We start from the raw sequence: 115,343 nt of genomic DNA on the forward strand, positions 1-115,343 counted from the left end.
AATTCTCCGGGCACGCGCTTGTCAGGCGGCGAACAACAAATGCTGGCGGTGGCGCGCATCTTGCGCACCGGCGCCAACCTGCTGCTGCTGGACGAAATCTCCGAAGGCCTCGCGCCCGTCATCGTGCAGGCGCTGGCCCGCATGATCACGACTCTGAAGCAGCGTGGCTACACCATCGTCATGGTTGAGCAGAATTTCCGCTTCGCGGCGCCGCTGGCCGATCGCTTCTATGTCATGGAGCACGGGCAGATCGTCGAACATTTCGAAGCCGCAGAACTTTCAGAAAAACAGGACACGCTCAACGAATTGCTGGGCGTCTAAAACAACCTGTCATCCGCCGGAACCCCGGCAACACTACACCGTAGGGAAGAGGAGTCATCCCATGAAGCTGCACACCATCACTGCTGCACTGGCCATGGCGGGCCTGGGATTTGCAGGGGCAACCGCCCACGCGCAAGGTATCTCCGACGATGTCATCCGCATCGGCTTCATCACCGACATGTCTGGTGTCTATTCCGACATCGACGGCAAGGCCGGTCTGGACGCGATCCGCATGGCGATCGACGAGATGGGCGGGTCAATCAACGGCAAGAAGATCGAAGTCGTCTCCGCCGACCACCAGAACAAGGCGGACATCGCGTCCTCGCGCGCTCGCGAATGGTTCGACCAGCAGAAGGTCGATGTCATCATCGCCGGCACGAACTCGGCCACCAGCCTGGCCATGGCGGCCGTGGCCGCCGAGAAGAAAAAGCCGTTCATCGCCATCGGCGCCGGCGCTTCCGACCTGACCAACGCCCAATGTTCGCCCTACACCGTGCACTATGCCTACGACACCGTGGCACTGGCTCGGGGCACGGGTTCCGCCGTTGTGAAAGACGGCGGCAAGAGCTGGTTCTTCCTGACCGCCGACTATGCTTTCGGCCACGCGCTTGAGCGCGACACCATGAAGGTCGTCAAAGACGCCGGTGGCGACATCAAGGGCCAGGTGCGCGCGCCGCTGGGCACCGCTGACTTCTCCTCGTTCCTGCTGCAGGCCCAGGCATCCAAGGCACAGATCCTTGGCTTGGCCAACGCGGGCGGCGACTTCAGCAATTCCGTCAAGGCCGCGAATGAATTCGGCGTCACGCAGACCATGAAAATGGCCGTCTTGCTCGTGTTCATCAACGACATCCACGCGCTGGGCTTGAAGACCACCCAGAACATGTACCTGACCACGGGCTGGTACTGGGACCTGAACGACGCTTCGCGCGCCTGGAGCAAGAAGTTCGAAAGCAAGGTCGGCCGCAAGCCGTCGATGCTGCAGGCCGGTGACTACTCCGCAGCCATGTTCTACCTGAACGGCGTGAAGGCCTCGGGCTCGGACGACGGCGACACCATCATGAAATGGATGAAGTCGAACAAGGTCAACGACTTCTTCGCACAAGGCGGCTTTGTGCGCGAAGACGGCCGCATGATCCACGACATGTACCTGATGCAGGTCAAGACGCCGGCTGAATCCAAGGCGCCGTGGGACTACTACAAGGTCGTGGCGACGCTGCCCGGCGACGAGGTCTACACCAAGTTGTCCGAATCCACCTGCAAGCTGGTCAAGAAGTAATTCCCGGCTCATGTGACCCCAAGGTGCGGCCCGGCCCAGGCCGCGACCGCACCTTGAATTTGCTCACTTCCATCCGTACGCGCAGGATTTTCAAAAGATGACTGACCTTTTTGGCATCCCTATACAGGCCTTGCTTGGCCAGCTATTACTGGGCCTGGTCAACGGTTCCTTCTATGCCATGCTGTCGCTCGGGCTTGCCGTGATCTTCGGGCTGCTGAACGTCATCAACTTCGCGCACGGCGCGCTCTACATGCTGGGCGCGTTCGTCGCCTGGATGGGGCTGTCGTACCTGGGGTTGAACTACTGGGTGATGCTGATTCTGGCCCCGCTGGTCGTCGGGCTGTTCGGCATACTCATTGAAAAACTATTGCTCAAGCACCTGTACAAGCTGGACCATCTTTACGGGCTGCTGATGACCTTCGGGCTGACCTTGCTGATCGAGGGGCTGTTCCGCAGCTTCTACGGCGTGTCGGGCCAACCCTACCCCACGCCCGACGCGCTGCGCGGCGCGACCAACCTGGGCTTCATGATCTTGCCGAACTACCGTGGCTGGGTTGTGGTGGCATCGGTGGTGGTCTGCATGGCGACCTGGTACGTGATCGAACGCACCCGCTTGGGCGCCCTGCTGCGCGCCGGTACTGAAAACCCGCGTCTGGTCGAGGCCTTCGGCGTGAACGTGCCCCGCATGATCACGCTGACCTATGGCTTCGGCGTGGCGCTGGCGGGCTTTGCCGGCGTGCTGGCGGCGCCTGTGCTACAGATTTCCCCGCTGATGGGGTCCAACCTCATCATCGTCGTGTTCGCCGTGGTCGTGATTGGCGGCATGGGGTCCATCATGGGCGCCATCGTCACCGGTCTGGGCCTGGGTGTGATTGAAGGACTGACGAAGGTGTTCTGGCCCGAAGCCTCCAGCACCGTCGTGTTCATCATCATGGCCATTGTTCTGTTGATCCGCCCGGCCGGGCTGTTCGGAAAAGAAAAATGAATCGTCAATTCCTGGGCTATGCGGTACTGGCCGTCGTGGTGGCCGCTCTTCCCTTTCTTGGGGTGTACCCGATCTTCGTGATGAAGATCATGTGCTACGCGCTGTTCGCGTGCGCATTCAACCTGCTGCTGGGGTTTACCGGCCTGCTGTCGTTTGGGCACGCGGCCTTCCTGGGCAGCGCGGCCTACGCGGCCGGGCATGCGATGAAGGTCTGGGGCTTTCCCACCGAAATCGGCCTGCTGTTCGGCGTGGGCGTGGCGGCGCTGCTGGGGCTGGCGATGGGTGCGATCGCCATCCGGCGCAGCGGCATCTACTTCGCCATGATCACGCTGGCGCTGGCGCAAATGGTGTTCTTCTTCTTCCTGCAGGCCAAGTTCACGGGCGGCGAAGACGGCCTGCAAAGCGTGCCACGCGGCACCCTGTTCGGGCTGATCGACCTGTCCAAGGACATCAACCTGTACTACCTGGTGATGGCCATCTTCGTCATCGGCTATTTCATCATCTGGCGCACCGTGCATTCGCCTTTTGGGCAAGTGCTGCAAGCGCTGCGCGAGAACGAACCGCGTGCCGTGTCGCTGGGCTATGACGTCGATCGCTTCAAGCTGCTGGCCTTCGTGCTGTCGGCCGCGCTGGCCGGGCTGGCGGGCGCCACCAAGACGCTGGTGTTCGTGTCGGCCACCCTGTCGGACGCCACCTGGCAGATGTCGGGGCTGGTCATCCTGATGACGCTGATCGGCGGGCTGGGCACCTTGACCGGCCCCATCCTGGGCGCCTTCATCGTGGTGCTGCTGGAAAACAAGGTGGGCGACTTCGGCCAGATGATGGCCAACCTGACCGGCGTGGAATGGTTCCTGCGGCTGGGCGAATCCGTCACCATCGTGATCGGCCTGATCTTCGTGATCTGCGTGCTGGCGTTCCGGCGCGGCATCGTGGGCGAGCTTGGCGCGTTCATCGACAGGCGCCGCGCCGCCCGCGCCTGAGGCGCGACGCGCTATGCCGACGGGGCCGCATCACGCGGCCCCGTTTGCATTGGACGCCGGCATCCGCCCGTACAATAAAACGCACCCAACTCCACAGGTGCCTGACCATGCGCAACCCGCATCCGCTCGCCCCCGTTCTTGGCGCATTCGTGCTGGCCTTGGCGTTCATCGCCCCCACCGCCGCCGCCGCCCCCTCCTCTGCCCCCACTTGCGAAGTCGACCGCCCAGTCCGCTTCAGCGGCCTGAACTGGGAGTCCAACCTGGTGCTGGCCGGCATTGAACGCTACGTGCTGGAACACGGCTACGGCTGCAAGACCAGCGTTGAAATCGGTGAAACGCTGCCGATGCTGGCTGCGTTGCAACGCGGCGACGTGGACGTGACGCCGGAAGTCTGGCCCGGCCAGATCGAGGGCGCCTGGAAGAAGGCGCTGGCCAGCGGCAAAGTGCTGGGCGTGGGCCACGTGTACGACGCCGGCGAAGGCTGGTATATCCCGCGCTACACGGCCGAACGCCATCCCGACTTGAAGTCCGCCTCTGACCTGACACGCTTCAAAGAGGTATTCATCGACCCCGAAGACCCGGGGCGCGGACGCATCTACGGCTGCCCCGCCGGCTGGGCCTGCGGCACGCTGAACGACAACCTGCTGCGCGCGCTGAAGCTGGACAAGGACTATTCGCTGTTCGCGCCCGGCTCGGGCGCCGCGCAGAAGGCCGCCATCGTGTCGGCCTACAAGCGCAAGCGCGACATCGTCTTCTACTACTGGACGCCCACCTCGCTGGTCGGCGCGCTGGACCTGGTAAAGCTGGAACTGCCCGCCTTCGACCAGGCCGCCTACAGCTGCATGACCGACCCCAAGTGCGCCAACCCCGTCGCCACGGAATTCAAGCCCAACCCCGTGGTCACCGGCGTCAATGCGGCGTTTGCCAAGCAAGCGCCAAAGATCACCGAATTTCTTACCAAGCTGACGGTGCCCGACGATGCTATCGACGCCACGCTGGGCTGGCTGGAAAACGAAGGCAAGGAACCCGAGGACGCCGCGCGCTATTTCCTGAAGCAGTACGGCCCTGTCTGGCGGCAATGGATGCCCGCGGATGTTGCCGACCGCGTGCAGGCGGCGCTGCAAAAGGAGTAGATTCTCCAGGGGCGGCAGGCCGCTGGTGCGGGCCGCCTCCTGTATCCTGACGTTTCGGCGCCAAGGCGGCGCCCCCCCGATTCAAGCGAAGGAAGATTCCAACATGGACGCCCTGTTTTGGCACGACGGTCACTGGACCACTGAAAACCCCAAATTGCTCGGCCCGGCCGACCACGCCTTCTGGATGGCCAGCATGGTTTTTGACGGTGCGCGTGCCTTTCGCGGCCTCACGCCCGACCTGGACCTGCACTGCCAGCGTGTCGTGCGTTCGGCCGAAAAAATGCTGATGAAGCCGCAGATCGGTTGGGAAGCCATCCAGAAGCTGTGCCTGGAAGCCGTATCCAAATTCCCCGCCGGCACCGAGCTCTACATCAAGCCGATGTTCTATTGCGCCGACGGCTTCCTGCTGCCGGATGCCGACAAGACCCAGTTCGTATTGCACGTGTTCAAGGTGCCGATGCCGGGCGAGCTTGGCTTTTCGGCCTGCTTTTCCAGCTATGCCCGTTCGTGGCCGAACATGGCGCCCACCGACGCCAAGGCCTCGTGCCTGTATCCCAACGGCCAACGCGCCATCCGCGAAGCCGCCGAGAAGGGTTTCGACAACGCCATCATGCTGGACGGCGCGGGCAATATTGCCGAGTTCGCCACCAGCAACCTGTGGATCGCCAAGAACGGCGTGGTTTCCACGCCCGTGGACAACGGCACTTTCCTGAACGGCATCACGCGCCGCCGTGTGCTGGCCCTGCTGCAAGCCGATGGCGTCGAGGTGCAGGAACGCAGCCTGACCCGCGCCGACATCGAAGACGCAGACGAAGTGTTCTCGTCCGGCAACTACGGCAAGGTGGTCCACGTGAACCGCGTGGAAGATCGCGCGCTGGAGTACGGCCCTGTCGCACGCCGCGCGCACAAGCTGTACATGGACTACGCGGAAAGCACCGGCCGCAAGCAAGCATAGGCCCCAGCCCCGCAATACTCGCGGGGTGAAAAAAATGCCGCGATCCGAATCAGGGTCGCGGCATTTTTGTTGGCCATCGAACGAGCCAGCAAGGTGGCTCAGGGTTTGGTTCAGTCCTTGTCGGCGCCCTTGCCCAAGCCCAGATAGCTTTCGATCACCTTCGGGTCGCCGGCCAGTTCGCGTGCCGGGCCATGCAGGATGACTTCACCGGTTTCCAGCACATAGCCGTAGTCCGCCACTTGCAGCGCAGCGCGGGCGTTTTGCTCGACCAGCAAGATTGCCACGCCGGTTTCGCGCAGGCGCGCAATGATGTGGAAGATCTCGCGCACGATGCGCGGCGCCAGGCCAAGACTGGGTTCGTCCAGCATCAGCAAGGTGGGCTTGGCCATCAGCGCACGGCCCACGGCCAGCATCTGGCGTTCGCCGCCCGACAAGGTGCCGGCTTGTTGCCCACGGCGCTCGCGCAGGCGCGGAAACAGATCGAACACTTCATTGAGCGTGTCGCGCCAGCCGGCCTCGCGGGCGCGGTAGCGGCGAAAGCCGCCCAACAGCAGGTTGTCTTCGACGGACATGGTGCCGAACAATTCGCGGCGCTCGGGCACCAGCGACATGCCGGCCGCCACGCGGCGCTCGACCTGCCAGCCGGACACGTCGGTGCCCGCGTATTGCACGCTGCCGGCTGCATGGCCGGTTTGCGGCAGGGAACCCATCATTGCGTTCAGCATGGTGGATTTGCCGGCGCCGTTGGCGCCGATCACGGTAACGATGCTGCCGGCCGGCACGGTCAACGACGCGCCGACCAGCGCGCCAACCTTGCCGTAACGCGCCGACAGGTTGCTGACTTCCAGCACGGGCGATTGCGTTGCGCTCATTGCACACCTCCTGCGGACACGGGCTTGGCCTGATCCGCTTCGGGCAGGTCGTCGTCGATGCCGCCCAAATAGGCTTCCAGCACCGCCGGGTTCTTTTGCACGTCGGCCGGCACGCCTTCGGCCAGCTTGGTGCCGAAGTCCATCACCACCAGGTGGTTGGTCAGGCGCATGACAAAATCCATATCGTGTTCGACCAGCAAAATGCTCATGCCTTCCGAGCGCAGTTGCTCCAGCACGCGTGCCAGGTCTTGCTTTTCTTTGTAGCGCAGGCCGGCGGCCGGCTCGTCCAGCAGCAGCAGCACCGGATCGGACGCCAGGGCGCGCGCGATTTCCAGGATGCGTTGCTGGCCCAGCGCCAGGTTGCCCGCCTGTTCGTACAGGTATTCGCCCAGGCCCACGCGCTTGATCTGCTCGGCGGCCTCATGCAGCAGTTGCGCTTCACGGGCGCGATCCGAATGCAAGGCCCCCGCCAGCACGCCCACGTCGGAACGCAAGTGCGCGCCCAACGCCACGTTTTCCAGCACGCTCATGCCCGGCAGCAACTGCACGTGTTGGAACGTGCGGCCGACACCCAGCTTGGCGATCTCGCGCGCCGAGCGGTTGTCGATGCGCTGGCCCATGAACGTGACCTTGCCGCGCGTCACCGGCAACACGCCGCTGATCAGGTTGAACGTCGTGCTCTTGCCCGCGCCGTTGGGACCGATCAGGCCCATGATTTCGCCCGAGCTGACCTTGAACGTGATGTCGTTGACGGCGACCAGTCCGCCGAATTCCTTGCGGATGGCGTCCACTTCCAACACCACCTGGCCCGCTTGGGGACGCGCGCGCGTCGGCAAAGCGGGCGCGGCAGCGGGCGGCGCAAGGTTGCGGCGTGAACCGTCGGCGCCGGTAATGCTTCCCCACCAGCCCGCCAGGATGGGCCACAGGCCATTGCGTGCGTATTGCAGCATCAGGATGAGCAGCACGCCGAAGACGATCATCTCGAAGTTGGCGTTGGTGTCCAGCAGCTTGGGCAGCCAATTCTGCAACTGGTCTTTCAGCACCAGGATGACGCCGGAGCCCAGCAAGGCGCCCCAGACGTAGCCCGCACCACCCACTACCGCCATGAACAAGTACTCGATGCCGTAGTTGACGCCAAACGGGCTGGGGCTGACGGCGCGCTGCATGTGCGCGTAGAGCCAGCCCGAAATGCAAGCCAGCAAGGCCGCCCAGACGAAGATCACGACCTTGTAGGCAGCGGTGTTCACGCCCATGGATTCCGCCATGCCCGCGCCGCTCTTCAAGGCACGGATGGCGCGGCCCGGACGCGAATTGAGCAGGTTGCGGGTGGCCCACAACGCCAACAACACGAATACCCAGATCAGGTAATAAATGTTGCGGCCGCTGGCCAGGGACAGGCCGAAGATGCTGATGGGTTCAATGCCGGCAATGCCGTCGTGCTTGCCCAGCCAATCGATATTGCCGAACAGGAAGTACAGCGACAGGCCCCACGCAATGGTGCCCAATGGCAGGTAGTGGCCGGACAGGCGCAGGGTGATCGCGCCCAGCAGGTAGGCAACGACGGCAGTCAAGACCAGACCGACCGGCAGCGCCAGCCAGGGCGACACGTCGTACTGCGTGGTCAGGAACGCCGTGGTGTAAGCGCCCAGACCCACGAACGCGGCCTGGCCAAACGACGTCAGGCCGCCCACGCCGGTCAGCAGCACCAGGCCCAGCACGATCAGGCTGGCCAGACCGATGTAGTTGAGTTGCGTCACCCAGAATTCGGGCGTGACCGGCAGCAACGGCAGGCCCGCCAGGACGACGATGAATACAGCAAGCAGAATGCGATTCATGGCGTTTATTCCTCTTCGTCCACGTGATGGGTGCTGAACGAACGCCAGACCAGAACCGGGATAATCAAGGTAAAGACGATCACTTCCTTATAGGCGCTGGCCCAGAAGGACGAGAAGGATTCCAGCACACCCACCAACAGCGAGCCGGCGGCGGCCACGGGGTAGCTCGCCAGGCCGCCGATGATGGCGCCCACGAAGCCCTTCAGGCCAATCAGGAAACCGGTGTCGTAATACACGGTCGTGATGGGCGCGATCAACATGCCGGACATGGCGCCAATGGCGGTCGCCAGCGTGAACGTCAGGCTGCCGGACATGGTGGTGCTGATGCCCACCAGGCGCGCGCCGCGACGGTTGACGGCGGTGGCGCGCAGCGCGCGGCCATACAAGGTCTTGCCGAAGAACAGCCACAGCGCGGTGATGAGCAGCCCGCAGGTAGCCACCACGAACAGGCTTTGCGCGGACCAGGTCATGAAGCCCAGGTCGACTTGCCCGCTGACGAACGGCGGCGTGCGCCAGCCTTCCGCGCCGAAGAACACCAGCGCCAGGCCGGTCAGCGCAAAGTGCACCGCGACCGAGACGATCAGCAGCACCAGCACCGTGGCTTCGGCCAGGGGTTGATAGACGATGCGATAGACCATCGGCCCCATCGGGATCACCAGCAACAGCGTCAACAGCATGTTCAGCCACAACGAGTTGTCGGGCGCGGTGTAGGTCTTGGTCAGCCAGAACAGCGCCAAGGGCAGGACGACGCTGATGACGAAGGTCTTGGGCAGGCCGGCGAAGTTGCGGGTACGCAGCGCGCGCACCAGCTCCATCGCCAGGCACAAGGCGCCCAGCAGTGGCAGCAGGTAGGCCGTGCCCGGCATTTTGCCGTCGACCAGCATGGCCAGGGTCAGGGCGCCGAACGCCACGAACTCACCCTGGGGAATGAAAATGACGCGCGTGACGGCGAAAACCAGCACCAGAGCCATGCCCAGGAGGGCATAGATAGCGCCGTTGACGACACCGTCTTGCAGCAGGATCAGCGCAATTGAGGAATCCATCTAACAACCTTATTGATTCTTGGTGTTCCGGCCCCGCCCGGAACACTGATACGACACACCGGCCGGAAAGGCCGGTGCGAAGCATTGCTCAGGCGCCGCAAGGCAAGCGCCAGCCACTGGCGCCCCCTTCGCGTTGCACATCCGTGGATCGGGCAATCCTGGGGAAATTACAGGTCGGGCTGATAGACCCACTTGCCGTTTTCGACCTTGACGATGACGCGCGAACGTTCGTCGAAGCCGGCGTGGTCGGTGGGCGACATATTGAACACGCCCTGCGACGCAGCCAGATTCTTCACGCCTTCCAGCGCGTCGCGCATGGCGGCGCGGAATTCCGGCGTGCCGGGCTTGGCGCCCGTCTTCAGCGCGACCGGCACCGCGGCCACGACCAATTGGCCGGCATCCCACATGTGGCCGCCGAACGTGTTGGTGGAGTTGGCGCCGTTGGCCTTTTCGTAGGTCTCGACGTAAGCCAGGGCCGACTTCTTGACCGGGTTCGAATCAGGCAATTGGGCGGCGACCAGCAGCGGACCAGCCGGCAGGTACATGCCGTTGCAGTCCTTGCCGCAGACGCGCAGCACGTCGTTGTTGGCGGCGCCGTGCGTTTGGTAGATGGTGCCGCCGTAGTTGCGGGCCTTCAATTCCTTTTGCGGCAGCGCCGACGGGGTGCCGGCGCCGGCGATCAGGATGGCGTCCGGCTTTGCGCCGACCAGCTTGAGCACCTGGCCCGTCACGCTGGTGTCGGTGCGGCTGTATTTTTCGATGGCGACGATTTCAATGCCCTTGGCCTTGGCGGCCTTTTGCATCACGTCCAGCCAGCCGTCGCCGTAGGCGTCGGCAAAGCCGATGAAGCCCAGGGTCTTGACCTTGGACTTGGCCATGGCGTCAGCCAGGGCGCCGGCCATCAGCGCGTCGTTCTGCGGGGTCTTGAAGACCCAGCGGCGCTTGTCGTCCACGGGTTCGACGATCTTGGCACTGGCGGCCACGCTGATCATCGGCACCTTGGCTTCGGCGGCCACGTCGACCATGGCCAGCGAGCCCGGCGTCACGGACGTGCCGATCAGCACATCGACCTTGTCGTCGGTGGCCAGCTTGCGCGAGTTCTTGACGGCTTGGGTGGTATCGGTGGCGTCGTCCAGGACGATCCATTCGATCTTCTGGCCTGCCACTTCCTTGGGCAGCAGCGCCACGGTGTTGCGTTCGGGGATACCCAGCGAGGCGGCCGGACCGGTGCTGGACACCGTTACGCCTACCTTGATCTGCGCGCTCGCCAGGAGCGGCACGGCCAAGGCGAAAGCGGCAGCCGCCGCGGACAAGCCGAAGTGCTTGCGCATATTTTTGTCTCCTGTGGTGGCTCTTATGTGCCTCGATTGAGGCGAAGCGAGCCTAGTTAAAGTTATACAGAAAAAAATATTATAGGGTTAAAACAGTATCAGATGATGCCGCGCAACTACGGTAAATCCCTGATGTGCTGCGGAAACATCGATTCAGCAAACGCATTCGTTAATGGCGAACTTGTACTAGAAAAACTTTCGGCGCGTCAGTTGGGGGATTCCCTTGGAAATCTCAGCATGCCCCAAAGCGCGCGGGCGCCGGGTTACGGTGCTGTCACCCCCGAGCGGCGGCCAAGAACCAACGCCTAACCGCTAACCGCCAACGGCTGAAGACTAACGGCCCAGCATCGGCCAGACCCGTTCCACCCGTGACGCCACCCACGCCGCAATCACGGCTTTGATGAGATCGCCCGGCAGGAACACCGCCACCGCCACCGCCGCCTTGGGCAAGCCCATCTTGGTGACGGACGCCAGCCACGGCACTCCGAAGGCATACACGACCAAGATGCCGCCCACCACGCAGGCGACCACATAGCCGCCCAGCTTTGCCCAGTCCTGGGTTGCGCGCGCCGCCAGCATGCGCGCCAGCCAGCCAGTCACCAACGCGCCCACCACCAGGCCCACCAGGAAACCGCCCGTCGGCCCCAGGAACGCGCCCAGGCCACCGCGCCCACCAGGCAGCACCGGCAGCCCGATTGCCGCCAGACCCAGATAGAGCAGGCAAGCCAGCGCCCCACGCACCGGGCCCAGCATGGCGCCGGCCAGCATGGCTCCCAGCGTCTGCAAGGTGATCGGCACCGGAATGCCCGGCAAGGGGATGGGCGGAATCAGGCTCAGGACGACGATCAGCGCCGCGAACAGCGCGATCAGCACGGTGTTGTGGGATTTCATGGGTTCACCTTTATGGAATCTATACAGCGTGGAATCGCTACGGCGCGTGGGCAGCTCAGAGACTACGCGCATCGATGGCTTCCGCCACTTCCTGGGCGCGCTTCAAGGTCAGCACGATCAGCGGCACAATCAACGCCACTGGATGGGCCCCCAGGCCGCGCGCGGCCTGGGCTTCGCGGATCTCGTGAAAGTTGCGCCAGATTTCGGGTACGAAACGCAAGGCCAGCGCCAGAGCCAGGGCCACCTTGCCGGCGTCAACCAGCCCGATGCGCTCCAGCGGCATCAAGGCGCGTTCGCAGACGGCGATCAGGTCCGACGTGCGGGTCGCCAGCGTCACCGCCAGCGCCAACCCCACCATCGCCCCCACGCGCAGCACCACCGCCAGGGCCTCGACCCAGCCTTGAAACACGCCCGTGAACACGCCCACCGCCAGCAACACCCACAACAGCCCGCGCACCTGGCGCCAGACGGCAGCCGCCGAGACGCCGGTCGACCACACCAGCAGGGCCGCCGCCGCGAACGCCGCGCCCAGCCAACGGGGGTCGCGCAGCAAGAACAGCCCCGCCCCCGCCGCCACCAGCGCGGCAAGCTTCAGCCAGGCAGGGAGCCGGTGGAGCGCCGAGCGGCCGGCAACGTAAAGCGGTTCGATCATGCGCAGTGTTCCCGGTACCAGCGCAAGGCCGCGGCGGGGGTGTCGTCAGCGGCGATCGTGCCGTCGCGCACCACCAGCACCCGGTCAAAATCTTCCAGTAATTCCAGATCGTGGCTGACGACAATGGCGTCGTGGGGCAGCGCGGCGATGGCATGGCGGACCCGGTTGCGGTTGCGCAGGTCCAATTGCGTGGTCGGTTCGTCAAAGACGACCAGCGCCGGCTCCATGACCAGCACCGCCGCCAGCGCCACCAGTTGACGTTCGCCGCCCGACAGCGTGTGGCTGCTGCGATCGGCCAGGTGGCCCACGCCCAGCGCGTTCAATTGGCTGTCGATGCGTGATTCGCGCCGCGCCTTGTCCGGTTCCAGGCGCTTCAGGCCAAACGCCAGATCTTCGCGCACGATCGGAAACACGATCTGGTTTTCAGGGTTCTGGAATACAAAGCCCACACGCCGGCGCACGGCCTTCAAGTCGTGGCGGGTATCCAGGCCGTCCACCCGCACGCTGCCCGCCGAAGGCACCACCAGGCCATTGACCAGGCGCGCCAGCGTGCTCTTGCCCGCGCCGTTGGGCCCGACAATACCGATGCGGCGTTCGGCCAGGGTTACGCTCACCCCGCGCAACACTTCCGCCTGGGGCGTCGTCACTACCGCCTGGTCAAACTCGATTAACATGGGGCGGGATTATGCCCGAACCATTTCGGGCATCGGGACTCCAAGAGCTCATATGGAAAAAGTACGCAAATCCGACGCCGAATGGCGCGCACAACTTTCCCCCGAAGAATACGTGGTCACCCGTCAAAAAGGTACCGAGCGCGCATTCACCGGCCGTTACTGGGATACGACCACCCCGGGCATCTACCGTTGCGTCGGCTGTGGCACGGCGCTCTTCGCATCCGACACTAAATTCGACGCCGGCTGTGGCTGGCCCAGCTACTTCCAGGCGCTGGACCCCGAACTGGTGCGCGAAGAGCGCGACACAACCCACGGCATGGTCCGCACCGAAGTACTGTGCAACGTCTGCGATTCGCATCTGGGCCACGTCTTCCCCGACGGCCCGCCGCCCACCGGGCTGCGCTATTGCATCAATTCCCTGTCGATGACGTTTGAACCCATAGAAGACTGAATGAAGAAGTTTCTGTTCGACCTGTTCCCGCTGTTCCTGTTCTTCATCGCCTATCGGTACACGGATATCTTCACCGCCACGGCCGTCGCAATGGCTGCGGCCGTGTTACAGATTGTTTGGTTGAAGGTAACCGGCCGCCCCACCGAAGCCATGCATTGGGTGAACCTGACCGTCATCCTGGTCTTCGGCGGCGCCACCATCTGGCTGCACAGCGATGTGTTCATCAAGTGGAAGCCCACGGTGCTGTACTGGCTGTTCGGCGGTGCGCTGGTGATCGCTCGCCTGATGTTCGGCCGCAACCTGATTCGCCGCCTGATGGAAAAGCAGATTCAACTGCCTGATGCAGCCTGGGACAAGCTCAACCTGATCTGGGCAGCGTTCTTCGTGGTGGCTGGCGCGCTGAACCTGTATGTGGCGTTCTCGGGCCATTTCACCGAGTCGCAATGGGTCAGCTTCAAGGCCTTTGGCCTGATGGGTCTGATGATCGTCTTCGTGATCGGGCAATCGGTCTGGCTGGGCAAGCACATCCAGACCGACGAAAACGCCGGCTCGGATACCCCGCCGAGCAAGCCCTGATTCGCCACACGACCGCAGACGATCCACTCAAACGGTCCAACCAAACGGGTCCAATAATGGACGCGCCCGCCAAGCGTGCGCGCCGGAACTTTCATATTGCCGCCATGTCAGAAACCACCGACCGCATCACCCTGATCCGGGAGCGCCTGGCCGCCCTGGATCCCGTAACACTGGACATCCTGGACGACTCGCATTTGCATGCCGGCCACGAAGGCAGTAAAAACGGCGCCGGCCACTATCGCGTGCACATCGTAGCGCCTTGCTTCACGGGGCTCTCCGCCGTAGCGCGACATAGGCTGGTGTATCATCATTTGCAAGATTTGATCCCCTATCCGATTCATGCGCTTGCGCTAGATGCCCAGGCTCCCAAATAGAAAGTAAAAGGATATTCATGAAACGCATCGTCATGCTGGCTGCGGCCTGCGTCATCGCCGTGCCTGCTTTCGCGCAGAACGTGGCCACCGTTAACGGCAAGGCCATTCCGCAAAAGAATTTGGATCAATTCGTCAAGCTGCTGGTCAGCCAGGGCGCGACCGACTCGCCGCAACTGCGCGAACAGGTCAAGCAAGAAATGATCAACCGCCAGATCTTCGTGCAAGCCGCCGAATCCAGCGGCATTGCCAAGCAAGCCGACGTTCAGACCGAAATCGAACTGGCCCGCCAAGGCATCCTGGTTCGCGCCCTGATGGCTGACTACCTGGCCAAGCACCCGGTGTCGGACGCCAAGGTCACTGCTGAATACGACAAGATCAAGCAGGAACAAGCCGGCAAGATGGAATACAAGGTCCGCCACATCCTCGTTGAAGACGAGAAGACGGCCAATGACCTGCTGGCCCAGATCAAGAGCAACAAGAACAAGTTCGACGACCTGGCCAAGAAGAACTCGAAAGACCCCGGCAGCGCCGAAAAGGGTGGCGACCTGGGTTGGGCTCCCCCGACCAACTACGTCCAGCCGTTCGCGCAAGCCGTGACCCAACTGAAGAAGGGCGAACTGGTCGACAAGCCGGTCCAGACCCAGTTTGGCTGGCACATCATCAAGGTTGACGACACCCGCCCGGTGGAATTCCCGCCGCTGGACCAAGTGCGTCCGCAACTGGAAGAAATGCTGCGCCAGCAAACCCTGGCCGACTACCAGAAGCAACTGCGCGACAAGGCCAAGATCCAGTAAGCCTGCGTCAGACCCGAAACTGCCCGCCGATGCGGGCAGTTTTTTTTTACCCTTGCGAATCGTGCGTCCAAGCCAAAAAAAAGCTGCGCGCCCAGGGGCGTGCAGCTTTTTTGTTTTGCGTGTTGATTGACTGCCGCCAGAGGATCACCCCGGCTAGGACATGCCCAGCAAGTCTTTCAACGCATCTTCGTCCAGCACGGTCACGCCCAGCTCCTGCGCCTTCGTGAGCTTGCTGCCCGCCTCCACGCCTGCCACCAGATACGCGGTTTTCTTGGACACCGACCCGCTGACTTTGCCGCCCGCCGCCTGAATGTGCATCGACGCTTCTTCGCGCGTCCAGTTGGGCAAGGTGCCGGTCAGCACAAAGGTCTTGCCCGCCAGCGTCGTGCTTTGCGGCACGGCTTCGGCCACGGGGTTGACCCCCTGCGCCTTCAATTGCTCGATGACGTCGCGGTTGTGCTGCTCGGCGAAGAAGCGGCGGATGGACGCCGCCACCACCGGGCCCACGTCCGGCACGGACGACAGTGCGTCTTCATCGGCGTCCATGATGGCGTCGATACTGCCGAAATGCCGGGCAACATCGCGCGCGGTGGTTTCCCCAACATGGCGGATGCCCAGCGCGAACAGCAAGCGGTTCAGGCTGGGTTCGCGCGCCTTGTCGATGGCAGCCACCAGGTTGTCGGCGGACTTCTGGCCCATGCGGTCCAGGCCTACGAGCTCCAGCGGGCGCAGGCTGTACAAGTCGGCCAAGGTCTTGACCCGGCCGCTGTCCACCAACTGGTCCACCAGCTTTTCACCCAGGCCTTCGATGTCCAGCGCCTTGCGGCTGGCCGCGTGCCACAAGGTCTGCTTGCGCTGGGCACCGCAGAACAGGCCGCCCGTGCAGCGCGCAATGGTCTCGTCTTCAAGCCGTTCGATGGCCGAGCCACACACCGGGCAGGCCGTGGGCATGACGAATTCCTGTGCGTCGTCGGGCCGCTTTTCGAGCACCGGGCCCAGCACTTCAGGGATGACGTCGCCGGCCCGGCGCACGATGACCGTATCGCCCTTGCGCACGTCCTTGCGGCGGATTTCGTCTTCGTTATGCAGCGTGGCGTTGGTGACGGTGACGCCGCCCACGAATACGGGTTTCAGGCGCGCCACCGGGGTGATGGCACCGGTGCGGCCTACCTGGACTTCGATGTCCAGCAGCGTCGTGGTGGCTTCCTCGGCGGCGAACTTATGGGCCAGGGCGAAGCGCGGTGCGCGCGCCACAAAGCCCAGCACCTTCTGCGCCGGCAGCGAATCCACCTTGTAGACCACGCCGTCGATGTCGTAGGGCAAGCTGGCGCGCATCGCGCCCACCTGGGCGTAGAACGCCATCAAGCCTTCGGCGCCCGTGGCACGGTGGTTGTGCTTCAGGTTGACGGGCAGGCCCAAGGAGTGCAGCCAAGCGAGCATGGCGCCATGCGAATCTTCAGGCAGTTGCGACGCCTGGCCGACGCCCGCTGTTGCCTCGTCGAACAAGCCGCTTTGCTTGCCGGGCAGGCCCTGCACCTCGCCCCATCCATAGGCGAAAAAGCGCAGCGGGCGCTTGGCTGTGATACGAGGGTCCAGCTGGCGCAGGCTGCCGGCCGCGGCATTGCGCGGATTGACGAAGACTTTCTCGTCACGCTTGGCCTGGGCCAGGTTCAATTTTTCGAAGTCGGCGCGATTCATCAGCACTTCGCCGCGCACTTCCAGCACCTTCGGGGCCGCGCCCTGTAGCTGCAACGGAATCGCCTTGATCGTGCGGATATTGGAGGTGACGTCTTCACCGGCTTGGCCGTCGCCGCGCGTGGCGGCCTGAACCAGCCGGCCGTCTTCGTAGCGCAAGCTGATCGCCAGCCCGTCGAGCTTAAGTTCGCAGAAATAATCGGCCTGCTGCGCCGGGCCCAGCAGGCCCGCGCCGCGCAAGGTATCCGTCACGCGGCGGTCGAACGCCACGACTTCCTCTTCGTCGAATGCGTTATTCAGCGATAGCATCGGCACGGCATGACGCACGCTGCCAAAGGCAGAGACGGGCGCGGCACCCACGCGCTGCGTGGGCGACTCCGGCGTGACAAGTTCAGGGTGCTCGGCCTCAAGGGCTTCAAGCTGCCGCATCAGCCCGTCGTATTCGGCATCCGAAATCGAGGGCTCGTCATAGACGTAGTAGCGGACGTTGTGCTGTTCAAGCTCGGCGCGTAGCCGTGCCGCGGTTTCCGCGGGGTTGACCTCACCAGACACGCCGCTCATTTACGCAAACACCCGTTGAGCACGCTCGCTTCCGGCGGGCAGGCCCGCCTGTTCAAGCTGTTCGAACAACACTTGCAGGCGTTCGTCGATAACGGTTTCCGACCCCTCGGCCAGCGGCTTGCCTTGGTCATCAACCAGTTCCGCGCGCAGGCGGGCGGCCAGGTCGCGGCCCACGTCCACCATGCGGCCAAACGCGCGCGTGTCGGCGGGTGCGCAGGGCACGTCCAGCAACAGGTAGAGGCGTTCCACGCCCCCCATACCCGCATCGAAGGCGGCGCCGTCGGCGCGCGACAAGGTGAAGCGGGTGACGCCGTTTTCAGCGGGCCAGGCAAGACGGTTGCCGTCGGCCAGGAACCCGGTATCGCGGGCAACGGCAAGCACTTCCGCCGCCGGCTGGGCCGTGCCCAGCAACAAGGTCAACCCCACTTGGGTGTCCAGCGCGGCGCAGGTGTCGTCAAGGCGCGCGCCCTGCTCCAACACGGCTTGCTGGTCCGGCCCTTCGATGGTGGCGTCGAATCGTTCGGCCATGTCTTGCGCACGCGCCCATGCCTGCGACCATTCGATGGCGGTCAGCGGGCCGCTGCGGTTGGCCAGCAATACAGCCAATTGCATTGATGCGTAGGACTCGCCGGCATGCACGCGCGCACGGTGGCGGCGCTGGTCGGTTTCGGCAAACACGCGCATGGGCTTGCGGCCCACGTGACGCAGGCTTTGCATATAGGGAAGCAGGTCGGCGCCGCGCACGGGCTCGGCGAAGTTGATTTCAATGACCACTTCGCAGGCGGGATCGGGTTCTTCGGCGTCGTCGGCGTCGCTGCCCGCGTCCACCGGAGCCGGTTGGCCCGGCTGCGCACGCGGCGCATCCCCGCCCATTCCGGGTTCGCGGCGGCTTGCACCGGCCGTGGCCGACGTGGCGCCAGCTGCGGCGCCCGCGCCCAGCAGCGGATCCTGTTCAGACGTGGGGAAATGGCTTTGCATCTTGCGCCGGACGCGCCGGTCCTGCCACCAGTTGAATCCCAACACCAGCAGTATCAGCAAGACGCCCAGGGCAATCAGCCCGATCTGCAAATCACTCATGTGTACATCCCGCGCCACGAGGCGGCGCCATTCTAAATAGAGGGTTTATGCCGCTTCGGAGGCCATCATTTGCACGGCCGAATCTATGTCTACCGCAACGATACGCGAAACCCCTTGCTCTTGCATGGTTACGCCGATCAGTTGCTTGGCCATCTGCATGGCGATCTTGTTGTGCGAAATGAATAGGAATTGGGTTTGTTCGCTCATGTTGGCGACCAGGTTCGCATAGCGTTCCGTATTGGCGTCGTCCAACGGCGCGTCCACCTCATCCAGCAGGCAGAACGGCGCCGGGTTCAGTTTGAACAGCGCGAACACCAGCGCGGTCGCGGTCAGCGCTTTTTCGCCGCCGGAAAGCAGGTGGATCGTGCTGTTGCGCTTGCCGGGCGGCTGGGCCATCACCTGCACGCCCGCGTCGAGAATTTCTTCTCCGGTCATGCTGAGCTTGGCCTCGCCCCCGCCGAAGAGCTTGGGGAAGAGCTCGCCGAAGTGGCCGTTCACGATGTTGAACGTCTCTTGCAGCAGCTCGCGCGTTTCGCGGTCGATCTTGCGGATGGCGTCTTCCAGGGTCTCGATGGCGGTCATCAAGTCCTGGTGTTGCGAATCCAGGAAGCCCTTGCGTTCGCGCGAGGTATTCAGTTCGTCCAAGGCCGCCAGGTTGACCGAGCCCAACGATTCGATCTGGCGCGAGATCCGCCCCACTTCCTGTTGCAGCCAACTGGCGCGACGCCATTCGTCGGGCTGGTTGGCCAGGTCTTGCGCCAGCGCCTCGCGGTCGACTTCGCGCGCGTTCAGTTGTTCGGTGAACTGCTCTTCGGCCAGACGGGCAGCCTGTTCCTGCAATTGCAATTCCATGATGCGCGCGCGGCGCGGTTCCAGCGTCTGTTCCTGCTGCTGGCGGTCTTCGTCGGCACCGCGCAGCAAGGCGGCCAGGTTTTCCATTTCCTGGCGCGCGCGCGACAGCGCTTCCTCGCGTTCGGCGCGGGCTTCCAGGGCGTCCTGCAAACCGGCTTGCGAGGCGGAAGCGTCCAGCTCGACCAGATCGCCCATCAGTTGTTCCAGTTCCACCGCGCCACGCTGGCTTTGGTCGGCGGCCAACTGCTGATTGCGTTGCAGGTCGGTGATGCGGACCTGGATGCCGCGTTCGGCGAATTCGGCTTCCTGGGCGGCGCGCTCCAGCTCGCGCAAGCGCGTGCGGGCGGCTTCGGCCTGGGCGGCCAGGGTTTCGCCGTCGATCTCGGCATCGGCAAAGCGCGACTGGTGCTCGGCGAGTTCCTCGTCCAGCGTCTCGAAGCGGGCTTCGGCTTCTTCGCGGGTGGCGCGCAGGTCTTCTTCCTGGACCTTGATTTCTTCCAGGTCCTGGCGCAGGCGCGACGCGCGTTCGCCGGATTGTTCAGCCTGCTGCTGCAACCGCGAGTGTTCCAGCTGGATGTCGTGAACGCGGCGCGTGACCTCGGCCACGCGCGTGCGCGCCGGGGCGATGGCTTGCGTGACCTGCTGCCAGCCCGCCTCGGCGCGGGCGACTGCCGCGCGCGCCTGGTCCGCGATCAACTGCTGGGCCTTGATCTCGCGTTGCAGGTTTTCGATTTCCTGCTGGCGGGCCAACAGGCCGGCCTGTTCGGAATCGGGCGCGTAAAAGCGGACGCTGTGCGCGTCGATCAGATGGCCGGCCTTGACCACGCAGGCGCTGCCGGCGGGCAAGGTCGCCCGCATGGCCAAGGCCTGCGTGACGTCGGTAGCGGTGTAGACGCCCGCCAGCCACTCGTTGAGCAGCGTGCGCAGGTCGGGGTCCGTGATGCGCAGCAGGCTGGCCAACGAGGTAAGGCCGGCGGGCGCGGGCGGCACGGGGGCCGCGACGGGCAATTGGTAAAAGGCCAGCCGGGCGGGCGGCGCGTCTTCGGCGAAGGCGCGGGCCCAATCCAGGTTGCGCACCTCCATCGAGGCCATGCGCTCGCGCAGCGCGGATTCCAGGGCGGTTTCCCAACCCGGCTCCACATGCAGCTTCTGCCACAGGCGCGACAGCCCGGCGAGCTCGTGCTTGGCCAGCCAGGGTTCCAGGGCGCCCTGCTTTTGTACGTCTTCCTGCAACTTCACCAAGGCCGACAGACGGGCCTCAAGGCGAGCCAGGTTCTGCGCGTCGGTCTGCGCGGCCGCCTGGGCGCGGCTGCGCTCGGCATCCGCTTCCGGCACGCGGCCTTCCAGCGTGGCCAGTTCTTCCTGGGCTTCTTGCAGTTGGTCTTCGCCCGCCAGGCGGTCGCCCGCCAGTTGTTCCAGGCGGATGGGATCCGGGGCGTGCAGCTCACGCAGTTCCTGCTGCAAGCGTTCGCGGCGCTGCTCCAGCACCTGCATCTGGCGATCGGCGTCGCGCTGGGTCTGGGCGACCAGCGCCAGGTTCTGTTCAACGCGGGCCAGGGCGGCGCGCATCTCGTCGCGTCCGGACGCGGCTTCGCGCACGCGCTGTTCAACCGAGGGCAAGCCGGCCTGGGCGTCTTCCGCGGCCGCGCGCGCCTCTTCGGTGCGGGCGGCGGCGGCGGCCAGGTCGTCTTCGGCCTGGGCGATTTGTTCAGTGCAATGCTCGCGCTGGCTGGTCCATTCCGCGATCTGCTGCTGAAGCTGGTCGCGGCGTGACTGCAAGCGGTTGCGGGAATCCACCACATGGCGGATTTCGGCTTCCAGGCGGCTGACCTGGGCGTTGGCTTCGTACAGCGCGCCCTGCGCGGTATGTACCGCGTCGCTGGCCGCATAGTGGGCCTGGCGGCGGGATTCCAACGCGGCCTCGCCCGCCCGCAGGCCGGCAATGGCGGCTTCGAGCTCGTTCTGGGCCTGCGCCATTTCCTGGGCCTTCTTGGCGCGCTCTTCGCGCGCCCCGGTTTCCTTCAGGAACCACAGGGAATGCTGCTTCTTTTCGCCGTCGGCCTGCAGCTCGCGGTAACGCGTGGCGACTTCGGCCTGGGCCTCCAGCTTTTCAAGCTGGCTATTGAGTTCGCGCAGGATGTCTTCGACACGGGTCAGGTTCTCGCGCGTGTCGGACAGGCGGTTTTCGGTCTCGCGGCGGCGTTCCTTGTAGCGCGACACACCGGCCGCTTCTTCCAGGAATACCCGCAGTTCTTCAGGGCGCGCCTCGATCAGGCGGTTGATCATGCCCTGCCCGATGATGGCGTAGCCGCGCGCGCCCAGGCCGGTGCCCAGGAAGATGTCGTGGATGTCGCGGCGCCGAACCTGCTGGTTATTGACGAAATAGCTGCTGGTGCCGTCCCGGGTCAGGACCCGCCGCACGGCGATTTCGGCGTAGGTGCTCCACTGGCCGGCGGCGCGCCCCTCGCTGTTGTCGAACACCATTTCCACCGAGGCCCGGGCGGCGGGCTTGCGGTTGCCCGAGCCGTTGAAAATGACGTCCTGCATGGACTCGCCGCGCAGTTCCGAGGCCTTGGCCTCGCCCAGCACCCAGCGGACGGCGTCGATGATGTTCGACTTTCCGCAGCCGTTCGGACCCACCACGCCGACCAGTTGGCTGGGCACGGGAATCACGGTGGGATCGACGAAGGACTTGAAGCCGGCGAGTTTTAGCTGAGTAAGACGCACAGTACGATGACGACGGGGTGGGTTGACGAAAGGCGTTAACGGACCTGCCGCACAGATTGCAAACCGGCCCAAGAAGGGCCGGCTCACATATGGGTCGTATGATACCGCAGGCAGTCCCCGGCCAAACGTCAGCAACGGTCAACTCGCGGGCAAACGCTCAATGGCTGGCGGCAAGGCACCGGCTATACTCCCTGACACTTTTTGGCACGACACATAATTTTCACGCGGACTGGCCGGGCGCTGGCCAAAGAACGGGGACATTCTTGAAACGTGGTTTCTATCTGGTCATGGCCGCGCAGGCCTTCTCGTCATTGGCGGACAATGCGCTGTTCATCGCAGCCATCGCCTTGATACAGGAGCTGCACGGCCCCGACTGGTTGGCGCCGATGATGAAATGGTCTTTCGCGCTGGCCTATGTGGTCCTGGCGGCCTTTGTCGGCGCCCTGGCGGACTCCTTTCCAAAGGGCCGCGTCATGTTCTCCACGAACGCCTTGAAAGTGGCCGGCTGCCTGCTGATGTTCTCGTACGCCAGCATCGGCGTCGCCCCCGAATACCAAACCTATCTGGTGTGCGCGGCCTATGCGGTCGTGGGCATCGGCGCCGCGGCGTATTCCCCCGCCAAGTACGGCATCGTCACCGAAATGCTGCCCCCGCACATGCTGGTCAAGGGCAATAGCTGGATCGAGGGCCTGACCGTCTTCTCCATCATCCTGGGCACGGTGCTGGGTGGCTTGCTCATCTCGTCCTCGGTATCCACCGCGCTGCTCAGCCATTCGTTCATCGGCAGCCTGGTGCACACGCCGGCCGAAGCCGCCATCCTGGTGATCGCCTTTGTGTATCTGCTGGCAGCGCTTTGCAATCTGTTGATTCCGCGCACGCATGTGCGCTATCCGCCGCAGCAAAAAAACCCCGTTCGGCTGATGCGCACCTTCTGGGGCTACGTCCGCGTGCTCTGGAAAGACAAGCTGGGGCAGATCTCGCTGGCTGTCACCACGCTGTTCTGGGGCGCGGGCGCAACGCTGCAGCTCATCGTCATCGAATGGGGCCGCAGCCACCTGGGCTATCAGTTGGACAAGGCGTCGATGCTGATGGGCGTGGCCGCGCTGGGCACGGTGGTGGGTTCCATCCTGGCCGGTCGAATCCCGTTGCGCCGCGCGCTGAGCGTATTGCCGGTGGGCGCCGCCATGGGGCTGGTCGTGCTGCTGATGCCGCTGGTCTATTCGCCCTGGAGCGTCTACCTGCTGCTGCTCCTCACCGGAGGGCTGGCCGGCTTCTTCGTGGTGCCGATGAACGCTCTGCTGCAGCATCGCGGCCACGTGCTGCTGTCGGCGGGCCATTCCATTGCCGTGCAGAATTTCAACGAACAGCTCAACATTCTGTTGATGGTGGCGATGTACACGCTGCTGCTGTGGCTGCAATTGCCCATCAACATCATCATCGTCATCTTCGGCACCGTCGTCGCGGTCCTGATGGTGGTGTTCATGCGCTGGAGCAAGCGCAATTTGCAGGCAGACCCCGAATTGCACGATCAGATTGGCCAGGAAGGCCACGGGCGCGCGCTGGACTCCACGCACTAAGCGATTGATCTGCAAGAAAAAACCGCGGGATGTGAACCATCCCCCGGTTTTTTTTCGCCCTTGCTCCGCCCCGGTCTCAGACCATTTGGGACGCCAGCTTCAGGTCTTGCCAGGCACGCGCCTTTTCAGACGGGCTGCGCAGCAGGTAGGCCGGGTGATAGCTGACGATAAGCGGGATCTCGCCGTCGTCCGTCTTCAACTGATGCACACGGCCGCGCAGGCTGCCGATCGTGACGTCCGTGCCCAGCAGCGTCTGCGCCGCGAAACGGCCCAGCACCAGGATGCGTTCGGGTTTGAGCAAGGCAATCTGCCGCATCAGATAGGGGCTGCACGACGCAATTTCCTCGGGCTTGGGATTGCGGTTGCCCGGCGGACGGCACTTGATCACGTTGGTGATGAAGACATCGGTGTCGCGGCTCATGCCCACGGCGGCCAGCATGGCGTCCAGCAACTGCCCGGATCGACCCACAAAGGGGTGGCCCTGACGGTCCTCTTGCTCGCCAGGCGCTTCGCCGACGACCAGCCAGCGGGTAGGCGTTGCCCCCTGGCCAAACACCGCGTGGCGGCGCCCCTGGCACAGGCCACAAGCCGTGCATGCCACGACCTGCTCGCGCAATTCGTCCAGGGTGGCGTTCTTGACGGCCTCGGCCACCGGAACACGCGGCGCTTCGACGGCTTCGTCCTCCACGGTCTTGGGGACCGGGCGCGGTGGTGGCCCGCTGCGGTTCAGGATGGATGCCGGAATGGTCGGACGCCCGGTCGCCCGCCCCGTGGGAACGACGGCCTGCGCAGTCGGCTCAACAACAGCAACGGCGCCTGGCGCAGCGGCGGCGGCCTGCGTGTCATCAGCAGGCACGACTTCTTTCGCCACAACCACCGGCGCGGACGGCTGAACTGGCAAAACTTCTTTTAAAACAGGGGCTTGCGACGTGACGGCCGAGGCAATGTCAGCCACGGCAGAAGCAACCGGAGTCTTGGCAGCCGAAGTCGCGACGACGGGCGCCGGCCTTAACCACAGGCGTTCCATGCCGATTTCGCGCAGCCAGATCCGTTGCAGCGGGTTGACGCGCGGCGCCGTCGCGAGGGTCGGCAGGCTCATGCCGCCACCTCAGCCACGGCGGCAAAGCGCTTCTGCATGACCAGCGCATCTTCGCGCGCGCCCTGCTCGGCCGGGTAATACCCTCGACGCACGCCAATCTGCAGATAGCCATGGTGCTGGTAGAAACTGACCGCCGACGTATTGGACGGGCGCACCTCCAGCAACACGCCTTCCAGCCCGCGCTCGCGCGCTTGCTGCTCGCACCAGTCCAGCAAGATGCCGCCCAAGCCTTGGCGGTGCAGATGCCTGGACACGGCGATCACCAGCAGATGCGCCACGTCGGGCGCGAACATCAAAATGCAGAAAGCCGCTACCTTGCCCTCGCGCCGCAGCACCCAGGCGCCGTAGCCCGACGCGAGCGCGTCCGCGAAATTGCCGCGCGTCCAGGGAAATGCCTGTACCTGGGCTTCCAGGGCCACCACTTCATCCAGGTCGGCTTGCGTCAGTGGTTGCGGAATTTCGGGAGTTTGGGGGATTGCGGGGCTTTCGGGTGTTTGGGGAGCCTGCGACGCCAGCGTAGGCTGAGCCTTGGGGTTGCCGCCCTCGCCGCGCATGCGCTCGGCAGTGGTAAACGCGACCTTGTCTCGCACATACAGCGGCGCGGCGGCTTCGGGCGGCAGCGCTTCGCCGCGCAGCCAGCCCTGGCGCGCCAAGCGGGCCACGCTGGCTGCCTCCGGGCGCAACGCATCCGCGGCACGGCGCCACGCGGCGGGCGGATTCATGTCAGCGGCGTAGGCGTCCCAGGCATCGCCCGCCAGCAGCGGTTGCAGCGGCTGGCCCACCTGGACCGACCACTGGCTCAGATAGTGCGCCGTCCAGGGAACGACCTCGGCCGCCGCGATGAGCAGGGGGGCTTGCAGCACGTCCCAGCCGGCGTCTTCAGGCTCCGCGGCCTCCTGGCGGCGGTAGACGGCAAGATAAACCTCGTTCATGCGGGCATCCAGCGCGACAATGATGGCGTCTGCCGGCGTTGCCTGGGACACCTGGGCGGCGACCGCCTGGTGGGACACTACGGGCACTACGGGAATACCCAGCCCCAACCCCATTCCTTGGGCCACTCCGCAAGCCACGCGCAAGCCCGTAAAGCCGCCCGGCCCCTGCCCGAATGCCACGGCATGCAACGCGCCAGGGGCCAAACCGGACTCGGCCAGCAGCTCGCCCGCCATCGGCAAGAGCCGTTCCGCGTGCTCTTGAGACCCTTCGTGCTCGCGGGTCATGACCTCCAGGCGGCCATCGAGCACGCGCAAAAGGGCCACCCCACAACGGGACGAAGACGTTTCCAAAGCCAGCAGGTTTAGTTCCATAGATGCAGATTGTACGAAATACGGCGGCTTCGCCCCCGGTTGTAAGGGGGATTTCAACCATGGTTCGCAATGTGTAATATCTTGTGAACGCCCACTAGCCGCTGGTTCTTGTCACTGTTACATTTCCGGCCATGAATACGCAAAACACCACCCCCACCCGAAAAATCCTCGTCGTCGACGATGATCCGCGCTTGCGCGATTTGCTGCGCCGGTATTTGTCCGAGCAGCGATTCAACGTTTTCGTTGCCGAAGACGCCAAAGAGATGGGCAAACTCTGGCAACGCGAGCATTTTGATCTGCTCGTGCTGGATCTGATGCTGCCCGGCGAAGATGGCTTGTCCATCTGCCGCCGGCTGCGCGGTGGCCACGACAATACGCCCATCATCATGCTCACGGCCAAGGCGGAAGAAATCGACCGCATCGTGGGCCTGGAAATGGGCGCGGACGATTACCTGTCCAAACCGTTCAACCCCCGGGAACTGCTGGCACGGATCAACGCGATCCTGCGCCGCCGCGGCACCGAGGAGCATCCTGGCGCTCCCAGCCAGGAGAACGAATCCATCGCCTTCGGTCCCTACGTGCTGAACCTGTCCACCCGTACGCTTACGCGCAACGGGGAACAAGTGCCGATCACCACGGGTGAATTCTCGGTGCTCAAGGTGTTTGCGCGCCATCCGAAGATTCCCCTGTCCCGCGACAAGCTCATGGAACTGGCGCGCGGCCGCGAATACGAAGCTTTCGATCGCAGCCTTGACGTTCAGATCTCGCGCCTGCGCAAGCTGATCGAGCCCAATCCGTCCAAGCCCGTGTTCATCCAGACCGTTTGGGGTCTTGGATACGTGTTTGTGCCGGACGGTGGTAGCTGACCGAGTCGCCCGCCCTGGGCAGGAGCGCAGCCTCGTGCCCCGCTTGCGCAGAACCTTCAGGAACCTGACTTCACGTTTGCGGCTCGGCTTGTTCGGCCGCACGTTCCTGCTGCTCGCAGCGCTGATGCTGGTCAGCCTGGGCGCGTGGCTACAAGTATTTTTCAGCATGGAGCTGGGACCGCGTGCCAATCAAATGGCGCAGCGGGTGATCACGGCCGTCAATATCACGCGCACGGCGCTGATCTACTCGCAGAACGGCGAACGCAGCAAGCTCCTGCTTGACCTGGCCACCAACGAAGGCATTCAGGTCTATCCGCGCGAAGTCACCGACTTTGCCGAAGCCCTTCCCGACGACGATTACTGGCAGCGGGTAGCGCAGCACATCCGCACGCGCTTCGGCCCGGAAACCCAGATCGCGTGGGGGGTGAACCAGGTACCCGGCTTCTGGGTCAGCTTCCAGATTGAAAAAGACCTGTACTGGCTGGTGTTCGAGCGAGAGCAGATCGGGCTGACCGGCGGGATCGAATGGCTGGGATGGGGCGCCACGGCGTTGCTGCTTTCCCTTGTCGGCGCGGCGGTCAGCGTGGGGTTCGTGAACCGGCCCTTGTCGCGGCTCGCGCGCGCGGCCCAAGTGCTGTCGCGCGGTGAAACGCCTGCCGCCTTGCCGGAGCAAGGCCCCCTGGAAATCCGCGACTTGAACGCCTCGTTCAACCGGATGGCCAAGGACTTGCGGCAAGCCGAGGCCGATCGCGAGCTGATGCTGGCGGGGATCTCCCACGACTTGCGGACACCGCTTGCGCGCATGCGGCTGGAAATCGAACTCAGCGGCGTGTCGGAAGACGCGCGGCAGGCCATTGACGAAGACCTGGGCCAGATCGATCACAGTATCGGGCAACTGATGGAATACGCGCGGCCGGCGGGCTCGCTGCCGCAGTTGGCGACGGACATCTCGGCCGTGCTGGCCGAACTGTACGAACGCGAGCGCAGCCACACCGCGTCGCTGGGCGGCGAACTTGAAGCCTCGCTGGAACCCGGGCTGCGCGCCCGGATCACGGCGCTGGATTTGAAGCGCGTGGTCAGCAACCTGATCGAGAACGCCCGCCGCTATGGCCGGTCCACCGACGGCATGGCCCATCTTGTCATGACGCTGCAAGCCGAAGGCGGCATGATCGTGATCGAAGTCTGCGACCGTGGCCCGGGCATCGCCCCCGAAGATGTCGACCGACTGCTGCGACCCTTCTCGCGCGGCGAGGCGGCTCGCACCGGCGTAAGCGGCGCGGGGCTGGGGCTGGCCATCGTCGAACGCCTGCTCAAGCACGTTGGCGGCTCGCTGCGGATGCTGCCGCGCGAGGGCGGTGGACTGACCGCGCGGATAGAGTTGCCCAAAGCCAAGTTTAGGAATTATCAATTAGACAACGATAATCCATAGCGTAGAATTTATGGTTTGAGGCACTGCCTTATCTCCACCAACAACTACTGGGAGTAAACATGAAAACTGTTGGCGACAAACTCGAGCCCTTCAAGGTCACCGGCGTCAAGCCCGGCTTCAACCAGCACGAAGAAAATGGCGTGTCGGCGTTTGAAGACATCACCGAAAGCTCGTTCCCCGGCAAGTGGAAGGTGATCTACTTCTACCCGAAAGACTTCACGTTTGTGTGCCCGACCGAAATCGTCGGCTTCAACAAGCTGGCCAAGGATTTCGAAGACCGCGACGCCGTCCTGCTGGGCGGCTCCACCGACAACGAATTCGTCAAGCTGGCATGGCGCCGTGAGCATCCGGACCTGAACAAGCTGGGCCACTACCAATTCGGCGACACCACCGGTGCCCTGATCGACCAACTGGGCGTCCGCGAAAAGGGTGCTGGCGTTGCGCTGCGCGCCACGTTCATCGTTGATCCGGACAACACGATCCAGCACGTTTCGGTGAACAACCTGAACGTCGGCCGTAACCCGGAAGAAGTTCTGCGTCTGCTCGACGGTCTGCAAACCGACGAACTGTGCCCGTGCAACCGTACGGTTGGCGGCGCCACGCTGTAATTTCCAGCCCGGCCCGGGGCCTGCTTGCAGGCTCCTCGCTGGGCTTTCATTGCTCTAGATTATAGGTAAAAACTATGGAATTTCTTACCACCATTAAGGAACAGCTCCCGGATTGGGCCAAGGATATCCGCCTGAATCTGGACGCCGTGATTGCCCGTTCGACCCTGGCGCCGGAAGACGCCGTGGGCGCCGCCCTGTCGGCCGCCTATGCCGCCCGCAGCCCGGTACTGGTCGAAGCCTTCAAAAGCGGCCTGTCGGAAGGCGACGCCAACGCCGCGCTGACCGCGTCCGCGCTGATGGGCATGAACAACACCTGGTATCCCTATGTGGAAATGACCGGTGACGCCAACCTGAAGAGCCTGCCCGCCCAGTTGCGCATGAACGCCTACGCCACCCATGGCGGCGTCGAGAAAAAGCGCTTTGAACTGTTCGCGCTGGTCGCTTCGATCATTGGCAAGTGCCATTTCTGCGTGGCCTCGCACTATGAAAACCTGAAGAACGACGGCGTGTCGACGGAACAACTGCGCGACGCCGGCCGGATTGCCGCGGTCGTCAACGCCGCCGCCCTGGCGCTGGCCGCCCAAGGCAAGTAAGCCGGTCCGAAGAATCGCTCTGAAAGCCCGGCCTGAAAATTCGGGCTGAAAGCGAAAAAACCCGCCTGTGTAAAAACAGGCGGGCTTTTTATTGCTTGCCGCTCTCTGCCGGCAACCGCGGCTTAGTTCTGCGCCGGCTTCACCGGTGCCGTCGGCAAGCCATTGGCCACCCAGGCTTCCATGCCGCCCCGATACCAGTAGGCATCCCAGCCCAGCGTGCCAACACGCAAGGCCGCGTTGTACGACGTTCTGTCATTCATGCTGGCGCCCATCAGCACGATCGGCACGCCGCGATTGCCGCCCGCCTTCTTCAACAGCCAATCATCCAGCGCGCTTTGCAGGTGGTCCTTGACGCTGCCGTCCGAGCCCGCATCGGCCAGCGGATAGGCGATGGGCAGCGTATCGCGCAGCCCGCTGGTATCGACGATGACGATATTCTTGTTGTTCGTGATCAGCGGCACCAGGTCCTTGGTCGTGATGACCTTGGCGCGGTAATGCTGAATAGGCGTCGGGCCTTTATAAGGCGCCGTGAACAGCAAGGTGGTGGCAGGCACGCCGCTGTCTTTCAGTTCATCAAAGGCGCCGGTCGGCGCGGCTGCGCCCTGCCCTTGTCCCTGTCCCAGCCCTTGGCCTTGTCCAGCGGGCGCTTGCTGGCGAGGCGGCGGCGCCGAGCCATCCTTGGCGACCACTTCGCCGCCCACGGTGCCCATTTCAATGTCTGAAATCATCACCGCGATGTTCTCGATCAGCTCATAGCACATGGTGATCGAGCCTTCGCGCGGGCTGTACCAGGCATTCAGCTTGCCGCAGTCCTTGAAGACCACGTTCACGGCGCGCGGCAGCACATACGTCTTGCCCAACAGCTTGATGTTTTCGCTGATGGCGTCCGACAGATGCTTGGCGAACAGGTTGCCGATCTTGCGCGTGGACGGTTCAAACACCACATTCACCGGAGCCCCAGGCGCGTTGGCGGGCTGCAAGCCGTCCGGCGACCAGGTTCCCACGCGGGTGTGAGGCGCCAGGATCTTGCGCCAGGCGCGATTCTGCTTGTTGAATTCGTCGGTGCAACGCGCCTTGGTGCGATCTTCAAAGCCGGTCTGGCGCACGACGGATTCAAACACTTCGGGGTTGCCGCCGTACATGATGCACAGCATGTTGCGAAAGCGCTTCAGGTCGCCGGTGTGCTCGTCCTGCCATGCCGAGGGGGCCTGGCCCTTGCCCTCGGATAGCTTGCCGCTGTAGTACCACTGCAAGGCGGCGTAGGTCGCGGCTTCGCGGGCCATGCGGTCCACGTCCTTGTTTCCCGACGGGTACATGGTGGGTTCCACGATCTGCAGCGCCGCGTAGATATCCACCGCGTCTTCTTCCGCGCCGGTCGACGGCAATTCCAATTCGCCGATCAGGGCATGGCCGAATTCGTGCATGAAAATGCTCTTCATCAGGCCGATGTACACCGCGACGATACGTTCGGTGTCGCCGCCGAAACGGGGGTACGGACCCGCGCCCTGCAAGCCGGAATTATTGCTGCTTTGCGCGGGTGCCGACTGCGGCGGCGCGGCGGGCGGCTGCGGGTTCTGCGGATTGGCGCCCGTGCCGCCACCACGAGGAGGCAATCCGGCCCGAGGCGGCAGGCCGGCAGGCGGTGGATTTGCCGCGGCTTGCGGGGTGCCCTTATTGGTGGTGATGGCAAAGTCCGCAACGCCGAACGTGCCCACGTCGTACGCCATGATGCCGATGTCGCCGCCCAGCGCGGGCACATCGGCAACGTCCCCAATCTTCTGGCCATTCACGATAAAGCGTGCGGCGCCGGGCACTTCAACCACTTTGATGCGGTCCGAGCCGTCCAGCTTGGCCACATTGGGCACCGAGCCGAAGTCGCGGCGGTTTTGGCCTTCCAGACAGAAGAGCTGCGTATTCTTGTCAGCCGAAATCTCAAGCAGGCACAGGCTCTTGCGCGGACGGTTGTTCAGCACAACACCGATGGAAGCCTTGGGGTTTTGTGAACTGACGACCACATTGACGTCGGTAATGCGGCCGGCATCCGGCGCCGGGCCGACATTCACGTACAGCGTTTGCTCGCTGCCGGGCGTGCCCTTGTTCTGCAAGCTGAACCAGCCATCCTGCACCCCTGCCGTCCACCCCTGCAACAACTGCTGTCTGACCGTACCCGCCAGGGGCCCAAGCTGTTGTTCAAATTCGGCGTGCGCCGGAGCGCACACTGCACCAAGGACGAAAAGCAGGGCTGCGCCGCGTAAATGCATCCGAATATCTCATGTGATCAGATTTAGATAGCGCGCAGAATATTCCGAATCATATGGACCCGCTTATGCATTTGTTAAAGATGTATGCCAACGTAAATGGCAGGCCTGATCAGGCGTTCGCCCGGGCCAGCAGCGTGACGACCGTGGCCGCAATCCCCTCTTTTCGACCCAGGTAACCCAAGCCCTCGTTGGTCTTGGCCTTGATGTTCACGTCGGCCTCTGCCAGCCCGGTGTCGGCCGCGATGTTCTTCACCATGGCGGGCGCGTGCGGACCGATCTTGGGGGCCTGCGCATGCAGCGTCGCGTCGATGTTGACCGGCGTCCAGCCCGCGGCGCGCACGCGCGCCATTGCCTCGCGCAACAGCACGCGGCTGTCGGCGCCCTTGAAGGCGGGATCAGTATCCGGAAAATGCCGCCCAATGTCGCCCAGCCCCGCCGCGCCCAGCAGCGCATCGGTAATGGCGTGCAGCAGCACGTCGGCATCGGAATGGCCCAGCAGACCATGCGTATGCGGGATCGTGACACCGCCGATGATCAGCGGCCGGCCTTCAACCAAGGCATGCACGTCAAAGCCCTGCCCAACGCGAAAAGGAATGCTCATAGCCATTTTTCCATCAGTTCGAAATCATCCGGCCACGTCACCTTGAAATTTCGCAAGGCGCCGGGAACCAGCAATGGCGCGTAGCCGGCAGCCTCTAGCGCAGAGGCTTCGTCGGTAACGATCACGCCATTCACGGAGGCCGCCGTCAGCGCATCGCGCAGCACGCCGGCCCGAAACATTTGCGGCGTCTGCGCCAGCCACAGGCCATTGCGGTCCAGCGTGCGCTCGACGCGATCGCGCCCACCCTTGACGGTGTCGGCCACCGGCAACGCCAGCAGGCCGCCCACCGGGTCAGCCAGGCAGGCATCGATCAAACGGCGCAACGCGCTTTCAGGCAGCCCGGGGCGGGCGGCATCGTGCACCAGCACCCAGGTATCGTCGGCCACGCCGCTATCGGCCAGCGCGCCGGCCACGGTATCGGCCCGCGTCGCGCCGCCGCACGCGCGCCACACGGTGCGAGGCAAACCCGCCAGCGCCGTGTCGACCCAGCCATCGCCCGGCGTCACCGCCACCCGCACTTGCGACACACGCTCATCGGCCAGCAACGCGCGCACCGCATGGCGCAGCATGGGCTGTCCGGCCAATGGACGATATTGCTTGGGCACGGGTTCGGCGCCGGGCTGGCTGGCACGGGCGCCGACGCCCGCGGCGGGAACGATTGCAATGATTGAGTCAGACATGGTGCGGTGATTTTATAATCTTCCGCTTGATGCCTGCTGCCACCCTGATGCCCACCCCCACTTCCCCCGCCACCGCCGCGCCGCCCGTCCCCGCGACCGCCTCGACTTTGTCCGCGCTGAAACCCGGCGCGCGCTATGCGCAGCCCCGGCCGCCCGGTTCGGGAGACGCCTGGCTGCTGGCGGACCTGGCCCGTCAGGCGTCCGCGCCCGTGGTCATCCTGACCGCCGAGCCGGTGGAGGCCCAGCGGCTGGCCGAAGAGATCCAGCTATTCGCGCCTGACCTGCGCGTCAGCCAGTTGCCTGACTGGGAAACGCTGCCCTACGACGCCTTTTCCCCGCACCAGGATCTGATTTCCCAGCGCCTGCACACGCTGCATTCGCTGATGATGAAGACGGTGGACGTGCTGACGGTGCCCATCACCACCGCGTTGTACCGCCTGGCGCCGCCGTCATTCCTGGCCGCCTACACGTTTTCGTTCAAGCAGAAAGACAAGCTGAACGAAGCGGCCCTGCGCGCGCAATTGACGCTGGCCAACTACAACCACGTGACCCAGGTCACCGCGCCGGGCGAATTCTGCCTGCGGGGCGGCCTGATCGACCTGTTTCCCATGGGCTCGGTCGTGCCCTACCGGCTGGACCTGTTCGACGACGAAATCGAAACCATCCGCAGCTTCGACGTAGACACCCAGCGCAGCCTGTACCCCGTGCGCGAAGTTCAGTTGCTGCCCGGACGCGAGTTCCCCATGGACGAAGACTCGCGCACCCGTTTCCGCGCGCGCTTTCGCGAAATATTCGAAGGTGATCCGTCCCGCGCCCTGCCCTATAAAGATATCGGCAACGGCATTCCGTTCGCCGGCGTCGAGTACTACCTGCCCCTGTTCTTCGAAGAAACCGCCACGCTGTTCGATTACCTGACCACGGGCACGGTCACCGTCACCATCGGCGATATCGACGACGCCATCCAGCGCTTTAATCAGGACACCTCCAGCCGCTACAACTTCCTCAAGAGCGATCGCGAGCGCCCCGTCCTGCCGCCCTCGGCGCTGTTCCTGGATAACGAAACGCTGTACACGCGGCTAAAGGAATTCCGCCGCCTGTCCTTGACCGCCGGCGACCCGCATCCCGATTTCCGCGCCGTGCCCGACGTCAGCGTGGCGCGCCGTTCCGACGACCCCATCGCCAAGCTGCGCGCCTTGGTCCAAACGCGCGAGACCCGGGTGCTGCTATGCGCCGACTCCGCCGGCCGGCGCGAGACCCTGGTGCAGATGCTGAACGAATTCGGCGTCACGCCGGATGCGCAGCCCGACACCATCGAAGCCTTCCTGGCGTCGGACGCCAACTTCGGCATCGTAGCCGCGCCGCTGGCCACGGGCTTTGGCCTGCCCCAGGCCAACCTGGCCTTCCTGACCGAAAACGACCTGTACCCGGGCCACGCCAACACGGGCCGCCGTGGCAAGCGCGACCAGGAACGCGCCAGCAACGTCGAAGCCATGGTGCGCGACCTGTCCGAACTGCGCGCCGGCGACCCCGTCGTCCACGCGCAGCACGGCATCGGTCGCTACCACGGCCTGGTCAACATGGACATGGGCGAAGGCGAGATGGAATTCCTCCATCTTGAATATGCCAACGGCAGCACGCTCTACGTGCCGGTGTCGCAACTGCACGTGATCGCGCGCTACAGCGGCGCGGACCCCGACGCGGCGCCGCTGCATCAACTGGGTTCCGGCCAGTGGGACAAGGCCCGCCGCAAGGCCGCCAAGCAAGTGCGCGACACCGCCGCCGAACTGCTGGCGCTGTATGCGCAGCGCGCGGCGCGCGAAGGCTACGCCTTCAACCTGCCCTTGAACGATTACCAAGCGTTCGCCGAGGGCTTCGGTTTCGAGGAAACCGTCGACCAGCGCGCCGCCATCGAAGCCGTGATCGCCGACATGACGTCCGGCCGCCCGATGGACCGGCTGGTCTGCGGCGACGTGGGCTTCGGCAAGACCGAAGTGGCGTTGCGCGCCGCCTTCCTGGCCGTGGCCAACGGCAAACAGGTCGCCCTGCTCTGCCCCACCACCCTGCTGGCCGAACAGCACGCGCAGACGTTTTCCGACCGCTTTGCCGATTGGCCCGTGCGCGTGGTGGAACTGTCGCGTTTCCGTTCCGCCAAGGAAGTGGCCGCCGCCGTCGAGGGCATCAACGACGGCCGGGTCGACATCGTGATCGGCACGCACAAGATTCTGTCCAAGGATGTGAAATTCAAACGCCTGGGACTGGTCATCATCGACGAGGAACACCGCTTTGGCGTGCGCCAGAAAGAAGCGCTGAAAGCGCTGCGCGCCGAGGTCGACGTGCTGACGCTGACAGCCACCCCCATTCCGCGCACGCTGGGCATGTCGCTGGAAGGCATCCGGGATTTCTCCGTCATCGCCACCGCGCCGCAAAAGCGCCTGGCCATCAAGACCTTCGTACGCCGCGAAGACGGCAGCACGCTGCGCGAAGCGCTGTTGCGCGAACTCAAGCGCGGCGGCCAGTGCTACTTCCTCCACAACGAGGTGGAAACCATCCACAACCGCCGCGCCCGCCTGGAAGAACTGGTGCCGGAAGCGCGCATCGCCGTCGCCCACGGCCAGATGCCCGAGCGCGAGCTGGAACAGGTGATGAAGGGGTTCTACCAGCAGCGCTACAACGTGCTGCTGTGTACCACCATCATCGAGACCGGCATCGACGTACCCACCGCCAACACCATCGTGATCCACCGCGCCGACCGCTTCGGGCTGGCGCAGTTGCACCAGTTGCGCGGTCGCGTGGGCCGCTCGCATCACCAGGCCTACGCCTACCTGCTGACGCCCGGCGAAGACGCCATCACCACCAACGCGAAGAAGCGCCTGGAAGCGATCCAGGCCATGGAGGAACTGGGGTCCGGCTTCTACCTGGCGATGCACGACCTGGAAATCCGCGGCACCGGCGAAGTGCTGGGCGACTCGCAGTCGGGCAACATCCAGGAAGTGGGCTTCTCGATGTACAACGAGATGCTCAACGAAGCCGTGCGCGCGCTGCGCGCGGGCGAAGAGCCCGACCTGGACGCGCCCTTCAACCTGGCCTGCGAAGTCAATCTGCATGCGCCGGCCCTGCTGCCGTCCGACTACTGCGCCGACGTGCACGCACGCCTGGGCATCTACAAGCGCCTGGCGCACGCCGCCGACGAAGACGACCTGATCCGCATCCAGGAAGAACTGATCGACCGCTTCGGCAAACTGCCCGAAGCCGCGCAAACGCTCTTGACCTCGCATCGCCTGCGCCTGGCCGCGCAGCCGTTGGGCATCGTCAAGATCGACGCCAGCGAAGCCCAGGCGCTGATCCAGTTCGGGCCCAAGACCAGCGTCGACCCGGCCCGCATCATTGAACTGGTGCAACGCCAACGCAACATCAAACTGGCCGGACAGGATAAATTGCGCGTTGAGATCAAAGCCGCGCAGATCCCCGCCCGCTCAGACGCCGTTCGCGCCGTGCTGCGTGCCTTGAAGTAAATCCACGACCTTCTTACTTTTCTTATGACCACCCATCACCTTGTCGTCCAATCTCCCGGCCTACGCATCGAACACGCCGAGCAACTGGCCGCCGTGGCCCAAGCGCAGGGCATCGCACGCATCAGCAATACCGCCGCCCGCTTGCTGGACGTTCAGCACGACGCCCTGACCCGCGCCGAATCGGTGGCCTGGGCCGAACGCCAAGGCGTCGACGTAGCGTTCGTGCCTGCCGGGCTGAAGCTGTCTGACTGCAAGGTGCTGGCGATGGACATGGATTCCACGCTGATCAACATCGAGTGCATCGACGAGATCGCGGGTGTGGTGGGTGTGAAGGACAAGGTATCCGAGATCACCGAAGCCGCCATGCGCGGCGAAATCAAGGACTTCGCCGAAAGCCTGCGCCGCCGCGTCGCGCTGCTCAAAGGCGTGCCGGCCGAGGCGCTGGAACAGGTCTATGTGGAAAAGCTGCGCCTGAACCCCGGCGCCGAACGGCTCATCTCCACCGCGCAGGCTGCCGGCATCAAGGTGCTGCTGGTATCGGGCGGCTTCACCTTCTTCACCGACCGCCTGCGCGAACGTCTGAAGCTGGACAGCGCCCACGCCAACACGCTGGAAATCGACAACGGCGTGCTGACGGGCCACGTGCTGGGCGACATCCTGGACGCGCAGGCCAAGGCCGTCTACCTGCGCGAATTCGCGCGCACCCACGGCGCCACCAAAGACCAGATCATTGCCATGGGCGACGGCGCCAACGACTTGCTGATGCTGGGCGCCGCGGGCTTCCCCGTGGCCTATCACGCCAAGCCCGTGGTACGCGAGCAAACGCGCTTCGCCTTGAACGTCACCGGGCTGGACGGCGTGCTGAACTGGTTTGAAAGCTGATTTCGCTGGGGTTTGAACACGCCAAAAAATAGCCACCGATCAAGGTGGCTATTTTCATCCCCGCGCCTGCTCAGTAACGCATCTTCAGCGTCAGCAATGCCGCACGGCCGGTACCCAGCGCTGCATAGTGCGCCGCGTACGCCTTGGTGTAATACGTTTCGTCGAACAGGTTCAGCACGTTCAACTGCGCCGAGTAGTGTTCGTTGAATTCGTACGCCGCCATGGCGTCAAAGCGCCAGTAAGACGGCACCCAGCGCGCCTTGGGCGTGCCGTTGGCGTTGCGGGTGGCGTCTGAATTGCCGTAGACCTTGTCCACGTAATAGGCGCCGCCGCCCACCGTCAGCTTGGGCAGCACCTTGTAGGTGGTCCACAGGCTGAAGGCGTTGCGCGGGGTGTTGGGCAGGTCCTGGCCCACGGCGCCGCTGTTGTAGGCGCCCTGGGTCATTTCGCTGTCCATGAAGGTGTAGCCGCCGAACACGTTCCACTTGGGCGTGATGCTGCCCGAGAAGCCCAGTTCAATGCCGCGCACCTTGGCCTCGCCCACCTGCGCCACTTCGGTGGCGGAAACGGCCACGCTGGTGTTCTTGCGGATATCGTGGAACGCCGCCGCCGACAGCGTCAGGCGGTCGTCAAAGACCTGCCACTTGGTGCCCACTTCCACCGTGCGGCTTTTCTCGGGTGCCAGCGACGACGTGCTCAGCGACGTGGCGTCGCTGGTGGCACTGGCCGCAATAGCCGAGGGCGTGGACGAGGTGCCGTAGGTGGCGTAGATGGTGCCGTTGGGCAAGGGCTTGTACGCCAGGCCGACCTGGTAGTTGAACAGGTTGTCGTTGCGGCTGGTGCTGTAGAACGCCGGCGTGCCTGCTGGATCATTGCGGCCGGCGGCGATGTTGCTGCCGCTGGTGCGGTAATTGTCCCAGCGCGCGCCCAGGCTGGCTTGCCACTGCTCGTTGAACTTGATGGTGTCAAACCCGTAGACCGCCAAGGTGTCCGTGTTGTAGCGCGCGGGGTTGTTGTTGCGGGTGAGCGTACCCGGGTAGTCGGTGCCGGGGTCCGGGTCCCACAAGGATGCGCACAGTGCCGGGTTGGCGTAGGTGTTCACACCGGAGGCGCTCGTCGCGGTCACGCAGTTGCTGCCGCCCGCGGGCACGCCCGATTCCTTGTAGCCGTCCTTGTTCTGCTTGATGTTGCTGTATTCAAAACCCAGGTCGAAGGTGTGCTTCAAGCTACCCGTATCGAATTCGCCGGTCAGGTCGGTCTGGTTGGCGAAGGTCTTGGTGACGTAGTAGCCCGACTTCAGCGCGCGGTACACCAGGCCGTTGGCCACGTTGCCCTTGCTGTCGTCCGGGTTCGTCGCGGCAAAGTCCGTGGTGCCCCGGCCGTAGCGGGTCACGTTGCGCAGTTGCAGCTTGTCCGAGAAATCATGCTGGAAGTCCACCGTGGCGACATCGTCACGGGTCTTCATGAAGTCGCGGTCGGTCAGGCCATAGAAGGTCTTGCGGCTCACGCCCATCGTCTCCGTGACCGGCTGACCCGTCTTCGGGTCATACGGAATGGAGTAGTCCGGCATGCTGTCGTCTTGGTAATGGTAGTAGCTGAGCGTAATGCGCGTCGGCGTGCCCACGCCCAGCGTCAGCGACGGCGCCACGCCCCAGCGCTCGAAGTCCACGGCGTTGTCACGGCCGGCCACATCGCCCTTGTCGCCCATCACGTTCAGGCGGAAGGCGGCCTTGTCGGCCAGGCGCCAGTTGCTGTCGATGGTGCCGCGGTAATTGTTGTCGGTGCCGATCTGCGCGGTGGCTTCGGTGAAGTCGGTTGCCTTGGGTGCCTTGCTGACCATGTTGATGCTGCCGCCCGCGCCGCCCCGGCCGGAATACACCGAGTCCGGGCCCTTGATCACTTCCACCTGCTCCAGGTTGAAGGTGTCGCGCACCTGCGTGCTGGAATCGCGGATGCCGTCCAGGAACAGGCTGCTTGCGGAGTTCTGCCCCCGGATGATCGGCAGATCGCCACCCGGGCGGCCGCCTTCACCGGCGCCGAACGTAATGCCCGGCGAGTTGCGCAGCACATCCTGCAAGGTCGACGCGGCCTGGTCCTGGATCACCTGTTTCGGCACCACCTGCACCGTGCGTGGCGTGTCCAGCAACGGGGCGGTCATCTTGGGCGACGGCACGGTCGTGGTCTGGTAGGAAGAGCCCTCGCCCTCCACCCGCACCGGCGAAAGCTGCGTGACGCCCGAATCCGTGGATTGCGCGGCGGCGTAGGGGCTGATGAACAGGGCGGGCGCCGCAATGGCCGCGGCAAGCGAGGTAGCGAGCGTATTCAGCGAATACGAATCTTGGGGCTTCAAACCAGCTTCTCCAGAATGTGAATAGCAACGATTCTTATTTTTTAACCGGTTGCGATTTTGATCCTGGACGCTGATAGATGCCTGAACGCAGGCCGAGCGCGTCGCTAAAAGATGAAAAAACAACACTTGCCAGTTGCTAACAGGGACACGTCCCCGAGCCACCACAAGGGCCCGCCATGGGGCGCGGCCACAAGCGTGGCGCAATTCACATCCCCAAAAGAAAAACGCCCCAAACGGGGCGTTAGTGGCTTTGGCGGGCGTTCAGACCCGCAACCGCGGGTGCCGCTTGAACAGATAGCGGTAGACGAAGCCGGGATAGGCCAGCACCAGATACAGGCTGAGGGTAATGGCGTAGAACTCCCACGTCTGGGCAAAGCGATTGCCCAGGGTGGATTCGAATGCAAAACCCAACGCGCCAACCAGGGCGTAAAACACCAGCACTTCAACCAGACGCATCCAGAACGGCTTGACCGCCACCGCCCCACCCTGCTTCCAGGGCAAGACGGCGAACACCCGCTCGGTCAGGAACGGCAGGTTGGCGCTGACCAGCGCCAGCGCGATCAACAGCCATACCGCCAGCGTCTGGTTCATGGCTGTATTCCGCTTACAGGCTCAGCGACGAACGAATCGCCTGTACGCACAGCGCCATCAGGCCACCGGGCAACAGGCCCAGCACCAGCATCATGGCGCCGTTGATCGACAGCAGGCCGCGTTGGCCGCAGGTCGCGACGATCGGAGCGGCATCGGCCACCGGCTCGTCAAAGTAAACAACCTTGACGACACGCAGGTAGTAGAACGCGCCGATCAGCGAGAACAGCACCGCCACCACGGCCAGCGTCACGTGGCCCGCGCTGATCAGCGCTTGCAGCACGGCCAGCTTGGCGTAGAAGCCCACCAGCGGCGGAATGCCGGCCAGCGAGAACATCAGCAGCAGCACGATGAAGGCATGCCACGGGCTGCGGCGATTCAGGCCCTTCAGGTCGTCGATGTGCTCGCACTCGAAACCCTGGCGCGACAGCAGCAGCACGATGCCGAAGCTGGCCAGCGTGGTCAGCACGTAGGTCAGCATGTAGAACAGCGACGCGCCATAGGCGGCCGACGACAGTTCCGGCTTGCCTTCGACCGCACCCGACATCAAGCCAAGCAGCACGAAGCCCATGTGCGAGATGGTCGAGTAAGCCAGCATGCGCTTGAAGTTGGTCTGTGCGATGGCGGTCAGGTTACCGATGGCCAGCGACAGAACGGCCAGGATCATCAGCATCGGCTGCCAGTCGGCGGCCAGGCCATGAAGGCCGTCCACCAGCAGGCGCAGCGTGATGGCGAAAGCGGCCAGCTTGGGCGCGCCGCCCAGGATCAGCGTGACGGCGGTCGGCGAACCTTGATAGACGTCCGGCACCCACATGTGGAACGGTACGGCACCGAGCTTGAACGCCAGGCCCGACACCAGGAACACGATGCCGAACACCAGCGCCATCTTCTCGGCCTTGCCGGCGGCGATGACCTTGGACACCTCAGCCAGGTCCAGGTGACCCGTGGCGCCGTAGACCATCGACATGCCGTACAGCAGGAAGCCCGAGGCCAACGCGCCCAGCACGAAGTACTTCATGGCGGCTTCGGTGGCGACGACGTCATCGCGGCGCAGCGCGATCAGCGCGTACAGCGCCAACGACATCAGTTCCAGGCCCAGGTAGATGGAGATCAGGTTCCCGGAGGAAATCATGACCATCTGGCCCAGCAGCGCGAACAGCGTCAGGACGTAGAGCTCGCCGCCCTTGAGCATGTCACGCACTTGCGCGTAGACACGGCCATAGACGAGCGTGGCGCCCACGGCGATGTAGGACGCTATTTTCAGCAGGTGCGACAGTTCGTCGGTGACGTACAGACCATGGAAGGTCGCGCCCTTAACGCCGTTCATCCATTGCACGGCCGACACGACGGTCAGCGCGCCCAATACCAGCAGGGTCAGCAGAAACGTCGGCTTGCGCTCGGGGTGATTGCTGACCGCGTCGACGAGCAGGATAGCCAGGCCGGAAACCAGCAGAAGGATTTCCGGCGCCGCCAGGGCGAAATCGATTTGGGATTGCATCATTGTCTTGTCTTACAGTTTCGAGACGGCAACGTGTTGCAGCAGGGCCTCGACCGATACGTGCATGACGTCGGTAAAGGGCTTGGGATAGATCCCCATGTACAACACGGCGATCGCCATCACGCCAAGAATCACAAATTCGCGGCGATTGATATCGGTCAGCTCGCGGACGTGGTCATTGGCGATGTCGCCCAGAACCACACGCTTGACCATCCACAGCGAATACGCAGCACCCATGATCAGGGCGGTAGCCGCCAACAGGCCGATCCAGAAGTTGTGCTGGACCGCGCCCATGATCACCATGAACTCGCCCACGAAACCGCTGGTGGCCGGCAGGCCGCTGTTGGCCATCGAGAACAGGATGAAGAACGTGGCGAAGCGCGGCATCACGTTGACCACACCACCGTAATCGGCGATCTGGCGCGAGTGCATGCGGTCATACAAGACGCCGATACACATGAACATGGCGCCCGACACGAAGCCGTGGGAAATCATCTGCACGATGGCGCCTTCGACGCCGGCCGTGTTGAAGATGAAGAAGCCCAGCGTCACGAAACCCATGTGGGCAACCGACGAGTAAGCCACCAGCTTCTTCATGTCTTCCTGGATGATCGCCACCAGGCCGATGTAGATCACCGCGATCAGCGACAGCGTGATCATCAGGCCGGCCAGGCTGTGCGAGGCGTCGGGCGTGATCGGCAGCGAGAAGCGCAGGAAGCCATAGGCGCCCAGCTTCAGCATGATCGCGGCCAGCACGATGGAGCCGCCCGTGGGCGCTTCCACGTGGACGTCCGGCAACCACGTGTGAACCGGCCACATCGGCACCTTCACCGCGAAGGCCGCCAACAGCGCCACGAAGATCAGGATCTGTTCGGTCTGGCCCAGCTTGACCTGGTGCCAGGTCAGGATGTCGAACGAACCACCCGATGCGTGCCACAGGTAGATGAACGCGATCAGGGTCAACAGAGAACCCATCAGCGTGTAGAGGAAGAACTTGAATGCCGCGTAGATACGGTTATCGCCGCCCCACGCCCCGATGATGATGTACATCGGGATCAGCGTGGCTTCGAAGAACACGTAGAACAGCATGCCGTCCAGCGCGGCGAACACGCCCACCATCAGACCCGACAGGATCAGGAAGGCGGCCATGTACTGCGCCACGCGGCTGGTGATGACTTCCCAGCCGGCCAGCACCACGATGACGGTGATGAACGCGGTCAGGAGGACGAACCACAGCGAAATGCCGTCGATGCCCAGGTGGTAATTGACGTTGAAGGCTTCGATCCACGAGGCCTTTTCCACGAACTGCATGGCAGCCGTGGTGTTGTCAAAACCGGTGTAGAGCGGAATCGTGACGAGGAAGCCGGCGACAGCGCCAGCCAGCGACAGGCCGCGCGCCAGACCGGGACGGTCGTCACGGCCCACCGCCAGCACCAGCAGGCCGAATACGATCGGGACAAAGATCGCAAGCGTGAGCCAGGGGAAAGTGTTGGATGCCATCTCGCTTGCCATCATTGGGGAATCAGCACAAAGAAAGTCACCAGCGCCATGATGCCGATGATCATCGCGAACGCGTAGTGATAGATGAAGCCGGATTGCAGGTGGCGGCTGACCGCTGCCACCCAGCCCACGACGCGGGCGCTACCGTTGACCAACAGGCCATCGATGATGCCGCGGTCGCCCGTATTCCAGAGGCCACGGCCCAGGGCGCGCATGCCGCGAGCGATGATCTGCTCGTTGACCCAGTCCACGTAGTACTTGTTTTCAAGCACCTTGTTCACGCCGGACAGGTTGGCCTTGATGGCGGCCGGAACCTTGGGATTGATCAGGTAGCAGTACCAGGCAATCACGAAACCAGCCACGACCAGCCAGAACGGCAGGGTCTGGAAGGCATGCAGGCCATAGGCAACCCAGCCGTGCCACTCTTCTTGCAGTTCGTGCATGGCCGGATGCTGCGGCAACACCGTGATCACGCCGTTGAAGAACTTGCCGAACAGCATCGGGTCAACCGCCCAGGCGCCAACCAGCACCGACGGAATCGCAAGCAGGATCAGCGGCAGCGTCACCACCCAGGGCGACTCATGCGGCTTGCCGCCATGATGACCGTGGCCGTGATCGTCGTGACCGTGGTCGTCATGGGCATGCTCGTCGTGACCGTGGCCGTGACCGTGGTCGCTGGTGTCGAAGCGTTCCTTGCCGTGGAAGACCAGGAAGTACACGCGGAACGAGTACAGCGAGGTCACGAACACACCGATCAGCACGGCGTAGTACGCGAAGCTTGCGCCCCAGACGTTGGCGTGGCCGGCGGCTTCGATGATGTTTTCCTTCGAGTAGAAACCCGAGAAGAACGGCGTGCCAACCAGTGCCAGCGTACCCAGCAGGAACGTGATCCAGGTGATGGGCATGTACTTGCGCAGGCCGCCCATGTTGCGGATGTCCTGGTCGTGGTGCATGCCGATGATGACCGAGCCCGCGCCCAGGAACAGCAGCGCCTTGAAGAACGCGTGGGTCATCAGGTGGAAAATGGCCACCGAGTAGGCCGAGGCGCCCAGCGCGACGGTCATGTAGCCCAGCTGCGACAGCGTGGAGTACGCAACAACGCGCTTGATGTCGGTCTGGATGATGCCCAGGATGCCCAGGAACAGCGCGCCGATGGCGCCGATCACGATGATGAACGACAGCGCCACGTCCGACAGTTCGAACAGCGGCGAGAAACGAGCCACCATGAAGATACCGGCCGTCACCATGGTGGCGGCGTGGATCAGCGCGGAGATCGGGGTCGGGCCTTCCATGGAGTCAGGCAGCCAGGCGTGCAGCGGAACCTGGGCCGATTTGCCCATGGCGCCGATGAACAGGCAGATACACGCCACCGTCAGCAGCATCCAGTCAGAACCCGGCAGGGTCATCGCGGCCAGCTTGTCGGCTTGGGCGAAGACTTCGTCGTAGTGCATCGTGCCGGCGTACGCGAACAACAGGCCGATACCCAGCACGAAGCCGAAGTCACCAACACGGTTGATCAGGAATGCCTTCATGTTGGCGAAGATGGCCGTCGGGCGGGTGTACCAGAAACCGATCAGCAGGTACGACACCAGGCCCACCGCTTCCCAGCCGAAGAACAGCTGCACCATGTTGTTCGACATCACCAGCATCAGCATGGAGAACGTGAACAGCGAGATGTACGAGAAGAAGCGCTGATAGCCGGGGTCGTCAGCCATGTAGCCGATGGTGTAGATGTGCACCATCAGCGACACGGACGTCACCACGACCATCATCATGGCCGACAGCGGATCGATCAGGAAGCCGATTTCCAGCTTGGTCTGGCCGATCAGGCTCCAGGTGTAGACCGCGCCGTCAAAGCGCAGGCCGTTCAGCACGTCGCCCAGCACCACCACCGAACCGATGGCCGAGATGAGCACGCCAAGAATGGTGATGACGTGGGACGCGCGGCGGCCGATGGGGCGGCCCAGGAAGCCGGTGCCGAAAAGGCCCGCGAGAATTGCTCCGGCCAGCGGTGCCAGCGCGATGAGCAAGTAGAGATTGGGTGAGCTAGACATTTTCTTCCAATACCCCGTCAGCCCTTCAGGCGATCGAGTTCGTCAACGTTGATCGTGTTCAGGTTGCGGAACAGCAGCACCAAAATGGCCAGGCCGATTGCCGCTTCAGCGGCGGCCACGGTCAGGATGAAGAACACGAACACCTGGCCGGCGGTGTCGCCGAACCAGCTGGAGAACGCCACGAAGTTCATGTTGACGGCCAGGAGCACGAGCTCGATGGACATCAAGAGAATGATCAGGTTGCGGCGGTTCAGGAAGATGCCGAAGATCCCGATGGCGAACAGGATCGCCCCAAGGATCAGATAGTGGGCCAGCGTCAGCGTCATTGTTTTTCTCCTTGGGGCGCGGCGGCGGCGCCGGACGAGGCATCACGCTTGGCTTGGGCACGCTCGCTCTGGGCGGGCATGTTGACCATGCGGAAGCGGTCCTTCGAGCGGACGCGCACGGCGGCTACCGGGTCGTTGTACTTCACGTCGCGGCGGCGGCGCAGCGTCAGCGCAATCGCGGCGACCATGCCCACCAGCAGCAGCGCGGCGCCAACTTCAATGGCGTAGACGTACTGCGTGTACATGACTTCGCCCAGCGCGCGAGCGTTGTTGTAGTCGCCGGCGACCGGGGCTTGCGGACCCGAACCGTACCAGGTGGAACCCAGCACGAAGGACATTTCCAGCACCAGCACCAGACCGATCACCAGGCCCAGCGGCAGGTAGGTCTTCATGCCCTGGCGCATGGTGTCCATGCGGATGTCCAGCATCATCACGACGAAGAGGAAGAGCACCATCACGGCGCCCACGTACACCAGCACCAGCAGCAACGCCAGGAACTCAGCGCCCAGCAGCATCCACAGCATGGCTGCGTTGGAGAATGCCAGGATCAGGTGCAATACCGCGGTGACCGGACTGCGCGCGGTGATCACGCGGAATGCCGCGATCACCAGCACGGCGGCCAGTATGTAGAAAAGGACAGTGGTAAAAGTCATGGATCAGACCCTGGGCTTCAACGGTAAGGAGCGTCGTCGGCCCGGCGGCGGGCGATGTCGGCTTCGTAGCGGTCGCCCACGGCGAGCAGCATGTCTTTGGTGAAATACAGGTCGCCGCGCTTTTCACCGTGGTATTCGTGGATATGGGTTTCCACGATCGAGTCCACGGGGCAGCTTTCCTCACAGAAGCCGCAGAAAATGCACTTGGTCAGATCGATGTCGTAGCGCGTGGTGCGGCGGGTGCCGTCCTCGCGTTGGTCCGATTCGATGGTGATCGCCAAGGCCGGGCACACGGCTTCACACAGCTTGCACGCGATGCAGCGCTCTTCCCCGTTGGGGTAGCGGCGCAATGCGTGCAGGCCGCGGAATCGCGCCGACGTGGGCGTCTTTTCCTGCGGATAACGCAAGGTGACCTTGCGCTTGAAAAAGTACTTGCCCGTCAGGCGCATGCCCTTGAGCAACTCGGTCAGCATCAGGCTGCCGAAGAAATCTTTGATCGCTTCCATATCCTGCCTCTGCCTGGCGGCTTAGCGCCAAATGTTCCAGGGCGTCTGCATCCAGATCGCCACCACGACCAGCCAAACGCCGGTCAGCGGGATGAAGATTTTCCAACCCAAACGCATGATCTGGTCATAGCGGTAGCGCGGGAACGAAGCGCGGAACCACACAAACAACGAGACCACAACGAACGTCTTCAGACCCAGCCAGATCCAGCCCGGAATCCAGGTCAGCGGCGCGATGTCGATCGGGGAAGCCCAGCCACCCAGGAACATGATCGACGCCATGCAGGACAGCAGGATCATGTTGGCGTACTCACCCAGGAAGAACAGGGCGAAAGCCATACCCGAGTACTCGACCATGTGGCCGGCCACAATTTCCGATTCGCCTTCGACAACGTCGAACGGGTGGCGGTTGGTTTCGGCCACGATAGCCACGACGTAGATCACGAACAGCGGCAACAGCGGCAGCCAGTTCCAGGACATGAACGTCAGGCCCTTGTCGGCAAACCAGCCGCGGTTCTGAACGTTGACGATCTCGGACATGTTCAGGCTGCCCGACACCAGCAGCACCGTGACGAGCACGAAGCCGATAGCCAGTTCGTAGGACAGCATCTGTGCCGAAGCGCGCAGCGCGCCCAGGAACGCGTACTTGGAGTTCGACGCCCAGCCCGCCACGATCACGCCATACACGCCGATGGACGTGATGGCCATGATGTACAGCAGACCGGCGTTGACGTTGGCCAGCACGACATCAGGACCGAAGGGAATCACCGCCCAGGCAGCCAGCGCGGGCATCAGCGTGACCACGGGGGCCACGACGAACAGCACCTTGTTGGCTTCGCTGGGGACGATGACTTCCTTCGTCAGCAGCTTGAACACGTCGGCAAACGGTTGCAGCAACCCCTTGAAACCGACACGGTTCGGACCCACGCGCACGTGCATGGCGCCGATCATCTTGCGTTCCCAGTACGTCAGGTACGCAACGCACAGAATGATCGGCACGGCGATGATCACAATCTTGATGAGGGTCCAGAGGACCATCCAGACCGTCGGGCCCAGCAACTCCTGCCCGTGGCTCTCAAGAACATTAAGCCATTCCATCAGGCACGCTCCACGCTGAGTTGACCGAATGCGCCACCCAGGGCTGCGGTGTTATCAAAGGCTGCGGAAATGCGCACGGCGCGGTCGGCCACGGCATCATCCTGCACGGTTTCGAGTTCGACGGCGCCTTGCGCACCCGCCACGCGCACCTTGACCCCGGCCGTCAGGCCCAGGCTGGTGAGCGTGCGGCCGTTCATGGCGGCAGCCGGCTTCTTGGAAGCCGGGGACGCTTGCAGCGGCTCCGAACGGCGAACCATGGCGTCGGTACGGTAGATCGGCACGTCGGCCACGCGCTCCAGGCCGGTCAGTGCCTGACCCAGGCCCAGCGGCGCCTTGACGTCGTTGGACAGGCGACCTTCGATGCCACCGGCCAGTGCGGCGTCGCGCACGGATTCCGACGTTTCATCGTCAAAGCCGGCCAAATGCAGCACGTTGCCCAATACACGCAGGACCTTCCAGCCCGGACGGGTCTGGCCCAACGGCGTGACCGTGCCCTTGAAGCTCTGAGCCAGGCCTTGCGCGTTGACGAAGGTGCCCGAGGTTTCGGTGAACGGCGACACCGGCAGCATGACGTCGGCCCATTCGGCGGCGGCCGAGCGGTAAGGCGTCAGGGCCACGGCGAATTGCGCGCCACGCAGCGCGGCGATGGCTTGCTGGCCATTGTCGGCATCCAGCAGCGGCTCGGCGTGCAGCACGATGTAGGCCTTGAGCGGCTCGGCCAGCATGGCGGCGGCGGTCTTGCCGCCCTTGCCCGGAACGGCGCCGGCCAGGTAACCGCCGACGGTATTGCCGCCGGAAGTCAGGAAGCCGAACTTGCCACCGGCCAGGTTCGCCACGGCGCGGCCGTTGGCGGCCAGCGTCGAGGCTTGGGCGCTGGCCACGGCCAGGTTGCCCAGCAGCACGGCGGTGTTGGCGCCGGAAGCCAGGCTGGCGGCAATGATCTTGGCGTTTTCGCCCGGCGTAACCGAGGCGAATTCGGCCGGCACGGCCTGTTCCTTGGCTTGCGCCAGGGCAACGGCCACTTCGGCCAGCGCGCGCGGCAGCTCGGACGGCGCCACGGTGATGCGGGCGGCGATGGGCATCAGAGGATCGTCAGCGGCGCTGTCGACCATCAGGATCTGCGTGCCGCGCTTGGCGGCTTGACGCAGGCGTTGCGCCATCAGCGGGTGATCCTTGCGCAGGAACGAGCCGACGACCAGGACGCGGTCCAGGTTGTCGAGTTCAGCGATGGGCATGCCCAGCCACGGTGCACCGGTCAACGCGGCGTCAAAAGCCGGGTCGGTCTGGCGCAGGCGGAAGTCGATGTTCTCGGAACCCAGCGCGCGGACCAGGCGGCCCAGCAGCGCATATTCTTCGGTGGTGGCGTATTCGGACGCCAGCGCGCCGATCTGGCCGGCGCCGAAGCTGTCGCGAACACGCGACAGGCCTTGAGCCACGGCTTGCAGTGCGTCAGCCCACGAGGCTTCCTGCCACTTGCCGTCGGTGCCCTTGATCATCGGGGCGGTCAGGCGGTCGTCGCTGTTCAGGCCTTCGTACGAGAAACGGTCGCGGTCGCTGATCCAGCATTCGTTGACGGCTTCGTCTTCGAACGGGACCACGCGCATGACGCGGTCGCCCTTGACCTGGACCACCAGGTTGGCGCCCAGGCTGTCGTGCGGGCTGACCGAACGGCGGCGGGCCAGTTCCCAGGTGCGGGCGCTGTAGCGGAAGGGCTTGGAGGTCAGCGCGCCCACCGGACAGATGTCGATCATGTTGCCCGACAGTTCGGACTCGATCGAGCGGCCGACAAACGTCGTGATCTCGGAGTGTTCGCCACGGCCCAGCATGCCCAATTCCATGACGCCGGCGATTTCCTGGCCGAAGCGCACGCAGCGGGTGCAGTGGATGCAGCGGCTCATTTCCTCGGCGGAAACCAGCGGACCCAGATCCTTGTGGAAGACGACGCGCTTTTCCTCTTGGTAACGCGAGGAAGAGCCACCGTAACCCACGGCCAGATCCTGCAACTGGCATTCGCCGCCCTGATCGCAGATCGGGCAGTCGAGGGGGTGATTGATGAGCAAGAATTCCATCACCGACTTCTGAGCGGCGCGAGCCTTCTCAGAGCAGGTGTGGACGACCATGCCGTTGGTCACGGGCGTGGCGCAGGCGGGCAGCGCCTTGGGCGCTTTTTCCACTTCAACCAGGCACATCCGGCAGTTGGCCGCGATGGACAGTTTCTTGTGGTAGCAGAAATGCGGCACGTAAAGCCCGACTTTCTGAGCGGCATGCATGACCATGCTGCCTTCGGGCACTTCGACCTGATTGCCGTCGACGGTTAGTTCAACCATTGCTGTTCCTGAGACCTACAGATATTGCGGGACCACACAAGACTTATGCTCGATGTGGTGCGCGAATTCGTCGCGAAAATGCTTGAGGAAGCCACGGACGGGCATGGCGGCGGCGTCACCCAGGGCGCAGATGGTGCGGCCCATGATGTTGCCTGCCACGTTGTCCAGCAAGTCCAGATCTTCCGGACGGCCGTGACCGTTTTCGATGCGATGCACCATGCGGTAGAGCCAGCCGGTGCCTTCACGGCACGGCGTGCACTGGCCGCAGCTTTCCTCGAAATAGAAGTACGACAGACGCAGCAGCGACTTCACCATGCAGCGCGTTTCGTCCATGACGATCACCGCGCCAGAACCGAGCATGGAGCCGGCCTTGGCGATGGAGTCATAGTCCATCGTGCATTCCATGATGATGTCGGCCGGCAGCACCGGAGCGCTGGACCCACCAGGGATCACGGCCTTCAGTTTCTTGCCGCCGCGCATGCCGCCCGCCAGTTCGAGCAGGGTCGAGAACGGGGTGCCCAGCGGGATCTCGTAGTTGCCGGGGCGTTCGACGTCGCCGGTGATCGAGAACAGCTTGGTGCCGCCGTTGTTCGGCTTGCCGACTTCCAGGTAAGCCTGGCCGCTGTTGCGGATGATCCACGGCACGGCCGCGAACGTTTCCGTGTTGTTGATCGTGGTGGGCTTGCCGTACAGGCCGAAGCTGGCCGGGAACGGCGGCTTGAAGCGCGGTTGGCCCTTCTTGCCTTCCAGCGATTCCAGCAGCGCGGTTTCTTCGCCGCAGATGTAGGCGCCGTAGCCGTGGAACGCATGCAGCTGAAAGCTGTAGTCCGAACCCAGGATCTTGTCGCCCAGGAAGCCGGCGGCGCGCGCCTCTTCCAGCGCTTCTTCGAAGCGTTCATACACTTCGAAGATTTCGCCGTGGATGTAGTTGTAGCCGACGCTGATGCCCATGGCGTAGGCGGCGATTGCCATGCCTTCAATCACGATGTGCGGATTGAAGCGCAGGATGTCGCGGTCCTTGAACGTGCCCGGCTCGCCTTCGTCCGAGTTGCAGACCAGGTACTTCTGGCCGGGGAACGCGCGCGGCATGAAGCTCCACTTCAGGCCGGTCGGGAAGCCCGCGCCGCCACGGCCGCGCAGACCCGACGCCTTGACTTCGGCAATCACGTCTTCCGGCTTCATGCCGGTGGTCAGGATCTTCTTCAGGGCTTCGTAGCCGCCGCGCTTGACGTAGTCTTCGAGGCGCCAGTTGGCGCCGTCGACATCAGCCATGATCTGCGGCTTGATGTGGCGGCCGTGCAGGCACATCGAATTGGACACGTCGTTCAGCGGGTTGGGGTCGAGCCCCTGCGCGAACTGCTTGTACAGGTCGGGCGCGTTCATGCCGACTCTCCTTGCACCTTGAGGGCCGCGACCAGCGCGTCCAGCTTCTCGTCGGTCATGCGCACGCACATATGCTTGTTGTTCACGATCAGCACGGGGGAATCGCCGCAAGCGCCCATGCATTCGCCTTCAACCAGCGTGAACTGGCCGTCGGCGGTGGTTTGGCGGTAGTCGACACCCAGCTTGCGCTTGAGGTATTCGCCGGCACGGTCGCCATCGCGCAAGGCACAGGGCAGGTTCGTGCAGACGGCGATCTTGTTCTTGCCGACGGGCTTGACGTCGAACATGTTGTAGAACGTGGCGACTTCCTGCACCGCAATGGGCGGGACGCCAATGTAATTGGCCACATCTTCAATGGTTTCGGTAGCCAACCAGCCCTTCTCTTCTTGCGCGATGGCAAGCGAGGCCATGATGGCGGACTGCCGCTGGTCGCCCGGGAACTTCGCGAGTTCTCGGTCGATTTTCTGGTAGGCCTGTTCGGAAAGCAGCATAGTTTGAATCCGGGTTATGCGGGCGTGCTCGTGACTGTCTGGGCGGATCAGCGATCGATCTCGCCGAAAACGATGTCCTGCGTACCAATGATGGTGACGGCGTCGGCGATCATGTGACCGCGCGACATTTCATCCAGCGATTGCAGGTGGACAAAGCCGGGGGCCCGAATCTTCAGGCGGTAAGGCTTGTTGGCGCCGTCCGACACCAGATAGATGCCGAACTCGCCCTTGGGGTGCTCCACCGAGGCATAAGCCTCGCCCGGGGGCACGTGGAAACCTTCGGTGAAGAGCTTGAAGTGATGAATCAGCTCTTCCATGTTGGTCTTCATGGCGGTGCGCTTGGGCGGGGCGATCTTGTGATTCTCGATCATGACCGGACCCGGGTTGTTGCGCAGCCATTCCACGCACTGGCGGATGATGCGGTTACTTTCACGCATTTCAGCGATGCGGACCAGATAGCGGTCGTAGCAGTCGCCGTTGACACCCACGGGGATGTCGAAATCAAGCAGGTCATAGACTTCGTAGGGCTGCGTCTTGCGCAAGTCCCAGGCGACGCCGGAGCCGCGCAGCATCGGGCCGGTGAAACCCAGCGCCTTGGCGCGGTCGGGGTCAACCACGCCGATGCCCACCAGACGCTGCTTCCAGATGCGGTTGTCGGTCAGCAGCGTTTCGTACTCGTCGACGCAGGCCGGGAAGCGGTTGGTGAAGTCTTCGATGAAGTCCAGCAGCGAGCCCGAACGCGCGTCATTCATGATGCGCATTTCTTTGTCGCCACGGTATTTGCTGGTGTCGCCGTACTGCGGCATCGTGTCCGGCAAATCGCGGTAGACGCCACCCGGACGGTAGTAAGCCGCGTGCATGCGCGCGCCCGAGACCGCTTCGTAGCAGTCCATCAGGTCTTCGCGTTCACGGAAGGCGTACAGGAACACGGCCATCGCGCCCACGTCGAGCGCATGCGAACCCAGCGACATCAGGTGGTTCAGCAGGCGCGTGATCTCGTCGAACATCACGCGGATGTACTGGGCACGCAGCGGGGCTTCAACGCCCAGCAGCTTTTCGATGGCCATGACGTAGGCGTGCTCGTTGCACATCATGGACACGTAGTCGAGGCGGTCCATGTAGGGCAGCGCCTGGATGTAGGTCTTGTGCTCGGCCAGCTTTTCGGTGGCGCGATGCAGCAGGCCGATGTGCGGGTCGGCGCGCTGGATGACTTCGCCGTCCAGTTCCAGCACCAGGCGCAACACCCCGTGCGCGGCCGGATGCTGAGGACCGAAGTTAAGCGTGTAGTTCTTGATTTCTGCCATGATTTAACGCCCCAAGCCGTAGGAGTCTTCGCGGACCACGCGCGGGGTGATCTCGCGCGGATCGATCGTGACCGGCTGGTAAATGACGCGCCGTTGTTCGGGGTCGTAACGCATTTCGACGGTGCCCGACAGCGGGAAGTCCTTGCGGAACGGGTGACCGATGAAGCCGTAGTCGGTCAGGATGCGGCGCAGGTCGGGGTGGCCTTCGAAGACGATGCCGTACAGGTCGAACGCTTCGCGCTCGAACCAACCCACGGCCGGCCAGCATTCCATCAGCGACGCCACGATCGGGAATTCGTCGTCGGCGGCCCAGGTACGGACACGCAGGCGCCAGTTGTTCTCGATGGACAGCAGGTGGATCACCACGGCGAAGCGCGCGCGATGCACCTTGGCGGTGGGTTCCTCGGGCAGTTGGCGCGTGCCGTTGCCCCAGGTCAGGTAGTCGACGCCACAGAGGTCGATACAGGTTTCAAAGCGCAGACCGGCTTCGGTGCGCAGCTTGTTGCAGACGGAGAACCACTGCTGCGCGGGCACTTCGAGCGTCAGCTCGCCCAACGCCTCGGTCAGCGCGATGTCCGCGCCGAGGGTGGTCTGCAAATTGTTTTTCAGGGTTTCGAGCCTGGTCATCATCTTGTACGCTTAGGTGAACCGATACGCTGGTTTCGAGAACGCCGGCGGCAAGGGCTGCCGCGGACGGGGCGAAAGATCAGCGCGCAATCGTGTTGGTCAGACGGATCTTGTTCTGCATTTGCAGCAAGCCGTAGACCAGCGCCTCGGCCGTGGGCGGGCAGCCCGGCACATAGACGTCTACCGGTACGATGCGGTCGCAGCCACGAACCACCGAATACGAGTAGTGGTAGTAGCCGCCGCCATTGGCACAGGAGCCCATGGACACGACCCAACGCGGCTCGGGCATCTGGTCGTAGACCTTGCGCAGCGCCGGCGCCATCTTGTTGCACAGCGTGCCAGCAACGATCATCAGATCGGACTGACGCGGGCTGGGTCGGAAGATGATGCCGAACTGGTCCAGGTCATAGCGGGCCGCGCCCGCGTGCATCATCTCAACCGCGCAACAGGCCAGACCGAAGGTCATGGGCCACATGGAGCCGGTCTTCGCCCAATTAAGGAACTTGTCGGCGCTGGTTGTGATGAACCCTTGCTTGAGAATGCCGTCTATAGCCATATTCGTCTCTGATAGCGTGCTGTGAAAAGAACCACCCGAAGGGGTTTATTCCCAGTCCAGCGCGCCCTTTTTCCATTCGTAGATGAAGCCGACGGTCAACACGGCTAGGAAAACCATGACCGTCCAGAAACCAACGAGCCCGACTGTGCCTTGGGCGATGGCCCACGGGAACAGGAACGCGATTTCCAGGTCGAAAAGAATGAACAGAATCGCCACCAGGTAGTAGCGCACGTCAAACTTCATGCGGGCGTCTTCGAACGCTTCGAAGCCGCACTCATAGGGCGACAGCTTCTCAGCGTAGGGACGCCGCGGGCCAAGGAGGGAGCCGGCCGTTAGAAGCGCGAACCCGATAAGGGTGGCCACTACGATAAACAGCAGGACGGGAAAATACTGTTGCAGGTTCATTCAGGCGTCCGTCAAATGCGCAAACCTTAGGATTGTAGCATTCGCGTGGTTACTTCCGGCTGAACTCTGTAGCTTGAACAACGGGTGAAAGACTGCATTCCTCAAATGGAACAATCGCAGTTTTTGGAACAGAGCCGCAAGCATACAGGACTCAACTGACAAGCTCCTGCGCGTCATCAAAAATCAGATCAAAGCACGAAAAAAAGCCACCCCAAAAGGGTGGCTTCATACGAACGAGCCGCAGCCCGTTCGTTCGCTTGCGTTTCAAATCCAGACAGGGCTTGCGCCCTGCAGTGGATTAGAAGCGGTGACGGACACCGACGCCGACAGCGGTCGACTTCAGATCGTCGACGAAGGCGTAGTTCTTGGCGTACGAACCGTAGGCGTACAGGTTGGTGCGCTTGGACAGGTCGTAGGTGTAGCCCAGCGAGTAGACTTGGGTCGACTCATCGCCGCCGGTCAACTTGTTGTTGCTGGGATCAACCATTTGCCACGAACCGAACAGCTTGCTTGCGCCGCCGATCGGAGCCGACAGGCCGACCATGTACGAGTTGGCCTTGAAGCCATCAGCGAACGAGTTCGAACCGAAGTTCACGCTGCTGGAGGTAGCGCCCGTAACGGGGTTGCTGACGTAGACGTTGGTGTCAACGCCTTGACCAGCGAACCAGCCGTCGGTGGTGCGAGCATAGGCCAAGGCCAGCTTCACAACTTCAAAGTCGTACGAACCGCCGATAGCGTACATACGCGGGGTAGCGTCCGTAGCAGCAGCCGACAGCTTGTTCGAAGCGTTCAGTTGGTCATACGTCAGAGCGACGTTCAGGGGGCCGTTGACATAGCGCAGACCGGTCGTGATGGCGCGGGTGTTGTCAGCAGTGCGGAAGCCGGTTTGAGCAGCGGTGTTGTCGTTCGCGTTGAACGAGTAGCCGACGCCGAACTGGAAGCCGCTGTACGACGGGGTCTGATACATGACCATGTTGTCGTAGCGGTTCGTGTTGGCGGCGCTCAGAGCCACGCCGATGTTAGCTTGACCGAAGCCAGCGCCGAACGGATCGATCGAGCCGAAGTACTTCGACGCGATGTTGGTTTGGCGACCGAAGTCCAGTTGACCCCAGCTGTCGCTGGCCAGACCGACGGTGGCTTGACGACCGAACAGGCGGCCGCCTTGAGCGGAGTTACCGTTACCGGAGTTGAAACCCGATTCCAGTTGGAAAACAGCGCGCAGACCGTCACCCAGGTCTTCCGAGCCACGCAGACCCCAGCGCGAACCGTTCTGGACGCCGTTGATCATGCCGAAACGGCTGCCGTTCATGGCGTCGTTCGCAGCACCGCTGATCTTGTTGTAGCCGAGGCCCGTGTCGATAATACCGTACAGGGTGACAGACGTTTCTGCCTGGGCGACACCGGCAAAACCGGCGAGCAGGGCGGCAGCGAGCAGAGTCTTTTTCATTTAAGAAATCTCCGTTGATTTGAGTGACAAGAGCAGCAATCCAGCAAACCAGCCTGCCGCCCCCCTAACTCCGCGAAGGGAAGTTGACGCTATTGCATCAAAAATTGGGGGGGCTGGCTATGGTCGGCATCAGAAAAGTGCACGTTTGCGACACCCCTGTTGGGATCTTGCAACATCGCGTGGGTGGCGCGCCGAAGGTGTTAGGGCTTACCCGAACTAAAACAGGTAAGCCTGTATCCACGCGACTTTCAGCCCTGCCCCTAATTATTGAAGCCATTTGCGCGGCGTTCTTTCAACCCGCTTTCACAGTTGCCGCCGGTCGGTTTGCACGTCGGAATCGGTCTGAATGCCTGAGGAAGCGCCGCCACTCCCGAGCCCACTCCGCCCTGCTGGATAACATTGTTATTTCGAAAAATCGTCGATATGATCGGCGCTAACGTCCTTCCACCTGCAGCCGCCCAAATGCCCGTCACTCCGACCGCACGCACCGAAAGAAATGAACGGCTGAACGCGCTGCGACGCCAGTTGATCCTGGGCGCCGCGCAACGCGTGTTTGAGCGCGACGGGCTCGAGAAAACGACCATACGGGCAATTGCCAAGGAAGCCGGCTGCACCACCGGCGCCATTTACCCCTGGTTCGCGGGCAAGGAAACTCTTTACGGCGCGCTGCTGGACGAATCGCTCGGGCGCCTGCATACGCATCTGGACGAGGCGGCAAGCAGCGGGCCCGCACCCGGCGCCGCCCGCAAGGCGATCCACGCCTTCTTCGGCTATTACGCTCAGCGCCGCACCGATTTTTCCTTGGGCATGTATTTGTTCCAGGGGTTGGGCCCCAGGGGCCTGGGCCGGGACATGGACGAAAAGCTGAACGCTCGCCTGCGGCAATGCGTGAACCTGCTGGGCGGGGCACTGGCGCGCACCAAGGGCTGGGACGCGGACACCGTGGCGGTCGAGCAGATGAACCTGTTCACCTATCTGATGGGCTTATTGCTGTTGCTGCACACCCATCGCCTGAAATCCCTGGGTCAGCAGGCCGACGCCCTGCTGGACCATTATTGCCTCGCCCTGGAGCAACGATGACCGCAACCGCACTGGCCGCCGACACCGACGCGCCCCTGATCAGCCTGGCCGATTTCCATATTCTGCTGGCCGACCAGCACCCCTTCTCGCTCTTGCTGGGCATCGACGTGCTGCACATCGGCCGAGGCACCGCCCGCGCGGTGCTGCCCGCTCGCGACGCGCACCAGCGCCTGGGCGGCATCGTCGCCGGCCCGATGTTGATGGGCCTGGCGGACTTGGCCATGTACGCCGCCGTGGTCGGCGCCACGGGCCAGAGCCACGCCGTCACGGCCAGCCTGACCATCAATTTCCTGCGCAAGAGCCCCGCCGGGGCCATCTATGCGGACGCCCGGCTGCTGAAGGTGGGCAGGCTGTCGGCAGGCGAAGTCATCTTGACCGGCGACGGCTCGGACGAGCCGCTTGCCCATATCGTGAGCACGTGGTCCGTGCCCAAGCCATGAGCCCGCGCATCAGCATCGTGGGCATGGGCGACACCGGCACCTTGGCCGCCCGGCGCTTGCTGGAAGCCGAACCGGACATCGCGTTGACCCTGTATGACATCGACCCGGAACGCTGCGAGCAATTTCGCGGGTCGGCCACGCTGGCGACGTCGGCGCGAGAAGCGCTGATGGAATCGGACACCATCGTGCTTGCCTTGCCACGGGAACGCGAGATTGATCGCACGCTGGAGCGGTTCAGCGACGGCGAGGTAACGGCGCCGATCCAGGGCAAGCTGATCGTGGACCTGACCCCGCCGCCAGCAGAACGCGCCCAGCGGCTGGATCGTGCGATTGCCAGCGCGGGCGGACAATACACGAGCCTTCCGGACCCGACTGCGGCCGAGGCGGCAAGCAGCATGCCGCAGCGGCTGTTAAAGCTGTTGCTCTGCCCGGCGTGAACCGCAATAGCGTTCGGCCACGGCCGCGCAGACCGCCAGCCATGCCAGGGTGACGGCAAACCCTGCCGTCACATCGCTGGCGAAATGCACCTGCAGCAGGATGCGGCTAAGGCCGATCGCCATGATCAATGCCGCCGCCGCCGCCACGCAGGGCAAGCGCCACGAGGCGGGCGCCAAACGCCACACCAGATAGCAGGCCGTGCCGTACACGGCCATTGCCGCCGAGGCGTGGCCGCTGGGAAAGCTCCACCCCGTGGCGGCGACAAACCCGTGGTCATGTTCGGGGCGGACGCGCTCGAACGTGTGCTTGAGCAGCCAGTTAAGCGCCCCACCCAGGCCCGTAGTGATGGCGCAGAACGCGGCAAGCCGCCACCAACCCGTCCAGAGCAGATAGAGCGTCATCGCCACGGCTAGCACCGTCAGGAAGTTGCGATCACCCAGGTACGTGAACCAGGACAGCAGCCATAGCAGCGACGCATTCATCGACATGCTGAGCGCGTCGGCCAGCGCGCCATCGAAGACCACCACCCGCCCTTGGGTATGCACCGCGGCGGCCAGCACCAGAAAGGTCAGCAGCGCGGCGGACACCCCTGCCCCGAACATCACGCGGCGCGTCACGGCGGACCCGCCGGCAAACGCACGGACGGCCAACAGCGCCGCCGCCCCGGTCAATACCGGCAGTGCAATAAACAATTCCATGGCGTGGGACGCAACCCACGCCGCATACACCTCGGTCATGTAAGGGTCACCAATGTCTTGTCGACGGGAGCAAACACGTGCGTGGCTTCCGCGTAATCCCAGCGTTCGACATGGCAAAGCTGCTGGCCGCCCTCGCCTTCGTGCGTGATCACGTTCACCGAATTGGGCACGCTACCGCGAACCCGGCGCGAGCACGCCGTGCCCGCCTGCACGATCCAGCCCGCCGGACCATTCGCCGACGACAGCGGCAGCACATAGGGCAGATGAATGTGCCCGCCCAAGACCAGGTCGATGCCCGCCTGCGCCCACGCCGCCAGCGCGCGCTCACGCCCATTCAGCAAGTTGGACAGGTCGGATTCCACCTTGGCGCGAACGGGGTGATGCGCCACCACGATGCGCAATTGGCCCGGCCGGGCCTGGCGCAGGCGCTGCGCGACCCGGGCGATCTGCGCGTCCGAGATCTCGCCGTCTTTATGGCGGCGTGGCCGCGTGGTGTTCACGCCCACCGCCAGCAGCCCGGGGGTTTCGAACACGGGTTCCAGCACCGCGCCCAGCGCGCGCCGGTAGTTGCCGTAAGGGTTGAGCGCGCGGGCAAATACGTTGTACAGCGGGATGTCATGGTTGCCCGGCACGGCCAGCACGGGCAGCGACAGACGCTCGATGAACCGACGTGCCGCGGCGAACTGCGCCCGCCGTGCGCGCTGCGTGATGTCACCGCTAAGCACCACCAGATCGGGCTTCAGCGAGCGCGCCAGATCCAGCGCCGCCTCCACCACGGGTTTGCGTTCCGTACCGAAATGCGTGTCGGAAAATTGCAGGATCCGCGTCATGAGCGGTCCAGGTATTGCGAGTCAGCAGGCACCACCAGCGGCAGCTTTTCGTCGGCCACCTTGAATTCAAGCGGCGTGCTCATCCAGGAAATCTCGCCGTCCATCGCCACCTTGACGCGATTGCGCCCGCGTATCCGCACCCGCATGCGGTCAAAGCCGAAGCTGATGACGTGTTCGGCTTCGCCCAGGCGGCTGAACAGGCCGCGCACCAGCAGCCCGTACAGCGCAAGCGTGCCGACCGGCTTGACCGTCATGGCAACGAGGCGGTCGCGTTCCAGTTCACTCGACTCGATGCCGACGTGTTCCAGTTGCAGTTTGTTGTTGCCCACCACCAGCGTCGGCGTGCGCAGGTCGCGGACGACGCCCTCTTCTTCCAGTTGCAATCGCAGTTGGCGCGGCGCGCGCAACAAGGTGATCAGCCCCGACCACAGCGCCACCATCCGGCTGCGGCCGAAGCGCTGCTTGTAGGCTTCGCGGTCTTCCAGCAAGGTGGGGTACAGCCCCAGGCTGGCGTTGACCAGGAACAGCCGACCGTTCAACTGGCCGACGCGCACGGGTTCAATATGCCCCTGAAGAAAGCCGCGCAGTGCGACATCCGTGTCTTGCGAAATGCCGTAGGTGCGCCCGAAATAATTGAACGTGCCCTGCGGCAGAATGCCGAATGGCACGCCCTTGCCCAGCACGGTGGCGGCGACCGCGTTGAGCGTGCCGTCGCCCCCCGCCGCGATGACGACGCCCTGCTCGTCCTGGGCGCGCTTGACGGCCGCCTGCGCCGTTTCGGTCAGGTGGATGGGGTCGTCTACGGCCATCAGCGTGTAGCGTCGGCCGGCCTCGTCGAGGATGCCGCGGATGGTGTCTTGCAGGACCTGCGCGTCGCCGCGCCCCGATCCTGTGTTGAGGACGATGAATAGCGGCTCTTGTCCCGTCAGGGAGCGCGCTCCGGTGCCTGGGCGCTGATCGGATAAGGTCATGGGAGAAAGATAGCCCATGCCGGCAAAACGCCGCAAGGCGCTAGCGCACTACGGGTCGAACAGCCCGGAGAGGGCCGAAAACCCCGGGCGCCACGCAGATGGCGCCCGGCTTGCCGACCGTCAGCGGCCGATGGCGTAGGCCTGCATCAGGCGCGGCGTGGCCGCCGCGTGCAAGAGGCCGTCTTCATCCCGCGAGGCAGCCGTCAGGCGGCCGACCGACCATTCCGGCACCTCTTCGATCTGGTGCCCGCGCTGGCGCAGGCCATTGATTACGTCGGCGCCAAAGCTGGCTTCCACCGCCAGGTGGCCCGGCTTGCGGTCGCGCGGGTAGAACGACGTGGGGAAATGCATGGTGTGCGACATCGGCAGGTCAATCGCTTCCTGCAGGTTGAGCCCATGGTGCACGTGGCGCAGGAAGAACAGCAACTGCCATTGTTCCTGCTGATCGCCGCCCGGCGTGCCAAAGGCCAGATACGGCTTGCCGTCGCGCAGCGCCAAGGATGGCGTCAGCGTAGTGCGCGGACGCTTGCCAGGCGCCAGCGTGCCGGGCAGACCCTCTTCCAGCCAGAACATCTGGGCGCGGGTATTCAGGCCAAAGCCCAGTTCGGGAATCACGGGCGACGATTGGAACCAGCCGCCCGAGGGCGTGGCCGAAATCATGTTGCCCCAGCGGTCGATCACGTCCACATGCGTGGTGTCGCCGCGCTTGGCCGAAGCCCGCATATCGGACGCACGCACATCGGACGCACGCATATCCGCAAGCGTCGGCTCATTGGTGGCGCTGCCGGGCGCGGACACCGGCGACAGGCGTTGCAGCGTATCCATCACGCGCGCCACCTGTGCCTCGAAGCCTGGCACCATGCCAGGCAGCAGGTCGTGCGACGCGGCCTCGCCGATCAGCGCGCGGCGTTCGGCGTTATAGGCGTCCGACAGCAGGTGCGCCAGCGGCACGTCGATGAACGCCGGGTCGCCGTAATAGGCCTCGCGGTCGGCGAACGCCAGCTTCATGGCCTCGGTGACGCGGTGGATGAATTCAACGCTGTTCGGCCCCACGCCCGCCAGGTCCATGTCTTTCAACAGCGCCAGCGTTTGCAGGAACACCGGCCCCTGGCTCCAGGCGCCCGCCTTGGCCACGGTGTAGCCGTGGTAATCGTAGGTCAGCGGGGTGTCGTAGCTGGCCGACCAGCCGGCCAGGTCATCGGCCGTGATGACGCCACGGTGCGTCGCGCCGCTTTCGTCCATCACGTCGGTATTGCGTGCGAACCGGTCGATCTCTTCGGCGATGAAGCCGCGATAGAACGCGTCGCGGGCGGCCTCGATCTGGCGTTCGCGGTTCGCGCCCACGCTTTCGGCTTCTTTCAGCACGCGCGTCCACGTGCGCGCCAGCGCCGGGTTGCGGAACAACTTGCGCGCTTCGGGGACCTTGCCGCCCGGCACATAGACCTGGGCCGTACTGGGCCAATGGGTTTCAAAGAAATCCTTCAGGCCCGCGATGGTGTTCGAGATGCGCGGCATCAGCGCATGGCCATGCTCGGCGTAATAGATGGCGGGTTCCAGCACATCGCGCACGCGCATCGTGCCGTGGTCGCGCAACAGCAGCATCCAGGCGTCGAAGGCGCCGGGAATCACCGTGGCCAGCAGGCCATTGCCGGGAATCAGCTTCAGCCCTTCGGCGCGATAGCGTTCAAGCGTGGCGGCGGCGGGCGTGGTGCCCTGGCCGCACAGCACTTCCAGCTTGCCGGTGCGCGCCGAATAAAAAACCGCCGGCACTTCACCAGCCGGGCCGACCAGGTGGGGTTCGACCACTTGCAGCACAAAGGCGGACGCCGCGCAGGCGTCGAAGGCATTGCCGCCGCGTTCCAGCAGCGACATGCCGGCCGCGCTGGCCAGCCAATGGGTAGAGGTCACCACACCGAAGGTGCCTAGGATTTCCGGGCGAGTCGTGAACATGATGCTTCCTGTAGTGGCGGCGCGCGCCGCCCGCAACGATAAAAAACGGGATCCGAAACCGGATCCCGTCGTTGGCCGCCGAGCTTACTTCTTGGCGACGGTCACGCCCTTCAGGCGGATCAGGCCGTCAGGGTACGGCACGAAGCCCTCTACCTTCTTCTGCACGCCAAACGTCCACGGCAGGTAGAACAGGTAGACGATCGGGCGCTGGTCCTGCATGCTGGCCAGCACCTGGTCGTACAGGGCGCGGCGCTTGGCCGTGTCGGCTTCGGCGCGCGCTTCGTTCAGCAGCTTGTCGACACCGGCATCGCAGAACTTGCCGTCATTCAGATTGCCCTTGCAACTCAGGTACTGGTGGATATTGCCGCTGGGATCAACCCGGCCCGACCAGCCGCTCTGGCCCACCTGGAAATCGCCGCGCGCAAGCGAGGATTGCAGCGACGCAAATTCCACCGGACGCAGGGTGATGTCAAAGCCGGCCTCGGAACCCATCGCCTGCACCAGCTCGAACACCTGCTGCATGGTGGTGTTGTTGCCGAAGGTGATCTCGAACTTCACGCGGTCAAAACCTGCTTCCTTCAGCAGCGCCTGCGCCTTCTTCGGATCGCGGCCCTTGTGTTCGAAGGCGGTGTTGTAGGCAAAGCTTGCGGGCGGGAACGGCTGGTAAGCGGGCTGGAACATGCCTTCGCCGATCACCTGGTTCAGCACATCGCGGTCAATCGCCAGGTCCAGCGCCTGACGCACGCGCTTGTCCTTGGCCAGCGGATTGTCGGCGCGCGCGCCGTTGCCCAGGTTGATCGAGATTGACTGGAAGCCCAGGCCGGTCACGGGCGCCAGGCGCAGGTTGCCGTCGTCCTTCACGGCCTTGGCATCGCTGGGGGCCACCCGCTCGATGATATCCAGATCGCCCGCGCGCAAGTTGTTCAGGCGCACGGTGGTGTCGGGAATCGGCGTGAAGACCAGGCGGTCGAAATGGTAGTTGGCGGCGTCCCAATACTTGGGAAATTTCTCGAGCACGATGCGGTCGTTCTGCACGCGCTCCTTGAATTGGTACGGGCCCGAGCACACCGGCTTGCCGCCCGGATCCTTGTCGAAGCTGGCGGGCGACATCATCATGCCGGCGCGGTCCGACAACTGCGACAGCAGCGAGGCGTCGGGTTGCGACAGGTTCAGCACAACGGTGTGCTCGTCGGGCGCATCGACGCTGGCCACGGTGGCAAGCTCGCTCTTGCGGTTGCTGTCGGGCAGCGTGCGGGCACGATCCAGGTTGGCCTTGACCGCGGCGGCGTTGACCGGCGTGCCGTCATGGAAGACCGCGTCGGTGCGCAGCTTGAACGTCAGGGTTTTATTGTCGGGGCCGATCGTCCAGGACTGCGCCAACTGCGGCACGAACTTCAGATCGGGCGAGATATCAACCAGCTTGTCGCACAGCGAGGCAAACACGATACGGCCCACGAACGTGCGCGCGCGCGCCGGATCCAGCACGTCCGGATCGTCCTGCAAACCGATACGAAGGGTGGACTGGGCTTGCGCCAGGCCGCTAGCCAGCATTCCCGCCATGGCCATGGCGAGGCAAAGTTTACGCATGAAATATCTCCGTCGATGCATCTTGTTGGATTCTGCGCCAGGCGCGCGGCGATTGTATAGAGGGGCGCGGGGTAGGCCCCAGCACTCGGGCAAGGATCGGCCGCCTTGCGGACGCCCGCCGCGAAAGCGGGGCGGCAGGGTCAGGGCAAGCAGGGATCAGAGCGAAGAAGAGTCAGGACGGAGAAAGCACGGGCAAAGAACGGTCAGGGCAAACGACCGGGGTTAGCAACGCTCAGGGTAAGCGGCAAGGCGCGGAAAAATCCACGGCCGCCGCCACCGATTCGCGCAGGCGGGCGACCAGTGGGCGGGCGTCGTCGCGACGCTGCTGGAACGCATAGGGCAAGGCGGCGGGCTCGGGGTCGCCTTGCAGCATGCGCAGGCTGCCCTCGGCTTGCAGCGCGCGCGCCCAGTGCTCCGGTATCAACCCTACCCCCGTGCCTTCGATCAGCAGGCCCACGATGGCGCCCCAGTTGTTGCAGCACAGGCGTTCACCCGCCGCCTCGCGCCCTGCCAGCCAATCGTCAATGATGCGGGTCGTGCCCGCGCCGGCCGGCAGCATCACCAGCGGCAGACGGGCCAGCAAGTCCGGGGTCATGCGGGTTTCGCCGTCCAGCACGGCGGGCGCAGCCGCCCAGGCGAAACGGGCCTCGCCGATCGGGGTCGATGCGATGTTCGCGCGCGAGGATCGGCCCGCGATGACAGCAAAATCCAGTTCGCCGTCGGCCACCCGCTGCTCCAGCACCTGACCGATGTCCACATAGGGTTCCAGAACCAGGTCGGGATACGCCGCGCGCACCACGCCGATCAGGCGCGGCAGCCAGGTCAAGGCGGTGAGTTCGCCCACGCCGAAGCGACAGCGGCCGCGCAGGCCCGGGGTTTCCGCCATGGACGCGCGCACCTGGTCGGCCGCCGCCAGCAACTCGCGCGCCTGCGGCACCAGCCGTTGCCCGGCATCGGTCAGCGCGGCCTTGTGCCCGCTGCGATCAAACAGCGGCTGGCCCAGCGCGTCCTCAAGTTCGGTGATGCGCTTCGATAGCGACGACACCGACAGGTGCAGGCGTTCAGCGGCCACGGCAAAACTGGCGCAGGTCGCCGCCCAATAAAACGCTTCAAGTTGCTTGAGAGTCATACGCAAACGTCAAATGAGGTGAACGGGTCCGCATGGGCCGGAGACATGGATAACACCTGTTCGGAAACATGGGTAACGCCCAAGCCTGGGTAGGATGGGTGAAGCGCGACCCCCCCGCCACAAAAACCCCAATCCCCAACGCGCGCAACCCATCAATCAGCCCCGCCAACCACCTCCACCCGATACGCACACCGCCGCGCCCCGCTAAGAATATGCTCTTCCCGCTCCACCCGGACCCCCGCCCCCAACACCTTGCGGAACAACTCCAATTCACTGCGGCAAAACCCCATACAGGCCTTGGCCGCCGAGCAAATCGGGCAGTGGTTCTCGATAAACAAAAACCCGTCACCGTCAGCACGCAGTTCAGCCATATACCCTTCGGCTGACCTCACCTGCACCAGGCGCTCCAACCGGGCCTGCAAATCCTGCGCCCCCGCCATCGCCTTCTGGTAGCCGTCCAGCATCGCGGCCTCGCGCGCGTGGATCAGTTTGTCCACCCCCTCTTCGCCGAACACCTGCCGCACCGCGCCGATCATCTGCACCGTCATTTCGGCGTGCGTGTCGGGGAAGCGGCCATGGCCAGCCTCGGTCAGAAACCAGATCTGGGTGGGCCGGCCGCGCCCGGCGCTGTGGCTTTCGGAATCGACCAGCCCGTCGGCATGCAAGCGCGTCATCTGCTGACGCACGGCCTCGGCCGTCACGTCCATGGCCTTCGCGATAACGGCGGTGGACTGTGGGCCGCGCGTCTTCAAGGTCATGAGCACGCGGTCCGCCGGCTGATGCGGCATCCAGGTGATGGGGTGGGACGGGCTGTCGGACATGAGGGTATCGATACTCCGGGTGATGGTTCCTATGGTGCCATGATCTCGGCCGATTTCGCTTGGCCTGGTTGGCCCGGCGCCTGCCAGCCTCCGCCCACGGCTTTATACAGGGCAACCAGCCGCGTATAGGATTCGGTTTCGGCCACCGCCACGGCGTCCTGGGCGCGCAAAAGCGTACGCTGCGCGTCCAGCACCGTCAAATACGGCGCGCTGCCCTCGCGATAGCGCAGTTGCGCAAGTTCCGCCGCGCGGCCGCTATAGGCCGCCGCCTGCGCCAGGTTGCCCAGGCGTTGCTGCGTCTGGCCGAATTCAGCCAGCGCCGATTCCAGTTCTTCCACCGCCAGCAACACCGTCTGCTCGTAGCGTGCCACCACGCCTTCCGACCGCGCAACCGCCGCACGCTTGCGGGCCAAGGCGGTAGGCAGATGCAAGGCAGGCCAGCTTACGCCGGACGACACACTGAACGCCCGGCTGGAGGCCGACACGAAGTCGGCCCCGCGCAACGCGACAAACCCCAGGAAGCCGCCCAGGTCGATACGGGGATAGAGCTCGGCGGTGGCCACGCCCACGTCCGCGTTGGCGGCCGCCATGTTGCGCTCGGCCGCCGCCACGTCTGGCCGGCGCGACAGCAAGGCCGCCACGTCGCCAATCGGCAGGCGCGCAGCCAAGGGCGCCAGCGGCGTGCCCGCGTCCAGCTCAGCCAGCTCCACCGGCCGCAGCCCCGCCAGCACCGCCAGCCGATAGCGCGCCAGGCGCTTGGCCGTCACCTGCACCGGCACGCTGGCTTGCACGGTTTCCAGTTCGGCGCGCGCGCTGGCCAGGTCGCCTTCGTCGCCCCGGCCAGCCGCGACCAGGGCCTGCGTCACACGAAGGCTATCGCGCTGGCTGTCCAGATTCGCCTGCGCCACGGCCAGGCGCTGCTCGGCGCCGCGCAGTTCGAAGTAATTGCGGGCGACCTCCGCCGCCACCACGATGCGCGTCTGTGCCAGGTCCGCCGCTTCCGCTTCGCTGCGCGCCGCCGCGCCCTGCGCCGCGTAGCGCAGCCGGCCGAACAGGTCGAGTTCCCAGGTGGCGTCAAAGCCCGCCCGGTAGCTCTGGGCCAGATTGCGCTGGCCGGCCACGCCGGCATTGGCTTGCGACAGGCTGCGTTCGTAGCGTCCGTCCAGCGTCACGGCGGGCAAGCGGTCCAGTTCCTTTTCATCCAGCACCGCGCGGGATTCCGCCAGCCTGGCCTGTGCGATGCGGATGTCGTGGTTGCGGCTTAGTGCCAGGTCCACAAGGCGGTCCAACAGGGGGTCTTGCAATTGCTTCCACCAGGTCCGTTGCACCTGGTCGGCGGAAAACAGCGCTTGCTCGGGGCTGGCCAGCGTCACGGGCGCGGCTTGCGGCGTGTGGTATTCAGGGCCGACGGCGCAGCCTGCCAGCACCAGCGTGGCCAGCGATATGGCCGCCGCGCGGCGCAGGCGATGGGGTCGAAGAATATGGGTCATGGTTGCATCCTTAATGCGTGGTCGCCGGGCGGGCGTCTTCGGCCTGCGCCGCCATCAGTTCACGCGCTCGCGGCGTGTCGTGGGCGGCCCGATGGTCGCGGGCGAACACGGTGTACACGGTGGGCAGCACAAACAGCGTGAACAGCGTGCCCACCAACAGCCCCACCACGATCACCAGGCCCAGGCTGTAGCGGCTGTGCGCGCCGGCCCCCGTGGCGAACAGCAGCGGGATCAGCCCCATCACCATCGCGGCCGTCGTCATCAAGATGGGACGCAGCCGGATGCGGGCGGCCTGCTCCATCGCCGCGCGCCGATCCAGCCCGTGGCTAAGCTGCATCTCATTGGCGAACTCCACCATCAGGATGCCGTGCTTGCTGATCAGGCCGATCAACGTCACCAGGCCGATCTGCGTATAGATATTGATGGTGGCCATGCCCAGCGCCAGCGGAATCAGCGCGCCGCAGATCGACATGGGTACGCTGACCAGGATGATGAACGGGTCGCGCAAGCTCTCGTACTGCGCGGCCAGCACCAGGTAGATGACGATGATGGCGAAGACGAAGGTGATCATCAGCGCCGAGCCTTCCTGGCTGAACTGGCGCGCATCCGATTGCCAGTCATAGCTGAAGCCGGCGGGCAGCCGCTGCGCCTGTGCCGACAGGAACTTCACCGCGTCGCCCATGGTGACGCCGGGCATCGGTATGGCCTGGAACGTGGCGGCATTCAACTGGTTGAACTGGGTCAGCGAATTGGGTTCCACGCCCATGGACACCGTGACCAGGTTGGACAGCGGCACCTGCGCGCCGCTGGCGCTCTTGACGTGGAACTGCGCCAAGGCTTCTGGCGACACACGTTGTTCGCGCCGGCTCTGCGGAATGACGTCATACGAACGCCCGTCCATGCCGAAGCGGTTGACGTAGTTTTCGCCCACCAGCACCGCCAAGGTGTCGCCGATGTCTTTCATGGTGACGCCCAGGCTGTTGGCCTTGGCGCGGTCCACCTTTAACTGCACCACCGGGTTGTTGTAGTCCAGGTCGCTATCCACCACCATGAACAGGCCGCTTTCGCGCGCGGCCTTCTTCAAGCCTTCCATGGCCTCGTAGACCACCGGATAATCGGCCGCGCTCATCAGCACCATCTGCACGGGCAGGCCGCCGGTGGAACCCGGCAAGGACGGCAACTGGAACGCGAAGATGTTGCTGCCTTCCACCTGATTGGCCAGCGACTGCATGTCGGCCTGGATCTCGTCGGCGCTGCGCTTGCGGTCCTGCCAGTCCACGAAGTCCACCCCACCGATGCTGTTGGACACGCCATCCGATCCATTGATCAGCCAGCGCCCCTTCTGCTCGGGCACGGTCTTCATGACGTCGTCCCACTTCTTGCCGAACTTCTCCACGTAATCAATGTTGGCCTGCTGCGGCGACTTGATCGCGGTCAGCACGGTCGACTGGTCTTCCACCGGCGCCAGCTCGCGCTGCGCGGTGTTGTACAGGAACGGCAGGCTGATCAGCACCGCCACCGCAATCAGCCCCGTCACCCAGCGATGCCGCAGCGACACGTCCAGCACGCTGCCATAGGCGTTGCCCAGTCGGCCAAAGAAGTGCTCGGCGCGGCGCGCCATCCAGCCATCGGACACGCGGCTGTTCAGCAGAAACGAACTCATCACGGGCGACAGGGTCAGCGCAATGACGCCCGACACCACCACCGCGCCCGCCAGCGTAAAGGCGAATTCCTTGAAGAGCGACCCGGTCAGCCCGCCCATCAGGCCGATGGGCGCATACACCGCGGCCAGCGTGATGGTCATGGCGATCACCGGCCCCGCGACCTCACGCGCGCCGATCAACGCCGCCCGCACGGGCGATTTGCCCTCTTCGATATGCCGGTGCACGTTTTCCACAACCACAATCGCGTCGTCCACCACCAGGCCGATCGCCAGCACCATCGCCAGCAGCGTCAACAGGTTCACGCTGAAACCGAACAGCGCCATGATGGCCGCCCCGCCCAGCATGGACAGCGGAATGGTGACGACGGGAATCAGCACTGCCCGCAATGAACCCAGGCACAGGAAGATCACCACCACCACGATGGCAATGGCTTCCAGCAAGGTTTGCATCACGCCGTCGATGGACGCGCTGATGAAGCGCGCCAGCTCGAAGGGCACTTGCACGCTGGTGCCGGGCGGAAGGTTCTGCTTGATGTTGGGCAGCAGTTCCTGCAAGCGCTTGACGATGACCAGCGGGTTGCCGACCGGCGTAGCGTTCAGGCCGAAGTAAACGGCCGGTTCGCCGTCCATCAGCCCGCTGGAATCGGTGGACGCGGCCCCCAATTCCACCGTGGCCACATCGCCCAGCCGCACCAGCGCGTCGCCATCGCGCTTGACGACCAGGTCGCGGAATTCCGCCACATTCACAAGATCAGTGTTGACCTGGATGTTGGACACCACATACAGGCCCTTGGCCTGGCCGGGCGCCGCCTGCACGTTGTTGTCGCGCAGCGCCTGGGCCAGCTCGCCCGCCGAAATGCCGCGCGCCGCCATGCGGTTGGGATCCAGCCATACACGCATCGCCAGCTTTTGCCCGCCGTAGAGTTCCACGCTGGCCACGCCGTCTATCGACGACAACTGCGGCTGCACCACGCGCGACAGGTAATCGGTCAGCGCCGCCAATGACAGCGTGGTGCTGGAAAAGCCCACATAGGCCACGGCGGTCGCCTCGCCCGCGGACTTGACCAGCACCGGGTCGTAGACGTCTTGCGGCAGGCGGTACTTGACCTCGTTGACCTTGGCCATGACCTCCGTCATGGCCTTGTTGGAATCGGCATTCAGCTTCATCCGTACCGTGATGACGCTGCGGCCCTGGGTGGACGACGACGACAGGTAGTCGATGCCTTCCACCGTGGCCACGGATTGCGCGATGGGTTGCGTGACAAAACCCTGCATCAGCTCGGGCGATGCGCCGGGGTATTGCGTGGTGATGGTGATGGTGGTGCTTTCGGTCAGCGGATACTGCCGCACCGGCAGGCCGCTCAGCGCCTTGATGCCCAGCAGCAGGATCAGGGTGCTGACCACCAGGGCCAGCACTGGCCGACGCACGAAGAGATCGGTGAATTTCATGCTTGTCTCCGCCGCGTCAATCAGCTTGCACCGGGGCTTGCGCCACGGTTTGCGTCGGGGTTTGCACAGTCGTACCCAGCGCGACGGTGTCGGACGGAATGACTTCCACCGCCGCGCCGTTATGCAGGCGCAGCTGGCCTGACGTCACCACCTGGTCGCCCGCTTGCAGGCCGTCGGTCACGACCACCCGGCCGCGCATGCGTTCGGCGGTCTTGACATAGGCTTGCCGCACCGTGGCGGCGGCGCCTTCCTGGCCGCCCTCGGGGCGCGCCAGCACAAATACGGAGTCGCCATAGGCGCTGTAGCTGACGGCGGTTTCGGGCACGGTGATCACGTTGGGGCGGTCAGGCAGGCCGATACGGCCGTGCGCGAACATGCCGGCCGCAAGCGCTCCGTCGGCGTTGGCCAGGGTGGCTTGCACGCGCACCGTGCGCGAACCGGCATCCACCTGTGGTTCCACGGCCGTCACCTGGCCGGCGAACTCGCGTCCGGCATGGGCGTCCACCGTCACCGTCACCGGCTGCCCGGCGCGCACCGCGCCCAATGCCTGTTCGGGCAAGGTGATGTTGGCGTACACGGTGGAGGCGTCCGTCAGCGATACCAATGCATCGCCCGCCCGGGTGAACTGGCCCAGGTTGACGCGCCGCACACCCAGCACGCCGTCAAACGGCGCCTTGACGCGCTTTTGCTCAATCAGCGCCTGCACCCGCTTAATGTCGGCGGCGGCCTGATCATGGTCCGCCTGCGCCTGCTCCAACTGTTCTCGCGTGGCCGCCTGTTGCGGCAACAGGCGCCGCGTGCGTTCGAGCAAGGCGCGCGCATTACGGGCCTGCGCCTGCAAGCGCGCCAGTTCACCCTGTTCGGGCGCATCGTTCATCTGCACCAGCACTTGGCCGGCCTTGACCTGCTGGCCCGCCGTGAAAAGGATCTGCGTGACGCTGCCGTCCACTTCCGCCGGCACCTGCACCTGGCGCGTCGCCTCCAGGGACCCGATCCCGCTCAACGCCATTGGAAAGGCCGCCTGCACCGCGGGCGCCACGGCCACCTTGGCAGGCGCCATCGCCCATTCACCCTGCTGCGACGCCTGGCTGTACTTCCAGGCCAGCCCACCTGCCACCGCCAACACCAGCACGACGGCGCTTGCTGCCCATGCCCCGGATTTCGCCTTCATGATTCTCTCTTTTATTTATCCAAGAATAAGCTTGGATAATCCATGATTCGGCGCGCTTCGTCAAAGCGGCAGATGCAATGTGAGAGATAGCGCCACGCTATCGGACGAAAAAAACCGCCAGGCGATGCTGGCGGTTGTGGGTCAGGCAAGAAGTGCCGGCAAGGCCGGGGTTCAGGTTCGAACCATGTGCAGGTAATGGCGATGGCGTTCGTACTGGTCCAGGATGTCGCCGATGACGGCATCGCGGCTCCAACCCATGATGTCGTAGTCCTGCCCGCCTTCGCGCAAGTGCACTTCGGCCCGGAAATACTTGCGTTCTTCTTCGTCGGCGGCTTCGTCCGGCGTCAGGCTGGGGCGCACAAAGGCCTCGGGCTGCACGGCGTATGAAAAGTCCAGGTGCTCGCCATGGGACACCTCAAGCACGGCGCTGCCGTCGCTTTCGTTTTCGCGCACCTCCACCGCGTAGCCCTGCTTGCGCAGTTCATCAGCCACGTCTTCCAGGGCAGGCCGCACCACGTCGCTGATGAAGCGTTGCACGTGCGAACGGCGCGGCATCATCACCATGTTGCGCAGCCGGCGCTCCCAGGACTGCCCGCCGCGCGCGGGGCGCGACAAGGTCAATGACTGGTAGCGGATGCCGCGCTTGGTGGCGTCCAGCTTCAGCGCCTTGAACAAGCCCCACAGGGACAGCAGCAAGATGATGGAGAACGGCAGCGCGCTGGCGATGGTGGCGGTTTGCAAGGCTTTCAGGCCATCGGCCAGCAACAATGCGATAGCCACCGCGCCCATCAGCAGCGACCAGAATATGCGCTGCCACACCGGCGTGCGGTCGGATCCGCCCGACGCCAGCAGGTCAACCACCAGCGCCCCCGAGTCGGCCGAGGTCACGAAGAACACCGCCACCATCGCAATGGCGATGACCGACAGCACCCCGCTCCAGGGCAGTTGCTCAAGAAAGGCGAACAAGGCCAGTGACGAGTCGGCATCCACGACTTCCGCCAAGCCCTGCACCTTGTCCACCAGGATCATGTGGATGGCGGTGTCGCCGAATACGGTCATCCAGAACAGCGTGAAACCCGCCGGCACCAGCAGCACCCCGGTGACGAACTCGCGGATCGTGCGCCCGCGCGAGATGCGCGCGATGAACATGCCCACGAAGGGCGACCACGCAATCCACCAGCCCCAATAGAACAGCGTCCAGCCGCCGATCCAGTCGGTGGGCTCGTAGGCGTACAGGTTGAAGGTCTTGTTGACGATGTCGGACAGATACGCGCCCGTGTTCTGGACAAAGGTCTGGAACAGGAACACGGTGGGACCCACAATCAGCACGAACAGCAACAGCACGGCGGCCAGCACCAGGTTGGTTTCGGACAGGATGCGGATGCCCTTGTCCAGCCCGCTGGCCACCGATATCGTCGCCAGCCCGCAGGTGATGATGATCAGGATGATCTGCGTCGTCACCCCTACCGGTATGCCAAACAAGTGATTCAGCCCGCTGTTGATCTGCGCCACGCCCAGCCCGAGCGAGGTCGCCACGCCCAACACCGTGCCAAGAATGGCGAAGATGTCGACGGCGTGCCCGATCGGCCCGTGGATGCGGTTGCCGATCAGCGGATACAAGGCCGAACGCAACGTCAGCGGCAAACCATGCCGATAACTGAAGAACGCCAGCACCAACGCCACCACGGCATAAATGGCCCAGGCATGCAGGCCCCAGTGGAAGAAGGTGATCTTCATCGCCTCGCGCGCCGCGATGGCGGTACCGCCTTCACCTACGGGCGGCGACATGAAGTGCATCACCGGTTCGGCCACGCCGAAGAACATCAGGCCGATGCCCATGCCCGCGGAGAACAGCATCGCGAACCAGGTGAAATTGCGGTAATCGGGTTCGCTGTGGTCAGGCCCCAGCTTGATGTCGCCATACCGGCTGACCGCCAGGAACACCACGGCCAGCAAGATAATCGCCACGACCAGGATGTAGAACCAACTGGCGTTGCCCAGGATCCAGCCTTGCACCGCGTCGAACACGGTCTGCGCCTGCTTGGGCGCCAGAATCGCGAATCCGACCAGCAGCAGCGTGAAGATGGCCGCTGGAAAAAATACAGGTCGATTGATGGTGGATGGTCGGGTTTCTGAAGTCATGCAGCAGCTCCTTTCGCCCGAGGGTGGAAATTTCCGATGCGCGGTCCCCCTCAGTCCGACAGCGCGCCGCAGGTATTACTATCACGGCCAGCGTGTGGATGACAATGCCTTACTTGCCGTCCAACTGACCGTCCGCCGCCTTCTCCGGCGAAGGATCGCCGAACACCACGCGGCGGAAAAATCCCGCCAGCACGGCTTCGGTCATTTCCAGGCTGACCCCTTGCGGGTCGAACGCATAGCTGAATTGCATGCCGTCCGACAAGGCCAGCAAGCCCACCGCCAACTGTTCGGCGGGCAGCGGCAGCGGCGTGCCGACCTGGGCGGAAAACTGGCGCACGTATTCGGTGGTGGCCGCGCGCAATTCACGCAGGCAGTCGGTGAAACCCACGCGAAAATCCGGGTCGCGCGCCGCTTGCAGCTTGCCTTCCATCCAGAGCAGGAAGCAATCGTTTTCGCGGTGGTGCGTGCTGTAGTACTCCAGCACGCGCGCCTCCATTTGCTCGCGCGATTCGCCTGCTTCGAAGATGGCGCGCATGTCGGCCATTACCTTGTCGTGATCGCGCCTGAGCAAGTGCAGGAAAAGTTCGGACTTGCTGCCGAAATTGGAATAGAAGGCCCCGCGCGTATAACCCGCCAGTTCGGCGATGTCTTCAACGCTGGCGGCCACAAAACCCTTGCTGAGAAAAACCGATTGCGCAGCGTCCAGCAGACGCTGGCGCGTCTGGTCTCGGCTTTGCTCACGGGTAAGGCGGACTTTTGACATGGCGCGAGTTTAGCACTGGCCGCAATTTCAAATACACCCTTGTATCTGAATACATTACCGCATTAGAATTCAGGCCGTATTGAGTTCGATTCTTCTTTTTCCATCTTCGCGCCGCGAGGTGTTTCGTGAATTTCCCTGGTTCCCGCCCACATTCGCCGGTGCGCGCCCCTGCCGTCGACACGGCATCTACGCCTGCCTTTTCGCATCGCCGAATCTGGACGCGCCGCCTGGCGCTGCCGGCCGTGCTGGCCTTGACCCTGGCCGTAGCCGCCTGCGGCCGCAAGGAAGCGCCCGCGCCCGCCCCACGCCCCGTGGTCGCCATGCCCACTCAGGCCGACGAGCGCCTGCCCGCCTGGACCTTGCCGGGCGAAGTCCAGGCGCGCTACAGCACACCGTTGTCTTTCCGCGTGGGTGGCAAGATCATCGAACGCAAGGTCAGGCTGGGCGACAGCGTAGTGCCCGGGCAGGTGGTGGCCAAGCTGGACCCCGCCGACGCCGCCAAGAACGCCGCGGCCGCCAAAGCCCAATTGTCGGCCGCGCAGCATCAACTGACGTACGCCCGCCAGCAATTGGAGCGCGACCGCGCCCAGGCGCGCGAAAACCTGATCGCGACGAACCAGTTGGAACAAACCCGCAACGCCTACGCCTCGGCATTGGCGCAACGCGACCAGGCCGCGCAACAAGCCGCGCTATCGGCCGACCAGCTTGAATACACCACGCTGAAAGCCGACCAGGCCGGTGTCATCACCGCCGAACAGGCCGACACGGGCCAGAACGTGGCCGCGGGCACGCCTGTCTACCAACTGGCCTGGGCCGGCGATATCGACGCCATCTGCGACGTGCCGGAAAGCGTGCTGGCGGGGCTGACCGTGGGGCAGCGCGCCAGCGTCACGTTGGGGCCCCTGCCCGGCCAGACCTTTGCCGCCGTCCTGCGCGAGATCGCGCCCGCCGCCGACCCGCAAAGCCGCACCTACCGCGTCAAGCTCACGCTGGAATCGCCCACGCCAGGCGTGCGGCTGGGCATGACCGCCAACATCAGCTTCGACAACCCCGGCGCCGCAAGCCAGGCCACCTACACCGTGCCCGCCACGGCGCTGTTCCATGACGGTAAGGAACCCGCCGTGTGGGTCGTGAAGCCGCAAGAAGACACGCTGGAACTGCGCCGCGTAAAGGTGCTGCGCTACGACGCACGCACGGTCACGCTGTCCAACGGTGTGCAAGCTGGCGAGCGCGTGGTCTGGCAAGGGGTACATACGGTGACCGCCGGTGAAAAAGTCCGCCCCGTGGCGCCCTTGCACCCCGAGGACTTCGCATCATGAGCGCCGGCCCCCAAGAATCTGGCAACCAACCTGGCAACGACCCCGGCCACGAACACAATGAAGGCAAATTCAACCTGTCGGCCTGGGCATTGCGCCACCAGCCGCTGGTAATTTTCCTGATTGCGCTGGTCACGCTGTTTGGGGTGCTCTCGTACTCGAAGCTGGCCCAGTCCGAAGACCCGCCCTTCACGTTCCGCGTGATGGTCATCAAGACTTTGTGGCCGGGCGCCACCGCGCAGCAGGTGCAGGAACAGGTAACCGACCGCATCGGCAAGAAGCTGCAGGAAACCGCCAATACGGACTTCTTGCGCAGCTATTCGCGGCCCGGCGAATCGCTGATCTTCTACACCATGAAAGACTCGGCGCCCGCCAACACGGTGGCCGACCAGTGGTATCAGATCCGCAAGAAGGTGGGCGACATCCAGGCCACGCTGCCGCAAGGCGTGCAAGGCCCGTTCTTCAATGACGAGTTCGGCGACGTCTACACCAACATCTACACGCTGCACGGCGACGGCTACACACCGGCGCAACTGCACGACTACGCCGACCGCCTGCGCACCGTGCTGCTGCGCGTGCCCGGCGTGGCCAAGGTCGACTACTTTGCCGACCCGGCCGAACACGTCTACGTCGAAATCTCCAACACGCAATTGACGCGCTTGGGCGTATCGCCCCAACAGATCGCGCAAGCCATCAACACGCAGAACGCGGTGGCCGGCTCCGGCACCCTGACCACCGCCGACGACCGCATCTTCGTGCGGCCCACCGGGCAGTTCGACAACAGCCGCGCGCTGGCGGATACGCTGATCCGCGTGAACGGCAAGTCGATCCGGCTGGGCGACATCGCCACCATCCACCGTGGCTACGACGACCCGCCCGTTGAACAAATGCGATTCGGCGGCGCCCCGGTGCTGGGCATCGGCATCACCATGCAGCCGGGCCAGGACGTGGTGCGCCTGGGCGAAGCCCTGGACACGAGCTTTGAAAAACTGAAGGCGCAACTGCCCGCCGGCCTGACGCTGACCGAAGTCTCCAGCATGCCGGACGCCGTGTCGGATTCCGTGGATGAATTCCTGCGCTCGGTCGCCGAGGCCGTGGCCATCGTGCTGATCGTCAGCCTGGTGTCCTTGGGCTTGCGCACCGGCATGGTGGTGGTGATTTCGATACCAGTGGTGCTGGCCATCACCGCGCTGTTCATGGACATGTTCGGCATCGGCCTGCACAAGGTGTCGCTGGGTACCTTGGTGCTGGCGCTAGGCCTGCTGGTGGACGACGCCATCATCGCCGTGGAAATGATGGCGGTAAAGCTGGAGCAGGGCTGGAGCCGCGCGCGCGCCGCCGCGTTTGCCTACACCAGCACCGCGTTTCCCATGCTGACCGGCACGCTGGTCACCGTGGCGGGCTTTCTGCCGATTGCGCTGGCCAAGTCCAGCACCGGCGAATACACCCGTTCGATCTTCCAGGTGTCGGCCATTGCGCTGATCACGTCGTGGTTTGCCGCCGTGGTGCTGATTCCGCTTCTGGGTTACCGGCTGCTGCCTGAACGCAAGCGCGAAGCGCATCTGCCGCACGACCACGAACACGACATCTACAACACCCGCTTCTACCAGCGCCTGCGCGGCTGGGTCGCGTGGTGCGTGGACCGCCGCTTCTGGGTGCTGGCGGGCACGGTGGTGATCTTCGTCATCGCGATGGCGGGCTTCAAGTTCGTGCCGCAACAGTTCTTTCCCAGCTCGGACCGCACCGAACTGCTGGTGGACGTGCGCCTGCAAGAGGGCGCGTCGTTCGCGGCCACGCTGCGCCAGGTCGAGCGCGTGGAAAAGGCGCTGGAGGGCCGGCCCGAGATCGACCACACGGTCAGCTTCGTGGGCACCGGCGCACCGCGTTTCTATCTGCCGCTGGACCAGCAACTGGCCACGCCGAACTTCGGTCAATTGGTCATTACCGCGCATTCCGTGGAGGACCGCGAAAAACTGGCCAGTTGGCTGGCGCCGATGCTGCGCGAGCATTTCCCCGCTATCCGCACCCGGCTGTCGCGGCTTGAAAACGGGCCGCCCGTCGGATACCAGGTGCAGTTCCGCGTCAGTGGCGACAAGATTCCGGAAGTGCGCGCGGTGGCGGAAAAAGTGGCTGCCGAAGTCCGCGCCGACAGCCGCTCCGTCAACACACAGTTCGACTGGGACGAGCCCTCGGAACGGTCCGTGCGTTTCGAGATCGACCAGCAGAAGGCGCGCGAACTGGGCATCAGCTCCAGCGACATCTCTGACTTCCTGGCCATGACGCTGTCGGGCTATACCGTGACGCAGTACCGCGAACGCGACAAGCTCATCAACGTCAGCCTGCGCGCGCCGCGCGAAGAGCGGGTCGACCCCACCCGCCTGGCCACGCTGGCCATGCCCACGCCCAATGGCCCCGTGCCGCTGGGCAGCCTGGGCCAGGTGCATTACGACCTGGAATACGGCGTGATCTGGGAACGCGACCGCCAGCCCACCATCACCGTGCAGGCCGACGTGGTGAGCGGCGCGGAGGGCATCGACGTCACCCACGCCATCAACAAGAAGCTGGACGCCATCCGCGCCGACCTGCCGGTGGGCTACCGGATCGAGGTCGGCGGGCCGGTCGAGGAAAGCGCCAAGGGCCAATCGTCCATCAACGCGCAGATGCCGCTGATGGCGGTGGCCGTGCTGACGCTGCTGATGGTGCAACTGCAAAGCTTCGCCCGCGTGCTGATGGTGGTGCTGACCGCCCCGCTGGGCCTGATCGGCGTGGTGGCGGCACTGCTGCTGTTCGGCAAGCCTTTCGGCTTCGTGGCCATGCTGGGCGTGATCGCCATGTTCGGCATCATCATGCGCAACTCAGTGATTCTGGTTGACCAGATCGAGCAGGACATCCTGAACGGCCACAAACGTGTGGACGCGATTGTGGGCGCCACCGCGCGGCGCTTCCGCCCCATTGTGCTGACGGCCGCCGCCGCCGTGCTCGCGCTGATTCCGCTCTTGCGCAGCAACTTCTTCGGCCCCATGGCCACCGCGTTGATGGGCGGCATCACCAGCGCCACGGTGCTGACGCTGTTCTTCCTGCCCGCGCTGTATGCGGCCTGGTTCCGCGTGCGTCACGACGAACGCGACGAACCCGAAGGCGTGCCGCCCGGCGCCAACGCGGCCGACACGCTGGAACGAGGAGCCTGATGATGAAGATCCATCCGATCCACACCACTCGTCCGACCCCGACAACCCCTTCCGCCCTCCCTGGCGCGCGGCCGCTGGCCCGGCCCTTGGCTTTACCCCTGGCTTTACCCTTGCTGCTGGCATTGAGCGCTTGCGCATTCGCGCCGGACAGCAAGCCGCCCGCGGTGACCTCGCCTGCCCAGTACGGCGTCGAACCCACGCCCGCCCAGGGCGCTGCCGCGCAAGGCGTGGCGCAGCGCTTTGAACAAGGCGCGCGGCCCGTGCCCGAATGGTGGAAGCGTTATGGTTCCGATGCGTTGAACGCCCTAGTGCAAGAGGGCTTGGCCAACAGCCCCAACTTGGCGGCAGCCGAGCGCAACCTGGCTGGCGCGCGCGAACAGTTGCGCGCGCAGGTGAATTCGTCGCTGCTGCCGTCGGTGGACGCAGGCGCCAGCGCCACGCGCAATCGCGCGCTGACCATGCCCAACCTGCCCCAGCCCACGGCGCTCTATAACGTCTTCACCGGCCAGGTCCAGGCCAGCTATGACCTGGACCTGTTTGGCGCGGCGCGCTTTGCCAATGCCTCGCTGGCGGCGCAAGTCGAGCAACAGGCCTTCCAGCTGGAATCCGCGCGGCGCTCACTGGCCGGCAATATCGTCACCGGCGCCATCAGGTCGGCCTCCCTGGCCGAACGGGTCGCGCTGACCGAAAAGCAGGTGGTGTTGTTGCGCCAGGTGGCGCGCGATACGCAGCGACGCTACGAACTGGGGTCGGCCTCGCAGAACGACGCCTTGGATGCCGACCAGGATGCCGCCACGCTGGAGGCCTCGCTGCCCGGCCTGCGCGCGCAATGGCAGGCCACGCGCCATGCGCTGGCGGTGCTGCTGGGCCGCAGCCCCGACCAGGCGCCGGACGACCTGGCCTTCAGCATGCTGGCGGTGCCGGCCCAAGTACCGGTGGTCGTGCCCTCGGAATTGCTGGCCTCGCGCCCGGACATTCTGGTGGCCGACGCGGTGGTGCAGGCCGCAGCCGCCGATGTGGGCGTGGCCACCGCGCAGTTATTCCCCAGCCTGTCGCTGTCCGCCTCCATGGGCAAAGGCGGCTTCAGTTGGCCGGCGGCCCTGTCGGGCGCGGGTTCCATCTGGGCCATCGGCGCGTCACTCACCCAGCCCATCTTCCATGGCGGCGCCTTGCTGGCCGAGCGCCGCGCGGCCAAGGAACGCTACGAGGCGTCGGTGCTGCAATACAAGCAAACCGTGCTGACCGCATTCCAGGACGTGGCTGATACCTTGGCGCGGCTGGACGCCGACGGGCAAGCGCTGGCCTCGGCCGAGGCCTCGCGCCGCGCGGCCGAGCAGTCCTACCGCAACACGGCCAGCCGCGTACGCCTGGGCGCGCTGGCGCCGTACACCGAGTTCGCGGCGGAACAGCACTATGTGGCGGCGCGCCTGCGTGAGTTGGAATACGCAAATGCCCGGCTGACGGAAACAGCCGCCCTGTTCCAGGCCATGGGTTCTCCGGCGCGTGCACCGGAAATGGCGGCGCAGGCACCCTGACAGCGCGCGCCGCTGTGATCAGCGCTGCTTGACCAAACAGGCCCCCACGCTTACGGCGCGGGGGCCTGCTTTTTTTATGCTCGCTTTTCTTCTCCATTGGGTAAACCCTGAGCAATATTGGCGCCAAAATGAGCTAACATTTTTGCAATATTGGTTCCTCCCTCCCGACTTCACGGCACGCAACGCCGCTTCCCGTCCATGACCCAAATCACCCAATTTCCCTTCGTTTCGGTTTCCGGCACGCCCGAGGCCCGCGGCCGTTCCTATGGCCAGCAAGCCGCGGCGCGCGTGCGCAAGAGCGCGGCCATGTACGGCCAGACGCTGGTCGACCTGGGCTACGACGCCATGGCGCGCACCGAACTCATCGCCCACTTCGCGCGCGAAATCGAGCACTTTGCACCGCACTACGTGGAAGAAATGCGCGGCATCGCGGCCGGTGCCGACGTGCCGTTCGAAGACATCGTGATGGTCAACGCGCGCACGGAAGTCGTGGCCAAGGCCCGCGCCGAAAAGAAGAAGGCTGCCGAACTGGAACCCGGCGACGGCTGCACGGGCGCGCTGATCCTGCCCACGCGCTCGGCCAACGGCAAGTTGATTCATGGACAAAACTGGGACTGGCGCGCCGAGTGCGCCGAGACGGCCATCGTGCTGCGCGTGCAGAACGACAACGGCCCGGACATGCTGACCTTCGTGGAAGCGGGCGGCCTGGCACGCAGCGGCTTGAACAGCGCCGGCGTGTCCATCACCGCCAACTACCTGGAATCCGACCGCGACTTCCGCCAACTGGGCGTGCCGTTGTCGCTGATTCGCCGCAAGGTGCTGGAACAGGAACACTTCGCGCTGGCCATCAAGGCCGTGGCCACGACGGCGAAGTCCTGCTCCAACAACATCATGCTGGGCATGGCGGCCGGTTTCGGCGTGGACTACGAGTGCACCACCGACGAGGCATTCCCGATCTACCCGGGCAGCGATGACCTGATCGTGCACGCCAACCATTGGGTCAGCGAAGTGGCGCTGTCAAAGTTGCGCGACACGGGACGCGCCAGCACGCCGGAAAGCGCCTACCGCGACTGGCGCGTGCGCCGCCTGCTGAACGAGAAAAAGTTCTTGACGCGCGACGACCTCAAGCGCGCGCTGTTCGACGACTTCGGCGCGCCCTATTCCGTGTGCCGGCCGCCTCGCCCGGGCAGCCACGACAACCTGTCGGCCACCGTGGCCATGGTGGTCATGGAACCCGCAGCCGGGCTGATGGAAGTGGCGCCCCTGCCCGCCCTGAACCGCACGTTTACCCGCTACAGCCTGACTGCCGCACCCGAACTGCTGGCCGCCGCCTGAACTCCGGCCCGCGCAACCCCAAGGAAGTTTCAATGAAGATCCATTGCCTGAACGCCGCGGTTGCGCTGGCGCTGGCCAGCCTGGCCGGCGCGGCCTGTGCGCAAGCCGCCTTGCCGCTGCGCATCTCGATGACCGCCGACATCCGCTCGACCGAACCCGGCGTCAACCGCGACAGCAACAGCGACGCAGTCGTGATGCACATCGTGGAAGGCCTGGTCGCCTATGGCGAAGATGCCGAGGTGCGCCCGCTGCTGGCCAAGTCCGTGCAGATCAGCCCCGACGGCAAGACCTACACATTCACCTTGCGCGACGGGGTGACGTTCCATAACGGCAAGCCGATGACTTCGGCTGACGTGCTGTGGAGCTGGCAGCACTACACCGCCGCGAATTCCGGCTGGCGCTGCGCCAGCGAATTCGATGGCCGCGGCACCGTGAAGGTGACGGGCGTGGAAGCGCCCGATGCGCGCACGGTGGTCTATCACCTGGAAAAGCCCAGCAGCTTGTTCCTGGCGTCCTTGGCCCGCATTGACTGCGGCGGCACCGGCATTCTGTCCAAGGATTCAGTCGGCCCGGACGGCGCCTGGGTCAAGCCCATCGGCACCGGCCCGTTCGAGCTGGCGGAATGGAAGCGCGGTGAATACATCCGTCTGACCAAATTCGCCGGCTACGCCAACCTGGACGGCAAGCGCGACGGCTACACGGGTTCCAAACGCGCGCTGGTGGACGAAGTGCGCTTCATGATCGTGCCGGACGATTCCACCGCCAAGGCCGCCTTGCAACGCGGCAACATCGACATCATCGAAGACGTGTCCAACAACGACGTGCCGGTATTGCAGGGCACGCCGAATGTGAAGGTGGCCTATGCACCGGTGATGAGCATGACGGCGTTGCTGCTGCAGACCAAGGACCCGGCCTTGTCGAACGTGAAGATGCGCCAGGCCTTGGCTCACGCCATCGATTACAAACAGTTGGCGGCCGCCGTCACCGAAGGCCTGGCCGAGCCCAACAATTCCATCGTGCCGCTGGTGTCGCCCTACCACGATGCCACGCAGAAGCTGGGGTGGGACTACGACCCCGCTCAGGCGCAGAAGCTGTTGAAGGAATCGGGCTACAAGGGGCAGGCGCTGACCATCCTGACCACCAAGCGTTATCCGCAATCGTATAACTCGGCTGTGATCGTGCAGGCGATGCTGCAGTCGGTGGGCATCAACGCACAGTTGTCGGTGGTGGAATGGGCGACCCAACTGGACCGCTACAACGCGGGCAATTATCAGATGATGACGTTCCCATATTCGGCGCGCCTGGACGCGGCCCTGAACTACGAGATGGTGACGGGCGACAAGACCAGGCAGCCACGCAAGATTTGGGACAACGCAGAGGCGTCGAAGCTGGTGGAAGCCGCGTCGGTGGATACCGACCACGCGAAGCGTCAGGCCTCGTTTGACCAGTTGCACAAGCTGTTCCTCGCCGACGTGCCCAGCATTCCTCTGTACAACGGACTGGATATCGGCGCGTACCGCAGCAACATCAAGGGCTACCAACCCTGGGCCGTAAAAAAGCCAAGGGCATGGGAAGTCGAGCGCGTAACGCCATAGCAACCCGCGCAAGTAACCCCCCGTAGGATGGGTGAAGCGCGAAATACCCGTAAACCGAACCCCGGCGTGCGCCGCGCGCAACCCATCAGGCAGCCGCGGCTGATGGGTTACGTGCGATCCCCGTCGGCTTTCGCGGGCAAGCATTCGCGCACTTCACCCATCCTACAAATACGGCCCACTTCCGTAGAATGGGTGAAGCGCGAACCACCCACGATTCGAACCCCGCCCCACACCGCGCGCAACCCATCAACCGCCCGCTGCGCCTAGTCGCTACCCCTACTTCACCGCCCCCACCCTCGTCTCCCAAGCCCTCGGTTTGCCTTCCCACACCGAAAATCCCTCGACCCGCTTGTTCGTCGCCCAGGCGTCGGCCCCGTTGTACAGCATCAGCATCGGCGTTTGTTCCAGCATCAACGCATGCAACTTATCGAACAGCGCCTGGCGTTTTACCGGATCTGATTCCAGGAAGCTCTCATCAATCAGCTTCTGCGCCGCAGGGTCGTCCCAGACCTTGCGCGGCTGCCTGGTCTTGTCGCCCGAGAACTGTTCGAAGCTCAGTGCGGGGTCCAGCCGTGACGAAAACGAGAACGAGCTGATCTGGTATTTGCCTGTGTTGTAGCGGTCCAATTGCGTGGCCCATTCCAGCACCTCGATCTTGGCGTTGATACCCACCGACTGCATCATGGCTTGCGCAATCACCGCCACCTGATAGCTCGGCACATGGGCGCGCTTGTTCGCATAGATAACCACCGGCTCACCCGCGTAGCCGGCTTCTTTCAGCAACTGCTGCGCCCGCGCCGGATCATATTTGTAGCCCCGCTTTTCAGCGTCCTTGTAATACGCCGACCCCGCATAGACCGCGGAATTGTTCAGTTGCCCCAAGCCTTCGGACGCGGCCGCCACCACTTGCGGGATATCCAGCGACGCGGCGATCGCCTGGCGCATCTTCACGTTCTTCAGCACCGGGTCTTGCGTCTGGAACAACAGCACATGCTTGACGGCATCGTGCGGACTGAACACCGTCAGTGTCTTGACGCTTTTCAGTTCGCCCACATCCGTATTGGTGATCTGGCTTGCATCGATGGCGCCTGACATCAGGCCGGCCTTCGAGGTGGACGGGTCCGGCACCACCAGGAACTTCACGTCGTCCACCAACGGCCGCTTCGACCCCAGGTAGCCGTCAGCCTTGTCACCCGGCGGCGAAACGTAATCCTTGAAGGCGCTCAGCAGGGTGTATTCGCCACGCTTCCATTCCTTGAACATGTAGGGGCCGGTGCCGATCGGCTTGATCCACGAGCCATCGGCCGCCACCGAATCCTTGGACAAAATCGCGGTCATGCCGCAATCAGTGCGCGCCAGGGAATCCAGGAATACCGCCGACTTGCGGTCCACCTTCATCACGACCGTCTTCGGGTCGGGCGCGCTCACCTCCGTGACCTTCAAGCCGTTGCGGCCATCGAAATCGCTGCGGCAACGCCAGTCCGTCTTGGCGTCCATGTAGCGCTGCCAGCTCCAGAGCACGTCGGCCGAGGTCAGCGTGGCGCCGTTGTGGAACTTGACGCCGTCACGCAGCGTGAAGGTGTAGGTCAGCCCATCCGCCGACAAGTCCACGGACTTGGCCAGCAGCGGGCCGACGGTGCCGTCTTCGCGGTAGCCCACCAGCCCTTCCACCATGTTCAGCACTACGCCGTCCGTGGTGTTATCGCGGTTGACGCCGGGGTTGGTCGAACGGATGTCGGCCGGCTGCGCGATGGTGAGCACGGCGGCATGAGCCGGCGCGGCGGCATGAGCCGGCGCGGCGGCATGAGCCGGCGCGGCGGCGGCAAGCGCCAGGGAGAGCGCAAGCGCTCTGGGAACGAATGGGTGGTGCATGCAAAGACTCCCCGGCGTGTGGCGCAGATTTCACGCATATTTTGGCGCCAAAATAATCTGCTAATTATGGCTGCTACGATCTCGGCCGCCATACGGGGTATCCCTGAAACAGAGACGAAAAAACGGCGGCCTCTTTACCAAAGGGCCGCCGCGATGGTGTTGCGCAATCAAACGACGCGACCCGCGCGCGTCAGGAAATGTCCTGACCGACGTGCTGCGAGATGATCTTCTGCAACTGCTTCACGTCGCGCGCTTCCAACGCATCGACCATGTCGAAGTGCTCGCGCGCCGAAATTTCAATGCGCGAACGGGTAACCCATTCCTTGGCCGGAGCGGCAGGACCGCGGGCGCGCGTTTCCTGGATCAGCGCGGCCAGTTCGCGGTTGCGGCACATGTCGTACATGGCGGCGTGAAAAGCCAGGTTGACCTCGTACTGCTCCAGCAAGGTGCCGTCCTGCAGCAGTTTCGCGAAACGTTCCGCCAGCGTGCGCAGCGCGCGCACCTTGGCCGCCGTGACGTTGGGCATCAGATCGGCAGCCGCGCCCGTCTCAAGCAGGATACGGATGTCACGGATCTGCAGGTGCACGTCAGGGTCCATGGCGTAGACGTGATAGCCCCGGTTCGGGATGTGCGCAATCAGCCGCTTGGCGGCCAATTGATCTAGCGCCCGCCGCACGTCCAGGCGCTTGGCGTCATAGCGTTCTTGCAGGTCGATCTGTTTCAACCAGGCGCCGGGACCATACACACCCGACTGAATATCATGGGCAATACGGTCAACCAGGCCGGGTTGCATCGCTGCCGCTTTCGGCATGGACCACTCCCGTCTATCAGTTCCAAAGCGCGTATTTTAGGCGTAAGTTCTTGCAGCGAAAGCAGGGGGTTCCCTGCCTTCCGTCAAGCAATCGCCCGCATGGGTTCCTGCCCCTCCAGGCGCCAGCGCAGCCGCACGCCGCCGCTCTCGGTGGATTCCAACGCCGGGATGGCCTGCAACAGGCTGCGCGTGTATTCCTCTTGCGGCCGGTCGAACACCGCGTCGCGCGAACCTTGCTCGACGATGCCGCCATCGCGCATAACCACCACACGGTCAGCCACCTGCTCCACCACGCCCAGGTCGTGGCTGATGAACAGGCATGAAAAACCGTGGCGTTCCTGCAAGTCGGCAAACAGGTCCAGCACCTGTGCACGCACGGTCACGTCCAGCGCGGACACGGGTTCATCGGCAATCACGAATGCCGGCCGGCGCACGATGGCGCGCGCGATGGCGACGCGCTGGCGCTGGCCGCCCGACATTTCGTGCGGAAAGCGCTTGGCGTATTCGGATCCCAGACCCACCTCGGCCAGCACCTCGTCCACGCGGCGACGCTTGTCGGCCGCCGACAGGCCGTCCACCATGCGCAGGCCTTCGCCCACCAATTGGCCGATCGTCATGCGCGGGTCCAGCGATGAATACGGGTCTTGGAACACCATCTGGCAGTTCAATCGATAATCGCGCCAGGCCGCGGATCGGCTGCTTACCGGCTGGTCGCGAAACAGGATCTGGCCGGACGTGGGCGCAAGCAGTCCGGCAATGGCGCGGCCCAGCGTGGTCTTGCCCGAGCCGGACCCGCCCACTACCGCCACGACCTCGCGCGGGTTGACGTGCAGGTCGATGCCGTCCAAGGCCCGCTTGGCGCTGGTGCGTGAGAACAGGCGCTGATGGCCGGCGTAGTCCACCACCAGGTTCTTGACCTGGACAATGGGCGCCTCTTGCGGCAGTTTGCGCGCCGGCAGCCGGCGCGGCATCGCGTCCAGCAGCTTGCGCGTGTACGGGTGACGCGGCCGCTCCAGAATGCCCGCCGTGGTGCCGGCTTCAAGCACCTTGCCGTGCTGCATGACGACCATGCGCTCGGTGTAGCGGGCCACCATCGGCAGGTCGTGGCTGATCATCAGCACGGCCGTATTGTGTTCGCGCGTCAGGTCCACCATCAGTTCCAGCACGTCGCGCTGCACCACGGCGTCCAGCGCAGTGGTGGGTTCGTCGGCGATCAGCAGCGCGGGCTGCAACAGCATCACCGAGGCCAGCATCATGCGCTGGCGCATGCCGCCCGAGAACTCGTGCGGCCAGGCTTCCATCGCGCCCTTGGGATCGCGGATGCCCACCCGGCGCAGCATCTCCAGGATCCGCTCGCGGCGCTGCGCCGTGGACAAGGTCCGGCGATGCAGTTTCAAGCCTTCGTCCAATTGCCGCCCGATCGGCATGGACGGGTTCAGGGACGTCATCGGCTCCTGGAACACCATGCCGATGCGCGCGCCGCGCAGCTTGCGCAGCACCGAGGCGTCCGCCTTCGTCACGTCCACGCCTTCAAACAGGATGGCGCCGCCCGCCACCACCAGGGGCGCTGGGGTCAAGCCCATGATGGCGCGGGCGGCCTGGGTCTTGCCGCTGCCCGATTCACCCACGATGCCGACCATTTCGCCAGGCGCCACCTCGAACGACACCCCGCTGACGATCTCGCGGCCCCCCTGCCCCACCGTCAGGGTCAGGTTCGATACGGATACCAGTGTGCTCATTGCACGCCCCTCATGCGGGGATCGAGACGGTCTCGCACCGCGTCGCCCAGCAGGTTGATGCCCAGCAGCGCAAGCGCGATGGCCAGGCCGGGAAGAATGGAAAGGTACGACGCCTGCGCCATGAACGGGCGCGCGGCGGCCAGCATATTGCCCCAGGTGGGCGCGGGCGGCGGCACCCCCAGGCCCAGGAAGGACAGCGCGCTTTCCGCCAGGATCACCCAGCCGAACATGGACGTGGCCAGCACGGTCAACGGCGCCACGCAGTTGGGCAGCACATGCCGGAACATGGTGTAGAGCTCGGAATTGCCCAGCACGCGGGAGGATTCAATGAACTCCTTTTCGCGCAGGGACAGCACCGTGCCGCGCACGATGCGCGTCACCGATGGCGTATACGCCAGGCCCAGCGCCAGGATGATGCCGTACTTGTTGGCGCCCACCACGGCCAGGAGGCCCAAGGCCAGCAACAGGCCCGGAAAGGCCAGCAGTGCATTGTTGAAAGCCATGATGATGCGGTCGGTCCAGCCCCGCACGAAACCGGTCAGCGTGCCGATGGCGGTACCCACCACAATGGCGAACGTCACCGTCAAGAGGCTGATCCAGACGCTGCTGGAAGCGCCGGCCAGCAACCGCGACAGTTCGTCGCGGCCGAACTCGTCCGTGCCCAGCAGGAAGTCTCCGCCCGGCGGCTTGAGCCGCGCGACGAAGTTGATTTTGAGCGGATCGTGCGGCGTCCAGAAGGCGCCCATGAGCGCCGCGACGATCATCGCCCCGACGATCAGGCCACCCAGGAGCGCGTTGGCGGGAATTCGCTTTTTCATTCGGCGGTCACTCTCGGGTCGAAAATGGGATAGCACAGGTCGATCAGCAGGTTCACCACCACATAGACCACGCCCACGAACAGCAGGCAGCCCTGGATCACCGGGTAATCGCGCGCGAAGATGGAGTCCACCAGCAGGCGCCCCAGTCCGGGAATGGTGAACACGGTTTCCACCACCGCGATGCCGCCCAGCAGATTGCCCAGCACCAGCCCGATCAGCGTCCAGGTTGGCCCGAAGGCGTTGCGGAAGGCGTGGCGCATCAGCACGGCCGATTCCGACAGGCCCTTGGCGCGCGCATGGGTGATGTAGTCCAGCCGCAGCACCTCCAGCGTGCTGGCGCGCGCCATGCGCATCAACACACCGATTTCGTGCAGGAACAGGGTGAGAATGGGCATGGCCAGGTACAGCAGGCCGGCCTTCCAGTCTTCGCCGATCGACACATAGCCCACCACCGGCAGCCATTGCAGCTTCAAGCCAAAGAAAATCAGCAGCAGCAGACCCAGCCAGAAGGTCGGGATGGATACCAGCAACGTAGCCGAGCCCACCAGGAACAGATCGGGCCATTTGTTCTGCTTCCAGGCGGCGATCATGCCCGCCGGAACCGCCACCAACGCGGCGAACAGCACGGCCACCAGCACCACGCGCCCGCTGATCAGGAAGCGGTCCCACACCAAGGGCAGCACAGGCTGGCCGGTATTGATGGACGCGCCCAGGTCGCCGTGCAGCATGTTGCCAAACCAGATGCCGAACTGCACAAGCCAGGTCTGGTCCAGCCCCAGCCTCGCGCGCAGATCCGCCAGCGCGGCGGGCGTGGCCAGGTCGCCCAGCAGCAGTTGGGCGGGATCGCCCGGAATCAGCCGGATCATCACAAACACCGCCACCGCCACGATCAGCAGGGTCGGTATCGCCATGACAATTCGGGATAGTGCGAAACGCAGCATGCCCCTCTCCTATTCCTGAACGCGGCGGGGCGGAGGTCCGCGCCACCCCGTCCTGGCGATGTCAGTTCTCTTGATGCCGCAACTTGCGCAGCGCGCGCGCCAGGAAGTCCTGCACCTGGCCCACGCATTTCAGACCGTCGTGCGGCACGTTATCCACCAGGTCCAGCACGGCCTTTACGCCCGCCGCTTCGAACGAACGGCGCAGCGACTCCAGCCGTTCCGGGCGCGTCTTGCCGGCGTCGTTGGCGCCGGGCATGAAGAACTTGCCGCCTTCGCGATGGGTGATTTCCCAAGTTTCCAGGTCAGCCTTGCCCACGATCATGTGCACCGCCACCTGCTTGAGCGCTTCGATGTCGACGCCCTTGCCAAAGCGCGTTTCGGCGTCACGCACGCCTACCCACCAATCCTGGCTGGGGTCCAGCAGCGTGACCGAACCAGGCGCGCCGATCGACACGGCCCACAGGCGTTCGGGATGCAGGTACGCGAAGCGGTTCACGAACTGGCCGCCGCCGGAATAGCCGAACAAGCCGAACTTCTTGAACGACAGGCCAAACTTCTCGCCCACTTCGGCCACCATGTCCAGCAGGATCTGGTCGTAGCGGATTTCGCCTTCCAGCAGTTGCTTGAAGCCGTCGCGGTTGCCGTCGCCCGAGGGGCCCACGGGGAACAACGGGCAGAGCACGATGCAGTCATTCCAGCGCGCGAACTCCGCGAACGCATCGCGGTATTCCACGAAGGCGCGGCCGGTGCCGTGCATGATCACGACGAGTTCCATCGGATGCTTGGCTGTGTCGATGTGCGGCGGCACGTACATGCAATAGGAAAAGCGCGGATCGGTTCGCGCCGCGAAGACCGTGCTGTGGCCCAGGTCGTAGATGGCCCGCGCCAGGGCGGCGTCGGGAGTCAAGGCGATAGCTGCGTTGGACTGCATGATTTCCTCATGTCCATGGCCGCGTGGGCGGACGCATGGTGGGCTGCCGATGATCGATAATGATCACATAAATTGGCGCCAATTTTAGGCGCATGCGTTTGCGGGCAACAAGGCAGGGGATTCCCTAGGCTGGCGCGCGATGCACAGCCGAGTGGGCAGAAAGAAAGCGCCCGGAGAGCCGAGAGGGCACTCCGGGACGGGTGTTCAGGCCTGGTCGTCGGGCCTGGTTGTCGGGCCTGGTTGTCTGCCTTAACCCAGAACCTGATCCGGCATTCAGCCTTTCTTGAACAGCCGCTTGACGAGGCTGACCACGCCCAGCACCACCGCGCCGGCCACGATGCCGAACAGGGCGTTGAGAACGGTGGCCGTCAGCGCCTGCACCACGCCCCCGCCGCCTACCGCGGCCGCGGCGTGTTCTACGGCCGCGTGTACCGGCGCAATGCCGTGCGTGAGGATGGCGCCGCCCACCATGAACATCGCGGCGGTGCCAACCACCGACAAGGTCTTCATCAGATAGGGCGCGGCGCCCACGATGCCCCGGCCCAGCCACGCCACCACCTGCGTGCGCTTCTGGCTCAGGTGCAAGCCCAGATCGTCCAGCTTGACGATACCGGCCACCAGTCCGTACACACCAACCGTCATCGCGATGGCGATGATGGACAGCACCGCCACCTGGCGCGTGAAATCCGCGCCCGCCACCGCCCCGAGGCTGATGACGATGATTTCGGCGGACAGGATGAAGTCGGTCCGAATGGCGCCCTTGATCTTGTTGCGTTCAAACGCAACCATGTCCACCGCTGTGTCCTGAAGGGCTTGCGCGCGCGCCGCATGGTTGCCCTCGTCAGACTCGCCATGCGGCAGGAATTTGTGCGCCAGTTTCTCTACGCCTTCGTAGCAAAGGAACGCGCCGCCCAGCATCAGCAGCGGCGTCACCGCCCAGGGCGCGAACGCGCTGATCAGGAGCGCCGACGGCACCAGGATCAGCTTGTTGATGAACGACCCCTTGGCCACCGCCCACACCACGGGCAGTTCCCGGTTGACCGGCACCCCGCTCACCTGCTGCGCGTTCAGCGCCAGGTCATCGCCCAGTACGCCGGCCGTCTTCTTGGCCGCGACTTTGGTCATGACGGAAACGTCGTCCAGAATGGTCGCGATGTCATCGAACAATGCAAAGAAACTGCTGCCGGCCATCAAGCATCTCCCGAGCCCATGAAGGTGCTCAGAGTTTACAGGCGGCGGCGCGTTTTCTTGTCATCCAGTGACCGTTGCGCTATCCCGCGCAGTCCGCCACAGCGGCATGCACGTGCACGGCAAGCGCCAACAAAAAGGCCGCCCGAATGGGCGGCCCTGACTGGCCGGTACGCAGCGCGATGCCGCGGCATATCAAGCCGGCCTGGCATGTGAATCAACCACAAGCCGGCCATGATTGATCGCGGCATCCACTGCCATGCCCGGGCTGGAAACAAATCCGCCTGATTCGAACAGCGGCACGGCATGATGCTCGTTAAGTTTGTCTTGGTCGGCCGCCAACTCAACCGCTACCGTTGCGGTAAACGCGGGCCGGCCGCTGCCCCCGACTGCTATCCGGGAAACATTGGCGGTGAGCCGATAGCCCTTGTAGACCATATTGTTGTGAAACATAAAAGCCCCTTCTGTATTTAAAGGCCAAACGTTAAAGGCCCAACGGGCCTTTATTCACAGAGCGCGAATTTGCGTGGCGTGAGGCCCTTTTGCGCCTTGAGCGGTGACGTAGCTGACGCGTTGGTTTTCCATCAGCACTTTGTGCCCTTCGCTAACGATTTCCGAGAAATGCGCGAATAAATCCTTGCCGCCGTCCTCGGGCATGATGAAGCCGAATCCTTTCGCATCGTTAAACCACTTTACGATTCCGGTTTCCATAATCTCATTCCTTTTTAAATGCAGGCGTTGCCCGCGAAGATGAGCCTATCAAGGAAAGGACAGCGAACAATTAAGCGCCCCAAGGGGAGCAAGACCGGACGGAAATCACGATGCTCGAAAAGCTTCTTATCCACTATGGGTGCAGGGGTGGGCAATGTCAATCGGCGTTTCCAATTACCACGCAAGCATCAGTTACGCGGAAAAAATAAACGCTTATTAATGAAATCATTGCGTAATAAGGGTCTGGGAAGATCCCTTGGCGTTGCCCTATTGAGTAACCAAGCCTGGATAAGCGTATACCCGAACCATAAAGCGCGTATGCTGGCGCAATGGTGCTTGAACGCGCGTCACCTCGCCGTATCGCCATACAGGAGTATGGCCATGCACCACCCCCGCAAGCGCTACGCGCGCACCCGTCCCAGCACGCATCTAACTGTGCTCGCGCATGCGCGTTTCACGGTTCCAGCGTGAGCGCGATCAGAAGGTCAATCGCCAAATTCGCCAACGCCTGCGTCAAGCTGCTGCCTTCAGCGCCGCGCCCTGCCCCGGGTGGCGAGCCCAGGCGGGAGCCGCAGCGCGACCACGCCGCCATTGCTTCGCCATGGCGCATTTACCGTATCTATGCGCGGCCCGGGCATTTGCTGATGCGCAATGAGCAAGGTCGCATCCTGGACCTGGGCGTCATGAAGGGCGAAGAACCCAACCTGACGTACCGCCTCTTTGCCCGCGATCTGCAAGGCAAGGGCTTTGCTACCCGTACGCTGCTGCTGGAAGACATCGCTCGCCGCATCGAAGCGGGCGAAGTCAGCAAGGAACTGCTGAACCTGCCCGAATGGGATCAGCCCCTGGGCGCGGATCTGGATCGCGGCACGCATACGGATGTGTCGATGAAGCTGGGCCGCTAGGCGCCCCCGGCAAGCAGCACTACTTTTGCGTCTGCTCTGCCACGCACATATTCACGACACCATTGACCAGTGCCTCGATCCGATCGCGCTCCGCGCTTTTTTCGTTCGTGACCAGCATGCGGTCATAGGCGGTGTAGTCCTTCAGAAGCACGGACTTCTGCAATCCGTCCAGCACGCAATTGCAATAGGCCTCTGCACGCGTGTCGACATCGGGCAGCGCGCCCGCGCTTTTCTTGAAGCCTTCCACGCAGGCGCTATAGGTCACGCGGCGAACACTCTCGGGGTATTCATTTTTCTTGCCGCATCCCGCCAGCGCCAACACAGCCGCCGCGCCTGCCACCGCCAACCACTTAGCTTGCATCGAACCGCTCCCTGTTGAAATTCAAAACGGTGCATTTTTGCATAGGGACCTTGCTCGCGAATCAATCCTGGCCAGGATCGCCCCACGTGAGCGCCGGTTCGCGTAACTGGGTCCGATAAACGACCCATTTGGCCCCTTCCCAATTGTTTGGTGTGTATGGTACACATCATGAACAGCCGCGAGATCATCAGACAGCTTCGCCAAGCGGGCTGGGTATTCCGACATGCGAAAGGCTCGCATCACATTTTCGTCCACCCGCAAAAAGCTGGGCATATCAGCGTGCCTCACCCCAAGAAAGACTTGGGGATCGGACTGGTTACGAAACTGCTGACGCAAGCCGGCCTGAAGTAGCCCGGTATCGCTGGACCATCGGTCCGCACATGGCTTGCCAAGGAAACTCATGAAATATCCAATCGCCATTGAACCCGGCAGCGAGACGCAAGCGTGGGGCGTCGTCGTGCCGGATCTGCCGGGCTGCTTTTCCGCCGCCGACTCAGGCATAGACGAAGCTATCGAGAACGCAAAAGAAGCGATCGAGCTGTGGATTGAAACCGCGTTGGATAGCGGCACACCCGTACCCGTTGCCACCAGCATTGCGGGTCACCAAGCGAATCCGGAATTCGCGGGCTGGGTTTGGGCCATTGTTGAAATCGATCCGGCCGTCATGGACGACACCATCGAACGCATCAACATCACGCTGCCCCGCCGAATCCTTGCAAGGATCGACGCCAAAGCGCGTGCGGCGGGAGAAAGCCGATCTGGCTACATCGCTCATCTGGCATTGACGCACTAGATTCAGCGACTAGCAGAGAGGCCCACACCCGCCCCCCGCCTTCAGCTCATATACACGCCGCCGTTGATCGCGTAGTTGGCGCCCGTGACGAAGGCGGCTTCGTCGGAGGCCAGCCAGGCGCACAGCCCGGCCAGGTCATGGGCGGTGCCCAGGCGTCCGACCGGCACGCTTTCGATGATGCGGTCCAGCAGCGCCGGCGGAAACGCCTTCACGGTGTCGTCGGCGATGAAGCCCGGCGACACCAGGTTCACCGTGACGCCGCGCGCCGCCACTTCTTGCGCCAGTGACCGCGTGAAGCCAATCACCGCGCCCTTGGCCGTGGCGTAATTGATCTGCCCGATCTGCCCTTTTTCCGCCGCCACCGAACCAATGTTGATGATGCGCCCCCAGCCCCGGTCGGCCATGCTGTCGACCACCTGCTTGGTGCTGTTGAACAGCGTGTCCAGGTTGCTGCGCAGCACCGCGGCCCAATCGGCATAGCCCATTTGACGAAACCGCATGTCCAGCATGGACCCGGCGTTGTTGACCAGCACGTCGATCTCGCCGACTTCGCGGCGTACTTTCGCGAACGCCGCCTCGGTTGATGCCCACTCGGTGGCGTCGCCCTCGGACGCGACGAAGTCATAGCCCAGGGACTTCTGTTCCTTCAACCAACCATCCCGGCGCGACGAACGCGGGCCGCAGCCTGCCACCACACGATGCCCCGTCTGATGCAGCGCCTGGCAGATCGCGGTGCCCGTGTGGCCCATTCCGCTGGTGACATAAGCGATACGCAAAGCCATGACCATTCCTTAATCAATGTGCGGCAAACGCCGCGAATCAAGCAACCGCGCCCACAAGCGGGAACAGGCCAAACGCCAGGGCGGCTGCCAGCATCACCACGCAGATCAGCGTGGCCCACTTCAACGAATAACGTTGGTGGTCGCCGAATTCCACCCCGGCCAGGCCCACCAGCAGGTAGGTAGACGGCACCAACGGGCTCAGCAAATGCACCGGCTGGCCGATGAGCGACGCGCGCGCCATTTCAACGGCCGAAATGCCATAGCCCTGCGCCGCTTCGCTCAGGATGGGCAGCACCCCGAAATAGAAGGCGTCGTTCGACATGAAGAACGTGAACGGCAGGCTGACCAGGGCGGTGATGCCCGCCAGATACGGGCCCATCGCATCCGGAATCACGGCAAGCAGGCTGCGCGACATGGCTTCCACCATGCCCGTGCCGGACAAAATGCCCGTGAAGATGCCCGCCGCGAAAATCAGCGATACCACCGACAGCACATTGCCCGCGTGCTGCGCAACGCGGCGTCGTTGTTCGGCCAGGTTCGGATAGTTGATGATCAGCGCAACCGCGAACGCAATCATGAACAGCACCGGCAGCGGCAGGACGCCCATCACCAGGCTGACCATCAGCGCCAGCGTCAGGCCGGCGTTCACCCACAGCAGCTTGGGGCGGCGCAGGTCATGGTCGACTTCGATTTCAGGCAGGTTCTTGGGGCCGTCCTCGTCGTAGCCGGCGTGCAGCGACGCGCCATCCGGCAGCGACAGCACGCCAAGGCGGCGGCGCTCTTTCAGGCCCAGCATGAACGCCAGGATCAGCAGCGCCACAATAGCCACCCCCATCACCGGCACCAGCGGAATGAAGATGTCGCCCGCGTCCACATGCAGGGCGCTGGCGGCGCGCGCCGTCGGCCCGCCCCACGGCGTCAGGTTCATGATGCCGCTGGCCAGCATCGCCAGGCAGGTCATGGACAGCGCATTCATCTTCAGGCGGCGGTACAGCGGCAGCATCGAGGCCACCACGATCATGTAGGTGGTCGAGCCGTCGCCATCCAAGGAGATCACCAGCGCCAGCACCGTCGTGCCCACCACGATTTTCAGCGGGTCGCCCTTCACCGCGCGCAGGATTCGGCCGACGATGGGATCGAACAGTCCGGCGTCGATCATCACCCCGAAATACAGGATGGCGAACATCAGCATCACACCGGTGGGCGCAATCTTGCGGATGCCGTCCAGCATCATCTTGTCGATGCCGGCGCCAAAGCCGCCCAGCAGCGCAAAAATAATGGGGACAAGAATCAGGGCGACCAAGGGCGACAGGCGCTTGGTCATGATCAACGTCATGAACGTGATCACCATGCCAAAGCCAAGCAGGGTCAAAAGCATGAGGGGTATCTCCGACTAGTCGTTGTTATGTGTGACGCCGCCTCCAGCAAGGGAGGCAGGTGCAGAAGACTAGGAAGAAAAGCTGTCTGGAACCTGTCGTTTTTTCAAACCGCGAGCGGCCCTTTGCGCCTTTCCACAGGCGGCCGCCCCGGGGAAAAATGGCCGGATTGGACGCAGCTACAATCAGCCGATGCGCATCCTGGTGATCGAAGACGACGAGGATCTGGCCGACGCCCTCGTCCGCCGGCTGCGCCGTCTCGGCCATGCCGTGGACCTTCAAAACGACGGCCTCAGCGCCGACGGCGTGCTGCAATACGAAACCTTCGACCTGGTCATCCTGGATATCGGCCTGCCCCGCATGTCGGGCTTTGACATCCTGCACCGCCTGCGCGACCGGGGCAGCAAGACACCGGTGCTGGCGCTGACGGCCCGCATCGACATCGAAGACCGCGTCCACGCCCTGGATACTGGCGCCGACGACTATCTGGCCAAGCCCTTTGATTTCCGCGAACTGGAAGCCCGCTGCCGCGCCTTGCTGCGCCGGCCCAGCGCCCAAGCCGCGGGCGTCCTGCGCTTTGGCGACCTGATCATCGACAGCGCCGCGCGCCACGTCTCGCTGGGCGGACAGCGCATCGACCTGCCCAAGCGCGAATACAGCCTGCTTGAGATTCTGCTGGCCGGCATGAATCGCGCCGTCAGCAAAACCGAGATTGCCAACAAGCTCTTTGCCTTCGACGACGACGCCGCGCCCAACGCCATCGAGGTCTACATCGCCCGGCTCCGCCGCAAGCTGGAAGGCTCGCCGCTACGCATCGAAACGCAGCGCGGCACCGGTTACCTGCTGACGTCCACCGCCCCGCCGGACAACCCCGCGCCCGGCACGCCGCAGGACTAGCCCGTGAAGCCAGGCCGCATTTCCATCCGACGCCGCCTGTTGGCGATGCTGCTGACGCTGTTCGCCGTGGGCCTGGCCGCGCTCTACCTGCTGGTGCGCGGCTATGCCCAGCAAACCGCGGACACCACCTACGACCAATTGCTGCGCGCGTCGGTCCTGTCCATGGCCGACAGCCTGCAACTGGTGCAAGGCGAATGGCAGATGGACATGCCCTACGCCGCGCTGGCCTTGCTGGAACAGGCGCCGCGCGACCGGGTGTTCTATCGCGTTGCGACCACGGCGGGATCGCTGATTTCCGGATACGCCGACCTGCCCTCGGCACCGGACCGCCAAAACGCCGACGATACGCCTCAGCTGTACACCACCCGGTATCAGGGCGAGCCTGTGCGCGTTGCCTGGATGGAACGCAAGATTGCCGGGCCGCGTAGCGCCGAGGCCGCCGTGATCCATGTTGCGCAGACCCGCGAAGCCCGCAACGCGCTGGCCGACAGCATCCTGTGGCAAGGCACCTTGGCGCTGATCGGTTTCACCAGCGCGGCACTGGCGCTGGCCTACTGGGGCTTGCAACGTTCCCTGTCGCCCATCCAGCGCATCGAACACGAATTGGCCACGCGCAGCGCGTCCGACCTGCATCCCATCGCCGCGCCCGTGCCCCAGGAACTCGATACCCTGGTGCATTCGCTGGACGGCTTCATGGCCCGGCTATCCGACAATCTCGACACCTTGCGCCTGTTCATCGCCGAAGCCGCCCACCAGTTGCGCACGCCGCTGGCCGCGCTGCATGCGCAGATGGAAGTGGCGCTGGATGAAGACGACCCCGCCGAACAGCGCCGCAGCCTGCTGGCCGTATTGCGCAATGCCGAAAAACTGTCGCGGCTGGTCAACCAGCTGCTTAGCGACGCCAGCGTCATCCACCGCAGCAACGTCAAGCAGTTTCAAGCGGTTGACCTGGCCGAACTGCTGCGCCAGGCCGCCTATGACACCGTGCCGCAAGCCGCCCCCCAGCCCGACGTGCGCCTGCACCTGCCCGCTGCCGCGTCCGGCCAGGAACCTGACCGCCAAACACCAACCATCCTGGGCGACAGCCTGATGCTGCGCGAGGCCTTCAAGAACCTGATCGACAACGCCTTGCGCCACGGCGCCCAAATTTCCAACCCCATCTCCGGCCCCAACGACGGGCACATCGACATCATCCTCGACGCCCACGATAACGGCTGGCGCATCACCGTCTCCGACCCCGGGCCGGGCATCCCGCCCGCGCTGGCCAATGCCGCGTTCGAACGCTTCACGCGCGGCCCAAACCCGCGCACCTCAGGCGCGGGGCTGGGTCTGTCCATCGTCAAGCGCGTTGTCGAAATCCATCAAGGCAAACTCAGCTTGAGTAACCGCGTGGGCGGCGGGCTGGATGCGGTCATCAACTTTCCGGCGAGCCGTCGTGATGCATAGCGCGCTGGCATGGGTGGGCAGGCTGCTTGGCGCCACCGCCTTTCTGTCGGTCGCGACCGTGGTGGCCATGGCGACCGTGAGCAACGCGACAGCCGCCGAAGTCAGCCGCGACGGCCTGACGCTTGGGCCCGTGGACAGCAAGAACGTGCTGGTGCTGCATGCGTCCAACAGCGTGCAGGTGTTCAAGGGTGTGCTGGAAGACTTTGGCCGGCTGAACCCCGGCGTGCGGCTGGAATACACCGAGCTGTCCACGCAGCAGCTCTACCAGGACACGGTCGCGCGCGCACAGGACGACGCCACGGCAAAGCGCGGCCCCGACCTGATCATCAGCAGCGCCATGGATCTGCAGACCAAGCTCGTCAACGACGGCTATGCGCAACGCCACGTATCGCCGGAAACGCGCGCCCTGCCCGCCTGGGCAAATTGGCGCGACGAGGTGTTCAGCATCGGCACCGACCCCATCGTCATGGTCTACAACACGGACAAGCTCGCCGCCGCGCGCGTGCCTCATACGCGCCGCGCGCTGCTTTCCTTGCTGCAAGCACCCGACCGGCCGCTGGCCAACAGCATTTCGACCTACGACGTGCAAGGCAGCGGCATCGGCTATCTGGCCGCCACGCAGGACACGCGGCTGGACAGCATGGCGGGCGCCTTGCTGGCCGCGTTCGGCCGCAATGGCGTCACCACCCACGAGTCCACGGAAGACGCGCTGGACAAGCTGGAGCGCGGCGAGATCACGTTGGCGTACAACCTGCTGGAGTCCTACACCCGGCACCGCATCGACCAGGGCGCTCCGCTGGGCATCATCTACCCGCAGGACTACACCCTGATGCTGTCGCGCTCCGCCATCATTCCAAAGCAGGCGCCGCGCGGCGACCTGGGCGCACTGTTGCTCGACTACCTGCTCTCGCCCCGAGGGCAGGAAATGCTGGCCAGGCAATCCGGCATGCGGCCCGTCAATGCCTCGGTCGTTCCGGCCGCGGGCATCCGCCCCATGGCGCTGGGGGTGGGATTGCTGGTGTATCTGGATACGCTGAAAAAGCGGCATTTCCTGGATTTATGGCGGGCCGCGATCCTGCCGGCGGACGAGGCGCCCCGCCCTGATGGAACCATCCCGGTGCACACGCATCAAGTGGTTCAATAATCCTGCGCCACAGCCTGGATGACGCATGAATGTTGCGCAATGATCGCAAATTCGCGCGCATAATTTCCGCTCGGCCCAACGGCCACGTTGGAGACACACCATGCTCAAGCATCAGATTGTCTTCTCCCGCGCAATGGAGGCCGTGCACCATCTGACCGACTCCAACCCGCCCTGGCAAGACATCCTGCGCACAGCGCGCGATCTGGTTGGCGCCGACAGCGGCACGCTGATCGTTTTCGACGCGCGCAACAAGCTATCAAATCTGTCCGCCATCGGCTTTTCCGACGCCTGCTTCGCCGACTATCAGGGGCACTACTACCGTCACGACGTGCTGGAGCATGACTCGCGCACAGCGCCCGCCGGCACCTGGCTGGACACCGCCCGCATGTACAGCAGCGCCCAACTGCATCGCACGGAGTTCTACGCCGACTTCATGGTCAAGCACCGCATGGCGCAGATCATTTCGCTGATCGTCGAGTCCAACGCCGTGCTGCACGCGTCCATCGGCTTCCAGCGGTCCACCATCGACGCCAAAGCCAGCGCCCGCCTGCAAACAGGCGACTTCGCCCAGTACTTTCGCATGCTGCAAAGCCAGCTTGCACAGCGCCAAAAGGCCTTGGCCATAGGCTGGAAATCGGTGGAAGGCGCCTTTTCGGAAGTCAACGAAGCGGTGCTGCTGATCAACCAGGAGTCCATGGTCAACAAGATGTCGGCACTGGCTCGGCACTATGTGGAAGAGGCTCGTGGCTGGATCGTGCGCGGCGGCAGGCTGCACCACGTCGACGCCAAAAGCCAGCGCCTGTTCGATGTGTACTGCGCCGCCACCTTCAACGACGGCCACACGCGATCACTGGCCACGGCCGCGGGTTGGGGTGAATTTGACTGGATGGACCTCAGTGCCGCACCCGATGCGCTAAGCCTGCTGGGTGGCCGCTTGCTGCTGGTGCGCTTGCGCCGCAAAAGCGCATTCGCCAAGCCCGACGTCGACAAGCTGGAATCCGTGTTCGATATCACCCATGCCGAAGCCGCCGTGCTGGCGGGCCTGGCGGCGGGCCACAGCGTGGAAGAAGTGGCCACGCTGCGCCAGTCGTCCGTGCTGACGGTGCGCAAGCAAGTTGCCTCGTTACTGAGCAAGATGGAATGCAGCCGCCAGGCAGAATTGGTGCGACTGGCGTCCCTGCTATAGCGCAAACACGGTATGCGCCCCGGTAGCCGTCCCGGGCGACCACGCCAGGCGTAATCAATTTTGGGTATGCGATGGGCACCCATGCGGCCCTACGATGAGTCCGAAGCCATGAGGGAGAGGGATTGCTATCGTGATCAAGGAGTCGTTCATGAAGACTGTCCTTTCGTTCCGTATGTTCGTCCCGGTGGTGCTGGCCGCCGCCGGCCTGCTCTCCGGCCCCACTTTTGCGCAACAGGCCGTCGCCCCCACGACCGCCGTGCAAACGCCCGATGTCCCGAAAACCCACGACGACGTCATGCGCGACCTGACCGCCTGGCGGGAGTCTGGCGTCGAGCAAAAATGGGAAGGCGATGAGACGCCCGACATCTACAGTGGGGCATATGTCGCCAGCTATAGAAAGTATGTGGACACGGTGCACCCCACCAATGCCACACCCCCGATGCAGACGCCATCGCAGAATCAAGGCAAATGGTGAGCATGGCGGATGGGCATGGCGGCCAAGGCCGGTAGTGGAGTTTCCGGTCTGCCGCCATCGGACGGTGTGCTGTTGGTGTTTTGCCGCTGCGTTCCCTGAGCGCCCCGCATTCTGCTATTGGCCCTTGATCCCCGCAGATTCGATCACGTCGCCCCAACTACCCGCCTGGGTTTGCACCCACTCTTTCGCGACAGCGTGGCCAGAAAATGGCGCACGCATGCCCAGGCTGGCAATGCTGGCCAGAAACTCCGGCGACGCATAGACCCGCGCCAGGGTTTCATCCCATTTAGCCGCAACATCGGGCGGCACACCTCGCGGCGCCATGACAAGAAAGGCGAAGGCCGCTTCAAAGTCCTTCAAGGATTCCACACCCAACTGCGCCATCGCCGGCACGCCGGGCAAATCAGGGTCGGGTTCGCGTGACGAAACGGCCAATGCACGCATCTTGCCTGCCTTGACGTGCGGCTGCACTGCCGACGCGGCCAGGAATCCGGCCTGGATCTGATCCCCCAACAAGGCATTGACGGCGCCCGCACTGCCCCGGAAAGGCACATGCGCCACCTCGAAGCCGAGGCTCAGCTTGAGCTTTTCAAAGGCCAGATTTCCCGGGCTGCCGTAGCCCGCGGACGAATAAGTGATGACATTCGATTTGGCGAAACGCAAGAACTCTTCCATTGTGGCCACGCCCAGATCGGGGCGAATGGCCAGCGCCAATCCGAAGCTGCCGACAATACTGAGCGGCTCCAGGTTTAGGGTAAAGTCTTCGGCCTGCTCGCTGAAGACGTGCGGGTTGACGGTCATCAGCGTGTCCAGGGTCAACAGAAGTGTGTAGCCGTCCGGGTCGGCATTGGCGACGGCCTTGGCGCCGATGTTGCCGAATGCGCCCGGACGATTTTCCACGATGATCGTCTGGCCCAACAGCTTGCCGGCGTGCATCGAAATGGCGCGGGCGCAGATATCCAACGGACCCGCCGGCGAGGAATTGACAATCAGCCGGATGGACCGCGTGGGGTATGGGATGGGTGCGGCGGCCGATGCCGCGGCGGTGGTAGCGGCGACCGAAGCGCTTGCAATGAACAACGCCGTGCAAATGAACGACGCCGAGCAAAAAAAGAATCGGGACGACTTGAACATGTTGCTCTCCTGTGTAGCGGCGAGTGGCAAGCGGCAAGCCGCCGGCCTGGTGAATGCGTCAGGCAATTGCCGTGGGGTTCGGGCTGGTTTCCGCGTGGCGGATCATCGTTTGCGACAACGCCATCAGCAGTTCACCGCGCCGCGTCTCCGCAGCGGGGTCGTGCCAAAGATTGCGCAGTTCGTGGGGGTCTTCCTGCAAGTCGTACAGTTCGCCCCAATCTGCGTCGGCGTACACGCTCAAGCGGTGGCGCGCCGTTTGCAGCGTTCGCATCCGCGTGCGGCCGGGAAAACCGAACATCGTGCGTTGGCCTTCCTCTTCGATCAGCAGCGCATCGCGCACCGTGTCAGCGATGCCCGACATCAAGGGCAGCAAGGATTGGCCTTGCATGCCGTTGTAGGCGGGCAACCCCGCGCGCGCCAGCACGGTGGCGGCGATATCGGCCGTGGAGCACAGCGCCTGGCTGCGCGCGGCGGCTGGCAGGGCTTGCGGATCACGCCAGATGAACGGCGTGCGGATCAGGCCCTGGTAGTGGATGGGGCCTTTGAACAATAGCTGGTGGTCGCCGAAGAAGTCGCCGTGGTCGCTGGTGAAAATAACCACCGTATTCTTGTCCAGGCCCGTGTCACGCAGCACCTGCATGACACGGCCGATCGTTGCGTCGATATGGCTGATGGAACCGTAGTTAAGCGCAATCGCTTCCCGCGCTTCCCGCTCCGTGCAGGCAAATACGGCCGGCGTGTGCTTGACCGCCATGTTCAGGTCGCGCTGCCGATACAGCCACGCCACGTGCGGGGGCGGGTGATGATGGGCCGCCCGGCTGGCGTGAAACGATTCCGGCAGCGTCACATCGTCCGGCCGATACTGGTCCCAATACTTGCCAGGCGGCGTGTAGGGATGGTGCGGATCGGGAAATGAACATTGGATGAAGAACGGGGCTTGGCCGGTAGCGTGCCGGCGCAGTTGAGCAATGGTTTGGTCACCGATGTAGGCAGTGGTGGAGCATTCTTCGGGAACGCGCGTGCGCCAGGCCTGCCGGTGTTGGGTCAGCACGAAATCCGGCGTACTGAAAGCGTGCTCCGGCCCCCATAGCCGCCGTACTTCCGGGTGTTCGCGGGCAAGCCAGCGTGCGTAATGGCCCCCGACCTGATCGCCGTGATCAAGCGCCAGGCGCACGGTGTCGAAACCGTAGAACGGCGTCTTCATATCATGGCCAGGGTGATCGCGCCACATTGGCCCCCACTCTTGGTCGTAGTCGCCGGGCTCGGGCCGCCACGCTTCGCCCTGTGCAAGCTGGCAGCTTGCCGGCGGCCAGGCGGGGCCCAAGCCCGTCATGTTCTGCAAGTGCGATTTGCCGATCAGCGCGGTGGCATAACCGGCGTCACGCAGCCTCTCGACAAACGTTGTGGCGCGCTGGGATAGCGCAATGCCGTTGTGGCGCACCCCATGCGCCGAGGGCATGCGGCCCGTCATCAACGTGGCGCGATTGGGCATGCAGATCGGGGAGGCGACGTAGAAGCGGTCGGCGGACCAACCCTTTTCGGCCAAGGTATCCAGCGCCGGGGTTTGCAGCAGGGTATTGCCGTAACTACCCACGTGATCCGCGCGCTGTTGGTCCGTGATGAATAGCAGAAAGTTGGATTGCAAATTGGGCTGCATCGGGTCTCCTTGCCGCTGGCTCATGTCGGCCTGGCTGTTTTGATGCGGCCATTATGGGTAGCGGTTTGGACGCCTGCGAGCCTGTTGCCCCGGATGTCGGACTCATTCCCGGGGTCGCTAGCACTGTGCTTTGCCGCCCACACATGTATCCATCAGATTCGTTTCGCCGGCCAGCGCACCCCGCCGTTACAAGCCATCCCAAATCTCAACAAATAAAACAGCTTTGCCGCGCTAACTGGTTTAGATCTAGCTTTGCTTGCGCGGTTGACCCGGCGGCAGGAGGCCCCGGGGCCCACAGGCATAAAAAAGCAAGAACCCTGGAGGAGGAGCCATGCGTTTGTTTAATCGCAGGATCGCCGCATTGCTGGCGAGTGGGCTGATTGCCTTGACGGCGGGGTGTGCGTCGCCCGGCAAGAAAGACACCATCAACATGGCCGGGCTGTCGCAGCCGGTGGAGATTGTGCGGGACCGCCACGGCGTCTCGCATATCTATGCGCAAAACCAGAATGACCTGTTCTTCGCGCAGGGCTTTTCCGCCGCGCGCGACCGCCTGTGGCAGTTGGACCTGTGGCGCCGGCAAGGCGAAGGCAAGATGGCCGAGCAATTCGGCCCGCGCTTCATCGAACAAGACCGCGCCGCGCGCCTGTTCCTGTTCCGGGGCGACATGCAGGCCGAATTCGCCAGCTATCACCCCGAAGGCCAAGCCATCCTGACCTCATTTGCCGCCGGCATCAACGCCTATGTGGATTGGGTAAAGGCCAACCCCGACCAGTTGCCGCCCGAGTTCAAGCTGACCGGCACGCTGCCTGGCTATTGGCGCCCCGAGACCTCGCTGATCCGAATCTACGGGCTGACGCGCAACCTGACCGCCGAAGTGAAGATGGCAGAGCAGGTCGCCAGCCTGGGCTTGAACGCCGTGCAGGGCCTGAGCACGTTCGAGCCACCGCTGGCGTTGCAGGTGCCGGCCGGGCTGGACGTGCGCCAGATCGACAAGTCGGTCCTGGCCAACTACACCCTGGCGCGCAATGGCCAGAAATTCGTCGCGGCGGATTTCCCGCGCAGCCCGCTTGCCGCCGACAAGCGCGAAGCGCTTGCCAGCGCGCTGTCCGAAGGCAGGCTGGCGGCGCTGGACCCAAATTTCGACCCGCTGGCCACCCGCTATGAAAGCAATAACTGGACCATTGGCGGCCAACATACCGACACCGGCAAACCCATACTGGCGGGCGACCCGCACCGGTCGATCGCCATGCCGTCCTTGCGCTACATGGTGCACCTGAACGCGCCGGGCTGGAACGTGATCGGCGCCGGCGAACCGGCGCTGCCGGGCGTATCGATGGGCCACAACGACCGCATCGCCTTCGGCTTGACGATCTTTGCGTTCGGCGACGAAGAAGACCTGTACGTCTACGACACCAACCCCGCGAACCCCAACGAATACCGCTATCAAGGCGGCTGGGAAAAGATGCGGCAGATGGACGAGACCATTCCCGTGCGGGGCGAGGCAGCCGCGGTGCGTCAATTGAAATTCACGCGCCACGGCCCGGTCATCCACGAAGACCCCGTACGGCGCAAGGCGTATGCGTTGCGCGCGGCCTATCTGGAATATCCCGGCACCGCGGCCTACCTGGCCAGCCTGCGCCTGAACCAGGCACAGAACTGGAATGAATTTGTGGCCGGTATGGAAAAGCACTACACGCCCAGCGAGAACATGGTGTATGCGGACGTGGACGGCAACATCGGCTGGTTCGGCGGCAGCATCGCGCCGATACGGCCGCGTAACGATTGGTCGGGCATGTTGCCGGTGCCGGGCAACGGCGATTTCGAATGGCGCGGCGTCTTGCCGGGAAGCGCCCTGCCCCGCGCGTACAACCCGCCCCAAGGCTATGTGGCCACCGCCAACGAATACAACCTGCCGGCCGACTATGCCTACAAGGACATGTCCGCGCGCACCTGGGCGGAACCCTATCGCGTCCAGCGCATTCGCGAGGTGCTGGCCGATGGCAGCCGCCTGTCGGTACAACAGTCTCAAGACCTGCAGTACGACAACCTGTCGATTCCGGCGCGCACGCTGGGCGGCTACGCCAAGGCGCTTAATTCCGCCGACCCGGCGGTGAACGACGCGCTGAACTTGTTGAAGGATTGGGACTACCGGATGGACACCGATTCGCGTGCCGCCACGATCTACGCGTTCTGGCTGCCCGAGGTCGTCAAGCGGGTGTCGGACCTGTACGTGCCCGCGAACGGCCGCGCGGCATTCGGCGACTTGTCCACCCGCAAGACGCTGGAAAAGCTGGCCGTGCCGGACACCGCCTTTGGCACGCCGCCCGATCGGGGCCGCGACGCGCTGTTGCTGCAAGCGTTGAACGACGGCGTGCAGAAGCTGCGCGCCAAGTTGGGGTCGGATTCCACGCAGTGGCAATGGGGCAAGCTGCATCACATCCAGTTTGAGCACAGCCTGGCCAGCCTGCTGCCGCCGGACACCGCCAAGGCCTGGGGCACGCCACGCTATGCGGTGGGCGGCGACAACGACACGGTGCATCGCGCGACGTTCCGCAAAAGCGATTTCAGGCAGATCAGCGGGGCGTCGTATCGCCAGGTGATCGACGTGGCGAACTGGGATAACTCGCGCGTGCAGAACGTGCCGGGCCAATCGGCTGACCCGCGCAGCCCGCACTACCAGGACCTGCTCAAGGGATGGGCCACGGGCGAGTACTTCCCCATGGCGTTCAGCCGCGCCAAGGTGGATAGCGAACGGGCCGATACGCTGACGCTCAAGCCGTCAGGAAACTGACCAGCGGCGCAAGAAAAAATGCCGGGCCGCTTAAAACGGCCCGGCATTTTCATTGACGTGCTTGCGCTTACTTTTTCGACGCGTCCTGCTCCACCACCATATCCAGCACATACACCTTGGACGGCGCGTCGGCCGGCGGGTTCTTCCAGTCGTAGCGTTTCACGCGCAGCACGGTGCGCACGCCTTCCTGGTGCTCGAACCCTTCGATGGACTGATACAGCGGTTGCCATTTATCCTGCGTCGGCTGCTGCACGCCGGCTTCGTTATAGCGGCGCTCGCGCACCATCAGGCATTGGTAGTTGGGAATCATCGGATGGCTGCACTCGGCCTTCTTGGCAGCCACTTCCAGGAACATGATCTCGCCCGCGCTGCCATACAGCGTCTCGGGCGTGGGCTCACCCACGAACTTCAGCACGGTGCCGTCCTTGCCCACGAGTTCCAGCGCGGGCTCATGCGTATCGCCAGACAGCGTGGCTCGCAGATCGCCCTTCAGCCGCTCGTTGATCTCGGCATCCAGTTGCATCAAACTCTGCTCGCAAGCCTTCATCGTGGACGCCAGGTTATCCACTTGCAGCACGCCATTCTGATAGCGATAACCGCCAAACTGCGTATTGCAGCCCCCGCGAATATTCAAGGCATCCTTCGTGAAGGCCAGGCGCATCTGATGCTCAACGCCCGCTTGCAAGGTCGGAATCGACTTACCGGCTGCATCGGTGGCGGAAACCAGGCGCCAGTAATACGCGGGCAAGCTCAGTTGGCTGGCGGGCGACGTCGCGGTAGAAGTGGGCATGGAGGACGATCCTTCGCGGGGAGACGAAACGGGAGCGCAAGCCTGTAGCAGCGCGGCGCATGCGGACGCAAGTAGGATTATTTTTTTCATGGTTCGTTCCTATGAGCCGTATGGCACTGATCAAAAGCGGCATTCTACGTCCGTGGTGTGGACGGATCAGGCGAAGCGCGGGGCAGAGGGTTTCAAAATCTTGCTGGAGGGTGCGGTTGGTGGGCCATCCCGGTACGAGACTAGCGAGCGACTTTCATTCAGAAGGCGCTGAAACAAGCCATAGAAATAATCAGCCACTGCACCTCACCTGAAAATTACAGTCTGACACGTTACGCCCCGCAGATACTCTAAGCATGCGCTACACAAATTGAAGATATCCCAAAAATTGTTGTAGATTTCAGACTCCTGCCTGACAAGACAAAAACCATGAAACGAGCAGTTATCAGATTAGGAGATCGCACGAGCCACGGCGGCGTTGTAGTCACTGGCGACCAAACCATCAATGTATTTGGCAAGCCAGCCGCACGCAAAGGCGATATGGTTTCATGCCCGAAATGCAATGGAACATTCCCGATTGTGGAGGGCTCGCTCTCCTGCGGCAGCGATCGAGAACTCGCGTTGGATGGGATGCGGACATCTTGTGGCGCGATCCTGCTTGCCAGTCAGCAGTTTTGGCTAGAGGAGTATGGAACTGGTGCGTCCACACCGCCCGAGCAAGCCGAGCAATCTCCAACAGAACGGCCAGATGAACCGACTAAGCAACTTGTATATGGGATGGCACAGGTCTCCTTTTATATTCAAGATCGTCGCCAGCCTATTGGCATTGGTCGTTTGGCGGCAGAGTTACTTGCGGACCGCAGCCCCGAACATGTGAAGCGCTTCATAGAGCTGAACGACCATCTAGGCAAGTATGCGCAATACGGCAGCATCGTTCTCGTCTCGAGCGATTACGAGAACGAGAACTACACTGCGGAATCGATGAAGCTGATCCATTCGGTCAAAGAGGTTGAATCTCTACGCGCCAAGCTCGCGGCTCATCATGTGCAAACGATGTTCGACAACTGGGATCTTCTTGCCTACGCGATGGGACAAAATGGCGATAACGTCGTGGGTGCCGTTGGCACGTTCCTGAAAACGTATGGGCAGGGGATAAAGTCTGCACTAGATCGTCTTGAAGGCGCCGCTCAGCAAGCGCTTGCGCGGTCTGGGAATCTCAGAGACGCTCAATTTCGCGCTGAACGGGCAGCCATTCTTGCGGACATTGATACCAAGTTCAAGCGAATGTTGTTGGCTCGAGCCGGCATCCCTGATCAGATAAAGTTGTCCGCAGCGCTGAACCTATCGAGCAAGTCAGTGACACATATCTGGCGCTCAGGCGGGACTCCCATCTATGTGCGATATCACGGGCATATAGTCAAATGGTTTCAGAAATACGAAGCCCGCGCCACAAAACTGGCAATTGCCTATAGTGCGGGAAAAGCGGGAAATGAGGTTTATAAAGTTTGCTCGGACGAGTCGAAGTCGCAGAAGGAATGCATGATTGCAAGTTCGAGCGAGACGTTGGGACTTGCAACAAGTATTGGCACTGGGACCGCCGCCGCTTCCGGCGGACTATGGTTCTGCACGATGCTAATACCCGCGGGAGGGGCTCCCGGCCTTATTTGCGCTGTTGGCGTGGTTGGAGCATCTATTTGGGCGGGCTCGGCTGCTGGAGACACCGGCAAACAAATTGGCGCTGAGTGGGGTGCCACTGGATATGAACTTCTTTTCGAATGACACAACTTACCAGCCAACACATCAGCGCCGTCACCGGAACGATTATTTTCTTGGCGTTCGTCGTTTACGTCGTCGCAGGCCTGCACTTTTATTACCGCAAGCTTGACCACGCTATCGCGCTTACGCGACACCCTTGGGCAAAAGGCAGAACTCGCGCCGAGTTGTCTTTGCATGAAAAGATGAACATTTGCACGTCACTGGCGGTGTGGTTGGCGTTCCCCCATGCCAAGCGGTGGCCGATAAGCAAAAACAACGCAATGTTCCACCCTGTCGATGCAAGGCAAATCCCCGTAGCCATCAAGATTCCCCTTTTCTTGGCCTACGGAGGACTTATTACGATCGTCTTGGCATTGATCATCGGAGGAGCGCTACGGAATTTTTATGCGTGACCCCGTCACTGCGCCGTAACGCCCTCACACGGCCACCCTACCCCACCCGCAACATCCCCATCTCTTCCCGCACCACGCCGCGCTGCGTCAGCCCGGCTATTGCGTGTCCGATGCGTGCTTCCGCATCCGCCAACGTACGCGCCATGCCGAGCAGTCGGCACACTGACTTGATCACATCCGATTTTGGCGCGTTGCCGGTCATGGCCAGCACGTGCAGCACGCCGTTCGCCAGTTCCTGGATGCAGACATCATCCACGCGACGGCGCGTGGCGTCGTCGTCGCTTGCGCCGCGAAAGCCGTTCCAGGTTTCGGGCGCTACGCCGGCAGGCCAATAGAAGGTGGCCTCGCCTTCATCCGTCTGGCCCACTTCCATCGGGGTCAAGGTCCGCAACCGTTCAACGATCCGGACGCCTGTGCGTTCCAGGCCCCAGGCGCGGGCGACTTTACGGTGCAGCACGGTCTCGGCGATGGGGCCTTCCGTGTCGATGACCAGGCGCAATTGTTCCGCCAATTGCGCGTTGTTGGCGCGGCTGTAGAAGGCGTCTGGGTCACCCTCGGCAGTGCTCAGGTCGGCCAGCTGATAGGTCGCGATGCCGCCCGGAGATGCGCTGACTGTGGCGCTGTCCGCCGACGCCCACGCGGTATCGCCCTCTTCGGTCGTGATCACAAACTCCACGACACCACCGGGCTCAGTAGCAGCTTCGGCTTCGATTTCGGCTTCGGCTCGAATAGCGGTTTCGGCTGCGATTGCGGCTTCGGTTTCAACTTCGACTTCAGCCTCTGCTTCCTCCACCTCAGGCTCGTCCTCGACCTTGCGTTCCAGCTCCGCATTCAAGCGGGCCAAGATCTTCTCCACCTCTCGTTCAGGGTTGATCCACCAGTCGGTGGACCACACCCGATGCAAGCGCCAGCCCAACCCCTCAAGCACCACCTGACGCAAGCGATCGCGATCGCGCGCGGTAGCGCCCGAGTGATACGCGCGGCCATCGCACTCGATGCCCATCAGATAGCGCCCCGGCGCCCGCGGGTCCACCACGCCCATGTCGATGCGGTAGCCAGAGCACCCCACTTGCGGGTGCACCACCCAGCCATGATTGCGCAGCACCTTGATGACCTGGGTTTCAAACGGGCTGTCCGGCTCGCGGCCGGTTGGCAGCGACTGCTCGACCAAGGCGCGCGGCCCTTTCAGCGCGAATTCCAGGTAATGCTTCAAGTCGCGCACGCCCGTGGCGCGTACGCGCGACAGGTCGATCTGTTCCGGCATCAGCGTGCTGTAGATCACCACGCCTTCGCGCGCGCGCGAGATCGCCACGTTCAGGCGGCGGTGTCCGCCTTCGCCGTTCAGCGGCCCGAAGTTCATCGTCATCTTTCCGGCCGCGTCCGGGCCGAACGTGATCGAAAAATAGATCACGTCACGCTCGTCGCCCTGCACGTTCTCCAGGTTCTTGATGAACAGCGGTTCACGGGATTGCGCCGAGATCGCCTTGTCGAGCTCCGCATTGGCGCGGCGGCGGGCGTCCAGCAGGGTTTCAATCAGGGATTGCTGCGGCTGGTTGAACGTCACCACGCCCAGGGTTTGGCGGCGGCGGGACTTGTCCAGATAGTGCTGTTCAATGCCTTGCACGATGGCTTCGGCTTCGCGGCGGTTGGTGCGGCTGCCGCCCCGGTCGTAGATGCCCGCGACCTTCTCCAGGCGCACGGCCACGTCATCCGTCACGGGCGACGGGAAGGTGATCAGCTGCGAATCGTAATAGGTGACGTTGCTGAACGTGATCAGGCTTTCGTGCTTGCTGCGGTAATGCCACTGCAAACGCAGGCGGTTCATGTCGGCGCCCAGGCACTCATCCAGAATGCTCTCCAGGTCTTCCACCTGGCCATCATCCCCCGCGCCATCGTCTTCCGGCGTGGACTTGCTGAAGAAGCTCGTGGGCGGCAACTGCTTGGTATCGCCCACCACCACCACTTGCTGGCCGCGCGCAATGGCGCCCACCGAATCCCACACCGGAATCTGCGAGGCTTCGTCGAACACCACGACATCAAACTGCGAATGGCCGGCGTCCAGATACTGCGCCACTGACAAGGGCGACATCAGCAGGCAAGGCTTGAGCCTGGGCAGCAGCGACGGCAAGCGCTGCATCAGTTGGCGCACGGGAACGTGGCGCGCCTTCTTTTGCAGTTCTCGGCGCAGCAGGCCCAGCTCGCTGTCCGGGCTGACCAGCACGCCGTTGCCATCGGGCACCTTGCCGGCCAACACGGCGGCGATATAGGCCGACGTCAGCTTCTGGAAGCGGTCGTCGGCATCGCGGAATTCGCGGATCTTGCGCTCGTGGTCGGCACTGGAAAACGCGCGCAACACGGGTGTATGGTCGATCACCTTCTTCACCCACCAGTTGCGGTAGCTGAATTCAAAATGCGCTTCGATCTGCTCCAACGGAACGCGGCCCTGCTCAAGAGAAGCGACCAGGCCTTGCAGTTGCGACGCAATGGCCTGCTCACGCGCCTGACGCCATACGCACCACGGCATCAAGAACTGCTTGTTATGACGCCAGCCCGCCAGCACGCCTTGAATGCGTTCCAGCGCGCCGTTGGCATCCGATGCGCCCGCCAAGGCTTCGGTGGGTTTGGCCAAGGCATCCACTTCCGCCAACCGGTCTTGTACGGCGCGCCACGCATCCCGATACGCCAGCAACGACTTGCCCAGCGGCGAACCCGGTTGCAGGAAGGCGCGGTTCTCACCCACCAGCGCTTGCAGGCGCGTGCGCAAGTCGGCGGCGGAAATGGGGTCGCCCGCCACCTGCGTGACCGCATCGGCAAAGCGCGCTGCCCATTGCTCATGGCGCTGGACTTGCTCCCAATCCGTGGACAGACCCGTATAGCTGTCTTGCAGCAGGCGCTGCGCATCCACCTTCAACACGGCCAGTTCGCGGTCTTCGGCGTTCACCAGCGCCAAGGGCGCCAGCATGGCCGTAATCGCGGCCTCGTCCGGCCGCTGGCCGTCCGTGCGATACATCGCCAGCCGTTTGCGGATGCCGCCCTTGGCGAAGACGGACTTCGGCCACCATGCCGAACATGCGGACAGCCACTCGGCCTTCAACGTATTGGCATCAAGCTCGGCCAATTGTGCGTTCCATTGCGCGCCCACCTGCGCCCAATGCGCGTTGCGCGCCAGGCCGTGGCGAGCCAGCGCCTGCACCTGAAAGCGGGCGGCGGGGTCGTGCGCTTGCGTGGCCAGGCCCGCAGGCACTTGGGGCGCGGCGAGCAGCACGTCGAACAACTGATCCAGATGCGCATAGGCATCCAGGCTCAAGCCTTGCGCCGGCACACCGACGCCCTCGCCCGCAGCCATCACCTGCGCCTGCAAGCCAGCCACCGCTTGCTCCAGCGCCTGAGCCGCGGCCAGCAACGCGTCTTGCCAACTGGGGCTCCATTCGGCCATGCCGATATGCGCCAGCGGATGGCCATGCAGCACACCAAGTTCCTTGGACAAGGTCGACATGCGGCGCGCGGTCTCGCGCAGTTGCGCAAGGTCTTTGACTTGATGCGCCTGCGCGTCGGCCCAGAACATCGGCGACGGCTCCTTGCCCGCGTTCTGGATGCAGGTGCCAATGGCGTCATACACCGTCAGGCCGTTGGCATGCGTGTGATGCAGCGCATCGACCAAGCCGTTCAAGTCCTGGCGCAGCACGGTCAGGCGCTCGGCCTCACGCGCCCAGTCATCGCTTGTGCGCTGGCCGCTGTGGTCCAGCGCCTTTCCAAGCTGTTGCAGCACCTCGGATTTACGCGCCTTGGACGAATGCAGTTCCAGGCAGAACGGGCCCAGGCCGATATTGGCCAGACGGCGATGCACCACCTCCAGCGCGGCCATTTTTTCCGAGACGAACAACACCGTCTTGCCGCGCGCCAGCAGATGCGCGATCAGGTTCGTGATGGTCTGGCTCTTGCCCGTACCCGGCGGCCCCTCCAGCACCAGATCGCGGCCCGCGTCCACCGCGCAGATCGCCTTCAACTGCGACGAATCGCTCAGCAGCGGCGTCAGCAGGTCTTCGGGCTGGTAGCTGTCGTCCAGGCGCTCAAAGCGTTGATCGAAGGGTTCTTTTGCAAACGCCTGCCCCGGGTGATCGATCAAATGCCTGACGACGCGGTTGGCTTTCAACTGCTCGGTGCGGTCTTGCAGGTCTTTCCACATCAGGTACTTGGTGAACGAGAAGATCCCCAGATGCACCTGTTCCAGCACTTCCCAGCCCACGATTTCCCGCACGGCCAGCCGGAAC

Annotated in this window: 96 protein-coding genes (2 of these 96 cut by a window edge); 36 read left to right on the forward strand and 60 right to left on the reverse strand. The window is 63.9% G+C overall.

Features of this window, described 5'->3' with window-relative positions:
• From CVS48_RS28470 to CVS48_RS28495, 6 genes are all read left to right on the forward strand, one after another.
• A protein-coding gene (locus CVS48_RS28470; protein ID WP_006223796.1) for an ABC transporter ATP-binding protein crosses the window boundary here: on the forward strand, positions 1-321 show its end. The gene continues 390 nt to the left of window position 1, outside the view; the window shows 321 of its 711 coding nt (coding positions 391-711); the start codon falls outside the window, past its left edge; the stop codon is at positions 319-321.
• 61 nt (positions 322-382) lie between these two features.
• A complete protein-coding gene (locus tag CVS48_RS28475) occupies positions 383-1,597 on the forward strand; it encodes an ABC transporter substrate-binding protein (protein WP_100857349.1) in 1,215 nt (404 codons plus the stop codon).
• 97 nt (positions 1,598-1,694) lie between these two features.
• A complete protein-coding gene (locus CVS48_RS28480) occupies positions 1,695-2,582 on the forward strand; it encodes a branched-chain amino acid ABC transporter permease (protein WP_100857350.1) in 888 nt (295 codons plus the stop codon).
• The gene (locus CVS48_RS28485) at positions 2,579-3,562 is read left to right on the forward strand and encodes a branched-chain amino acid ABC transporter permease (RefSeq protein ID WP_100857351.1); all 984 of its coding nucleotides are present in this window, start codon (positions 2,579-2,581) and stop codon (positions 3,560-3,562) included. Before CVS48_RS28480 ends, CVS48_RS28485 begins: the two co-directional genes overlap by 4 nt.
• 107 nt (positions 3,563-3,669) lie before the next feature.
• On the forward strand, positions 3,670-4,695 hold the full coding sequence (locus CVS48_RS28490; RefSeq protein ID WP_100857352.1) for an ABC transporter substrate-binding protein: 1,026 nt from the start codon (positions 3,670-3,672) through the stop codon (positions 4,693-4,695).
• 103 nt (positions 4,696-4,798) lie between these two features.
• Entirely contained in the window at positions 4,799-5,650 is an 852-nt protein-coding gene (locus tag CVS48_RS28495) for a branched-chain amino acid aminotransferase (protein WP_100857898.1), read from the forward strand.
• Positions 5,651-5,760: 110 nt separating this feature from the next.
• Here CVS48_RS28495 and CVS48_RS28500 read toward each other — a convergent pair whose 3' ends face one another.
• The 7 genes from CVS48_RS28500 to CVS48_RS28530 form a co-directional block, all read right to left on the reverse strand.
• Positions 5,761-6,522: an ABC transporter ATP-binding protein gene (locus CVS48_RS28500; protein WP_100857353.1), complete on the reverse strand. Its 762-nt coding sequence runs from the start codon at positions 6,520-6,522 to the stop codon at positions 5,761-5,763.
• Positions 6,519-8,357 (reverse strand): branched-chain amino acid ABC transporter ATP-binding protein/permease, encoded by a 1,839-nt coding sequence (locus CVS48_RS28505; protein WP_100857354.1) that lies wholly within the window; start codon positions 8,355-8,357, stop codon positions 6,519-6,521. The genes CVS48_RS28500 and CVS48_RS28505 overlap by 4 nt, the downstream gene beginning before the upstream one ends.
• 5 nt (positions 8,358-8,362) lie before the next feature.
• Positions 8,363-9,400 carry a branched-chain amino acid ABC transporter permease gene (locus CVS48_RS28510; RefSeq protein WP_100857355.1) on the reverse strand — a complete coding sequence of 346 codons (1,038 nt, stop codon included), beginning with the start codon at positions 9,398-9,400 and terminating at the stop codon, positions 8,363-8,365.
• A 167-nt stretch (positions 9,401-9,567) separates the two neighbouring features.
• Positions 9,568-10,731, reverse strand: a complete 1,164-nt coding sequence (locus CVS48_RS28515; RefSeq protein ID WP_100857356.1) for an ABC transporter substrate-binding protein — start codon at positions 10,729-10,731, stop codon at positions 9,568-9,570.
• 333 nt (positions 10,732-11,064) lie between these two features.
• The gene (locus tag CVS48_RS28520; protein ID WP_100857357.1) at positions 11,065-11,622 is read right to left on the reverse strand and encodes a biotin transporter BioY; all 558 of its coding nucleotides are present in this window, start codon (positions 11,620-11,622) and stop codon (positions 11,065-11,067) included.
• A gap of 55 nt (positions 11,623-11,677) precedes the next feature.
• A complete protein-coding gene (locus CVS48_RS28525) occupies positions 11,678-12,274 on the reverse strand; it encodes an energy-coupling factor transporter transmembrane component T family protein (RefSeq protein WP_100857358.1) in 597 nt (198 codons plus the stop codon).
• The gene (locus tag CVS48_RS28530; protein ID WP_100857359.1) at positions 12,271-12,948 is read right to left on the reverse strand and encodes an energy-coupling factor ABC transporter ATP-binding protein; all 678 of its coding nucleotides are present in this window, start codon (positions 12,946-12,948) and stop codon (positions 12,271-12,273) included. Before CVS48_RS28530 ends, CVS48_RS28525 begins: the two co-directional genes overlap by 4 nt.
• A 52-nt stretch (positions 12,949-13,000) precedes the next feature.
• Between CVS48_RS28530 and msrB the strand changes: the two genes are divergently transcribed.
• The 4 genes from msrB (at position 13,001) to CVS48_RS28550 (ending at position 15,143) form a co-directional block, all read left to right on the forward strand.
• Positions 13,001-13,399, forward strand: coding sequence for a peptide-methionine (R)-S-oxide reductase MsrB (gene msrB, locus CVS48_RS28535; RefSeq protein ID WP_100857360.1), 399 nt, complete (start codon positions 13,001-13,003; stop codon positions 13,397-13,399).
• Entirely contained in the window at positions 13,400-13,975 is a 576-nt protein-coding gene (locus tag CVS48_RS28540; RefSeq protein WP_100857361.1) for a septation protein A, read from the forward strand. It begins immediately after the preceding gene.
• Between the two features lie 104 nt (positions 13,976-14,079).
• A complete protein-coding gene (locus CVS48_RS28545; protein ID WP_100857899.1) occupies positions 14,080-14,349 on the forward strand; it encodes a BolA family protein in 270 nt (89 codons plus the stop codon).
• A gap of 17 nt (positions 14,350-14,366) precedes the next feature.
• A complete protein-coding gene (locus CVS48_RS28550; RefSeq protein WP_100857362.1) occupies positions 14,367-15,143 on the forward strand; it encodes a peptidylprolyl isomerase in 777 nt (258 codons plus the stop codon).
• 153 nt (positions 15,144-15,296) lie between these two features.
• Here the strand turns inward: CVS48_RS28550 and ligA are convergent, their stop codons facing one another.
• From ligA to smc, 3 genes are read right to left on the reverse strand one after another with little or no spacing between them, the layout of a single operon-like run.
• Positions 15,297-17,399 (reverse strand): NAD-dependent DNA ligase LigA, encoded by a 2,103-nt coding sequence (ligA, locus tag CVS48_RS28555; RefSeq protein WP_100857363.1) that lies wholly within the window; start codon positions 17,397-17,399, stop codon positions 15,297-15,299.
• Positions 17,400-18,476, reverse strand: a complete 1,077-nt coding sequence (locus tag CVS48_RS28560) for a cell division protein ZipA C-terminal FtsZ-binding domain-containing protein (protein ID WP_100857364.1) — start codon at positions 18,474-18,476, stop codon at positions 17,400-17,402.
• Between the two features lie 45 nt (positions 18,477-18,521).
• On the reverse strand, positions 18,522-22,055 hold the full coding sequence (gene smc / locus CVS48_RS28565; RefSeq protein ID WP_100857365.1) for a chromosome segregation protein SMC: 3,534 nt from the start codon (positions 22,053-22,055) through the stop codon (positions 18,522-18,524).
• A 263-nt stretch (positions 22,056-22,318) separates the two neighbouring features.
• Here smc and lplT point away from each other — a divergent pair, with 263 nt between their 5' ends.
• Complete coding sequence (gene lplT / locus CVS48_RS28570) at positions 22,319-23,632, forward strand: lysophospholipid transporter LplT (RefSeq protein ID WP_100857366.1); 1,314 nt, start codon at positions 22,319-22,321, stop codon at positions 23,630-23,632.
• A 76-nt stretch (positions 23,633-23,708) separates the two neighbouring features.
• Here lplT and CVS48_RS28575 read toward each other — a convergent pair whose 3' ends face one another.
• Positions 23,709-24,731: a uracil-DNA glycosylase gene (locus CVS48_RS28575; protein WP_100857367.1), complete on the reverse strand. Its 1,023-nt coding sequence runs from the start codon at positions 24,729-24,731 to the stop codon at positions 23,709-23,711.
• Positions 24,728-26,035, reverse strand: a complete 1,308-nt coding sequence (tsaB, locus tag CVS48_RS28580) for a tRNA (adenosine(37)-N6)-threonylcarbamoyltransferase complex dimerization subunit type 1 TsaB (RefSeq protein WP_100857368.1) — start codon at positions 26,033-26,035, stop codon at positions 24,728-24,730. Before tsaB ends, CVS48_RS28575 begins: the two co-directional genes overlap by 4 nt.
• Positions 26,036-26,166: 131 nt before the next feature.
• Between tsaB and risA the strand changes: the two genes are divergently transcribed.
• From risA to CVS48_RS28600, 4 genes are all read left to right on the forward strand, one after another.
• Complete coding sequence (risA, locus tag CVS48_RS28585) at positions 26,167-26,901, forward strand: response regulator transcription factor RisA (protein ID WP_100857369.1); 735 nt, start codon at positions 26,167-26,169, stop codon at positions 26,899-26,901.
• 34 nt (positions 26,902-26,935) lie between these two features.
• Positions 26,936-28,330, forward strand: coding sequence for a sensor histidine kinase RisS (gene risS, locus CVS48_RS28590; protein ID WP_050448558.1), 1,395 nt, complete (start codon positions 26,936-26,938; stop codon positions 28,328-28,330).
• Positions 28,331-28,389: 59 nt separating this feature from the next.
• Positions 28,390-28,938, forward strand: coding sequence for a peroxiredoxin (locus CVS48_RS28595; protein WP_006217982.1), 549 nt, complete (start codon positions 28,390-28,392; stop codon positions 28,936-28,938).
• Positions 28,939-29,012: 74 nt separating this feature from the next.
• On the forward strand, positions 29,013-29,531 hold the full coding sequence (locus CVS48_RS28600; RefSeq protein WP_100857370.1) for a carboxymuconolactone decarboxylase family protein: 519 nt from the start codon (positions 29,013-29,015) through the stop codon (positions 29,529-29,531).
• Between the two features lie 122 nt (positions 29,532-29,653).
• Here CVS48_RS28600 and CVS48_RS28605 read toward each other — a convergent pair whose 3' ends face one another.
• The 3 genes from CVS48_RS28605 to ispD form a co-directional block, all read right to left on the reverse strand.
• A complete protein-coding gene (locus CVS48_RS28605) occupies positions 29,654-31,681 on the reverse strand; it encodes a DUF4344 domain-containing metallopeptidase (RefSeq protein WP_242001139.1) in 2,028 nt (675 codons plus the stop codon).
• Positions 31,682-31,901: 220 nt separating this feature from the next.
• The gene (gene ispF / locus CVS48_RS28610) at positions 31,902-32,393 is read right to left on the reverse strand and encodes a 2-C-methyl-D-erythritol 2,4-cyclodiphosphate synthase (RefSeq protein ID WP_100857372.1); all 492 of its coding nucleotides are present in this window, start codon (positions 32,391-32,393) and stop codon (positions 31,902-31,904) included.
• On the reverse strand, positions 32,390-33,073 hold the full coding sequence (gene ispD, locus CVS48_RS28615) for a 2-C-methyl-D-erythritol 4-phosphate cytidylyltransferase (protein WP_100857373.1): 684 nt from the start codon (positions 33,071-33,073) through the stop codon (positions 32,390-32,392). The genes ispF and ispD overlap by 4 nt, the downstream gene beginning before the upstream one ends.
• A gap of 47 nt (positions 33,074-33,120) precedes the next feature.
• Between ispD and mfd the strand changes: the two genes are divergently transcribed.
• Positions 33,121-36,585 carry a transcription-repair coupling factor gene (gene mfd, locus CVS48_RS28620; protein WP_100857901.1) on the forward strand — a complete coding sequence of 1,155 codons (3,465 nt, stop codon included), beginning with the start codon at positions 33,121-33,123 and terminating at the stop codon, positions 36,583-36,585.
• 24 nt (positions 36,586-36,609) lie between these two features.
• The gene (gene serB, locus CVS48_RS28625) at positions 36,610-37,467 is read left to right on the forward strand and encodes a phosphoserine phosphatase SerB (RefSeq protein ID WP_100857374.1); all 858 of its coding nucleotides are present in this window, start codon (positions 36,610-36,612) and stop codon (positions 37,465-37,467) included.
• A 70-nt stretch (positions 37,468-37,537) separates the two neighbouring features.
• On the opposite strand, the gene CVS48_RS28630 is transcribed toward serB, so the two are convergent.
• From CVS48_RS28630 to CVS48_RS28710, 17 genes are all read right to left on the reverse strand, one after another.
• Complete coding sequence (locus CVS48_RS28630) at positions 37,538-39,817, reverse strand: TonB-dependent receptor (protein ID WP_100857375.1); 2,280 nt, start codon at positions 39,815-39,817, stop codon at positions 37,538-37,540.
• A gap of 261 nt (positions 39,818-40,078) precedes the next feature.
• Positions 40,079-40,408 (reverse strand): DUF2818 family protein, encoded by a 330-nt coding sequence (locus tag CVS48_RS28635; protein ID WP_100857376.1) that lies wholly within the window; start codon positions 40,406-40,408, stop codon positions 40,079-40,081.
• A 13-nt stretch (positions 40,409-40,421) separates the two neighbouring features.
• Entirely contained in the window at positions 40,422-41,906 is a 1,485-nt protein-coding gene (nuoN, locus tag CVS48_RS28640; protein WP_100857377.1) for an NADH-quinone oxidoreductase subunit NuoN, read from the reverse strand.
• A 9-nt stretch (positions 41,907-41,915) separates the two neighbouring features.
• On the reverse strand, positions 41,916-43,418 hold the full coding sequence (locus CVS48_RS28645; protein ID WP_100857378.1) for an NADH-quinone oxidoreductase subunit M: 1,503 nt from the start codon (positions 43,416-43,418) through the stop codon (positions 41,916-41,918).
• Complete coding sequence (gene nuoL / locus CVS48_RS28650) at positions 43,415-45,457, reverse strand: NADH-quinone oxidoreductase subunit L (RefSeq protein WP_100857379.1); 2,043 nt, start codon at positions 45,455-45,457, stop codon at positions 43,415-43,417. The genes CVS48_RS28645 and nuoL overlap by 4 nt, the downstream gene beginning before the upstream one ends.
• Positions 45,458-45,474: 17 nt before the next feature.
• Entirely contained in the window at positions 45,475-45,783 is a 309-nt protein-coding gene (gene nuoK, locus CVS48_RS28655) for an NADH-quinone oxidoreductase subunit NuoK (protein ID WP_006217969.1), read from the reverse strand.
• Positions 45,780-46,436, reverse strand: a complete 657-nt coding sequence (locus CVS48_RS28660) for an NADH-quinone oxidoreductase subunit J (RefSeq protein WP_100857380.1) — start codon at positions 46,434-46,436, stop codon at positions 45,780-45,782. Before CVS48_RS28660 ends, nuoK begins: the two co-directional genes overlap by 4 nt.
• A 17-nt stretch (positions 46,437-46,453) precedes the next feature.
• The gene (gene nuoI / locus CVS48_RS28665) at positions 46,454-46,942 is read right to left on the reverse strand and encodes an NADH-quinone oxidoreductase subunit NuoI (RefSeq protein WP_006217967.1); all 489 of its coding nucleotides are present in this window, start codon (positions 46,940-46,942) and stop codon (positions 46,454-46,456) included.
• Between the two features lie 21 nt (positions 46,943-46,963).
• Complete coding sequence (gene nuoH / locus CVS48_RS28670) at positions 46,964-48,037, reverse strand: NADH-quinone oxidoreductase subunit NuoH (protein ID WP_100857381.1); 1,074 nt, start codon at positions 48,035-48,037, stop codon at positions 46,964-46,966.
• A complete protein-coding gene (gene nuoG / locus CVS48_RS28675) occupies positions 48,037-50,364 on the reverse strand; it encodes an NADH-quinone oxidoreductase subunit NuoG (protein WP_100857382.1) in 2,328 nt (775 codons plus the stop codon). The genes nuoH and nuoG overlap by 1 nt, the downstream gene beginning before the upstream one ends.
• Positions 50,365-50,379: 15 nt before the next feature.
• Positions 50,380-51,747 carry an NADH-quinone oxidoreductase subunit NuoF gene (gene nuoF / locus CVS48_RS28680; RefSeq protein ID WP_050448544.1) on the reverse strand — a complete coding sequence of 456 codons (1,368 nt, stop codon included), beginning with the start codon at positions 51,745-51,747 and terminating at the stop codon, positions 50,380-50,382.
• Complete coding sequence (gene nuoE, locus CVS48_RS28685; RefSeq protein ID WP_100857383.1) at positions 51,744-52,238, reverse strand: NADH-quinone oxidoreductase subunit NuoE; 495 nt, start codon at positions 52,236-52,238, stop codon at positions 51,744-51,746. Before nuoE ends, nuoF begins: the two co-directional genes overlap by 4 nt.
• 47 nt (positions 52,239-52,285) lie before the next feature.
• On the reverse strand, positions 52,286-53,542 hold the full coding sequence (locus CVS48_RS28690) for an NADH-quinone oxidoreductase subunit D (protein ID WP_006217962.1): 1,257 nt from the start codon (positions 53,540-53,542) through the stop codon (positions 52,286-52,288).
• A gap of 3 nt (positions 53,543-53,545) precedes the next feature.
• A complete protein-coding gene (locus CVS48_RS28695) occupies positions 53,546-54,172 on the reverse strand; it encodes an NADH-quinone oxidoreductase subunit C (RefSeq protein WP_100857384.1) in 627 nt (208 codons plus the stop codon).
• A 76-nt stretch (positions 54,173-54,248) separates the two neighbouring features.
• Positions 54,249-54,725, reverse strand: coding sequence for a NuoB/complex I 20 kDa subunit family protein (locus CVS48_RS28700; protein ID WP_006217960.1), 477 nt, complete (start codon positions 54,723-54,725; stop codon positions 54,249-54,251).
• Positions 54,726-54,770: 45 nt separating this feature from the next.
• Complete coding sequence (locus tag CVS48_RS28705; protein WP_006217959.1) at positions 54,771-55,130, reverse strand: NADH-quinone oxidoreductase subunit A; 360 nt, start codon at positions 55,128-55,130, stop codon at positions 54,771-54,773.
• A gap of 298 nt (positions 55,131-55,428) precedes the next feature.
• Positions 55,429-56,577 carry a porin gene (locus CVS48_RS28710; RefSeq protein ID WP_100857385.1) on the reverse strand — a complete coding sequence of 383 codons (1,149 nt, stop codon included), beginning with the start codon at positions 56,575-56,577 and terminating at the stop codon, positions 55,429-55,431.
• A gap of 462 nt (positions 56,578-57,039) precedes the next feature.
• Between CVS48_RS28710 and CVS48_RS28715 the strand changes: the two genes are divergently transcribed.
• The 3 genes from CVS48_RS28715 to CVS48_RS28725 are packed head-to-tail and all read left to right on the forward strand — an operon-like array spanning position 57,040 to position 58,534.
• Positions 57,040-57,657 carry a TetR/AcrR family transcriptional regulator gene (locus CVS48_RS28715; protein WP_100857386.1) on the forward strand — a complete coding sequence of 206 codons (618 nt, stop codon included), beginning with the start codon at positions 57,040-57,042 and terminating at the stop codon, positions 57,655-57,657.
• Positions 57,654-58,097, forward strand: coding sequence for a PaaI family thioesterase (locus CVS48_RS28720; RefSeq protein WP_100857387.1), 444 nt, complete (start codon positions 57,654-57,656; stop codon positions 58,095-58,097). Before CVS48_RS28715 ends, CVS48_RS28720 begins: the two co-directional genes overlap by 4 nt.
• On the forward strand, positions 58,094-58,534 hold the full coding sequence (locus CVS48_RS28725) for an NAD(P)-binding domain-containing protein (RefSeq protein ID WP_100857388.1): 441 nt from the start codon (positions 58,094-58,096) through the stop codon (positions 58,532-58,534). Before CVS48_RS28720 ends, CVS48_RS28725 begins: the two co-directional genes overlap by 4 nt.
• Here CVS48_RS28725 and CVS48_RS28730 read toward each other — a convergent pair.
• From CVS48_RS28730 to CVS48_RS28785, 12 genes are all read right to left on the reverse strand, one after another.
• Positions 58,508-59,272, reverse strand: a complete 765-nt coding sequence (locus tag CVS48_RS28730) for a phosphatase PAP2 family protein (protein WP_100857389.1) — start codon at positions 59,270-59,272, stop codon at positions 58,508-58,510. The genes CVS48_RS28725 and CVS48_RS28730 overlap by 27 nt on opposite strands.
• Positions 59,269-60,063: a metallophosphoesterase family protein gene (locus CVS48_RS28735; RefSeq protein WP_100857390.1), complete on the reverse strand. Its 795-nt coding sequence runs from the start codon at positions 60,061-60,063 to the stop codon at positions 59,269-59,271. The genes CVS48_RS28730 and CVS48_RS28735 overlap by 4 nt, the downstream gene beginning before the upstream one ends.
• On the reverse strand, positions 60,060-61,034 hold the full coding sequence (locus CVS48_RS28740) for a diacylglycerol/lipid kinase family protein (RefSeq protein WP_167401071.1): 975 nt from the start codon (positions 61,032-61,034) through the stop codon (positions 60,060-60,062). The genes CVS48_RS28735 and CVS48_RS28740 overlap by 4 nt, the downstream gene beginning before the upstream one ends.
• Before the next feature lie 120 nt (positions 61,035-61,154).
• Complete coding sequence (locus CVS48_RS28745; RefSeq protein WP_100857392.1) at positions 61,155-62,984, reverse strand: gamma-glutamyltransferase family protein; 1,830 nt, start codon at positions 62,982-62,984, stop codon at positions 61,155-61,157.
• An 84-nt stretch (positions 62,985-63,068) separates the two neighbouring features.
• On the reverse strand, positions 63,069-64,571 hold the full coding sequence (locus tag CVS48_RS28750; protein ID WP_100857393.1) for an ABC transporter substrate-binding protein: 1,503 nt from the start codon (positions 64,569-64,571) through the stop codon (positions 63,069-63,071).
• A gap of 232 nt (positions 64,572-64,803) precedes the next feature.
• Positions 64,804-65,700 carry a LysR family transcriptional regulator gene (locus CVS48_RS28755; protein WP_100857394.1) on the reverse strand — a complete coding sequence of 299 codons (897 nt, stop codon included), beginning with the start codon at positions 65,698-65,700 and terminating at the stop codon, positions 64,804-64,806.
• 152 nt (positions 65,701-65,852) lie between these two features.
• Positions 65,853-66,521, reverse strand: a complete 669-nt coding sequence (locus CVS48_RS28760) for a helix-turn-helix transcriptional regulator (protein WP_100857395.1) — start codon at positions 66,519-66,521, stop codon at positions 65,853-65,855.
• 29 nt (positions 66,522-66,550) lie between these two features.
• Complete coding sequence (locus tag CVS48_RS28765) at positions 66,551-68,011, reverse strand: efflux transporter outer membrane subunit (RefSeq protein ID WP_100857396.1); 1,461 nt, start codon at positions 68,009-68,011, stop codon at positions 66,551-66,553.
• A 10-nt stretch (positions 68,012-68,021) separates the two neighbouring features.
• On the reverse strand, positions 68,022-71,123 hold the full coding sequence (locus CVS48_RS28770; RefSeq protein ID WP_100857397.1) for a MexW/MexI family multidrug efflux RND transporter permease subunit: 3,102 nt from the start codon (positions 71,121-71,123) through the stop codon (positions 68,022-68,024).
• 16 nt (positions 71,124-71,139) lie between these two features.
• Positions 71,140-72,294, reverse strand: a complete 1,155-nt coding sequence (locus CVS48_RS28775; RefSeq protein ID WP_100857398.1) for an efflux RND transporter periplasmic adaptor subunit — start codon at positions 72,292-72,294, stop codon at positions 71,140-71,142.
• A 171-nt stretch (positions 72,295-72,465) separates the two neighbouring features.
• Positions 72,466-74,436: a BCCT family transporter gene (locus CVS48_RS28780; RefSeq protein ID WP_100857399.1), complete on the reverse strand. Its 1,971-nt coding sequence runs from the start codon at positions 74,434-74,436 to the stop codon at positions 72,466-72,468.
• 109 nt (positions 74,437-74,545) lie between these two features.
• Positions 74,546-75,199: a TetR/AcrR family transcriptional regulator gene (locus tag CVS48_RS28785; RefSeq protein WP_100857400.1), complete on the reverse strand. Its 654-nt coding sequence runs from the start codon at positions 75,197-75,199 to the stop codon at positions 74,546-74,548.
• 158 nt (positions 75,200-75,357) lie between these two features.
• Between CVS48_RS28785 and CVS48_RS28790 the strand changes: the two genes are divergently transcribed.
• The 5 genes from CVS48_RS28790 to CVS48_RS28810 all read left to right on the forward strand — a co-directional run bounded on the left by CVS48_RS28790 (position 75,358) and on the right by CVS48_RS28810 (position 84,168).
• The gene (locus CVS48_RS28790; protein WP_419191422.1) at positions 75,358-76,518 is read left to right on the forward strand and encodes an efflux RND transporter periplasmic adaptor subunit; all 1,161 of its coding nucleotides are present in this window, start codon (positions 75,358-75,360) and stop codon (positions 76,516-76,518) included.
• Complete coding sequence (locus CVS48_RS28795) at positions 76,515-79,703, forward strand: efflux RND transporter permease subunit (protein ID WP_100857401.1); 3,189 nt, start codon at positions 76,515-76,517, stop codon at positions 79,701-79,703. Before CVS48_RS28790 ends, CVS48_RS28795 begins: the two co-directional genes overlap by 4 nt.
• Complete coding sequence (locus CVS48_RS28800) at positions 79,703-81,238, forward strand: efflux transporter outer membrane subunit (protein WP_244191393.1); 1,536 nt, start codon at positions 79,703-79,705, stop codon at positions 81,236-81,238. The genes CVS48_RS28795 and CVS48_RS28800 overlap by 1 nt, the downstream gene beginning before the upstream one ends.
• Before the next feature lie 198 nt (positions 81,239-81,436).
• A complete protein-coding gene (locus tag CVS48_RS28805) occupies positions 81,437-82,573 on the forward strand; it encodes a C45 family autoproteolytic acyltransferase/hydrolase (RefSeq protein ID WP_100857402.1) in 1,137 nt (378 codons plus the stop codon).
• 32 nt (positions 82,574-82,605) lie between these two features.
• The gene (locus tag CVS48_RS28810; protein ID WP_100857403.1) at positions 82,606-84,168 is read left to right on the forward strand and encodes an ABC transporter substrate-binding protein; all 1,563 of its coding nucleotides are present in this window, start codon (positions 82,606-82,608) and stop codon (positions 84,166-84,168) included.
• A 276-nt stretch (positions 84,169-84,444) separates the two neighbouring features.
• On the opposite strand, the gene CVS48_RS28815 is transcribed toward CVS48_RS28810, so the two are convergent.
• From CVS48_RS28815 to CVS48_RS28855, 9 genes are all read right to left on the reverse strand, one after another.
• The gene (locus CVS48_RS28815; protein ID WP_100857404.1) at positions 84,445-86,040 is read right to left on the reverse strand and encodes an ABC transporter substrate-binding protein; all 1,596 of its coding nucleotides are present in this window, start codon (positions 86,038-86,040) and stop codon (positions 84,445-84,447) included.
• Positions 86,041-86,230: 190 nt separating this feature from the next.
• Positions 86,231-86,851, reverse strand: coding sequence for a GntR family transcriptional regulator (locus tag CVS48_RS28820; RefSeq protein ID WP_100857405.1), 621 nt, complete (start codon positions 86,849-86,851; stop codon positions 86,231-86,233).
• Between the two features lie 83 nt (positions 86,852-86,934).
• Positions 86,935-88,590 carry an ABC transporter ATP-binding protein gene (locus tag CVS48_RS28825; RefSeq protein ID WP_100857406.1) on the reverse strand — a complete coding sequence of 552 codons (1,656 nt, stop codon included), beginning with the start codon at positions 88,588-88,590 and terminating at the stop codon, positions 86,935-86,937.
• Positions 88,587-89,408, reverse strand: a complete 822-nt coding sequence (locus tag CVS48_RS28830; protein ID WP_100857407.1) for an ABC transporter permease — start codon at positions 89,406-89,408, stop codon at positions 88,587-88,589. The genes CVS48_RS28825 and CVS48_RS28830 overlap by 4 nt, the downstream gene beginning before the upstream one ends.
• Positions 89,405-90,349 carry an ABC transporter permease gene (locus tag CVS48_RS28835; RefSeq protein WP_100857408.1) on the reverse strand — a complete coding sequence of 315 codons (945 nt, stop codon included), beginning with the start codon at positions 90,347-90,349 and terminating at the stop codon, positions 89,405-89,407. Before CVS48_RS28835 ends, CVS48_RS28830 begins: the two co-directional genes overlap by 4 nt.
• 61 nt (positions 90,350-90,410) lie before the next feature.
• Positions 90,411-91,280, reverse strand: coding sequence for an alpha/beta hydrolase family protein (locus CVS48_RS28840; protein ID WP_100857409.1), 870 nt, complete (start codon positions 91,278-91,280; stop codon positions 90,411-90,413).
• A 273-nt stretch (positions 91,281-91,553) separates the two neighbouring features.
• Positions 91,554-92,471 carry a DUF808 domain-containing protein gene (locus CVS48_RS28845; RefSeq protein ID WP_100857410.1) on the reverse strand — a complete coding sequence of 306 codons (918 nt, stop codon included), beginning with the start codon at positions 92,469-92,471 and terminating at the stop codon, positions 91,554-91,556.
• Between the two features lie 192 nt (positions 92,472-92,663).
• Positions 92,664-92,921 carry a hypothetical protein gene (locus CVS48_RS28850; protein ID WP_100857411.1) on the reverse strand — a complete coding sequence of 86 codons (258 nt, stop codon included), beginning with the start codon at positions 92,919-92,921 and terminating at the stop codon, positions 92,664-92,666.
• 54 nt (positions 92,922-92,975) lie between these two features.
• Positions 92,976-93,179 (reverse strand): cold-shock protein, encoded by a 204-nt coding sequence (locus CVS48_RS28855; protein ID WP_050448526.1) that lies wholly within the window; start codon positions 93,177-93,179, stop codon positions 92,976-92,978.
• Between the two features lie 467 nt (positions 93,180-93,646).
• Here CVS48_RS28855 and CVS48_RS28860 point away from each other — a divergent pair, with 467 nt between their 5' ends.
• Positions 93,647-94,084, forward strand: coding sequence for a hypothetical protein (locus CVS48_RS28860; RefSeq protein WP_100857412.1), 438 nt, complete (start codon positions 93,647-93,649; stop codon positions 94,082-94,084).
• A gap of 19 nt (positions 94,085-94,103) precedes the next feature.
• Here CVS48_RS28860 and CVS48_RS28865 read toward each other — a convergent pair whose 3' ends face one another.
• Positions 94,104-94,445 carry a hypothetical protein gene (locus CVS48_RS28865; protein WP_100857413.1) on the reverse strand — a complete coding sequence of 114 codons (342 nt, stop codon included), beginning with the start codon at positions 94,443-94,445 and terminating at the stop codon, positions 94,104-94,106.
• A 168-nt stretch (positions 94,446-94,613) separates the two neighbouring features.
• Here CVS48_RS28865 and CVS48_RS28870 point away from each other — a divergent pair, with 168 nt between their 5' ends.
• Both CVS48_RS28870 and CVS48_RS28875 read left to right on the forward strand, forming a co-directional pair.
• Positions 94,614-94,796, forward strand: a complete 183-nt coding sequence (locus CVS48_RS28870) for a type II toxin-antitoxin system HicA family toxin (protein WP_100857904.1) — start codon at positions 94,614-94,616, stop codon at positions 94,794-94,796.
• A 49-nt stretch (positions 94,797-94,845) separates the two neighbouring features.
• The gene (locus tag CVS48_RS28875; RefSeq protein WP_100857414.1) at positions 94,846-95,238 is read left to right on the forward strand and encodes a type II toxin-antitoxin system HicB family antitoxin; all 393 of its coding nucleotides are present in this window, start codon (positions 94,846-94,848) and stop codon (positions 95,236-95,238) included.
• 41 nt (positions 95,239-95,279) lie between these two features.
• Here CVS48_RS28875 and CVS48_RS28880 read toward each other — a convergent pair whose 3' ends face one another.
• Together CVS48_RS28880 and CVS48_RS28885 are read right to left on the reverse strand one after the other, a co-directional pair.
• Positions 95,280-96,020: an SDR family oxidoreductase gene (locus CVS48_RS28880; RefSeq protein ID WP_100857415.1), complete on the reverse strand. Its 741-nt coding sequence runs from the start codon at positions 96,018-96,020 to the stop codon at positions 95,280-95,282.
• Between the two features lie 37 nt (positions 96,021-96,057).
• Positions 96,058-97,398, reverse strand: a complete 1,341-nt coding sequence (locus CVS48_RS28885; protein WP_100857416.1) for a CitMHS family transporter — start codon at positions 97,396-97,398, stop codon at positions 96,058-96,060.
• 190 nt (positions 97,399-97,588) lie between these two features.
• On the opposite strand from CVS48_RS28885, the gene CVS48_RS28890 reads away from it, so the two are divergent.
• The 5 genes from CVS48_RS28890 to CVS48_RS28910 all read left to right on the forward strand — a co-directional run bounded on the left by CVS48_RS28890 (position 97,589) and on the right by CVS48_RS28910 (position 102,544).
• Positions 97,589-98,293 carry a response regulator transcription factor gene (locus tag CVS48_RS28890; protein ID WP_100857417.1) on the forward strand — a complete coding sequence of 235 codons (705 nt, stop codon included), beginning with the start codon at positions 97,589-97,591 and terminating at the stop codon, positions 98,291-98,293.
• Between the two features lie 3 nt (positions 98,294-98,296).
• Positions 98,297-99,739 (forward strand): sensor histidine kinase, encoded by a 1,443-nt coding sequence (locus CVS48_RS28895; RefSeq protein ID WP_100857418.1) that lies wholly within the window; start codon positions 98,297-98,299, stop codon positions 99,737-99,739.
• Positions 99,732-100,883, forward strand: a complete 1,152-nt coding sequence (locus CVS48_RS28900) for an ABC transporter substrate-binding protein (RefSeq protein WP_100857419.1) — start codon at positions 99,732-99,734, stop codon at positions 100,881-100,883. Before CVS48_RS28895 ends, CVS48_RS28900 begins: the two co-directional genes overlap by 8 nt.
• 100 nt (positions 100,884-100,983) lie before the next feature.
• Entirely contained in the window at positions 100,984-102,069 is a 1,086-nt protein-coding gene (locus tag CVS48_RS28905) for a LuxR C-terminal-related transcriptional regulator (protein ID WP_100857420.1), read from the forward strand.
• Positions 102,070-102,217: 148 nt separating this feature from the next.
• Positions 102,218-102,544 carry a hypothetical protein gene (locus tag CVS48_RS28910; protein ID WP_100857421.1) on the forward strand — a complete coding sequence of 109 codons (327 nt, stop codon included), beginning with the start codon at positions 102,218-102,220 and terminating at the stop codon, positions 102,542-102,544.
• 114 nt (positions 102,545-102,658) lie between these two features.
• Here CVS48_RS28910 and CVS48_RS28915 read toward each other — a convergent pair whose 3' ends face one another.
• Both CVS48_RS28915 and CVS48_RS28920 read right to left on the reverse strand, forming a co-directional pair.
• Entirely contained in the window at positions 102,659-103,678 is a 1,020-nt protein-coding gene (locus tag CVS48_RS28915; protein WP_100857422.1) for a Bug family tripartite tricarboxylate transporter substrate binding protein, read from the reverse strand.
• 58 nt (positions 103,679-103,736) lie between these two features.
• On the reverse strand, positions 103,737-105,335 hold the full coding sequence (locus CVS48_RS28920) for a sulfatase family protein (protein WP_167401072.1): 1,599 nt from the start codon (positions 105,333-105,335) through the stop codon (positions 103,737-103,739).
• A 331-nt stretch (positions 105,336-105,666) separates the two neighbouring features.
• Between CVS48_RS28920 and CVS48_RS28925 the strand changes: the two genes are divergently transcribed.
• Positions 105,667-108,126 (forward strand): penicillin acylase family protein, encoded by a 2,460-nt coding sequence (locus CVS48_RS28925; protein WP_100857423.1) that lies wholly within the window; start codon positions 105,667-105,669, stop codon positions 108,124-108,126.
• 67 nt (positions 108,127-108,193) lie between these two features.
• On the opposite strand, the gene CVS48_RS28930 is transcribed toward CVS48_RS28925, so the two are convergent.
• Positions 108,194-108,916, reverse strand: a complete 723-nt coding sequence (locus CVS48_RS28930) for an META and DUF4377 domain-containing protein (RefSeq protein ID WP_242001137.1) — start codon at positions 108,914-108,916, stop codon at positions 108,194-108,196.
• A gap of 417 nt (positions 108,917-109,333) precedes the next feature.
• On the opposite strand from CVS48_RS28930, the gene CVS48_RS28935 reads away from it, so the two are divergent.
• On the forward strand, positions 109,334-110,683 hold the full coding sequence (locus CVS48_RS28935) for a PAAR domain-containing protein (RefSeq protein ID WP_100857425.1): 1,350 nt from the start codon (positions 109,334-109,336) through the stop codon (positions 110,681-110,683).
• The gene (locus tag CVS48_RS28940; RefSeq protein ID WP_100857426.1) at positions 110,680-111,072 is read left to right on the forward strand and encodes a hypothetical protein; all 393 of its coding nucleotides are present in this window, start codon (positions 110,680-110,682) and stop codon (positions 111,070-111,072) included. The genes CVS48_RS28935 and CVS48_RS28940 overlap by 4 nt, the downstream gene beginning before the upstream one ends.
• Before the next feature lie 37 nt (positions 111,073-111,109).
• Here CVS48_RS28940 and CVS48_RS28945 read toward each other — a convergent pair whose 3' ends face one another.
• Positions 111,110-115,343, reverse strand: partial view of a DUF3320 domain-containing protein gene (locus CVS48_RS28945; protein WP_100857427.1) — the 3' portion only. The gene runs 1,856 nt beyond the window's last position; the window shows 4,234 of its 6,090 coding nt (coding positions 1,857-6,090); the start codon falls outside the window, past its right edge — the gene reads right to left on this strand; the stop codon is at positions 111,110-111,112.

Origin of the sequence: Achromobacter spanius, assembly GCF_002812705.1 — a bacterium.
Taxonomy (GTDB): Bacteria; Pseudomonadota; Gammaproteobacteria; order Burkholderiales; family Burkholderiaceae_B; genus Achromobacter; species Achromobacter spanius.

Excerpts from the sequence above, each read along its gene's own strand:
- CVS48_RS28540 (WP_100857361.1), top strand. The coding sequence starts at position 13,400 with ATGAAGAAGTTTCTGTTCGACCTGTTCCCGCTGTTCCTGTTCTTCATC.
- nuoL (WP_100857379.1), bottom strand. The coding sequence starts at position 45,457 with ATGTCTAGCTCACCCAATCTCTACTTGCTCATCGCGCTGGCACCGCTG.
- CVS48_RS28560 (WP_100857364.1), bottom strand. The coding sequence starts at position 18,476 with ATGAGTGATTTGCAGATCGGGCTGATTGCCCTGGGCGTCTTGCTGATA.
- CVS48_RS28660 (WP_100857380.1), bottom strand. The coding sequence starts at position 46,436 with ATGACTTTTACCACTGTCCTTTTCTACATACTGGCCGCCGTGCTGGTG.
- CVS48_RS28495 (WP_100857898.1), top strand. The coding sequence starts at position 4,799 with ATGGACGCCCTGTTTTGGCACGACGGTCACTGGACCACTGAAAACCCC.
- CVS48_RS28810 (WP_100857403.1), top strand. The coding sequence starts at position 82,606 with ATGAAGATCCATTGCCTGAACGCCGCGGTTGCGCTGGCGCTGGCCAGC.
- CVS48_RS28645 (WP_100857378.1), bottom strand. The coding sequence starts at position 43,418 with ATGATGGCAAGCGAGATGGCATCCAACACTTTCCCCTGGCTCACGCTT.
- CVS48_RS28770 (WP_100857397.1), bottom strand. The coding sequence starts at position 71,123 with ATGAAATTCACCGATCTCTTCGTGCGTCGGCCAGTGCTGGCCCTGGTG.
- CVS48_RS28510 (WP_100857355.1), bottom strand. The coding sequence starts at position 9,400 with ATGGATTCCTCAATTGCGCTGATCCTGCTGCAAGACGGTGTCGTCAAC.
- CVS48_RS28485 (WP_100857351.1), top strand. The coding sequence starts at position 2,579 with ATGAATCGTCAATTCCTGGGCTATGCGGTACTGGCCGTCGTGGTGGCC.
- CVS48_RS28850 (WP_100857411.1), bottom strand. The coding sequence starts at position 92,921 with ATGTTTCACAACAATATGGTCTACAAGGGCTATCGGCTCACCGCCAAT.
- CVS48_RS28600 (WP_100857370.1), top strand. The coding sequence starts at position 29,013 with ATGGAATTTCTTACCACCATTAAGGAACAGCTCCCGGATTGGGCCAAG.
- CVS48_RS28695 (WP_100857384.1), bottom strand. The coding sequence starts at position 54,172 with ATGATGACCAGGCTCGAAACCCTGAAAAACAATTTGCAGACCACCCTC.
- nuoK (WP_006217969.1), bottom strand. The coding sequence starts at position 45,783 with ATGACGCTGACGCTGGCCCACTATCTGATCCTTGGGGCGATCCTGTTC.
- CVS48_RS28800 (WP_244191393.1), top strand. The coding sequence starts at position 79,703 with ATGATGAAGATCCATCCGATCCACACCACTCGTCCGACCCCGACAACC.
- CVS48_RS28830 (WP_100857407.1), bottom strand. The coding sequence starts at position 89,408 with ATGAAAAAGCGAATTCCCGCCAACGCGCTCCTGGGTGGCCTGATCGTC.
- CVS48_RS28845 (WP_100857410.1), bottom strand. The coding sequence starts at position 92,471 with ATGGCCGGCAGCAGTTTCTTTGCATTGTTCGATGACATCGCGACCATT.
- CVS48_RS28880 (WP_100857415.1), bottom strand. The coding sequence starts at position 96,020 with ATGGCTTTGCGTATCGCTTATGTCACCAGCGGAATGGGCCACACGGGC.
- CVS48_RS28545 (WP_100857899.1), top strand. The coding sequence starts at position 14,080 with ATGTCAGAAACCACCGACCGCATCACCCTGATCCGGGAGCGCCTGGCC.
- CVS48_RS28760 (WP_100857395.1), bottom strand. The coding sequence starts at position 66,521 with ATGTCCGACAGCCCGTCCCACCCCATCACCTGGATGCCGCATCAGCCG.
- CVS48_RS28700 (WP_006217960.1), bottom strand. The coding sequence starts at position 54,725 with ATGGCTATAGACGGCATTCTCAAGCAAGGGTTCATCACAACCAGCGCC.
- CVS48_RS28820 (WP_100857405.1), bottom strand. The coding sequence starts at position 86,851 with ATGCCGAAAGCGGCAGCGATGCAACCCGGCCTGGTTGACCGTATTGCC.
- CVS48_RS28855 (WP_050448526.1), bottom strand. The coding sequence starts at position 93,179 with ATGGAAACCGGAATCGTAAAGTGGTTTAACGATGCGAAAGGATTCGGC.
- CVS48_RS28815 (WP_100857404.1), bottom strand. The coding sequence starts at position 86,040 with ATGCACCACCCATTCGTTCCCAGAGCGCTTGCGCTCTCCCTGGCGCTT.
- CVS48_RS28925 (WP_100857423.1), top strand. The coding sequence starts at position 105,667 with ATGCGTTTGTTTAATCGCAGGATCGCCGCATTGCTGGCGAGTGGGCTG.
- nuoN (WP_100857377.1), bottom strand. The coding sequence starts at position 41,906 with ATGATGCAATCCCAAATCGATTTCGCCCTGGCGGCGCCGGAAATCCTT.
- CVS48_RS28785 (WP_100857400.1), bottom strand. The coding sequence starts at position 75,199 with ATGTCAAAAGTCCGCCTTACCCGTGAGCAAAGCCGAGACCAGACGCGC.
- CVS48_RS28920 (WP_167401072.1), bottom strand. The coding sequence starts at position 105,335 with ATGCAGCCCAATTTGCAATCCAACTTTCTGCTATTCATCACGGACCAA.
- CVS48_RS28500 (WP_100857353.1), bottom strand. The coding sequence starts at position 6,522 with ATGAGCGCAACGCAATCGCCCGTGCTGGAAGTCAGCAACCTGTCGGCG.
- CVS48_RS28915 (WP_100857422.1), bottom strand. The coding sequence starts at position 103,678 with ATGTTCAAGTCGTCCCGATTCTTTTTTTGCTCGGCGTCGTTCATTTGC.
- CVS48_RS28865 (WP_100857413.1), bottom strand. The coding sequence starts at position 94,445 with ATGCAAGCTAAGTGGTTGGCGGTGGCAGGCGCGGCGGCTGTGTTGGCG.
- nuoI (WP_006217967.1), bottom strand. The coding sequence starts at position 46,942 with ATGGAAGCGATCAAAGATTTCTTCGGCAGCCTGATGCTGACCGAGTTG.
- tsaB (WP_100857368.1), bottom strand. The coding sequence starts at position 26,035 with ATGGAACTAAACCTGCTGGCTTTGGAAACGTCTTCGTCCCGTTGTGGG.
- CVS48_RS28490 (WP_100857352.1), top strand. The coding sequence starts at position 3,670 with ATGCGCAACCCGCATCCGCTCGCCCCCGTTCTTGGCGCATTCGTGCTG.
- CVS48_RS28900 (WP_100857419.1), top strand. The coding sequence starts at position 99,732 with ATGCATAGCGCGCTGGCATGGGTGGGCAGGCTGCTTGGCGCCACCGCC.
- CVS48_RS28890 (WP_100857417.1), top strand. The coding sequence starts at position 97,589 with ATGCGCATCCTGGTGATCGAAGACGACGAGGATCTGGCCGACGCCCTC.
- ligA (WP_100857363.1), bottom strand. The coding sequence starts at position 17,399 with ATGAGCGGCGTGTCTGGTGAGGTCAACCCCGCGGAAACCGCGGCACGG.
- CVS48_RS28735 (WP_100857390.1), bottom strand. The coding sequence starts at position 60,063 with ATGACGCGGATCCTGCAATTTTCCGACACGCATTTCGGTACGGAACGC.
- CVS48_RS28710 (WP_100857385.1), bottom strand. The coding sequence starts at position 56,577 with ATGAAAAAGACTCTGCTCGCTGCCGCCCTGCTCGCCGGTTTTGCCGGT.
- CVS48_RS28755 (WP_100857394.1), bottom strand. The coding sequence starts at position 65,700 with ATGACTCTCAAGCAACTTGAAGCGTTTTATTGGGCGGCGACCTGCGCC.
- CVS48_RS28525 (WP_100857358.1), bottom strand. The coding sequence starts at position 12,274 with ATGATCGAACCGCTTTACGTTGCCGGCCGCTCGGCGCTCCACCGGCTC.
- CVS48_RS28480 (WP_100857350.1), top strand. The coding sequence starts at position 1,695 with ATGACTGACCTTTTTGGCATCCCTATACAGGCCTTGCTTGGCCAGCTA.
- CVS48_RS28575 (WP_100857367.1), bottom strand. The coding sequence starts at position 24,731 with ATGAGCCTGCCGACCCTCGCGACGGCGCCGCGCGTCAACCCGCTGCAA.
- CVS48_RS28765 (WP_100857396.1), bottom strand. The coding sequence starts at position 68,011 with ATGACCCATATTCTTCGACCCCATCGCCTGCGCCGCGCGGCGGCCATA.
- CVS48_RS28520 (WP_100857357.1), bottom strand. The coding sequence starts at position 11,622 with ATGAAATCCCACAACACCGTGCTGATCGCGCTGTTCGCGGCGCTGATC.
- CVS48_RS28530 (WP_100857359.1), bottom strand. The coding sequence starts at position 12,948 with ATGTTAATCGAGTTTGACCAGGCGGTAGTGACGACGCCCCAGGCGGAA.
- nuoE (WP_100857383.1), bottom strand. The coding sequence starts at position 52,238 with ATGCTGCTTTCCGAACAGGCCTACCAGAAAATCGACCGAGAACTCGCG.
- CVS48_RS28635 (WP_100857376.1), bottom strand. The coding sequence starts at position 40,408 with ATGAACCAGACGCTGGCGGTATGGCTGTTGATCGCGCTGGCGCTGGTC.
- CVS48_RS28595 (WP_006217982.1), top strand. The coding sequence starts at position 28,390 with ATGAAAACTGTTGGCGACAAACTCGAGCCCTTCAAGGTCACCGGCGTC.
- ispF (WP_100857372.1), bottom strand. The coding sequence starts at position 32,393 with ATGAGCATTCCTTTTCGCGTTGGGCAGGGCTTTGACGTGCATGCCTTG.
- CVS48_RS28875 (WP_100857414.1), top strand. The coding sequence starts at position 94,846 with ATGAAATATCCAATCGCCATTGAACCCGGCAGCGAGACGCAAGCGTGG.
- CVS48_RS28705 (WP_006217959.1), bottom strand. The coding sequence starts at position 55,130 with ATGAACCTGCAACAGTATTTTCCCGTCCTGCTGTTTATCGTAGTGGCC.
- nuoG (WP_100857382.1), bottom strand. The coding sequence starts at position 50,364 with ATGGTTGAACTAACCGTCGACGGCAATCAGGTCGAAGTGCCCGAAGGC.
- CVS48_RS28840 (WP_100857409.1), bottom strand. The coding sequence starts at position 91,280 with ATGCAGTCCAACGCAGCTATCGCCTTGACTCCCGACGCCGCCCTGGCG.
- CVS48_RS28940 (WP_100857426.1), top strand. The coding sequence starts at position 110,680 with ATGACACAACTTACCAGCCAACACATCAGCGCCGTCACCGGAACGATT.
- CVS48_RS28835 (WP_100857408.1), bottom strand. The coding sequence starts at position 90,349 with ATGCTGCGTTTCGCACTATCCCGAATTGTCATGGCGATACCGACCCTG.
- serB (WP_100857374.1), top strand. The coding sequence starts at position 36,610 with ATGACCACCCATCACCTTGTCGTCCAATCTCCCGGCCTACGCATCGAA.
- nuoH (WP_100857381.1), bottom strand. The coding sequence starts at position 48,037 with ATGGAATGGCTTAATGTTCTTGAGAGCCACGGGCAGGAGTTGCTGGGC.
- CVS48_RS28750 (WP_100857393.1), bottom strand. The coding sequence starts at position 64,571 with ATGCGTAAACTTTGCCTCGCCATGGCCATGGCGGGAATGCTGGCTAGC.
- CVS48_RS28930 (WP_242001137.1), bottom strand. The coding sequence starts at position 108,916 with ATGCCCACTTCTACCGCGACGTCGCCCGCCAGCCAACTGAGCTTGCCC.
- CVS48_RS28740 (WP_167401071.1), bottom strand. The coding sequence starts at position 61,034 with ATGACCTTATCCGATCAGCGCCCAGGCACCGGAGCGCGCTCCCTGACG.
- ispD (WP_100857373.1), bottom strand. The coding sequence starts at position 33,073 with ATGTCTGACTCAATCATTGCAATCGTTCCCGCCGCGGGCGTCGGCGCC.
- nuoF (WP_050448544.1), bottom strand. The coding sequence starts at position 51,747 with ATGAACGCGCCCGACCTGTACAAGCAGTTCGCGCAGGGGCTCGACCCC.
- CVS48_RS28780 (WP_100857399.1), bottom strand. The coding sequence starts at position 74,436 with ATGACTTCAGAAACCCGACCATCCACCATCAATCGACCTGTATTTTTT.
- CVS48_RS28805 (WP_100857402.1), top strand. The coding sequence starts at position 81,437 with ATGACCCAAATCACCCAATTTCCCTTCGTTTCGGTTTCCGGCACGCCC.
- CVS48_RS28775 (WP_100857398.1), bottom strand. The coding sequence starts at position 72,294 with ATGAAGGCGAAATCCGGGGCATGGGCAGCAAGCGCCGTCGTGCTGGTG.
- CVS48_RS28825 (WP_100857406.1), bottom strand. The coding sequence starts at position 88,590 with ATGAGCACACTGGTATCCGTATCGAACCTGACCCTGACGGTGGGGCAG.
- CVS48_RS28475 (WP_100857349.1), top strand. The coding sequence starts at position 383 with ATGAAGCTGCACACCATCACTGCTGCACTGGCCATGGCGGGCCTGGGA.
- CVS48_RS28745 (WP_100857392.1), bottom strand. The coding sequence starts at position 62,984 with ATGTTCACGACTCGCCCGGAAATCCTAGGCACCTTCGGTGTGGTGACC.
- CVS48_RS28725 (WP_100857388.1), top strand. The coding sequence starts at position 58,094 with ATGAGCCCGCGCATCAGCATCGTGGGCATGGGCGACACCGGCACCTTG.
- CVS48_RS28910 (WP_100857421.1), top strand. The coding sequence starts at position 102,218 with ATGAAGACTGTCCTTTCGTTCCGTATGTTCGTCCCGGTGGTGCTGGCC.
- CVS48_RS28885 (WP_100857416.1), bottom strand. The coding sequence starts at position 97,398 with ATGCTTTTGACCCTGCTTGGCTTTGGCATGGTGATCACGTTCATGACG.
- CVS48_RS28715 (WP_100857386.1), top strand. The coding sequence starts at position 57,040 with ATGCCCGTCACTCCGACCGCACGCACCGAAAGAAATGAACGGCTGAAC.
- mfd (WP_100857901.1), top strand. The coding sequence starts at position 33,121 with ATGCCCACCCCCACTTCCCCCGCCACCGCCGCGCCGCCCGTCCCCGCG.
- risA (WP_100857369.1), top strand. The coding sequence starts at position 26,167 with ATGAATACGCAAAACACCACCCCCACCCGAAAAATCCTCGTCGTCGAC.
- CVS48_RS28720 (WP_100857387.1), top strand. The coding sequence starts at position 57,654 with ATGACCGCAACCGCACTGGCCGCCGACACCGACGCGCCCCTGATCAGC.
- CVS48_RS28515 (WP_100857356.1), bottom strand. The coding sequence starts at position 10,731 with ATGCGCAAGCACTTCGGCTTGTCCGCGGCGGCTGCCGCTTTCGCCTTG.
- CVS48_RS28690 (WP_006217962.1), bottom strand. The coding sequence starts at position 53,542 with ATGGCAGAAATCAAGAACTACACGCTTAACTTCGGTCCTCAGCATCCG.
- CVS48_RS28550 (WP_100857362.1), top strand. The coding sequence starts at position 14,367 with ATGAAACGCATCGTCATGCTGGCTGCGGCCTGCGTCATCGCCGTGCCT.
- CVS48_RS28870 (WP_100857904.1), top strand. The coding sequence starts at position 94,614 with ATGAACAGCCGCGAGATCATCAGACAGCTTCGCCAAGCGGGCTGGGTA.
- CVS48_RS28935 (WP_100857425.1), top strand. The coding sequence starts at position 109,334 with ATGAAACGAGCAGTTATCAGATTAGGAGATCGCACGAGCCACGGCGGC.
- msrB (WP_100857360.1), top strand. The coding sequence starts at position 13,001 with ATGGAAAAAGTACGCAAATCCGACGCCGAATGGCGCGCACAACTTTCC.
- CVS48_RS28905 (WP_100857420.1), top strand. The coding sequence starts at position 100,984 with ATGCTCAAGCATCAGATTGTCTTCTCCCGCGCAATGGAGGCCGTGCAC.
- CVS48_RS28505 (WP_100857354.1), bottom strand. The coding sequence starts at position 8,357 with ATGAATCGCATTCTGCTTGCTGTATTCATCGTCGTCCTGGCGGGCCTG.
- CVS48_RS28795 (WP_100857401.1), top strand. The coding sequence starts at position 76,515 with ATGAGCGCCGGCCCCCAAGAATCTGGCAACCAACCTGGCAACGACCCC.
- CVS48_RS28730 (WP_100857389.1), bottom strand. The coding sequence starts at position 59,272 with ATGACCGAGGTGTATGCGGCGTGGGTTGCGTCCCACGCCATGGAATTG.